This window comes from Microbacterium sp. NPDC056736 (assembly GCF_042790415.1).
GTDB lineage: Bacteria > Actinomycetota > Actinomycetes > Actinomycetales > Microbacteriaceae > Microbacterium.
Map to the genome: position 1 here is coordinate 1 of NZ_JBHTZE010000005.1, position 113,935 is coordinate 113,935.

At 71.6% G+C, this 113,935-nt stretch carries 94 protein-coding genes (1 of these 94 cut by a window edge); 43 read left to right on the forward strand and 51 right to left on the reverse strand.

The genetic code is table 11. The annotated features are described in order from the left end of the window. Positions 1-126 precede the first annotated feature (126 nt). The 6 genes from ACFRAL_RS11260 to ACFRAL_RS11285 all read left to right on the forward strand — a co-directional run bounded on the left by ACFRAL_RS11260 (position 127) and on the right by ACFRAL_RS11285 (position 9,033). Complete coding sequence (locus ACFRAL_RS11260) at positions 127-1,068, forward strand: ABC transporter permease (protein WP_336394517.1); 942 nt, start codon at positions 127-129, stop codon at positions 1,066-1,068. Continuing rightward, positions 1,065-2,927 (forward strand): dipeptide/oligopeptide/nickel ABC transporter permease/ATP-binding protein, encoded by a 1,863-nt coding sequence (locus ACFRAL_RS11265; RefSeq protein WP_336394516.1) that lies wholly within the window; start codon positions 1,065-1,067, stop codon positions 2,925-2,927. Before ACFRAL_RS11260 ends, ACFRAL_RS11265 begins: the two co-directional genes overlap by 4 nt. Continuing rightward, positions 2,924-3,799, forward strand: coding sequence for an ATP-binding cassette domain-containing protein (locus ACFRAL_RS11270; RefSeq protein WP_378882842.1), 876 nt, complete (start codon positions 2,924-2,926; stop codon positions 3,797-3,799). Before ACFRAL_RS11265 ends, ACFRAL_RS11270 begins: the two co-directional genes overlap by 4 nt. An 89-nt stretch (positions 3,800-3,888) precedes the next feature. Then, positions 3,889-6,324 (forward strand): beta-glucosidase, encoded by a 2,436-nt coding sequence (locus tag ACFRAL_RS11275; RefSeq protein WP_378882845.1) that lies wholly within the window; start codon positions 3,889-3,891, stop codon positions 6,322-6,324. Beyond that, the gene (locus ACFRAL_RS11280) at positions 6,321-7,457 is read left to right on the forward strand and encodes a serine hydrolase domain-containing protein (protein ID WP_336394513.1); all 1,137 of its coding nucleotides are present in this window, start codon (positions 6,321-6,323) and stop codon (positions 7,455-7,457) included. The genes ACFRAL_RS11275 and ACFRAL_RS11280 overlap by 4 nt, the downstream gene beginning before the upstream one ends. 22 nt (positions 7,458-7,479) lie before the next feature. Next, positions 7,480-9,033 (forward strand): family 43 glycosylhydrolase, encoded by a 1,554-nt coding sequence (locus tag ACFRAL_RS11285; RefSeq protein WP_378882847.1) that lies wholly within the window; start codon positions 7,480-7,482, stop codon positions 9,031-9,033. 23 nt (positions 9,034-9,056) lie between these two features. On the opposite strand, the gene ACFRAL_RS11290 is transcribed toward ACFRAL_RS11285, so the two are convergent. The 6 genes from ACFRAL_RS11290 to ACFRAL_RS11315 form a co-directional block, all read right to left on the reverse strand. Beyond that, positions 9,057-10,547: a nucleoside hydrolase-like domain-containing protein gene (locus tag ACFRAL_RS11290; protein ID WP_378882850.1), complete on the reverse strand. Its 1,491-nt coding sequence runs from the start codon at positions 10,545-10,547 to the stop codon at positions 9,057-9,059. Then, positions 10,544-11,608 carry a nucleoside hydrolase gene (locus tag ACFRAL_RS11295; protein WP_378882853.1) on the reverse strand — a complete coding sequence of 355 codons (1,065 nt, stop codon included), beginning with the start codon at positions 11,606-11,608 and terminating at the stop codon, positions 10,544-10,546. The genes ACFRAL_RS11290 and ACFRAL_RS11295 overlap by 4 nt, the downstream gene beginning before the upstream one ends. A 123-nt stretch (positions 11,609-11,731) precedes the next feature. Beyond that, the gene (locus ACFRAL_RS11300; protein WP_378882856.1) at positions 11,732-12,085 is read right to left on the reverse strand and encodes a DUF202 domain-containing protein; all 354 of its coding nucleotides are present in this window, start codon (positions 12,083-12,085) and stop codon (positions 11,732-11,734) included. Next, positions 12,082-12,447, reverse strand: a complete 366-nt coding sequence (locus tag ACFRAL_RS11305; RefSeq protein ID WP_336394508.1) for a DUF202 domain-containing protein — start codon at positions 12,445-12,447, stop codon at positions 12,082-12,084. The genes ACFRAL_RS11300 and ACFRAL_RS11305 overlap by 4 nt, the downstream gene beginning before the upstream one ends. After that, positions 12,444-13,415 carry a formylglycine-generating enzyme family protein gene (locus tag ACFRAL_RS11310; protein WP_378882860.1) on the reverse strand — a complete coding sequence of 324 codons (972 nt, stop codon included), beginning with the start codon at positions 13,413-13,415 and terminating at the stop codon, positions 12,444-12,446. The genes ACFRAL_RS11305 and ACFRAL_RS11310 overlap by 4 nt, the downstream gene beginning before the upstream one ends. Before the next feature lie 77 nt (positions 13,416-13,492). After that, positions 13,493-14,230: a FadR/GntR family transcriptional regulator gene (locus ACFRAL_RS11315; RefSeq protein ID WP_378882863.1), complete on the reverse strand. Its 738-nt coding sequence runs from the start codon at positions 14,228-14,230 to the stop codon at positions 13,493-13,495. Positions 14,231-14,376: 146 nt separating this feature from the next. Between ACFRAL_RS11315 and ACFRAL_RS11320 the strand changes: the two genes are divergently transcribed. From ACFRAL_RS11320 to ACFRAL_RS11365, 10 genes are all read left to right on the forward strand, one after another. Then, positions 14,377-15,693 (forward strand): ABC transporter substrate-binding protein, encoded by a 1,317-nt coding sequence (locus ACFRAL_RS11320; RefSeq protein WP_378882866.1) that lies wholly within the window; start codon positions 14,377-14,379, stop codon positions 15,691-15,693. 75 nt (positions 15,694-15,768) lie between these two features. After that, positions 15,769-17,451, forward strand: a complete 1,683-nt coding sequence (locus tag ACFRAL_RS11325; RefSeq protein WP_378882869.1) for a hypothetical protein — start codon at positions 15,769-15,771, stop codon at positions 17,449-17,451. A gap of 90 nt (positions 17,452-17,541) precedes the next feature. Continuing rightward, the gene (locus ACFRAL_RS11330) at positions 17,542-18,954 is read left to right on the forward strand and encodes an MFS transporter (protein ID WP_378882872.1); all 1,413 of its coding nucleotides are present in this window, start codon (positions 17,542-17,544) and stop codon (positions 18,952-18,954) included. Beyond that, complete coding sequence (locus tag ACFRAL_RS11335; RefSeq protein ID WP_378882875.1) at positions 18,951-20,696, forward strand: dihydroxyacetone kinase family protein; 1,746 nt, start codon at positions 18,951-18,953, stop codon at positions 20,694-20,696. Before ACFRAL_RS11330 ends, ACFRAL_RS11335 begins: the two co-directional genes overlap by 4 nt. Beyond that, positions 20,689-21,159, forward strand: coding sequence for a ribose-5-phosphate isomerase (locus tag ACFRAL_RS11340; protein ID WP_336394501.1), 471 nt, complete (start codon positions 20,689-20,691; stop codon positions 21,157-21,159). The genes ACFRAL_RS11335 and ACFRAL_RS11340 overlap by 8 nt, the downstream gene beginning before the upstream one ends. Further along, entirely contained in the window at positions 21,159-21,941 is a 783-nt protein-coding gene (locus ACFRAL_RS11345; RefSeq protein WP_336394500.1) for a triose-phosphate isomerase family protein, read from the forward strand. Before ACFRAL_RS11340 ends, ACFRAL_RS11345 begins: the two co-directional genes overlap by 1 nt. Then, positions 21,938-22,732, forward strand: coding sequence for a sugar phosphate isomerase/epimerase family protein (locus ACFRAL_RS11350; protein ID WP_378882880.1), 795 nt, complete (start codon positions 21,938-21,940; stop codon positions 22,730-22,732). Before ACFRAL_RS11345 ends, ACFRAL_RS11350 begins: the two co-directional genes overlap by 4 nt. Beyond that, entirely contained in the window at positions 22,729-23,607 is an 879-nt protein-coding gene (locus ACFRAL_RS11355; RefSeq protein ID WP_336394498.1) for a phosphogluconate dehydrogenase C-terminal domain-containing protein, read from the forward strand. Before ACFRAL_RS11350 ends, ACFRAL_RS11355 begins: the two co-directional genes overlap by 4 nt. Before the next feature lies 1 nt (position 23,608). Next, the gene (locus ACFRAL_RS11360) at positions 23,609-24,364 is read left to right on the forward strand and encodes an SDR family NAD(P)-dependent oxidoreductase (protein WP_336394497.1); all 756 of its coding nucleotides are present in this window, start codon (positions 23,609-23,611) and stop codon (positions 24,362-24,364) included. A 35-nt stretch (positions 24,365-24,399) separates the two neighbouring features. Further along, complete coding sequence (locus tag ACFRAL_RS11365) at positions 24,400-26,217, forward strand: hypothetical protein (protein ID WP_378882884.1); 1,818 nt, start codon at positions 24,400-24,402, stop codon at positions 26,215-26,217. A 57-nt stretch (positions 26,218-26,274) separates the two neighbouring features. Here the strand turns inward: ACFRAL_RS11365 and ACFRAL_RS11370 are convergent, their stop codons facing one another. From ACFRAL_RS11370 to ACFRAL_RS11380, 3 genes are read right to left on the reverse strand one after another with little or no spacing between them, the layout of a single operon-like run. Beyond that, complete coding sequence (locus tag ACFRAL_RS11370; RefSeq protein ID WP_378882887.1) at positions 26,275-27,459, reverse strand: cytochrome P450; 1,185 nt, start codon at positions 27,457-27,459, stop codon at positions 26,275-26,277. Beyond that, the gene (locus ACFRAL_RS11375) at positions 27,456-28,586 is read right to left on the reverse strand and encodes an NAD(P)/FAD-dependent oxidoreductase (RefSeq protein WP_378882890.1); all 1,131 of its coding nucleotides are present in this window, start codon (positions 28,584-28,586) and stop codon (positions 27,456-27,458) included. Before ACFRAL_RS11375 ends, ACFRAL_RS11370 begins: the two co-directional genes overlap by 4 nt. Continuing rightward, entirely contained in the window at positions 28,583-28,855 is a 273-nt protein-coding gene (locus tag ACFRAL_RS11380) for a ferredoxin (RefSeq protein WP_336394493.1), read from the reverse strand. The genes ACFRAL_RS11375 and ACFRAL_RS11380 overlap by 4 nt, the downstream gene beginning before the upstream one ends. On the opposite strand from ACFRAL_RS11380, the gene ACFRAL_RS11385 reads away from it, so the two are divergent. After that, positions 28,854-29,723, forward strand: coding sequence for a helix-turn-helix domain-containing protein (locus ACFRAL_RS11385; RefSeq protein WP_378882893.1), 870 nt, complete (start codon positions 28,854-28,856; stop codon positions 29,721-29,723). The two genes, ACFRAL_RS11380 and ACFRAL_RS11385, sit on opposite strands and share 2 nt — an antisense overlap. 25 nt (positions 29,724-29,748) lie before the next feature. Here ACFRAL_RS11385 and ACFRAL_RS11390 read toward each other — a convergent pair whose 3' ends face one another. Genes ACFRAL_RS11390 through ACFRAL_RS11405 form a run of 4 tightly spaced genes read right to left on the reverse strand, consistent with a single transcriptional unit; the run spans position 29,749 to position 35,365 of the window. Continuing rightward, complete coding sequence (locus ACFRAL_RS11390) at positions 29,749-31,944, reverse strand: beta-galactosidase (RefSeq protein WP_378882896.1); 2,196 nt, start codon at positions 31,942-31,944, stop codon at positions 29,749-29,751. Positions 31,945-31,947: 3 nt separating this feature from the next. Then, entirely contained in the window at positions 31,948-33,465 is a 1,518-nt protein-coding gene (locus ACFRAL_RS11395; protein WP_378882898.1) for a DUF4038 domain-containing protein, read from the reverse strand. A gap of 39 nt (positions 33,466-33,504) precedes the next feature. After that, entirely contained in the window at positions 33,505-34,533 is a 1,029-nt protein-coding gene (locus ACFRAL_RS11400; protein WP_378882901.1) for a LacI family DNA-binding transcriptional regulator, read from the reverse strand. Position 34,534: 1 nt separating this feature from the next. Further along, positions 34,535-35,365, reverse strand: coding sequence for an NAD(P)-dependent oxidoreductase (locus tag ACFRAL_RS11405; RefSeq protein ID WP_336394488.1), 831 nt, complete (start codon positions 35,363-35,365; stop codon positions 34,535-34,537). A 117-nt stretch (positions 35,366-35,482) separates the two neighbouring features. Between ACFRAL_RS11405 and ACFRAL_RS11410 the strand changes: the two genes are divergently transcribed. Continuing rightward, positions 35,483-38,077 carry a family 78 glycoside hydrolase catalytic domain gene (locus ACFRAL_RS11410; protein ID WP_336394487.1) on the forward strand — a complete coding sequence of 865 codons (2,595 nt, stop codon included), beginning with the start codon at positions 35,483-35,485 and terminating at the stop codon, positions 38,075-38,077. 120 nt (positions 38,078-38,197) lie between these two features. After that, complete coding sequence (locus tag ACFRAL_RS11415) at positions 38,198-39,178, forward strand: sugar-binding transcriptional regulator (protein WP_336394486.1); 981 nt, start codon at positions 38,198-38,200, stop codon at positions 39,176-39,178. A gap of 179 nt (positions 39,179-39,357) precedes the next feature. Here ACFRAL_RS11415 and ACFRAL_RS11420 read toward each other — a convergent pair whose 3' ends face one another. From ACFRAL_RS11420 to ACFRAL_RS11435, 4 genes are all read right to left on the reverse strand, one after another. Continuing rightward, complete coding sequence (locus ACFRAL_RS11420; protein WP_336394485.1) at positions 39,358-40,017, reverse strand: aspartate/glutamate racemase family protein; 660 nt, start codon at positions 40,015-40,017, stop codon at positions 39,358-39,360. A 20-nt stretch (positions 40,018-40,037) separates the two neighbouring features. Further along, a complete protein-coding gene (locus ACFRAL_RS11425; protein WP_336394484.1) occupies positions 40,038-40,952 on the reverse strand; it encodes a carbohydrate ABC transporter permease in 915 nt (304 codons plus the stop codon). Position 40,953: 1 nt separating this feature from the next. Beyond that, on the reverse strand, positions 40,954-41,835 hold the full coding sequence (locus tag ACFRAL_RS11430) for a sugar ABC transporter permease (protein WP_336394483.1): 882 nt from the start codon (positions 41,833-41,835) through the stop codon (positions 40,954-40,956). Positions 41,836-41,900: 65 nt separating this feature from the next. Beyond that, positions 41,901-43,244, reverse strand: coding sequence for an ABC transporter substrate-binding protein (locus ACFRAL_RS11435; RefSeq protein ID WP_378882907.1), 1,344 nt, complete (start codon positions 43,242-43,244; stop codon positions 41,901-41,903). Between the two features lie 244 nt (positions 43,245-43,488). Between ACFRAL_RS11435 and ACFRAL_RS11440 the strand changes: the two genes are divergently transcribed. The 4 genes from ACFRAL_RS11440 (at position 43,489) to ACFRAL_RS11455 (ending at position 50,474) form a co-directional block, all read left to right on the forward strand. Next, entirely contained in the window at positions 43,489-45,480 is a 1,992-nt protein-coding gene (locus ACFRAL_RS11440) for a glycoside hydrolase family 127 protein (RefSeq protein ID WP_378882910.1), read from the forward strand. Between the two features lie 5 nt (positions 45,481-45,485). Continuing rightward, positions 45,486-46,757 carry a RuBisCO large subunit C-terminal-like domain-containing protein gene (locus tag ACFRAL_RS11445; RefSeq protein WP_378882912.1) on the forward strand — a complete coding sequence of 424 codons (1,272 nt, stop codon included), beginning with the start codon at positions 45,486-45,488 and terminating at the stop codon, positions 46,755-46,757. After that, positions 46,750-48,012, forward strand: a complete 1,263-nt coding sequence (locus ACFRAL_RS11450) for a four-carbon acid sugar kinase family protein (protein WP_378882915.1) — start codon at positions 46,750-46,752, stop codon at positions 48,010-48,012. The genes ACFRAL_RS11445 and ACFRAL_RS11450 overlap by 8 nt, the downstream gene beginning before the upstream one ends. A gap of 161 nt (positions 48,013-48,173) precedes the next feature. Continuing rightward, the gene (locus ACFRAL_RS11455) at positions 48,174-50,474 is read left to right on the forward strand and encodes a transglycosylase domain-containing protein (RefSeq protein WP_378882918.1); all 2,301 of its coding nucleotides are present in this window, start codon (positions 48,174-48,176) and stop codon (positions 50,472-50,474) included. A gap of 60 nt (positions 50,475-50,534) precedes the next feature. Here the strand turns inward: ACFRAL_RS11455 and ACFRAL_RS11460 are convergent, their stop codons facing one another. Beyond that, entirely contained in the window at positions 50,535-53,690 is a 3,156-nt protein-coding gene (locus ACFRAL_RS11460; RefSeq protein ID WP_378882920.1) for a glycoside hydrolase family 2 TIM barrel-domain containing protein, read from the reverse strand. A gap of 62 nt (positions 53,691-53,752) precedes the next feature. On the opposite strand from ACFRAL_RS11460, the gene ACFRAL_RS11465 reads away from it, so the two are divergent. Next, positions 53,753-56,608, forward strand: coding sequence for an FAD-binding and (Fe-S)-binding domain-containing protein (locus ACFRAL_RS11465; protein ID WP_378882923.1), 2,856 nt, complete (start codon positions 53,753-53,755; stop codon positions 56,606-56,608). 10 nt (positions 56,609-56,618) lie between these two features. Here the strand turns inward: ACFRAL_RS11465 and ACFRAL_RS11470 are convergent, their stop codons facing one another. From ACFRAL_RS11470 to ACFRAL_RS11480, 3 genes are all read right to left on the reverse strand, one after another. After that, positions 56,619-57,626, reverse strand: a complete 1,008-nt coding sequence (locus tag ACFRAL_RS11470) for a LacI family DNA-binding transcriptional regulator (RefSeq protein ID WP_378882926.1) — start codon at positions 57,624-57,626, stop codon at positions 56,619-56,621. A 120-nt stretch (positions 57,627-57,746) separates the two neighbouring features. Next, entirely contained in the window at positions 57,747-60,572 is a 2,826-nt protein-coding gene (locus ACFRAL_RS11475) for a family 78 glycoside hydrolase catalytic domain (RefSeq protein ID WP_378882929.1), read from the reverse strand. A gap of 49 nt (positions 60,573-60,621) precedes the next feature. Beyond that, on the reverse strand, positions 60,622-63,309 hold the full coding sequence (locus tag ACFRAL_RS11480) for a family 78 glycoside hydrolase catalytic domain (RefSeq protein ID WP_378882931.1): 2,688 nt from the start codon (positions 63,307-63,309) through the stop codon (positions 60,622-60,624). 265 nt (positions 63,310-63,574) lie between these two features. Between ACFRAL_RS11480 and ACFRAL_RS11485 the strand changes: the two genes are divergently transcribed. The 3 genes from ACFRAL_RS11485 to ACFRAL_RS11495 all read left to right on the forward strand — a co-directional run bounded on the left by ACFRAL_RS11485 (position 63,575) and on the right by ACFRAL_RS11495 (position 66,797). Further along, positions 63,575-64,885 carry an ABC transporter substrate-binding protein gene (locus ACFRAL_RS11485; RefSeq protein WP_336394472.1) on the forward strand — a complete coding sequence of 437 codons (1,311 nt, stop codon included), beginning with the start codon at positions 63,575-63,577 and terminating at the stop codon, positions 64,883-64,885. An 83-nt stretch (positions 64,886-64,968) separates the two neighbouring features. Then, a complete protein-coding gene (locus ACFRAL_RS11490; RefSeq protein WP_336394471.1) occupies positions 64,969-65,886 on the forward strand; it encodes a sugar ABC transporter permease in 918 nt (305 codons plus the stop codon). Further along, positions 65,883-66,797: a carbohydrate ABC transporter permease gene (locus ACFRAL_RS11495; protein ID WP_336394470.1), complete on the forward strand. Its 915-nt coding sequence runs from the start codon at positions 65,883-65,885 to the stop codon at positions 66,795-66,797. The genes ACFRAL_RS11490 and ACFRAL_RS11495 overlap by 4 nt, the downstream gene beginning before the upstream one ends. Before the next feature lie 12 nt (positions 66,798-66,809). On the opposite strand, the gene ACFRAL_RS11500 is transcribed toward ACFRAL_RS11495, so the two are convergent. Continuing rightward, positions 66,810-67,592, reverse strand: coding sequence for a nucleotidyltransferase domain-containing protein (locus ACFRAL_RS11500; protein ID WP_378882936.1), 783 nt, complete (start codon positions 67,590-67,592; stop codon positions 66,810-66,812). A 182-nt stretch (positions 67,593-67,774) separates the two neighbouring features. On the opposite strand from ACFRAL_RS11500, the gene ACFRAL_RS11505 reads away from it, so the two are divergent. The 6 genes from ACFRAL_RS11505 to ACFRAL_RS11530 all read left to right on the forward strand — a co-directional run bounded on the left by ACFRAL_RS11505 (position 67,775) and on the right by ACFRAL_RS11530 (position 74,978). Then, complete coding sequence (locus ACFRAL_RS11505; RefSeq protein WP_336394468.1) at positions 67,775-68,188, forward strand: L-rhamnose mutarotase; 414 nt, start codon at positions 67,775-67,777, stop codon at positions 68,186-68,188. Beyond that, on the forward strand, positions 68,185-69,354 hold the full coding sequence (gene rhaI / locus ACFRAL_RS11510; protein WP_378882939.1) for an L-rhamnose isomerase: 1,170 nt from the start codon (positions 68,185-68,187) through the stop codon (positions 69,352-69,354). Before ACFRAL_RS11505 ends, rhaI begins: the two co-directional genes overlap by 4 nt. Positions 69,355-69,455: 101 nt before the next feature. Continuing rightward, positions 69,456-70,361, forward strand: coding sequence for an alpha/beta hydrolase fold domain-containing protein (locus ACFRAL_RS11515; protein ID WP_378882942.1), 906 nt, complete (start codon positions 69,456-69,458; stop codon positions 70,359-70,361). A gap of 45 nt (positions 70,362-70,406) precedes the next feature. After that, positions 70,407-72,443 (forward strand): bifunctional aldolase/short-chain dehydrogenase, encoded by a 2,037-nt coding sequence (locus tag ACFRAL_RS11520; RefSeq protein ID WP_336394465.1) that lies wholly within the window; start codon positions 70,407-70,409, stop codon positions 72,441-72,443. Between the two features lie 184 nt (positions 72,444-72,627). After that, a complete protein-coding gene (locus tag ACFRAL_RS11525) occupies positions 72,628-73,992 on the forward strand; it encodes a rhamnulokinase family protein (RefSeq protein ID WP_378883328.1) in 1,365 nt (454 codons plus the stop codon). Further along, complete coding sequence (locus ACFRAL_RS11530; protein ID WP_378882945.1) at positions 73,989-74,978, forward strand: serine hydrolase domain-containing protein; 990 nt, start codon at positions 73,989-73,991, stop codon at positions 74,976-74,978. The genes ACFRAL_RS11525 and ACFRAL_RS11530 overlap by 4 nt, the downstream gene beginning before the upstream one ends. Before the next feature lie 27 nt (positions 74,979-75,005). Here the strand turns inward: ACFRAL_RS11530 and ACFRAL_RS11535 are convergent, their stop codons facing one another. Together ACFRAL_RS11535 and ACFRAL_RS11540 are read right to left on the reverse strand one after the other, a co-directional pair. Then, positions 75,006-76,013, reverse strand: coding sequence for a LacI family DNA-binding transcriptional regulator (locus ACFRAL_RS11535; RefSeq protein WP_378882948.1), 1,008 nt, complete (start codon positions 76,011-76,013; stop codon positions 75,006-75,008). A 74-nt stretch (positions 76,014-76,087) separates the two neighbouring features. Beyond that, entirely contained in the window at positions 76,088-78,346 is a 2,259-nt protein-coding gene (locus ACFRAL_RS11540; RefSeq protein WP_378882952.1) for a beta-glucosidase, read from the reverse strand. A gap of 149 nt (positions 78,347-78,495) precedes the next feature. Between ACFRAL_RS11540 and ACFRAL_RS11545 the strand changes: the two genes are divergently transcribed. After that, positions 78,496-78,678 (forward strand): hypothetical protein, encoded by a 183-nt coding sequence (locus tag ACFRAL_RS11545; RefSeq protein ID WP_336394461.1) that lies wholly within the window; start codon positions 78,496-78,498, stop codon positions 78,676-78,678. Between the two features lie 33 nt (positions 78,679-78,711). On the opposite strand, the gene ACFRAL_RS11550 is transcribed toward ACFRAL_RS11545, so the two are convergent. From ACFRAL_RS11550 to ACFRAL_RS11560, 3 genes are read right to left on the reverse strand one after another with little or no spacing between them, the layout of a single operon-like run. Then, positions 78,712-79,557, reverse strand: coding sequence for a transglutaminase family protein (locus ACFRAL_RS11550; RefSeq protein WP_336394460.1), 846 nt, complete (start codon positions 79,555-79,557; stop codon positions 78,712-78,714). 55 nt (positions 79,558-79,612) lie between these two features. Then, complete coding sequence (locus ACFRAL_RS11555) at positions 79,613-80,545, reverse strand: alpha-E domain-containing protein (protein WP_336394459.1); 933 nt, start codon at positions 80,543-80,545, stop codon at positions 79,613-79,615. Continuing rightward, on the reverse strand, positions 80,539-82,209 hold the full coding sequence (locus ACFRAL_RS11560) for a circularly permuted type 2 ATP-grasp protein (protein ID WP_336394458.1): 1,671 nt from the start codon (positions 82,207-82,209) through the stop codon (positions 80,539-80,541). Before ACFRAL_RS11560 ends, ACFRAL_RS11555 begins: the two co-directional genes overlap by 7 nt. An 85-nt stretch (positions 82,210-82,294) precedes the next feature. Here ACFRAL_RS11560 and ACFRAL_RS11565 point away from each other — a divergent pair, with 85 nt between their 5' ends. Beyond that, positions 82,295-83,938 (forward strand): molybdopterin-dependent oxidoreductase, encoded by a 1,644-nt coding sequence (locus tag ACFRAL_RS11565; protein WP_378882958.1) that lies wholly within the window; start codon positions 82,295-82,297, stop codon positions 83,936-83,938. A 27-nt stretch (positions 83,939-83,965) separates the two neighbouring features. On the opposite strand, the gene rocD is transcribed toward ACFRAL_RS11565, so the two are convergent. The 5 genes from rocD to ACFRAL_RS11590 form a co-directional block, all read right to left on the reverse strand. Continuing rightward, on the reverse strand, positions 83,966-85,192 hold the full coding sequence (gene rocD, locus ACFRAL_RS11570; RefSeq protein WP_378882961.1) for an ornithine--oxo-acid transaminase: 1,227 nt from the start codon (positions 85,190-85,192) through the stop codon (positions 83,966-83,968). A 23-nt stretch (positions 85,193-85,215) separates the two neighbouring features. Beyond that, complete coding sequence (gene ddaH, locus ACFRAL_RS11575; protein WP_378882964.1) at positions 85,216-86,109, reverse strand: dimethylargininase; 894 nt, start codon at positions 86,107-86,109, stop codon at positions 85,216-85,218. Between the two features lie 180 nt (positions 86,110-86,289). After that, a complete protein-coding gene (locus ACFRAL_RS11580; RefSeq protein ID WP_378882967.1) occupies positions 86,290-87,318 on the reverse strand; it encodes an NAD(P)-dependent alcohol dehydrogenase in 1,029 nt (342 codons plus the stop codon). A gap of 1 nt (position 87,319) precedes the next feature. Continuing rightward, positions 87,320-87,535, reverse strand: a complete 216-nt coding sequence (locus ACFRAL_RS11585) for a helix-turn-helix transcriptional regulator (protein WP_109209029.1) — start codon at positions 87,533-87,535, stop codon at positions 87,320-87,322. Then, the gene (locus tag ACFRAL_RS11590; RefSeq protein ID WP_336394453.1) at positions 87,535-87,969 is read right to left on the reverse strand and encodes a hypothetical protein; all 435 of its coding nucleotides are present in this window, start codon (positions 87,967-87,969) and stop codon (positions 87,535-87,537) included. The genes ACFRAL_RS11585 and ACFRAL_RS11590 overlap by 1 nt, the downstream gene beginning before the upstream one ends. A gap of 260 nt (positions 87,970-88,229) precedes the next feature. On the opposite strand from ACFRAL_RS11590, the gene ACFRAL_RS11595 reads away from it, so the two are divergent. Further along, positions 88,230-89,801, forward strand: a complete 1,572-nt coding sequence (locus tag ACFRAL_RS11595; protein ID WP_378882971.1) for an alpha/beta hydrolase-fold protein — start codon at positions 88,230-88,232, stop codon at positions 89,799-89,801. Between the two features lie 116 nt (positions 89,802-89,917). Here the strand turns inward: ACFRAL_RS11595 and ACFRAL_RS11600 are convergent, their stop codons facing one another. The 4 genes from ACFRAL_RS11600 to ACFRAL_RS11615 are packed head-to-tail and all read right to left on the reverse strand — an operon-like array spanning position 89,918 to position 94,400. Further along, positions 89,918-90,934, reverse strand: coding sequence for a LacI family DNA-binding transcriptional regulator (locus ACFRAL_RS11600; RefSeq protein WP_378882974.1), 1,017 nt, complete (start codon positions 90,932-90,934; stop codon positions 89,918-89,920). Positions 90,935-90,968: 34 nt separating this feature from the next. Continuing rightward, entirely contained in the window at positions 90,969-92,480 is a 1,512-nt protein-coding gene (locus ACFRAL_RS11605; protein ID WP_336394450.1) for an alpha-N-arabinofuranosidase, read from the reverse strand. Positions 92,481-92,532: 52 nt separating this feature from the next. After that, positions 92,533-93,459, reverse strand: coding sequence for a carbohydrate ABC transporter permease (locus tag ACFRAL_RS11610; protein WP_336394449.1), 927 nt, complete (start codon positions 93,457-93,459; stop codon positions 92,533-92,535). Further along, entirely contained in the window at positions 93,456-94,400 is a 945-nt protein-coding gene (locus ACFRAL_RS11615) for a sugar ABC transporter permease (protein ID WP_336394448.1), read from the reverse strand. The genes ACFRAL_RS11610 and ACFRAL_RS11615 overlap by 4 nt, the downstream gene beginning before the upstream one ends. Positions 94,401-94,526: 126 nt before the next feature. On the opposite strand from ACFRAL_RS11615, the gene ACFRAL_RS11620 reads away from it, so the two are divergent. After that, complete coding sequence (locus ACFRAL_RS11620) at positions 94,527-95,609, forward strand: GNAT family N-acetyltransferase (RefSeq protein WP_336396920.1); 1,083 nt, start codon at positions 94,527-94,529, stop codon at positions 95,607-95,609. Continuing rightward, positions 95,602-96,702, forward strand: a complete 1,101-nt coding sequence (locus tag ACFRAL_RS11625; protein WP_378882979.1) for a GNAT family N-acetyltransferase — start codon at positions 95,602-95,604, stop codon at positions 96,700-96,702. Before ACFRAL_RS11620 ends, ACFRAL_RS11625 begins: the two co-directional genes overlap by 8 nt. On the opposite strand, the gene mutM is transcribed toward ACFRAL_RS11625, so the two are convergent. Genes mutM through ACFRAL_RS11655 form a run of 6 tightly spaced genes read right to left on the reverse strand, consistent with a single transcriptional unit; the run spans position 96,703 to position 101,875 of the window. Beyond that, positions 96,703-97,626 carry a bifunctional DNA-formamidopyrimidine glycosylase/DNA-(apurinic or apyrimidinic site) lyase gene (gene mutM, locus ACFRAL_RS11630; RefSeq protein ID WP_378882982.1) on the reverse strand — a complete coding sequence of 308 codons (924 nt, stop codon included), beginning with the start codon at positions 97,624-97,626 and terminating at the stop codon, positions 96,703-96,705. Beyond that, on the reverse strand, positions 97,619-98,320 hold the full coding sequence (gene rnc / locus ACFRAL_RS11635; protein ID WP_336396917.1) for a ribonuclease III: 702 nt from the start codon (positions 98,318-98,320) through the stop codon (positions 97,619-97,621). Before rnc ends, mutM begins: the two co-directional genes overlap by 8 nt. A 15-nt stretch (positions 98,321-98,335) precedes the next feature. Beyond that, on the reverse strand, positions 98,336-98,545 hold the full coding sequence (rpmF, locus tag ACFRAL_RS11640) for a 50S ribosomal protein L32 (protein WP_050721097.1): 210 nt from the start codon (positions 98,543-98,545) through the stop codon (positions 98,336-98,338). Between the two features lie 31 nt (positions 98,546-98,576). Then, positions 98,577-99,113, reverse strand: coding sequence for a DUF177 domain-containing protein (locus tag ACFRAL_RS11645; protein WP_336397129.1), 537 nt, complete (start codon positions 99,111-99,113; stop codon positions 98,577-98,579). A 60-nt stretch (positions 99,114-99,173) separates the two neighbouring features. Further along, a complete protein-coding gene (gene coaD / locus ACFRAL_RS11650; RefSeq protein WP_336396916.1) occupies positions 99,174-99,671 on the reverse strand; it encodes a pantetheine-phosphate adenylyltransferase in 498 nt (165 codons plus the stop codon). A 41-nt stretch (positions 99,672-99,712) separates the two neighbouring features. Beyond that, positions 99,713-101,875: an ATP-dependent DNA helicase RecG gene (locus ACFRAL_RS11655; protein WP_378882986.1), complete on the reverse strand. Its 2,163-nt coding sequence runs from the start codon at positions 101,873-101,875 to the stop codon at positions 99,713-99,715. 69 nt (positions 101,876-101,944) lie between these two features. On the opposite strand from ACFRAL_RS11655, the gene ACFRAL_RS11660 reads away from it, so the two are divergent. Then, the gene (locus ACFRAL_RS11660) at positions 101,945-102,535 is read left to right on the forward strand and encodes a 1-acyl-sn-glycerol-3-phosphate acyltransferase (RefSeq protein WP_378882989.1); all 591 of its coding nucleotides are present in this window, start codon (positions 101,945-101,947) and stop codon (positions 102,533-102,535) included. Beyond that, on the forward strand, positions 102,532-103,095 hold the full coding sequence (rsmD, locus tag ACFRAL_RS11665; protein WP_336396913.1) for a 16S rRNA (guanine(966)-N(2))-methyltransferase RsmD: 564 nt from the start codon (positions 102,532-102,534) through the stop codon (positions 103,093-103,095). The genes ACFRAL_RS11660 and rsmD overlap by 4 nt, the downstream gene beginning before the upstream one ends. 1 nt (position 103,096) lies before the next feature. On the opposite strand, the gene thiL is transcribed toward rsmD, so the two are convergent. Next, complete coding sequence (thiL, locus tag ACFRAL_RS11670) at positions 103,097-104,092, reverse strand: thiamine-phosphate kinase (RefSeq protein ID WP_378882993.1); 996 nt, start codon at positions 104,090-104,092, stop codon at positions 103,097-103,099. An 81-nt stretch (positions 104,093-104,173) separates the two neighbouring features. Between thiL and ACFRAL_RS11675 the strand changes: the two genes are divergently transcribed. Beyond that, positions 104,174-104,671, forward strand: a complete 498-nt coding sequence (locus ACFRAL_RS11675) for a DUF3515 family protein (RefSeq protein WP_336396911.1) — start codon at positions 104,174-104,176, stop codon at positions 104,669-104,671. Between the two features lie 12 nt (positions 104,672-104,683). Here the strand turns inward: ACFRAL_RS11675 and ACFRAL_RS11680 are convergent, their stop codons facing one another. The 8 genes from ACFRAL_RS11680 to ACFRAL_RS11715 form a co-directional block, all read right to left on the reverse strand. Continuing rightward, positions 104,684-105,778: a D-alanine--D-alanine ligase family protein gene (locus ACFRAL_RS11680; protein ID WP_378882996.1), complete on the reverse strand. Its 1,095-nt coding sequence runs from the start codon at positions 105,776-105,778 to the stop codon at positions 104,684-104,686. Then, positions 105,678-106,814, reverse strand: coding sequence for an NAD(P)H-dependent glycerol-3-phosphate dehydrogenase (locus ACFRAL_RS11685; protein WP_336396909.1), 1,137 nt, complete (start codon positions 106,812-106,814; stop codon positions 105,678-105,680). The genes ACFRAL_RS11680 and ACFRAL_RS11685 overlap by 101 nt, the downstream gene beginning before the upstream one ends. Next, on the reverse strand, positions 106,804-107,568 hold the full coding sequence (locus tag ACFRAL_RS11690; protein WP_336396908.1) for a lysophospholipid acyltransferase family protein: 765 nt from the start codon (positions 107,566-107,568) through the stop codon (positions 106,804-106,806). Before ACFRAL_RS11690 ends, ACFRAL_RS11685 begins: the two co-directional genes overlap by 11 nt. A gap of 3 nt (positions 107,569-107,571) precedes the next feature. Continuing rightward, positions 107,572-108,954 carry a UDP-N-acetylglucosamine 1-carboxyvinyltransferase gene (gene murA / locus ACFRAL_RS11695; protein ID WP_336396907.1) on the reverse strand — a complete coding sequence of 461 codons (1,383 nt, stop codon included), beginning with the start codon at positions 108,952-108,954 and terminating at the stop codon, positions 107,572-107,574. A 72-nt stretch (positions 108,955-109,026) separates the two neighbouring features. Continuing rightward, the gene (leuD, locus tag ACFRAL_RS11700; protein ID WP_336396906.1) at positions 109,027-109,623 is read right to left on the reverse strand and encodes a 3-isopropylmalate dehydratase small subunit; all 597 of its coding nucleotides are present in this window, start codon (positions 109,621-109,623) and stop codon (positions 109,027-109,029) included. A gap of 1 nt (position 109,624) precedes the next feature. Next, the gene (gene leuC, locus ACFRAL_RS11705; protein WP_378883002.1) at positions 109,625-111,106 is read right to left on the reverse strand and encodes a 3-isopropylmalate dehydratase large subunit; all 1,482 of its coding nucleotides are present in this window, start codon (positions 111,104-111,106) and stop codon (positions 109,625-109,627) included. A gap of 182 nt (positions 111,107-111,288) precedes the next feature. Continuing rightward, positions 111,289-112,020, reverse strand: coding sequence for a hypothetical protein (locus tag ACFRAL_RS11710; protein ID WP_378883005.1), 732 nt, complete (start codon positions 112,018-112,020; stop codon positions 111,289-111,291). Between the two features lie 51 nt (positions 112,021-112,071). Beyond that, positions 112,072-113,103, reverse strand: a complete 1,032-nt coding sequence (locus ACFRAL_RS11715) for a TerC family protein (RefSeq protein WP_378883008.1) — start codon at positions 113,101-113,103, stop codon at positions 112,072-112,074. Positions 113,104-113,358: 255 nt separating this feature from the next. Between ACFRAL_RS11715 and ACFRAL_RS11720 the strand changes: the two genes are divergently transcribed. After that, the gene (locus tag ACFRAL_RS11720) at positions 113,359-113,916 is read left to right on the forward strand and encodes an RNA polymerase sigma factor (RefSeq protein ID WP_378883011.1); all 558 of its coding nucleotides are present in this window, start codon (positions 113,359-113,361) and stop codon (positions 113,914-113,916) included. Next, positions 113,913-113,935, forward strand: the beginning of a protein-coding gene (locus tag ACFRAL_RS11725; protein WP_378883013.1) for a DUF4349 domain-containing protein. Its footprint extends 1,174 nt past the window's final position; only the first 23 of its 1,197 coding nucleotides appear in the window; its start codon is at positions 113,913-113,915; its stop codon lies off the right edge, out of view. The genes ACFRAL_RS11720 and ACFRAL_RS11725 overlap by 4 nt, the downstream gene beginning before the upstream one ends.

Below are 113,935 nucleotides of genomic sequence, written 5' to 3' on the forward strand. Positions count from 1 at the left end.
CTAACCTCTTTTTGTGGCCCCCCATCGCCAACCGGTGTTGCTGCGGGTACCGGCCTATGTCGTGATGCCCCGCCCCCCCCGGGGGTACCGGCCGGGGCGGGGCGACACCACCCACGGGAAGACCTCATGCTTGCATTCATCCTCCGGCGCCTGCTGTCGGGCGTCATCCTGATCGCGGTGATCTCGTTCCTCGCGTTCGTCCTCCTCTTCGCGGGAGGCGGCGACATCGCCCGCCGCATCCTCGGCGAGAACGCCACCGCCGAGACCGTCGCCAAGAAGACCGAGGAGCTGGGCCTGAACCAGCCGCTGCTCGCCCAGTACGGGGAGTGGGTCACGGGCGCCCTCACCGGCAGCCTCGGCCGCAGCTGGTTCACCGGCGAGCTGGTCTCGACCAGCGTCGGCAACCGCCTCGCCGTCACCCTGTCGATCGTGATCGGCGCGACGCTCCTCTCGGCCGTCGTCGCGGTGGTCCTCGGCGTCCTCGCCGCCCGTCGCGGCGGGTGGATCGACGGAAGCGTCCAGGTCGTCTCGCTCGTGGGCTTCGCGATCCCGGGCTTCCTCATCGCGCTCGGCCTGGTGCTCGTCTTCGCGATCAACCTCGGCTGGTTCAAGGCCACCGGCTACATCCCGGTGACCACCTCGTTCGTCGGATGGCTGTCGTCGGTGACGCTGCCGATCATCGCCCTGTCGATCGGCGCCATCGCCGTCGTCGCCCAGCAGGTGCGCGGGTCGGTCATCGACGCCATGTCGCGCGACTACGTCCGCACGCTGCGCGCCCGCGGCCTCGCCACCAATGCCGTCGTCTACCGTCACGTCCTCCGCAACGCCGGAGGCCCGGCGCTCGCCGTCCTCGCGGTGCAGTTCATCGGGCTCCTCGGCGGGGCCGTGATCGTGGAGCAGGTCTTCGCCATCCCCGGCATGGGCCAGCTCACCGTCCGCGCGACGACGCTCGGCGACATCCCCGTCGTCATGGGCGTGGTGATCGCATTCGCGGTCATCGTCGTCATCGTGAACCTCCTCATCGACCTCGCCCAGGCGGCGCTGAACCCGAAGGTGCGACTCTCATGACCGCCATCGACGTCCCCCTCGACGTACCGGTCGCGCCGGTACGCGTCTCGCTCCGGCGGCGCCTGCTGCGCCGTCCGCTCGGCCTCGCCTCGCTGATCTTCCTGGTGCTGCTGGGCGTCATCGCGATCATCGGCCCGGCCATCGCCCCGCAGGACCCCAACTACGCCGACATCCGCAACGTGCTCGCACCGCCCAGCGCCGAGCACATCCTGGGCACCGACGGCAGTGGACGCGACGTGCTGTCGCGCCTGCTCGCAGCCACCCAGACGACCGTCGCCGCCGCGCTCCTCGCCCTCGCCGTCGCGCTGATCCTCGGTGTCATCAGCGGCCTCATCGCCGGCTACTACCAGGGGTGGTTCAACAGCACGGCCACCTGGGTGACCGAGCTGAACATGGCCCTGCCCGGCATCGTCGTGCTGCTCGCGGCGCGGGCGGTGCTCGGACCCTCGGTGTGGATCTCGATGTTCATCTTCGGCATCCTGCTCGCACCGGCGTTCTACCGCCTCGTGTACGCGTCGGTCACCGCGGTGCGCTCGGAGCTGTACGTCGACGCGGCCCGCGTCTCGGGCCTCAGCGACTCGCGCATCATCGCGCGCCACGTGCTGTCGGTCGTGCGGGCGCCCATCATCATCCAGGCGGCGATCATCGCCGGCATCGCGATCGCGATCCAGTCGGGGCTGGAGTTCCTCGGACTCGGCGACGTGGCGGTCCCCACGTGGGGCCAGATGCTCAACGACGGCTTCAAGAACATCTACAAGGAGCCGCTGCTCATGCTGTGGCCGTCGCTTGCGATCGCGCTCACGTGCATCGCGCTGACGCTGCTGGCCAACGTCATGCGCGACGAGCTGGAGCGCACGGTCTCGGTGCGCCGCAAGCGCCGCCGCGCGGTGGCGACCGCGACCGGATCGGTGGCCGCGGTGACGACGTCCGTCGGGCTGAGCGGCGGCGACGTCGTCGACCTCGACGAGCCGCCGATCTTCGAGAGCGCGGGCGTCATCACGCACAAGGACGACGTGCGCAGCAAGGCCTCGGAGAAGGTGCTGGAGGTCCGCGACCTCCGCGTCGGGTACGACCAGCCCGACGGCTCGCACATCGAGGTCGTCCACGGCGTCTCGCTCGACATCCGCCGGGGCGAAGTCCACGGCCTCATCGGCGAATCCGGCTCGGGCAAGACGCAGACGGCATTCGCCGTGCTGGGGCTCCTCCCCCGCGGCGGGCACGTCACGGCCGGCTCGATCCTGTACGAGGGCACCGAGCTCGCGGGCGGCGACGACCGCTCCTACGCGGGGCTGCGGGGCAAGCGCATCGGCTACATCCCGCAGGAGCCGATGTCGAACCTCGACCCCTCGTTCACGATCGGCGGCCAGCTGGTCGAGCCGTTGCGCAAGAACCTCGGGCTGTCGAAGAAGGCGGCGACCGAGCGGTCGCTCGAGCTGCTCGCCCGGGTCGGCATCCCCAACCCGAAGCGCACGTTCGACGCGTATCCGTTCGAGGTGTCGGGCGGCATGGCGCAGCGCGTGCTCATCGCAGGGGCCGTCTCGACCGACCCCGACCTCATCATCGCCGACGAGCCGACGACGGCTCTCGACGTGACGGTGCAGGCCGAGGTGCTGGATCTGCTGCGGGACCTCCAGGCCGAGCGGAACATGGCCATGCTCCTCGTGACCCACAACTTCGGCGTCGTGGCCGACCTCTGCGACCGGGTCTCGGTGATGCAGAGCGGTCGCTTCGTCGAACAGGGCCCCGTGCGCGCGATCTTCAACGACGCGCAGCATCCGTACACGAAGGCGCTGCTGGACGCGATCCTCGACGAGGGTCCCGCCCGCCCGCCGCTCGTCCTGAAGGGAGCGCGAGCATGACCACTCCGCTGACCGCCCCGCCGCGGGAGACGCCGCTGCTGGATGTCAAGGACCTCGTCGTCGAGTACCCCGGCAAGGGGTTCCGTGCGCAGCCGTTCCGGGCCCTCAAGGGCGTGTCGCTCGACATCCTTCCCGGTGAGACGGTGGGCCTCGTCGGCGAGTCGGGGTCCGGGAAGACCACGCTCGGACGCGCCGCGCTGGGGCTCGCACCGGTGACCGAGGGGTCGATCACGTACGACGGCAAGGACATCTCGCATCTCGGGCGCCAGGCGCGCCGGGCGCTGAGCTCCGAGATCCAGGTCGTCTTCCAGGACCCCTACTCGTCGCTGAACCCGTCGATGACGATCGAGCAGATCCTGATCGAGCCGCTGACCGCGGCCGGGGTCGCGACGGCCGAGGCCAAGAGCCGCGTGCGGGATCTGCTCGACCAGGTGGGCCTCCCGTCCGACGCGCGAGGGCGCCTGCCCCGCGAGTTCTCGGGCGGTCAGCGGCAGCGCGTCGCGATCGCGCGGGCGCTCGCGCTGCAGCCCCGGCTCATCGTGTGCGACGAGCCGGTCTCGGCACTCGACCTGTCGACGCAGGCGCGCGTGCTCGACCTCTTCATCGAGATCCAGGACCGCACGGGCGTCGCCTACCTGTTCGTGACGCACGACCTGGCGGTGGTGCGGCACATCTCACACCGCGTCGCCGTGATGTATCGCGGCGAGATCGTCGAGACCGGCGACGGAGACCGCGTCACCTCGCACCCCGAGCACCCCTACACGCAGCGCCTGTTCATGGCCGCGCCGGTGCCCGATCCCGACAGGCAGCAGGAGCGCCGCATCGCGCGGCGCGCTCTCCTGGACGCGGAGGCGGCCGCCGGCGCCGCCTGATGACCCGGATGCCGCGGCCCGGCCCGTCCCGTGGGTGGCGGGCCGCGGCATCCGATCCCTGATCCTCCCTTCGAGAAAGCACCCTCCCCATGACTGACACCGCCCTCCGCCCTGCCTCCGTGGCGCACCTCCAGCCGCTTCTGGAGAGGCTCACGCTCGAGCAGAAGGCCGCGCTCGTGCAGGGCGCGGACTTCTGGACCACCGTCGCCGTCCCCGAGATCGGGTTGCGCGCGATGACCCTGTCGGACGGCCCGGCCGGCGTCCGCGGTCCCCGCTGGGACGAGCGCGAGCCGTCGCTCAATCTCCCGTCGGGGTCGGCACTGGCCGCCGCGTGGGACGTCGATCTGGCGTACCGGTACGGCGCGGCCGCGGCATCCGAAGCCCGCCGCAAGGGCGTCGACGTCGTGCTGGGCCCGACGATCAACCTGCACCGCTCGCCGCTGGGCGGCCGGCACTTCGAGTGCTTCAGCGAGGACCCGGAGCTGTCGGCCGAGCTCGCGGCCGCGTACGTGCGGGGCCTGCAGGACAACGGGGTGGCCGCCACCCCCAAGCACTACGTGGCGAACGACTCCGAGACCGACCGCTTCACGGTCGACGTCCGCGTCGGCGAGCGCGCACTGCGCGAGCTCTACCTCGCCCCGTTCGAGCGTGCCGTCGAAGCGGGCGCGTGGGCGATCATGAGCTCCTACAACGCCGTCGACGGCGTCACGATGACCGAGAACGACCTGCTCGAGACGCCGCTGAACTCGGAGTGGGGCTTCGACGGGGTCGTCATCAGCGACTGGACCGCGGTGCGATCGCTCGACGCGGTGCCGGCGGCGCAGGACCTGGCCATGCCCGGCCCGGCCCCCGCCTGGGCCGATCTCGTCGAGGCGGTCCGCGACGGGCGCGTGGCGGAGGCCGACCTCGACCGCAAGGTGCTGCGCCTGCTGCTGCTCGCCGAGCGGGTCGGGGCGCTGGGCGACGCGACGCCGGTCGAGCCCGCACCCGTGGACGGGCCGGCGTTCGCCCGGCAGGCCGCGATCTCCGGCACCGTGCTGCTGCGCAACGAGGGCGTGCTGCCGTGGGATGCCGCCACCCTCGGCCGCATCGCGGTCATCGGGCAGAACGCGCGGGACGCCCGCACGCAGGGCGGCGGCAGCGCGACCGTGATCCCGGAGCGGGTCGTGTCGCCGCTCGACGCCATCCGCGCCGCAGCGCCCGGGGCCGAGGTGCGGTACGAGATCGGCGCCGTCGTCCAGGAGGGCGTCGCCGAGATCCCGCTCGCGCAGCTGCGGAACCCCGCCACGAGCGAGCCCGGGCTGCGCGTCGCCTTCTTCGACGCCGACGGCACGGAGCTGTTCGCCGAGAACCGCCGCTCCACGTCGCTGGTGTGGTTCGGCGGCGATGCGCCGATCGCGGCGAGCGCCACCGTGGTGCTGGAGACGCTGTACACCCCCGAGCACAGCGGCGACATCGAGCTGGGCTTCGCCGGCGCGAATCCCGGCAGGCTCTTCGTGGACGGCCACCTGGTGCTCGACGACGCCCCCGTCATCGAAGGCACCGATCTCGGCGCCGCATTCCTCAACCCGCCCTCGCTCACGTCCACCGTCGCCGTGACGGCCGGGCGCGAGACGGCGATCCGCGTCGAGTTCAGCCGCGCGCCCGGGGGCCCGCTCTCAGGCGCCATGAGCGCGACGCTCGGCATCGCGCCGGAGCGGACCGACGCCGATGACCTCATCGCCCGCGCCGTCGCCGAGGCCGAGGCATCCGATGTCGCCGTCGTCGTCGTCGGCACCAACTCGAAGGTCGAGTCGGAGGGCTACGACCGCACCAGCCTCGAGCTGCCCGGCCGCCAGGACGACCTCGTCCGCGCGGTGGCGGCGACCGGCACGCCCACCGTCGTCGTCGTGAACGCCGGCTCCCCCGTCGTGATGCCGTGGGCAGGTGAGGTCGGGGCCATCGTGCAGGGGTACTTCGGCGGACAGGAGTTCGGCCACGCGGTCGCCGACGTGCTCACCGGCGCCGCCGAGCCCGGCGGTCGCCTCCCCACCACCTGGCCCGCGGCCCTCGCCGACGTGCCGGTGACCGAGGTCGTCCCGACGGACGGGCGACTCGAGTACCGCGAGGGCATCCACATCGGCTACCGCGCCTGGCTGCGGGCGGATGCCGCGCCGGCATTCCCGTTCGGGCACGGCCTGGGCTACACGACCTGGTCGTGGGGTGCCGCTCAGCGCGTCGGCGACGCCCTCGAGATCACGCTCGCCAACACGGGCGACCGCGCCGGGAAGCAGGTCGTGCAGGTCTACGCCGAGCGGGCGGACTCGTCGGTCGAGCGTCCCGAGCGCTGGCTCGTGGGCTTCGCGACGGTGCACGCCGCTCCCGGCGAGACCGTGACCGCGACGATCGCTGTGCCGCCGCGACGCCTCGCCCACTGGGCGGGCGAGTGGGTCGTCGAGCCCGGCGCGTTCACGTTGCGCGCAGGCGCATCCGTCGCCGACCTCCCGCTCGCGCTGGAGTGGCCGACCGAGGGAGGGCTGGCATGAGCCTGGCGCCGCTGACCGCGGACTCCCTCGAGGGTGCGGCGGACCCGCGGCTCGCCGAGATCGTCGAGCGCCTCGACGGCTTCCTGGCGGCCGATCCCGATCTGTCGTTCCAGGTCGCGGCGTTCCATGACGGCGCACCGGTGCTCGATGCGTGGGGCGGACCGCATCTCGCCGAGGACTCCGTCATCGTGCCGTACTCGGTGACGAAGAACACCATCGGGCTGGCGGTCGGCCTCCTGGTCGAGCGCGGCGAGCTCGACCTCGACGAGCGCGTCGCGCACTACTGGCCGGAGTTCGCCGCGAAGGGCAAGGCCGGTGTCACCGTACGCCAGCTGCTCTCGCACCAGGCCGGTCTTCCGCAGGCCACGCCGGCGCTCTCGTGGGACGAGCTGCTCGACCACCACGCGGCGGCCGAGCGCCTCGCCGCGAGCCGGCCCTTCTGGCATCCCGGCGGCGCCTTCGGCTATCACGCCGTCACGATCGGCAACCTCGGAGACGAGCTGGTGTTCCGGGTGACGGGGCTCACCCTCCACGACTTCTACGAGCGGGAGATCCGCCGCCCGCACGGCATCGACTTCTTCCTCGGGCTTCCGGCCGACCAGGAGCACCGCCGCGCACCCGTGCTGCCGATGATCCAGCCGGTCTCCGACAGGACCGCCCGCGAGTACTCGGCGCTCGGTCCGGTCGTGTTCGGCGCGATGGGGGGCGACGTCGACCTCGGCAACTCGCCGCGCAGCTGGCGCTACGGGCACCCGGCGGGCTCGGGCGCCGGCACCGCCCGGGGCCTCGCCCGACTCATGGCCGCCTCGGTCACGGGCGTCGACGGCCTGCCGCCGTTCCTCGGCGCCGACACCGTCGAGCAGATCGGGCAGCAGCAGATCCGCGGCTACGACGAGGTGCTGCATCAGCATGACCGCGCTCACGCGATCGTGTTCCAGAAGCCGTCGCAGCAGCTCGCCTTCGGCGGCCCGCGCTCGTTCGGCCACGACGGCGCCGCGGGCGCCCTGGCGTGCGTCGACCCCGACACCGGCCTCGCCTTCGCGTGGACGATCGCCCGCGGGCCGTGGCCCGGCGGCGCGGACCCTCGCGCCGTCGCGCTGGCCCGCGAGCTCGGCATCCTGCTCTCGTCCTGAACCCCGCACCCGAAAGACCTTCGTGACCACGCTGTACAACCCCCTGATCAACGGCTTCCACCCCGACCCGTCGGTCGTCGAGGTCGACGGCGTCTACTACCTGGCGACCTCGACGTTCGAGTATCTGCCGGGCATTCCCATCCACCGCTCCACCGACTTCGAGACGTGGGAGCTCATCGGTCATGTCGCCACTCGTCGCGGGCAGCTCGACGTCGAGGAGGTGCCGACCGCCGGCGGTGCGTGGGCACCCACGATCCGGCACCGCGACGGCGTGTTCCACCTCGTGATCACCGACGCGATGGGACGCGGGATGCTGCACTTCACCGCACCCGACGCCGCAGGTCCGTGGAGCGACGGGGACCTGCTGCGGAAGGCCGACGGCTCGGCGAGCCTCGACGGCATCGACCCCGACATCGCGTGGGATGCCGACGGCAGCGCGTACATCACGTACTCAGGGCTCCTCCTGAGCGGCGCGGAGATCGGGACGCACCTCGGCATCCAGCAGGTGAGAGTCGACCTCGGCACCCACCGTGCACTCGAGGAGCCGCGGTCGCTCTGGTCGGGTACCGGTGGCGGATTCCCCGAGGCACCCCATCTCTACGAGGTCGGCGGGCGCTGGTACCTCATGATCGCCGAGGGCGGCACCGAGCGCGGTCACGGCATCTCGATCGCGCGGGGCGACTCGCCGGAAGGCCCGTTCGAGGCGGCGCCGCAGAACCCGCTCGTGTCGGCGCGCTCCACCACTAGGCCGATCCAGAACACCGGCCACGGCGACCTGGTCGTGGGCCCCGGCGGGCAGTGGCTGTGCGTGCTGCTCGGCGTACGCCCCCGGAGCATGACGCGGGCGTTCTCGGCCCTGGGCCGCGAGACGTTCGTCACGCCGGTGCGGTGGGAGTCCGACGGCTGGCCGGCGATCGACCCGGTGCTGCTGAACCCCCGTCCCGGCACACGCACGGAGGTGACGTTCTCGCCGGGCGCCGAGCTCGACGGCGAGTGGATCGCGGTAAGGGCACTGCCCTCCGACCACGGCGATCTCCGGTCCCGCCCCGGCTGGCTCACTCTTCGCGGCGACGGCTCGACGCTCGACGACCCTCGCCCGGTGTTCATCGGACGCCGCCAGGAGCACCTCACCAGCACGATCACGGTCCGGATGGACGCCTCATCCGGCGTGGGCGGACTCGCGGTGCGCTACGACGAACGGTTCCATGTCGAGCTCGAGGCGGCATCCGACACCATCACGGCGCGCGCGGTCGTCGGCGGGCTGGTCCAGACGTGGGTGCACCCCTACTCCGGCGGTGTCGTCGAGCTGCATCTGGACTCGCTTCCGCCCACCCACGCACCCGGGCAGACGGAGCAGCTGCTCGGCGACGAGGCGGGCGGCGGCCTGCCCCGCACGAGCGATGTCATCCATCTCGGGGCGACCATCGACGGCGAGCGCGTGCAGCTGGCCGAGGTCGACGGGCGCTTCCTGTCGTCGGAGACGACGGAGTCGTTCACGGGCAGGGTCGTCGGCGTCTATGCCGTCGACGGCGTCGTGGCCGTGTCGAGCTGGACCGCCGAGGGACACGACGACTGATCGCACGCACCTGCGCGGAGTGATCAGCGGACGGTGAGGATCACCCGCTGGAAGGCCTTCAGCGGCGCCGGGGCGTCGTCGACCGCTTCGGCGATGACGTGGATGGTGTCGCCGGGTCGCGCGCCGGCCGGGATCGACACCTCTGCGGTCGCCCCCCGCGGGGCGACCGCCGCCTCGTGGTCGCAGGTCCCGACCTCGTCGTAGACCCACCACCGCACGGTCACGCCGTCCCCGTCGGGGTCCGCGACGGATGCCGTGAGCGTCAGCTGCTCCCCGGGCGCGACGTCACGGTCGATCCCGCCGTCGACCGACAGTCGAGGGTGATGGTTCGCCTCGTCGTAGGTCGAGACGGTCCACCGCAGCCGGGCGGCGAAGTCGGCCTGGGCGTCGGCGAACCAGCGCACCACCGACCCCTCGTCTCCCGAGGGGCCGCTCGACGCCCAGTCTCCGGATCCCGGCGTGAACGCGGCATCCACCAGGCCCCAGGTGTCGGTTCCCTCGCCGGTGCGGACATATCGACCGCCCCACCCGCCGTACGACGGATGCTCGTGCGCCCGCAGGCCCGGGACGAGGAGGTTCAGCATGTTCGTGGTGTCGCCCTCGGAGATCCACTCCCCGGCCGCCTGCGGCTCCATCCACACCTGGTATCCCTGAGCGCGCAGCTCGTCGGCCGACAGCCCCGAGAGGTGGAAATAGTCGGTCATGTCGCCGGGCACCATCTGCCGACCGTCGCCCCACACGCGGTAGAGCCCGCCGAGCGGGCCGACGCCGGCGACGTTCTCGCGCATCCACTCGGCGCTCAGCAGGCGCTGGTCGTCGGGGCGGATGGTCTTGCGGGCCATGTAGCCCCACGCCAGCGTCGCCACCTCGATCACCCGGATGCCTGGCCACACGGGCGCGATGTACTCGTCGTAGGTTCCGTCCTGCGACGCGAACTTCGTGATGACGGCCTTGGCCGAGACGGCCGCATGCACGGCCTCCCACTCATCGGTGCCGCGGAACCGCTCCTCGATCGACATGAGGGCCCGCGCGACGGTGCTCGGCCCCGCCCACAGCTGCAGATACACCGGGCCCGGCCGGTCGTCCAGCAGAACGTCGGCGATCAACTGCGACCCCGGCGTTTCGGCCGACGTGTCCCCCTCGAAGTCGATGTTCCCGTCGCGGATCACCGCGCGCAGCGCCTCGGGTGCGGGGTAGCGCGGATCGTGCTGTCGCAGGTTCTCGTACACCTCGGCGTAGGCGTCGACGGCATCGTCGATGAAGCGCTCGCCGGGCGCCCAGCGCCAGGAGGTCTGCTTCTGGTCGTACTCCCGATCGGGGAGGAAGAACTCGGTCCCCCGCCCGTCTCCTCGCCAGTGGAAGCGGCTGGAGGCGTAGACGAGTCCCTCGACCTCCACCTCGTTGCTGTACAGCAGGAAGCGGATCATCGAGTTGAGATCGTCGAGTTCGGGATCGGCCGTGACGATGGTGCGCGGGCGCGGGATGGTCGAGACGACCGGCTCGAGGGCGGTCATGCGGTCACCTCCGCGGCATCCGACCCCGCCTGCCACCGGCTGAACTCCGCGAGCTTGAGGAAGAAGTCCTCGAACATCAGTCGCGTGTCCACCCACGTGTACACGCGCATGGGACGCGCGCCGGGCACGTCGATATACGCGCCGTCGTCGCCGATCCGCGGCGTGGGCCGTGCGACGTACCGGCTCGACGCGGGGTCGGGTTCGAAGACGGACTGCAGCGCGCTCAGCAGCACGAGCGGCGAGTCGCCCAGGGCGTACGTCTCGGCGGCGCCGCCCGCGAACGAGCCCACCATGCGCATCACGTGGGCGACCTCGTCGTAGAGGTGGCGGCCGAGCGGCCCGGTCGCCGCGACGCGCAGCCGCAGCTCGGCGTCGGACACCAGGCACTGGCGGTACACGTCGCGCGGCACCTGCCAGACCGGGATCCCGGAGTCGCCGAACACGACCTGCGCCGCGGTCACGTCGATGAGCAGGTTGTACTCGATCGGCATCGCGCCCGGGGGCGGCACGGCGAGGCCGTCGTGCTCGGCGCCGCCGATCCACACGAGGGTCAGCCGATCGGCGATCCGCGGTTCGCGCAGCCACGCCGAGGCGAGGTCGGTGAGGCCGCCGCCGGCGAGATAGAACAGCGGCGAGTCGACGTCCTCGCGCAGCGCCTCGGCGATGATCGCATCGACCGCGGGAGCCGGCTGCGGCGTGCCGCCGTCGGTCAGCGGCACGTTCGAACCCTGGACGATGACGTCGACGGATTCCAGTCCCATGCGCGCGAAGACGTCGCGTGCCACGGCCACGGCGTTGCGGGCCTGCTCGGCGCTGGGGTCGAACGGATCGTCCGGCCGCAGGTGCGACGCCACGACGAGGCGGACCTCGGCGCTCGGCGACAGCAGGTGGTGCACGAGCTGGTAGAGGTCGTCGGGGTCCCCCGAGAAATCGTTGTCGAGGATCACCCTCGCGCGCGGCGCGCCGAGCGGAGGGATCGCCTGCCACGGCGTCTCGCCGAGTCGCCAGGAGAGGCCCGCACGGGCGGCCTCGGTGTCGGCCGGTGTCGGCACCTTCGTCATCGTCGACTCCTCATCGCGGGCGCGGGAACGGCGAAATCGTACCACCGGTTGACCAATTTCCTTGTTCCGCGGCCGTCATCATGGCTGCACGGGATATCGGCCCTGCGGCGTCGGCGAACGAGGTCAACCCAGCCCGCCGGTGGCGGCGGCGGTCACCACGACGGCGAGCGCGACGCACCCGCTGAGGCCGACGAAGACAGCCAGGAGCGCCAGCAGTCCGCCCCCCGGCAGCGGGGCGCGGTCGCCTCGGGCGAGGAGCAGCTGGACTGTTCGCCGGCCCCGCCGCCGCGACACGACCCAGAGGGCCCCCGCGAAGACGAGGCCGGCTGCGCCCACCAGGATCCACCACGGGTCGGAGAACGCCACGGGAAGCAGCCGCATCGCCACGAGCGACCCCACGCCGACCGCGAGGGCCGTCCGCCGCCAGGCGAGCTCGGTGCGCTCCGGCTGCAGACCGGGGTCGAAGAGTCCCGTCATCGCAGCAGGATGGCCAGCAGCACGAGGAGACCGGCGGCGGTCACCGCGATGGCCAGCACGACGCCCAACAGCGAGCTGGGAAGCGGACGACCCGTCCGCAGCGCCCGCTCGGCGCGAGACCATCCCACCCACGCCAGCGCGGGCGTGAGCACTCCCGCGACCACCAGCACGAGCGACGCCGCCAGGCGCAGCCCGGGGTGCAGCTCCAGCCCGAGCAGCTCGAGGGCGACGCCGCCCGCGATCAGCGCGAGAGCCGTGCGGATCCACGCCAAGAAGGTGCGCTCGTTGGCGAGGGTGAACCGGGCGTCCGGTTCGGATCCCTGCCCGAAGACGGATGCCGGGAACCGGCGCTCCCCGCTCATGCGGCGACCGTCCGGAAGCCGGCATTGCCCATCGAGGAGTCGGGGGTGTTCTGCGAGCGTGCCGAGTTGCGGTAGCGGTTGCAGTACGAGATGTGGCACAGGTAGCTGCCGCCGCGGAGCACCCGCGCGCCGCCGCGGTCGGGGCCGCGCGGATCGACTGCCGCGGCCTCGGTGTACGTGCGCGGCGAGAACCAGTCGGCGCACCACTCCCACACGTTGCCCACAGGCTGCCACAGCCCGTATCCGTTGCGATCGAAGGTCTTCGCGGGCGCCGTCGCGAGGTAGCCGTCGTCCAGGGTGTTGACCCCGGGGAACTCGCCCTGCCAGATGTTCGCGCGCCAGCCGCCCGCGTCGACCTCCTCGTCCCCCCACGGATACTTCGCGCCGTCGAGGCCGCCGCGGGCCGCGTACTCCCACTCCGCCTCGGTCGGCAGCCTGCGTCCCGCCCAGGCGCAGTACGCCTGCGCGTCGTTCCAGCTGACGTGCACGACGGGGTGATCGCCGAGGCCGTCGAGCGTCGAGCCGCTGCCGCCCGGATGCGCCCAGTCGGCCCCGCGCACGCCGAGCCACCACGGCGTGCCTGCCGCCGACCCCATCACGTCCGACGCCGGCGCCTGCACGGCGAGGTGGAACACCGCACTGAACCCGAACGTCTCCGCCTCGGTGCGGTACCCGGTGTCGTCGACGAACCGCGCGAAGTCGTCGTTGGTGACGGTCGTGGCGTCGATCGCGAACGCGCGCAGCGCGACGCGATGGAGCGGCACCTCGCCGTCACCGGGGTTGCGATCCCCCGACGAGTCGCCCATCGTGAACTCTCCCGCCGGGACGGCGACCTGTTCCACGGCGTGACGTGCCGGGTTCACGGCCGCCGCGGGCGCGGCATCCGTCCGCCCGATCCGCACGAACTGGGCGCGCGCCGGAGCCCCGCACGCGCACGACGGTCCGCAGTCGCCCTGATCGCCTTCCATGTCCCCATTCTTCCGTCAGCGGGCGAAGACACGCCTCACCCGCTCGCGTCGGGCCGGCTCATCGCCGAAGCGGACCGTCAGGGCGAGGCTTCGGCGGCGAGCCGCTGGGAGGCGGTCGCCATATGGGTCGCCATGGCCGAGGCCGCGGCATCCTCGTCGCCCGCTTCGATGGCGCGGAACACGGCGCCGTGCTCGTCGATGGCCGCGCGGGCCTCGGCCTCGTCGTGCACCGCCCGGTCGGCGTAGACCTGGAGCAGCGACCGCACGACGTGCAGCAGGTCCACGAGCGTGTCGTTGCCCGCCGCGGAGGCCAGCGCGTTGTGGAACTCCAGGTCGGCGCGGGCGAAGGCCTTGAGATCGCCGGTGCCGCGCTGCATGCGCTCCAGTGAGCCCGACAGCGCGCGCAGATCGGATGCCGCGGCTCTGCCGGCCGCGAGCCGGGCGACGTAGATCTCCAGCCCGGAGCGCAGCTCCAGCAGCTCGGCGGTGTTCTTGCGGCCGATGAGGAGCCCCCAGCGCAGCGTCTGCGGCAGGAGTTCGCTCGCGGTGCCGCGCAGGTAGGTCCCGGAGCCCGGGCGGACGTCGACGATGCCGAGGATCTCCAGAGCGGCCAGCGCCTCGCGCACCGCCGACCTCCCCACCCCCAGGGTCGCAGCGAGCTGGCGCTCCGGAGGAAGGCGGGTGCCGGCCTCGAGGTCGCCGGTGGTGAAGAGGTCCATCAGACGCCGCGCCACCTCCGACACCGGCGTGCCGCTCGGAAGCGCGCCGAGCGCGGCGGTGATCTCCGCGGAGCGGTCGTCGGGGTACGCGGGCATGCGAACAACTTACGGCAGTCCGCGCAGGTCCGACATTGCATTCGGTCAACCGGTTTGCCAGACTAGCCCCGGGCGACGCAGGTCGCCCTTCTCGCGACCACGTGAGAAAACGTTTCCTGAATGCTCGACGACGAGAGGCTATGACGATGGAGTTCCGGAACAGGAACCTGGCGGCGGCAACGGCGGGAGTGGGGCTGGCCGCCCTGATCGGACTGACGGGGTGTGCGTCCTCGACGGCGCCCTCCAGCGCCGACCCCACCCTCGACCCCGACGAGGAGGTGTCGATCTCGTTCACCTTCTGGGGCAACGACGTCCGCGCCGAGCTCTACAACGAGGCGATCGAGGTGTTCGAGGACCAGCACCCCAACATCGACGTCCAGATCCTTTTCCTCTCGCCGAACGACTACTGGGAGAAGCGCCAGATCGAAGCCAGCGGCAACGGGCTCCCCGACGTGGTGACGATGGATCTCGCTTACATCCGCCAGTACTCGCAGGGCGGCTCGCTGCTCGACCTCGAGCCGTACCTCGGCACCATCATCCAGACCGACCCGATCGAGCCGTCCGTGCTCGGCGCCGGGGTGGTCGACGGGGTCACCACCGCCGTGCCGATCTCGACGAACGCCTGGTCGATGTTCATGAACACGACGGTCCTCGACGAGATCGGCGTCGACCCGTTCGCCGGCGGCACGTGGGGCGAGTACTACGAATGGGTCGCCGAGGTGAGCGACGCAGCGAAGGCGGCCGGCGTGGAGGACGTGTGGGGCGGCGTGGACCCGAGCTCGCGCTTCGTGAACTTCGAGATGCAGCTGCGCGCCGAGGGCGAGGAGCTCTTCGACGACGAGGGCAACCCGGGCTTCGACGAGGAGCGGCTCACGGAGTACTGGGAAGAGGGGGCCGAGGTGCGCGACAACGGCCAGTTCGTCCCGCAGCAGCGGATCGCCGAGGTGCAGCCGATGACCGCGTTCGACAGCGGTCTGAGCGCGAGCGACACGCAGACCGACAACTTCCTCGCCGGCTACCTCGCGAACCTCGGCGAGGGCAACGAGGTGACCTTGCAGGCTCCGCCGCTGTCGGTCGAGGGCGCGAAGGACCTCTACCTCAAGGCATCGCAGATGTACTCGATCGCCGCGAACTCCGAGCACCCCGCCGCAGCCGCCACGCTCATCGACTTCCTCATCAACTCGCCGGAGTCGGGCGAGATCTTCGGCACCAACCGAGGACTGCCGGCCTCGGCGACGGCACGCGAAGCCGCCGAGCTCGACCCGGTCAGCCAGGACATCGTGGACTACGAGGCGTCGATCGCCGACCGCCTCGGCGACGCCCCGCCGGCGCCGATCGTCGGCTACGGCTCGCTGCACGAGAAGTTCCGCGAGCTGACCGAGGAGCTGAACTTCGGCACGCTGACGGTCGACCAGGCCGTCGACCAGTTCTTCGCCGAGATGGACGTCGTGCTGGGCCAGTAGCACGCGTGCGGGCCGGCGACCTCGGTCGCCGGCCCGCCGTCCTGTCCGCACCGTCCACCGGAGGAGCTCCCGCCCATGTCCTCAACCTCACCGCAGACTGGAACGGCCGATCCCGGCCGCTCCGACGCCCGCCCGAGCCTCGGCATCCAGGGTCCGGTCGTCGCCTTCCACGACCCGTGGGCGGGGCCGGCCTCCGACGAGATCATGCGCACCGGGACCGGCATCCCGATCCCGTCGCAGGATCCCCCTCCGACACCGCAGGAGTTCGTGTCGGCGCTCGAGGACCTCGGCGCGGAGTTCTACGTGCATCACGTCATCCCGACGAAGCACGACCACGACGCGCTGTTCCGCGATCTCGCGGCGGCCGGGATCGATATCGTGCTCGGCAACGAGTACGGCAACATCAACGGTCCGTACGCCGAGGGCACGAACCGCTACGACGTGCCGGCGGCGGTGATCCGCGCGGCGGCCGAGACCGGTCGGCTGGCCGGCGTGCTGTACGACGAGCCGGAGCACCTCCAGATCCACGCGGACCAGTACCGCCGGGACGACCACCTCCCCCACTTCGGCCGGACCGACGGGCTCACCGCGGAGGAGTCGGTCGCGGTGATCGACCGCACCGTGCGCGGGCTGGTGCGCGACGTCCGGGAGGCCTCGGAGTCCGGCGGCCGTGCGGCGCCGGTCCTCGCCGAGCAGGTCTTCCCGGTGATGTTCCACACGCTCGCCCGGGCCGGGATGACGCCGGCCCCGAAGGTGATGAAGGAATCGTTCCAGCCGCTCCAGCTCGGAACCGCCCTCGGAGCGGCCCTGCAGTACGGCCGCGACCTGTGGGTGTGCGCCGACCTGTGGGGGCCGGACGTCGGCCCCTGGCCCACGCGCGCCCCCGGCTTCCCCGGCCATTCACCCGCGGAGTTCGCGTCCGCACTGCGACTGGCCTACTTCTTCGCCCCGACGAGGCTGTTCGTGGAGAACATCGACGTGCTCGTGCGGCACCGGGGCGGCGGCCGCTTCGAGCGGACCGCGCACGGCGAGGTGTGGCGCGAGTTCGTGCGCGACTTCGTGCCGCGGCATCCGCTGCGCTGGAGCCACCGCGACGCCCGCGCCGACATCGCCCTCGTGCACGCCGACGACAGCGACTTCGGGCGCGGCGAGCGACCCTTCGGCAATCGCGCGGCCACCGCGCCGGCGACCTCGCGCAGCGTCTTCGCCGCATGGCATGCGCTCAGTCATGGGCAGATCCCCGACCACGGCAGCTGCCTCCACATCCCCGGCTACGACTTCCCCCGCCACCGGCTGAACGGCATCCCGCGATCGGAGTTCCCCCTCCCCAGCGGCGCGCCCGAGCAGACGCACATGCACGGCCTCTTCCAGGCGGCGCGCGGCGTCCTCGTGTTCGACGAGAACGTCCGCGCGGACCAGCTCGCCGACGCGCGGCTCGTGGTGGTCGCGGGGAGCCGCCTGCCCGGCGCCACGCTCGACGCGCTTTCGGTCCGGGCGCGGGCCGGCGCGACGGTGCTCATCGCCGCCTGGCTGTGCGATCCCGCGCGGTCCGGCTCGATGCGGATGGGCGACGGGCAGTGGCTCGTCTACGACGCCCTGGACGACCCCGCCGCCCAGGCGGCCATCGCGGCGCATGCCGGGCCGCCGGACCTGTGGACGCAGCGCTTCGCCGACATCGAGCTGCGGATCCGTCCCGGGAGCCCCGACGGCGAGACGCTCGAGTTCGAGATCGCGGACGCCGGCGCCGGCCGGTCCTGACGTCGTGGCATCCGCCGTTTGCAATTGGTCAACCGGTTTGCCACAATGGACGCCGAGTAACCTCGATCATCGTCGATAGCAGGAGTCACTGTGGACCAGACCCAGACCACCACCGACGCGCCACCGGTGGCGCGGTCAGCCATCCGCAAGGTGTCGATGCGCCTCGTGCCGTTCGTGGCGCTGATGTTCTTCATCAACTACCTCGACCGCACCGCCATCGGCTTCGCCGCCCCCAACGGCATGAACGAGGACCTCGCGCTCAGCGCCGCGCAGTTCGGCTTCGCGTCGGGCGTCTTCTTCATCGGCTACATCCTGCTCGAGGTGCCCTCGAACCTGGCGCTGCACAGGTTCGGCGCCCGCCGCTGGCTCTCGCGCATCATGGTGAGCTGGGGCATCGTCGCGCTGCTGTTCACGTGGGTGCAGAACTTCGAGCAGCTCGTGGTGCTGCGGTTCCTGCTGGGTGTCGCCGAGGCGGGATTCTTCCCGGGCGCGATCCTCTTCCTCAGCCTGTGGGTGCCCGCGCAGTACCGCGGCCGCGTCCTCATGCTCTTCTACCTGGCCCAGCCGCTGACCACGGTGATCGGCGCCCCGCTCGCCGGCTGGCTCATCCAGCAGCACGAGGTCTTCTTCGGGCTCGAGGGCTGGCGCTTCATGTTCTTCGGCGTGGCGATCCCGGCGATCGTGGTCGGTGTCATCGCGTGGTTCTACCTCAAGGACAAGCCGGCCGACGCGAAGTGGCTGACCCGCGAGGAGCAGGTCTGGCTCACCGACGCACTCGACCGCGAGAAGGCTGCGACCCAGAAGAAGGAGCACGGCCACGTGTCGGCGCGCTTCGCCTTCAAGAGCGGTCGCGTGTGGGTGCTGTCGTTCATCTACTTCGGGTTCATCTACGGCCTGTACGCGCTGGCCTTCTTCCTGCCCACGATCATCGAGGGCTTCCAGGCGCAGACCGGCCAGACCTTCGACACGCTCCAGAAGGGCCTCATCACCGCCATCCCGTACCTGCCGGCCGCGATCGTCATGTACTTCTGGTCGCGGGACGCCTCGCGGCGCGGCCTGAAGACCTGGCACATCGCCGGTCCCGCGATCGCCGGTGCGGTCAGCATCCCGCTCGCCCTGTTCGCCGGCTCGCCCGCTGCCACGATCGCGGTCATCACCGTCACCGCGTGCGCGATCTTCGCCGCCCTCCCTAACTTCTGGACCCTGCCGACGCGCTTCCTCACCGGCGCTGCGGCCGCTGCCGGCGTCGCCCTCATCAACACGATCGGCAACCTGGCCGGCTTCTCGGCGCCGTTCGTCACCGGTGCCGTGCGCGACTGGACCGGCGGCTACGAGGTCCCGATGTTCATCGTGGGCTTCGTCATGCTCGTGTCGGCCGTGCTCATGGTGCTGCTCTCCCGCAGCAACCGCATCACCCCGGTCACGGTGGACGACGAGGACGACACCGTCTCCGGCGCCGACACCGTCGGCGTCGCCGGGACCGCGAAGGGCGACGTGCGATGACGCGTCTGTGGAACGAGCCGGCGGACTTCGCCGACGAGATGATCGACGGCTTCGTCGCGGCCAACGGCCGCCACGTGCGCCGCGTGCCCGGCGGAGTCGTGCGCAGCACGACGTCGCCGGCCGGCCAGGTCGCGGTCGTCGTCGGCGGCGGCTCGGGCCACTACCCCGCGTTCGGGGGGCTCGTCGGTCCGGGGCTCGCGCATGGCGCGGCGATGGGCAACCTGTTCGCCTCGCCCTCGACGCAGCAGGTGTACGCGGTGGCCAAGGCCGCCGAGGCCGGCGGTGGCGTGCTCTTCAGCTACGGCAACTACGCCGGAGACGTGCTGAACTTCGACGCGGCTCAGGAGCGGCTGCGCTCGGAGGGCATCGCGTGCGAGACGGTCACCGTCACCGACGACATCTTCAGCGCGACCCCGGACGAGAAGCACAAGCGGCGCGGCATCGCGGGCGACCTGACCGTGTTCCGCATCGCGGCGGCGGCGGCCGAGGCGGGCGCGGACCTCGCCGAGGTGACGCGGCTGGCCCGGCTGGCCAATGAGCGCACGCGCTCGTTCGGCGTCGCGTTCACCGGCTGCACGCTGCCCGGCGCCGAGCAGCCGCTGTTCACCGTCCCGGAGGGGCGGATGGCGGTCGGCCTGGGCATCCACGGCGAGCCGGGCATCGACGAGACCGACATCCCCACCGCCGACGGCCTGGCAGAGCTCCTGGTCGAGAAGCTGCTGGCCGAGGTGCCCGACGGCGTCGAGGTCGACGGCGCCCGCGTGGTGCCGATCCTCAACGGCCTGGGGTCGCTGAAGTACGAGGAGATGTTCGTCGTCTACCGGCGCGTCGCCCAGCTGCTCGAGGGTGCCGGCCTGGAGCTGGTCGACCCGCACGTCGGCGAGTACTGCACGAGCTTCGACATGGCGGGCACGTCGCTGACCCTGTTCTGGCTGGACGACGAGCTGGCGCAGCTGTGGGAGACCGCGGTGGACACGCCCTCGTACCGTCGCGGCTCCGTCGCCCCGCAGGAGCGGGCAGCGGTGACGGATGCCGCGGCCGACGCCGCCGAGATCCCCGACGCCGACGAGCCGTCGCGCGCCGTCGCCCGGACGGTGCTGGCCGCGGTGCGCACCATCGCCCAGACCGTCGACGCGCACGTCGACGAGCTCGGCCGCCTCGACGCGATCGCCGGCGACGGCGACCACGGCATCGGCATGCAGCGCGGCTCGCACGCCGCGCTTGCTGCGGCGACCGCCGCGGTCGAGGCCGGCGCCGGCGCGCAGACGACCCTCGCCCACGCCGCCGACGCATGGTCCGATCGGGCCGGAGGCACCTCCGGCGCGCTGTGGGGCCTCATCCTCGACGCGGTCGCCCGGGCGCTCGGCGACCAGGGCCGGCCTGACCCCGCCGCGATCGCCGCTGGTGTGGCCGCCGGCTCGCGCGGGGTCACCGACTACGGCAAGGCCGAGGTCGGCGACAAGACGCTCGTCGACGCGCTCGTGCCCTTCAGCTCGACGCTGAGCCAGGCCGTCGACGCCGGCGCCTCCCTGACCGACGCGTGGCGGACGGCAGCGGATGCCGCGACCCGCGCCGCGCAGGCGACGGCGGACCTCCTCCCCCGCATGGGCCGCGCTCGCACGCACGGCCAGAACAGCGTGGGAACCCCCGACCCGGGCGCGATCTCGCTCGCGCTCATCGTGACCGCCGTGGGCGAAATGCTCGCGGACCAGAACTCAGTGAAGGAGAACGCCAATGGCTGAGCCCCTGCGCATCGTGATCGGCTGCGACGACGCCGGTTACGACTACAAGGAGATCCTCAAGAAGGACCTCGAGGACAACCCCGGCGTCGCCCTGGTGACCGATGTGGGCGTGGACGCCGACGGGCACACGCCCTACCCGACGGTCGCCATCGAGGCCGCCCAGCAGGTCGCGAACGGCGACGCCGACCGCGCGCTGCTGATCTGCGGCACGGGCCTGGGCGTCGCGATCGCCGCGAACAAGGTGCCGGGCATCCGGGCCGTCACCGCCCACGACTCGTACTCGGTCGAGCGGGGCGTGCTGTCCAACAACGCGCAGGTGCTCACCATGGGCCAGCGGGTCGTCGGCATCGAGCTCGCCCGCCGCCTGGTGCGCGAATGGCTGACCTACCGCTTCGACACCACGTCGGCCTCGGCCGACAAGGTGGCCGTCATCGACCGGTTCGAGACCACGGGCTCCTGCTGATGCCGCAGGTCACGGTCGGGGTGAGCCTGAAGACGTACTTCGGGCACGAGCGGGCGCGCGCGTGGTTCGCCGACGTGGCGCAGCGCGCGGCCGCCCACCCCGCCGTGGCCGCGGGCGACGTGCGGTTCTTCGTCATCCCGACCTACGTGCAGATCCCCGCCGCCCTCGCCGCGTTCTCCGACACCCCGGTGCTGGTGGGCGCACAGGACGTCTCGGAGTTCCCGTCCGGCCCCTACACCGGCGAGGTGACCGCCGCCGAGCTCGCCGAGGTCGGCGTGGCCGTCGCCGAGATCGGTCACGCCGAACGGCGCCGGCTGTTCGACGAGACCGACACCGTCACGGCCGCCAAGGCCGCCGCCGCGCTCAGCCACGGCATCACCCCGGTGCTGTGCATCGGAGAGGCCGAGCGCCTGGGCAGCCCCGCCGCCGCGCTCGCGAACGTCGAACAGCTCGCCGCGAACCTCGAGGACGTGCCCGCCGGACCCGTCATCGTGGCCTACGAGCCGGTGTGGGCGATCGGGGCTGCGGAGCCAGCGCCCGACGAGCACATCGCCACCGTCACCCGCGCCCTCCGCGGCGCGCTCGACGCCGATCCCGCCCGGGCGGGCAGCGTCGTCATCTACGGCGGCTCCGCCGGTCCCGGCCTGCTCACCCGCCTCGCGGGCAGTGTCGACGGCCTGTTCCTCGGCCGCTTCGCGCATGACCCCGACGCGCTCGTCGCGGTGCTCGACGAGGCATCCGCCCTCGCCGCCTCGCGGTCGCGGTCGGAGGGCGACGCATGATCGGGCTGGGCACGTACGCGTTCTTCTGGCAGCACTCCGACCGGGTGCCCCGCCCGCTGTCGCTCGTCGGTGCGTTCGAGGCGACCAGACAGCTCGGCGTCGGCCTGTTCCAGATCTGCGACTACGCGCCGCTGGAGCAGATGGACGACGCGGAGCTGACGGATGCCGCAGCCGCCGCCCGCGACCTCGGCATCGCGATCGAGCTCGGCACGAAGGGCATCGAGCCCGACCGGCTCGCCCGCTTCCTCGACCTCGCCGGCGTCTTCGACGCCCGCCTCGTACGCAGCATGCTCTACTCGCCCGACACCCGCCCGACCCTGCCCCAGGCCGAGGAGTGGCTGCGTGCGGCACTGCCGGCGTACGAGGCATCCGCCGTCGATCTCGCCCTCGAGACGTACGAGCAGGTCTCGACCGCCGACCTGGTGGATCTCGTCGCCGGCATCGGCAGCGAACGGCTCGGGATCTGCCTCGACCCGGCCAACGTCGTCGCGCGCCTCGAGCTGCCGCGCGACTGCGTCGAGCGGACGGCGGCGCACGTCAAGAACGTGCACGTGAAGGACTTCGCGTTCGCCCGCCAGCCCGGCTGGGTCGGCTTCACCTACGGCGGCGCGCCCATGGGCGAGGGGCTGCACGACTACCTCCACCTGCTCGAGACCGTCCGCCCGCGAGAGCGCGGCGTCAACGAGATCGTCGAGCACTGGCTGTCCTGGCAGACGGACGCCGAGACCACCATCCGGATCGAGCGGGAATGGACCCGCCGAACCATCGAACACCTGAGGAGCACGTCATGAGCACGACCGCTGCGAACACCAGCACCGCCACCTACAAGATCGCCGTCGTCGGAGCCGGCGGGAAGATGGGCATGCGCGTGTCAAACAACCTCGTCAAGACCGACCACACCGTCTGGTACGTCGAGAACTCGCCCGCCGGTCGCCAGCGCACGCTGGACGCCGGACGGGAGTTGACGGATGCCGCCACCGCCGTCGCCGACGCCGACATCGTCGTGCTGGCCGTGCCGGACCTCGCCCTGGGCCCGGTCACCGCCGACCTCGTGCCGCAGCTGAAGTCCGGCGCGATCGTGCTGACGCTCGACCCCGCCGCCGCGTACGCGGGCCTGCTCACCACCCGCGACGACGTCGTCCAGGCCGTCGCGCACCCCTGCCACCCCTCGGTGTTCCTCGAGCGCACCACCAAGGAGGAGTGGGCCGACACGTTCGGCGGCATCGCCGCCCCGCAGGATGCGATCGCCGCCGTCGAGAGCGACGACCCCGCGCACAAGGAGATCGTCGAGGCCACCGTGCGCGCGATCTACGCCCCCGTCATCGACGTCCACTTCGTCACCGTCAAGCAGCTCGCGCAGCTCGAGCCCACCCTCGTCGAGACCGTCGCCTGCATGATCGGCTCGCTCCTCAACGAGGCCCTCGACGAGGCGATCAACACCATGGGGGTTCCCGAGGCCGCCGCCCGCAGCATCCTGTACGGCCACACCCAGGTGGCCCTCGCCAACGGCCTGCGCGGCGACAACCCGTTCTCGGACGCCTGCCTCATCGCCATGGACTACGGCCGCGAGTCGATCATCAAGGAGGACTGGAAGAAGATCTTCCGCGACGACGAGCTCGACAAGAACCTCGCGCGCATGCTCCACCTCGACCACATCGAGCGCTGACGTGGGGCAGCTCGAAGGCAAGACCGCACTGATCACCGGCGCGGCGCTCGGCATCGGCCTCGCCGTCGCGACCCGGTTCGCCCGTGAGGGCGCGCGGGTCGTCCTCGCCGATCGCAACGGCGACGGGGCCGCGGCCGCGGCCGCCGAGATCGGCGAGCACGCCCGAGCGGTCACGATGGACATCTCGGACGAGGATGCCGTCGCCGCGGCGTTCGCCGAGGTCGAGGCGGCCGGCTGGGCGCCCGACGTCGTCGTGGCCAACGCCGGCGTGCAGCTGTTCGGGCAGGACGCGCAGGCGGCCGAGCTCGACCTGGACGTGTGGCGCCGCACGATCGACATCAACCTGACCGGGACGTTCCTGACGGTCAAGCACGCGGTGCGCTCGATGCTGCCGCGCGGCGGCGGGTCGATCATCCTGACCGGGAGCCCCACCGGCGTGAACGGCGAGGGCAAGGACTTCACCGCCTACAGCGCGTCGAAGGCGGGCATCCACGGCCTGGGCCGCACGGTCGCCGCCGCGTACGCCGACCGCGGCATCCGCGTGAACACGGTGCAGCCGGCGTACACCGAGACGCCGCTGGTCGCCGCCATCAGCGAGGACCCCGCGTCGCGGGCGGCGATCATCGGCCGCATCCCGCTCGGCCGGGCCGGCACGCCCGACGACGTCGCGGGCATCATGGTGTACCTCGCGAGCGACGACGGCGCGTTCGCCACGGGTGCGCTCTTCTCCGTCGACGGCGGGATGACCACGATCTGACCCGCGGAAGCGGGATCGCGACGAAGATGGGGCGCATGGCAGACGTGTGGAAGGGTGAGCCGGCACGGTCATGGCGGAGCGGCCGGTGGTCGCTGGAGCTGCGCGACGACGAGTTCGCCGACATCGCCTGCGACGGCGTCGTGGTGCTGCGGTCGGTGCGCGCGGTCGTCCGGGACCGCAACTGGGACACCGCGGGGCTCGTCGTCGACCGCGTCGACGAGTCCGGCATCGCCCTCACGCTGCACGTGCACTCGGAGGGGCTCGGGTCCGACCTGCGCGGCATCGTGCGGGCCGAGATCCGCGGACCGGGCAGGCTGCGGCTGCTGACGGACCTGGAGTCGGCTACCGCCTTCGCCACGAACCGCACCGGACTGGTGGTGCTGCACCCACCGGGGCTGGCCGGCGCCGCGCTCGAGGTGCGCCACTCCGGGGGGACGGTGGAGCACTCCCGCTACCCCGTCGCCATCAGCCCGCACCAGCCGGCGTTCGACATCGCGGGGCTGGCGTGGTCGCACGAGGGCCTCGACGTCGACCTGCGATTCGCCGGCGACGTGTTCGAGATGGAGGATCAGCGCAACTGGACGGATGCCTCGTACAAGACGTACAGCCGTCCGCTCGCGCTCCCCTTCCCCTACGAACTGGCCGCCGGCGAGCGGATCGTCCAGACCGTCGACGTCTCGGTGTCGGGGACGCCCACCGCCGGGGCCGGTGACGAGGTCGCCCGCATCCGCCTGGAGGACGGCCCGGCGATGCCCGCCATCGCGGTGTCCGCCGCCACGGCGCCCGACCCGGCGCCGTCCGGGCTTGCGGTGTCGCCCGACGCCGCGCCGTCCGGGCCGGACGGCTCGCCGGGGGCCGGCGCGTGGCCCGCCGCGGTGCTGGTGGAGCTCGACCTCGCCACCCGAACCTGGCAGGCCGCGCTCGGCCGGGCCGCGGCATCCGCTCTCCCCCTCGATGTGCGGTTCGTGCTCGCCGAGGACGACCCGACCAGCATCGACGAGGCCGTCTTCGCGCTGCACGACCTGCCGGTGGCACGTGTCACCGCGTTCTGGCCCACCGGGCCCGCCCGGCACGTCTCGGACCTCGAGGCGATCGGGCTGCTGCGCCACGCCCTCACCGAGGCCGGCGTGGATGCGCCGATCGTCGGCGGGGTCCGCTCGCACTTCACCGAGCTCAATCGCGAGCACCACCGCCTGCCGAGGCGGCTGGACGGCGTCGTGTTCAGCAGCACCCCGCTCTTCCACAGCCTGAGCACGGCCCAGCTGGTGGAGTCCGTGCCGATGCAGCGGCTCGTGGCGACCCAGGCCGTCGAGCTGGCGGGCGGACCGCCGGTGCACATCGGGCCGATCTCGCTGCGCCCGCACTTCAACGACGTCGCCACGACGCCCCCGCCGACACCCGAGCACGACGACCTGCGCGACGGCTACGGCTCGGCGCTGATCGACGCGGCGGACCCGCGGCAGTCCGCCCCGGAGCTCGCCGCGTGGACGGTGGCCAGCGCCGCCGCCCTCGCCGTCCCTGGCGTGGCGACGCTCGCGTACTTCGAGGAGTGGGGGCCGCGCGGCGTCCGCACGGCCGACGGCACCGCGCTCCCCGCGTTCGCCGCGGTCTCGGCGCTCGCCGCACTGGCGGGGACGCCCGGGCTGCGCGGCGACTCCCCCGACGGCCTCGTCTGGGCCCTCGGCGCCCGCACCGGCGCCGGCGGCGCGGAGGCGGGCGGCGCGGCGGGCCGCGACGGCGTCACCGTCCTCGTCGCCAACCTCGACGATCGTCCGCGACGGGTCGAGGTGACTCTCCCCGACGGCGCGACCCGCACCGCCGACGTCCCTCCCACGTCCTTCCTCACGCTCTGACTCCGCCGGCCCCACCGCCCGCCCCCGGCCCCCGATCCCTGCTGTTCACGACGAGGGTCAACGCCAGTCCACCTCGACGGCGCCGGCCTCGTACGTCGCGACGGGGTGCGCGAACGGCAGCGGTGAGAGCTGCTCGGCGTGCACCAGACGGATGCCGGGGGCCGCGGCGAGCAGCTGTCCGACGGCCTCGCGGATCTCGAGGCGCGCGAGCTGCTGGCCGACGCAGCCATGCGGTCCGTGACCGAAGCCGAGATGGCCGAAGGCGTCGCGGGTGACGTCGAACCTGTCGGGATCGTCGTACTGCCGCTCGTCGTGGTTCGCGGCCACGGGCGAGACGGCCACGGTGGTGCCGGCGGGGATGACGACGCCGTGCAGCTCGACGTCCTCCCGCGCGGTGCGAGGGAACAGCGTGACGAACATCGCCCCGACCCGCATGAACTCCTCGATCGCGCCCGGCAGCGTCGAAGGATCGTCCCGCAGGACGGCGAGCTGGTCGGGGTGCGTGAGCAGCGCCACCATCGCCGTGGAGATGAGGTACGCCACCGAATCACGGCCGGAGGTCATCAGCACGAGCAGGATGCCCTCGACCTCGGCGCGCGTCCACTCACCCTGCAGCAGGTGGGTGATGACGTCATCGCCCGGCGCGCCCTCCCTCGCGGCGAGGACGTCGCGGATGTAGTCGAACTTCTCCTGCGTCGTCGATGTGCCGGTCACGAACAGCTCGCCGAACCGCGGCGTCAACGCGTCGGGCACGCCCAGCACCAGGCAGTGCGTGCGCATCGAGATCGGCGTCGCGTAGTCGGCGAAGAGGTCGGCGGGCTGCTCCCGGGCGAGGAAGTCGGCGAGCTGCGAGGCCACGATCCCGGCCACCGCCTCCTCGCGGGCCCGGACGGCGCGCATCGAGAACTGCGACAGGATCGCCCTCCGCATGCGGAGGTGCTGCTCGCCGTCGAGCGCGAGCAGGTTCGAGGCGGCGAGCGCGGCGCGCCCGGCCTCGTCCAGATCGTCGAGCTCCGTCCCCTCCTGGGGCCCAGGAAAGCGGTGGACCGCGACGGTGAACCGCGGATCCGCCAGCACGTCGCGCGCGAGCGCATGCCGGGTGACGATGAGCCCGTCGGGCCCGTCGGGGTAGCGCAGCGGCGTCGCCGGCGCTTCGTCGCGCCACAGCGCCAGCGCCGGCGACGGCGCGAGAGGCGTGCCGTCGGTCGGCAGGACACGCTCCGGGTAGGGGCATCCGGTCATACGAGACTCCCTTCGGCGCGGAGGAGGTCGGCCCGGGCGACCCGGAACTCGCGCGCCATGTTCCATCCGACGAGCGCCTCCACGCGTTCCTCGCGCCGCGCGGCGAGGACGAAGCGGTCGCCGTCGGCGGCGCCCGCGATCACGCGCAGCTCGGCGTCGGGCCGCACCCGGCCGTGGACGAGGATCCGCGTGCCGAACAGCGTCGTCCAGAAGAACGGCTCGATGGGCGGGGATGCCTCACCCGTCGCGATACGACGGGCCACCGCCTGCGCCTGCAGGATCGCCGTCTGCTGGTGCTCCGTGCGCCGGGGACGCCCGTCCGCCGGATCGGTCCAGGCCGCGACGTCCCCGACCGCGTGGATGCCGTCGGCCGCGCGGCCGTTCGCATCGCAGACCACCCCGTCGGCGACCTCGAGTCCGGAGCCGCGCAGCCACTCGACCGATGGCGCGCAGCCGACGGAGCTCACGACCGTCGACGCGCCGGCGATCGTGCCGTCGGCGAGGTGCACTCCGGCACCATCCACGGCGACGACGTGCGCACGCGTGCGCAGCTCGACCCCGTTCTCGCACAGCAGACCGGCGATGCGCGCCGACAGGCGCGGGCCGAGGGCGCCCAGCGAGACCCCCTCGCCGCGGGCGAGGAGGGTCACCGCACACCCCGCGGTGCGCGCCGCGGCGGCCAGCTCGCAGCCGAGCACGCCCGCCCCGACGATGGCGATCCGGTCGCCGCGCACGAGCCGCTCGCGCAGATGGTGCGCGTCCTCGATCGTCCGCAGCGTCTGCGACCCGGGAAACGGATGCCGCGCCGCCGCGCCGGTGGCGATCACCAGCTCGTCGTACCCGACCCGTTCGCGACCGACCGCGACCTCGCGTCGCCGCGGGTCCAGCCCCGTGGCGGCGCGGCCGAGGCGCAAGGTCGCGTCGAGCCCCGCCAGCTCGGCGCGGCCGCGAAGGGGTGAGGCATCCCACTCTCCGGAGAGGACCTGCTTCGACAGCGCCGGCCGGCTGTACGGCGCGTGGCGTTCGGCGCCGAGGAGCGTGATGCGCCCGTCGAACCCCTCGGCACGCAGGCTCTCGGCGGTCGTCAACCCCGCGAGTGAGGCGCCGACGATCAGCACATGCGTCATCGGTCCGTCACGCGGATCGCTCGCGCGGGGCAGAGCGACGCCGCGCGCAGCGCCGCGGCGACGTCGTCGTCCGCGGTCGGGTCGGGGTCGAGCACGACGACGATCCCGTCATCGTCCTGATCGAAGAGCGTGCCCGCCACGAGCGCGCACTGGCCTGCACCCACACAGGCGGTGGTGTCGGCGAAGATCGTCATGAGAGCAATATCCGCCGATTCTGCGTCGTATTCCACGTGTATGTTGACGACATGTCGGAGGATGTTGACGGTCATGCCTGACGCCCGCGTCCGCGGACGCCACGCGACGCTCGAACAGCACGGCGTCGCGGCCGAGAGGTTCACGGACTTCATCAGCCCCACGCTCGACCTGCACGGGGTGGACGTGGTCCTGCTCACCTTCGTGCTGCGCGGCACCGGTCGGCACGTCCTGGACGAGACCGAGTACGCCATCACGGGCCCGTCGTTCGCGGTCACGCGTACCGGCGAGCGTCACGGTCTCATCACCGACGGCGATGCACTCGAGGTCGTGAACGTCTACCTCGACGTCGACGCGCATCCGGTCAAGCCGCTCGCGCCGCCGCTGGACCGCGCGCTGGCCGCCCTCCTGCCGCTCGGCGACGCGCCCCCGGTGCGGCTCCCCCAGGTCGCGATCGACGACGTCGCCCCGACGCGCGCACTGCTCGAGCTGCTGGAACGCGAGACCCTCCATCCGGGCCCGGGGACGGGCGACACCGTCGCCGCCCTGCGGCGGGCGCTGCTGGTCGAGTGCGCGCGGGCGATCACGGACCACGGCTTCCTCCCCGCCCGCAGCCCCCGCCGCCGCACGGACGTCGCCGTCGAGGAGGTGCGTGCGCACCTCGATCGCTCGTTCACCGAGAGCCACAGCCTCGCCGACCTGGCGGCACGGGTCCACCTGGAGCGGACCTATCTCTCGCGCGCCTTCGCGGAGTCGACCGGGGAGACCATCTCCGAGTACATCGCACGCCTGCGGATCGGCTACGCGGCCACCCTGCTGCGCACGACCGACCGCAGCATCGCCGACATCGGCACCACCGCGGGCTTCCGCGACCTCTCCCACTTCGGCCGCACGTTCAAGCGCCTGCGCGGCGTCTCCCCACGCGACTACCGGCGCACCCCCTGACCCCACGTCCCTGCGTTCAACCGATTCACGAGGCGGACGGGGAAGGCGGGCTCGCCGCGACGGAGGGCGCCTCGCGCCAGACCCGCACGTCCCACGGCGCGAGGTCGACCTCGGTGCCTGCCGGGTGAAGAACGTCGTCGAGGACGGATGCCGCGTCCGCCGCGACCCGCACCGTGCGGGCGTGAGGCGACCAGTTGTGCACCACCCACACGCGACCCTGCGCACCCGTGAGCGAGTGCGCGGTGACCGACGCCGGCCGCGCGGTGAGGATCGCGGAGCCCGCGCGCTCCGGCCGACCGGGCGCCGCATCGCCCGGGAGCTCCGGCCGACCGGGCGCCGCGTCGCCCGCGGAGCCGCGGGCGGCGGCATCCGTCATCACGTCCGCCAGCGTCGCCCGGTCGAGCAGCGTGCCGACGACCGTGATCGCGCCCGCACCGACCTCGTGGCGCGTGACGGCGGCCCATCGGCCGAACAGCGGATGCCGGTACGCGAGGACGACATCGGCGCCGTCGGGCTCGAGCCCGTCGACCCACCCGTGCGCGGTGCCGACCACCACGCCGTCGCGCTGCACCTCGATCGGCTCGGCGAGCGCCGCGAACTCCCGGTAGCCGACCCCGGCCGCCGGCCCGACGATCGCGGGGGCCCGCACGGGTCGCATGCGGCCTTCGTCGTCGCCGTACCCGGTGCGGGGGCCGATCACCAGCCGGCCGCCGAGGCGGGCGTACTCGACGAGCGTCTCGAGCGTCGGATCGGATGCCGCGACCAGGCCCGCGACGACGAGCACCGGGTACCGCCGCACGAGCTCCGCCGGGTCGGGCAGCTGCCGGTCGTTGACGAACCCCACCTGCAGCCCGGCATCGACCGCCGCGCGTCCGAACGCGCCCACGATGCGCGCGTACGATCCCCGGTCTGCATCGGCGCCGTGCGCGAGCGGCGGCTCGAACGTCATCATCCACTCGCTGTCGTGCGCGTACACCAGGCCGACGTCGGCGTCGGGTTCGGCATCCGCCAGCCAGGGCGCCGCCGCCCCGAACTGCCGGCCGATCGCGGCGATCTCGGCGTGGATCCGCCCTGGTTCGAGGTCGTGGCCGAGGATGCCGCCCCAGTGCACCTCGGCGCCGGAGTGCAGCGTGTGCCAGTGCCAGTACGACACGAGCCGCGCGCCGCGGGCGACGAGCAGCCACGCCGCCTGGGCGAGCTGCCCGTCGTACGGCGGGCGGGTGAGCCACGCGGGGCCGATCGAGGCAGCGCCCGTCTCGGTGACGAGGAACGGACCCTGGCGGGACGCCCGCATGCGGTCGGCCATGAGCACGAGCTGCGGCACGTCGTCGGCGTACCACTGACCGCCCGCGCCGTCACGCTCCAGGTCCATCGCGTCCTGCGCGAGGTAGTACGCGTTGCCGCTGGCGATGTCCAGCCGCGCGCCGACGGCGACGTCGTCCATCGCCGGACGCTGGTAGGCGATGCAGGTGGTGAGGAACGTGTCGTCGCCTACGAGCGGGCGGACGAGGTCGGCCTGCCAGCCGATGAAGTCGGCGGTGAGCTCGGCCTGGAAGCGCCGCCAGGCGAGGTCGTAGGCGGGGGTGGTGTTGCCCGACGGCGCCCACAGCTCGTCCCACTCCGCGATGCGGTGCGACCAGTACGTCAGCCCCCACGCGTGGTTGAGCGTCCCGACATCGCCGTAGCGCTCGGCGACCCAGTCGCGGAAGCGCCCGACGACCTGGTCGTTGTGGATCAGATGGAGGCCCGCCTCGTTGTCGAGCTGCACACCGATGACCGCCGGGTGCCGGCCGTGCCTGCCGATCACGGCGCGGATGACGCGCTCCGCGTAGCCGCGGAAAAGCTGGGACGTGTAATCCACCTCCTGCCGGCCGCCCCACGGCACGGAGCCGCCGTCCTTGCGCACCACCGCGAGCTCGGGGTGTGCGCGCGCGAGCCACGGCGGCACGGCGTAGGTGGGGGTGCCGAGGATGACGTCGATCCCGTGCGCGTGCGCCGCGTCGAGCACGGGCGTCAGCCACTCGAGGTCGAACTCCCCGTCGCGCGGCTCCCACGTCGACCACACCGACTCTCCGACGCGGATGCAGGTGATCCCGGCATCCGTCATCAGCCGAAGGTCGGTCTCGAGCCGCGACGGGTCGGGCAGGTACTCGTTGTAGTACGCCGTCCCCAGGCGCGGGCCGCCGCGCCAGGCTTTCAGGCGATCGGATGCCGCGACCACGCGTCAGTCCGTCACGCGCGTGATGCGCAGGGCCAGCGCCTCGCCCTCGGGCAGCTCGACCGGTGCGGACGCCCGGGCGTAGGCGTCGTTGCGCTGCACGTCGTCGAGCGTGAACCGGCGGCCGACGGGGGTGATCGTCATGTTCCAGGTGTCGATCACGTCGACCTCGAACACGTCGCCCTCCTCCGGTCGCTCGCCCGGCACGCCGATGGGCAGCCGGAAGTCCCACGTCGCCGGCGCCGACGGGCCGAGGTACTGGACGTAGAGACGGCGCGGGATGCCGGCCACGTACGCAGGGTCGTCCCACTTGTCGATCGGGTCCAGGCCGGGGCCGTCGACCTCTTCGAGGATGCCGCGGAGGAAGGCCAGCCGCGGCGGCGAGTCGCCCTTGAGCGGGCCGCCCTCGACCATATGGAGGCTGCCGGACTCGGTGACGAAGCTCTCGCCGTGGGAGGCGTACGTTCCCGCGACGGTGGCGATCCAGAACTGGTGCACGAGCTGCTCGGCGTCGAGGTGACCCCAGCGGTCGGGGATGTCGCCCTCGTACTTGATCTCGTCGAGCACGACGGGCTTGCCGTAGACGTCGCGGTAGAGGTTGGCGCGGCCGAAGTCGGTGGTGACCGACCCGTTCTGTATCGACGCGTGGGTGACCCAGGGCTGGTTGTTGTCGTACAGCTCGATCCAGTTGTGGATCGAGCGGAGGTGGTCGTAGGGGTCGATCTCGGCCAGCAGCGCGCCGGTGCGGTCCCAGCGGTCGGCGGGTCGCTCGAGCTGGTCGAACTCGTTGCACAGCGACCACCAGACGTGCGGGTGGGCGGCCAGTCGCGCGACGAGGTAGCGGAGGTAGACGGCATCCTCCTCCTCCGTCAGCTCGTTCAGCCCGAACTGGCCGCGGTCGTACGCGTTGTAGACGAGGACGTCGGCCTGGATGCCGCGCTCCCCCAGCACCTCGACGGCCCGGTCGAGTCGCTGGAAGAACTCGGGCACCGGGCGGGTGACGTCCCAGCGTCCGTCCGTCTTCTCGAACGGCATGAGGGCCGGGATGTGCTCGATGTAGCCGCCGCCCTGCGGGAAGACCATGAACCGGAACTTGTTGAACCCCGCCTCGGCGATCGCGTCGACGGTCGAGGAGAACAGCGGCTCGTCCTGGTGCAGCCAGTTGTACGCGGTCGCGCCGACCGGGCGGAACGGCGTGCCGTCGGCGTGCGCGAAGTGGAACCGGTGGGAGACGCGGACGGGCCCGTGATCACCGCCGGCGACGATGTCGAAGGCCCCCGAGCGCCCGGCCAATGCCGCATCGTCGGAATCGGTCGACCACGTCCACTCGCCGACGAGGTCGGGGGCGAACCGGGCGCGGTAGGTCGTGCCGCCGTCCCAGAACCCGGCAACGACGCGCTCCTGCCCGGTCGGCCCGTGCTGGGCGCGCAGCGTCAGCGGCGTGCGGTCGGCGGGGATGACGCCGGCGCCCTCGAACGTCAGCTCGATCGGTCGGTACAGCTCACTCGGCTGCGGGTGGGACACGGGGTTCTCCTTCGATGTCGTATCCGTGGGCGGTTCGGTTCAGGCCGGGACCCGGCGCGAGCTCTCGCGCACGATGAGCTCCGGCTCGTAGATGCGCTGGACGACCGTGCCGTGCTCGATCGCCTCGAAGAGCAGATCGACGGCGGTCGCGCCGAAGTCGGCGTGCTGGGCGCGGACGCTCGTGAGGGGGATGAGGGATGCCTCGGCGAACTCGTTGTCGTCGTACCCGACGACCGCGATGTCGCGGGGCACCGAGACGCCGCCGGCGATGAGCGCCTGCAGCACGCCGAGGGCGAGCAGGTCGTTGGCGGCGAACACGCCGTCGGGCCGGTCGGCCGCGGGGCGTGCCGCCAGCTCTGCGCCGACCGCGCGGCCAGCGGCGATCGATCGCTCCGCCACCTCTTCGACGTCGATGACGCCGGAGGTCCCCGCCACCGCCTGGCGCGCGCCGTCGAGCCGATCCGCGACCTGCTGGACCGGCAGCGGGCCGCCGACGAACGCGATGCGGCGGCATCCGCCGGCCAGCAGATGCGCGGCGGCCTGCCGGCCCCCGGAGACGTCGTCGATCGAGATCGAGGGCTGCCGCTCGTCGCGCGCGCGACGGCCGACGAGCACCGACGGGGTGCCGCGCTCGCGCATGGCGGCGAGCCGGTTCTCGATCGGCTCGAACGACGACACCAGCAGCCCCCGCACCTGCCGCTGCTCGAACGCCTCGAGGTACGCGTCCTCCCGCTCGCGGTCGCCGTGGGAGTGCGCGAAGAAGACGGTGTGGCCGAGCCGCTCGGCGCGGTACTCCACCTCCTGCGCGATCTCGCTGAAGCGGGGGTTGCTGACGTCGGGCGAGAGGTAGCCGATGAGGGTGCTGACGCCGAGCCGCAGCTGCCGTCCCGCGCTGGACGGGACGAAGCCGAGCTCGTCGATCGCCTCGGCGATGCGCCGCGCCCGTTCCGCCGACACGCGGTCGGGGTGGTTGAGGTACGCCGAGACCGTGCCGACCGCGACGGCGGCGCGGGCGGCCACCTGGCGGATGCCGGGCCGATGCCCGGGCCGGTCCTCCGTCGCCGACATGTCAGCGCCAGTCGTGCTCGGCGGCGAATCCGAGGCGCTCGCGGATCTTGCGCGTCGACATGAGCGACTCGAACTCGCCGAGGTCGTCGGCCACCGGCGTGCCGGGAAACCAGCGCGCGGCGACCTCGCGCGACGGCGCCGCGTTGCCTGATTCCGGGGCGGCCACGTTGTACACCTCGAAGCCCGGCTGCGCCGCGGCCAGGGCGAGCGAGACGGCCAGCGCGCCGTCGCGCGCGTCCACCCACGACCCGACGAGGTCGCGGCGGTAGTGCGGCTCCGCGGCGCGCTGGAAGGTGGCGTACTCGTCCGGGGCGACGACATTGGTGAAGCGCAGCGCGGTGACCGACGACCCGGGTGCCCAGCGCACCAGCTGCGCGGCGATCGCCTCCTCGGCCACCTTGCCGAGTCCGTACGTGTTGTTCGCGCTGGTGTACGTCTCGTCGACCGGGAGCGACGGCGGGGCCTCGTCGAACGGGAAGCCCATCGCCGTGATGCTCGAGGCCAGCACGATCGTGCGGATCCCCGCGCGGTGCGCGGCGAACAGCGCGTTGAACGACACCGTGACGTTGTTGTGGAAGGTCGCGGCATCCGGAACCAGGCCGTTCACCGGGATCGCCGCGAGATGCACGAGGGCGTCCAGTCCGTCGTGGCGCGCGGTCACCGAGAGGAACGCGTCGAGCGTCTGCCCGAAGTCGGTGAGGTCGACCCGCGTGAAGCCCGGCCCGGGCGTTCCGGCGAGGTCGAATCCCATGACGTCATGGCCGTCGGCACGCAGTCGCTCGACCGTGGCGCGCCCGAGCTTGCCGCCGCTGCCGGTCACACCGATGCGCATGCCGTACCTCCTCGTCCGGGCACCGGGAACGCAGCTTGAAACGTTTCGAGATCGGTGCGACACTCACTGTACACGTTTGGAATGAAACGTTTCGAACATTCCCCAGAGAGGACACCGATGTCCGTCACCGTCGACGCCCCCCGCATCGAACACCACCGCGAGCCGCTCGGCATCGGAGAGCGGATGCCGCGCCTGTCGTGGCGCATCGCCGGCGCGCCGTCGGGCTGGCGGCAGACCGCCTACCGCGTGGAGCTCGAACAGCACGGCGCGACCACCTCGCACGATGTCGAGAGCCCCGACCAGGTGCTGGTCGCCTGGCCGGGCGAGCCGCTGCGCTCGCGCGAGCGCGTCACGGTGCGCATCGCGGTGCGCGGAACGGACGACGCGTGGTCGGAGGCATCCGCGCCCACCGTGCTGGAGGCGGGGCTCCTCGAGCCGTCCGACTGGGTCGCCCGGCCGGTCGGCGCGACCCGCAACGAGAACCCGAACAGCGACGACCGGCGACCCTCGCTCGTCCGCCGCGGCTTCGAGGCGCGCGAGGGGCTGGTGCGGGCGCGGCTGTACGCGACGGCGCACGGCCTCTACGAAGCGGAGCTCAACGGCGAGCGCGTCGGCGACGACGCCCTCTCGCCCGGCTGGACCGTGTACGGCCGGCGCCTGCGGTACTACACCTACGACGTGACCGCGCTGGTGCGCCCCGGCGAGAACGCGATCGGTGCGTGGCTCGGCGACGGCTGGTACCGCGGGCGGCTCGGCTGGCGCGGGGGCTTCCGCAACGTCTACGGATACGACCAGTCCTTCCTGGGCCAGCTCGAGCTCACGTACGGCGACGGCACCCGTGAGGTGATCGCCACCGACGTGTCGTGGCGGTCGGCGCCCAGCCCGATCCTGCAGAGCGGCATCTACGACGGCGAGGACTACGACGCCCGCCAGGAGCTGCCCGGGTGGTCCGCGCCGGGATTCGACGACTCGGAGTGGGAGGGCGTGCAGGAGCGGCACCGCGACCCCGCGACGCTCGTCGCGCCCACCGCTCCCCCGGTGCGCGCGACCCAGGAGCTCCGCCCCGTCGAGGTGCTGACCGGGCCGAGCGGCTCGCGCATCCTCGACTTCGGGCAGAACCTCGTCGGGCGGGTGCGCATCCGGGTGTCAGGGCCGGCGGGTACCGCCGTGACGCTGCGCACCGCCGAGGTCATGCAGGACGGCGAGATCTACACCCGGCCGCTGCGCGCCGCGCGCTCGGCCGACAGCTACACCCTCGCCGGGCACGAGGTCGAGGAGTGGGAGCCCCGGTTCACCTTCCACGGCTTCCGCTACGTCGAGGTCACGGGATGGCCGGGCGACCTCGACGCGGATGCGGCGGCCGGCGCCCTCGTCGCCCGCGTGTACCACACCGACCTCGAGCGCACCGGCTGGTTCGAGTCCTCGGATGCGGCGCTCAACCGCCTGCACGAGAACGTCGTGTGGGGTATGCGGGGCAACTTCGTCGACATCCCGACGGACTGCCCGCAGCGCGACGAGCGCATCGGCTGGACGGGCGACATCCAGGTGTTCGGCCCGACCGCGTCGACGCTCTTCGACGTCTCGGGCATGCTGTCGGGCTGGCTCCGCGACGTCGCGATCGAGCAGCTCCCCGACGGCACGGTGCCCTGGTACGTGCCGGTGATCCCCGCCGTCGACAAGTGGACCCCGATGCGACCGGGCGCCGCCTGGGGCGATGTGGCGACGCTGCTGCCGTGGACCCTCTACGAGCGCTTCGGCGACGTCGGCGTGCTCGAGGCGCAGTTCGACAGCGCGCGCCGCTGGGTGGACCTGCTCGAGCGGCTCGCCGGCCCCTCCCGACTGTGGGACACGGGCTTCCAGCTGGGCGACTGGCTCGACCCGGCCGCGCCGCCGAACGACCCCGCCGACGCCCGCACCGACCGATACCTCGTCGCGACCGCGTACTTCGCCAAGTCCGCCCGCACCGTCGCCCGCATGGCCGAGGTGCTGGGGCGCGCGGACGAGCGGGGGCACTACGACGCGCTCGCCGACGAGGTGGTCGCCGCCTTCGGCGGGGCGTACGTCCACGACGACGGCACGATGACCAGCGACGCGCAGACGGCCTACGCGCTCGGGCTGCGGTTCGACCTCATCACCGATCCGCAGCGGAGGGATGCCGCGGCCGCACGGCTCGCACAGCTCGTGCACGACGCGGGGAACCGCATCGCCACCGGGTTCGTCGGCACCCCGCTGGTGTCGGACGCCCTCAGCTCGGGCGGCCAGGTCGCCACCGCGTACGACCTGATCCTCGAGCGCCGATGCCCCTCGTGGCTGTACCAGGTGGAGCAGGGTGCAACCACGGTCTGGGAGCGGTGGGACTCGCTGCTGCCGGACGGCACGGTCAACCCGGGCCAGATGACGTCGTTCAACCACTACGCGCTGGGCGCAGTCGCCGACTGGATGCACCGCGTCATCGCCGGCCTCGCACCGGAGGCCCCGGGCTACCGGCGCATCCGCTTCGCGCCTCGCCCCGGCGGCGGACTCACTTCGGCCTCGGCGCGCCAGCTCACCGCGTACGGCGAGGTGGCGATCTCGTGGCGCATCGCGGACGGGCAGCTGCACGTCGAGGTCACGGTGCCGGTGGGTGCCGAGGCGGTGCTCGACCTGGACGGCGTCGCGGAGGAGACCCTCCGCGCCGGCATCCACTCGCGCGCGGTGCCCGTGGTCGCCTGACGAGAGGGCCTGACGGGAGGGGCGCCGCCGTAGGTCTCCCGTGGTACTGGCGCGGACGGCGGAGAGTGAATATCCTTTCGTTAGCGAATCCTCAGTCGGTTCGCCACGATCGGAGTCACTGTGCCCGTCACGCCGTACACCCGCCAGCCGGACGGGCAGGTGCGCCTGCTCACCAAGGTGGCCCGCATGTACCACGAGCGCGGCGTGCGTCAGGCCGACATCGCGACCGCGCTCAATATCTCACAGGCGAAGGTGTCGCGTCTGCTCAAGCGTGCGGAGTCCGTCGGGATCGTGCGCACCATCGTGACGGTGGCGCCGGGCGTGCACGCCGAGCTCGAAGAGCAGCTCGAGGAGAAGTACGGCCTCGCCGAGGCCGTCGTGGTCGACGTCGACCCCGATGCCGACGAGAAGGAGCTGCTGGCCTCGCTCGGGGCGGGGGCGGCCGGCTATCTCGAGGCGACCCTCTCGGGCGCCGACCGGATCGGCGTCTCGTCGTGGAGCCAGACGATCCTGGCGATGGTCGACCGCATGCGCCCGTTCACCGTGCGCGGCGCGACGGAGGTCGTGCAGCTGCTCGGCGGGGTCGGCGCGCCCGAGGCCCAGAGCCACTCCAACCGCATCCTCGGCGAGCTCGCCCGCACGCTGGGCGCGGAGCCCGTCTACGTGCAGGCCCCCGGCGTGGTGGGGGATCCGGCGATCCGCGACAGCCTGCTGCAGGACCCGTCGATGCAGGAGGTCGCGCGCCACTGGAACGACCTGACGATGGCCATCATGGGCATCGGCAGCATCGAGCCGTCCGACGTGCTCGCCACCAGCGGCAACGCGTTCCCGCCCGAGGAGCGACAGGGGCTGCTCGACGAGGGCGCGGTCGGTGACATCTGCCACCGCATCTTCCGCGCGGACGGCTCGCTCGTGCGCGGCGCGATCGACGACCGCATCATCGCCATCACCGTCGAGAACCTCATGCGCATCCCCCGCCGCGTCGGCATCGCCGGCGGCGAGCGCAAGCTGGAGGCGATCCACGGCGCCCTCGCCGGCAGCTGGGTCACGACGCTCGTCACCGACCTCCGCTCGGCCGAGGCCCTCGCCGACCGCTCCTGACCCCCGGCGCTCCGCGGGCGCGCCGGCTGCGGCATCCGCGATCCTCCGCGCCTCGCCACGGCATCCGCGGATCCGAATACCGGACTTTCGGCCGCTTTCCGGATCAGCAGCGCACCGCCGCTCCGGAAAACGTCACGAACTCCGAATTCCGGATCGACGGGACCTCCTGCGGCCCGGATTCAGCGGGCGGCGAGGGAGGCCGCGAGGCGCTCGACGCCGAGGCGCGGGCTCGTGAGCACCGGCACGTCGACCGACACCGCCTCGGCCGCGGAGGCCATGGATGCCTGCGCCAGCACGATCACGTCGGCCTCGGCCGCGCCGCGCTCGATCGCCGCGGCGACCAGACGGTCGTGGGTCGCGCGGTCGCCGCCGGCGACGGCGGCGAAGGCGCCCTCGATCACCTCCGAGGTGAACTCCGGCTCCATCCCGGCGAGCCGGGCGCGCTCCTGGAGGAGTCCCAGGGTGGGACGGCACGTCGTGGGCAGGGTGGCGAGGACCCGGATGCGGCGACCGGCGCGCACCGCGGCATCCGCCATCGCCTCGTCGACGCGCAGCACCGGCACACCGGCCGCTGCCGCTGCGGGTGAGGCGAGCTCGGAGATCGAGGAGCAGGTGAACATGACGGCATCCGCTCCCCCGGCCGCCGCCGCACGCACGAGGTCGTCGATCCGTTCGGGGACGGATGCCGCGCGCTCCTCGTCGCCGAGATCGGCGACGATGCGGTCGTCGAGGTAGTTCACGACCGTCGCGCCCGGCAGGAACTCGGCCGCCAGCGCCCCGAACGGAGCGATGTTGACGGCGCCGGTGTGCAGGAACGCGATGCGCGGTGCGGAGGTCATGCAGTCAGCCTTCCAGGATCTCAGCCCTTGAGGGCGCCGCCGGACATGCCGGCCATGATCTTCTTGTTGAGCGTGAGGAACAGGATGAGCAGCACGAGGATGTTGATGCTCACCGCCGCGAACAGCGGTCCGTACTGCGTCGATCCGTACTCGTCGCTGAGGCTCAGCAGTCCGACCTGGATCGTCGCGAGGTCCGGCCGCGTCGTGAACGTCAGCGCGATGAGCAGGTCGTTCCACACGCTGAAGAACTGGACCAGGCCGATCGTGAGGATCGCGTTCTTCATCATCGGGATGCCGATCACGAAGAACGACCGGAGCGGGCCCGAGCCGTCCACCGTCGCCGCCTCGAAGATCTCGCGGGGCACCGATCGGAAGTACGTCGCCATGAGGAACGTCGTCAGCGGCAGCCCCATGACGGTGTAGGTGATGATGAGCGGCCACAGCGTGTCGGTGATCCCGATGCGGAAGTACGTGATGAACAGCGGGACGAGGATCATCTGCCCCGGCACCATGATGCCGGCGAGGATGTAGAGCAGGACGCCGTTGCGGCCCTTCCAGATCATCACCTCGAGGGCGTACCCCGCCGCGACGCCGATGAAGACGATCAGCAGCACCGAAGGGATCGTGACCAGCACGCTGTTGAGCCAGTTGCGGGCGACGTTCCCATTGGTGAGAGCGGTGATGTAGTTGTCGAACTGCCACGTCTCGGGGAGCGAGAGGGCGGGGTTGGAGAGGAACTCGGACTGGGTCTTGAACGAGCCCAGCACCATCCAGACCTGCGGGTACAGCACCACGATCATCAGCACCGCCACGACGATCCACACCGGCAGGCGGCGCAGCGCGCGCAGCACGCCTCGGCGGGCGCGGTTCGGCGTCGGCCGTCGGACGGTGGGGGTGGCGACCGTGTATGCGGTCTCGGGCTGCGTCAGGGTCATGTCAGGCCTCCGCCTTGCGACGCGACGATCGGAAGATCGCGAGGGTGAACACCAGGCAGAGTGCGGTGAGGATGACGGCGATGGTGGAGCCGTAGCCGTACTCGGCGTACTCGAACGCGGTGCGGTACATGTACAGCGTCATCGGCGCGGTCGACGTGCCCGGGCCGCCGCCGTTGAGGGCGAGGAGGCTGTCGAACACCTTCAGCGTGGCGTTGAGGCTGAAGATGATCGAGGAGAGCAGGATGGGCAGCGACAGCGGCACCACGATGTGGCGGACCAGCTTGAGGCCGTTCGCGCCGTCGAGCCGTGCCGACTCGATGACCTCCTCGGGGATGTCGAGGAGCCCTGCGTACAGGAGCACGGCGTAGAAGCCCATCGAGCTCCACAGCGTCATCACGATGGCGGTGGTCATGGTGCCGACCGTCGAGGCCAGCACCTCGACGCTCTCACCGCCGAAGAAGTTGATGATGTCGTTGACCGGGCCCTGGTTCTCACCCACGGCCACGAAGCTGCGGAACAGCAGCGCCACGGCCACCGTGGGCAGGACGGTCGGGAAGAAGACCAGCGTGCGCACGAGGGTGGAGCCCTTGCGCAGGACGAAGACGTAGAGGAGGGCCAGCGCGTAGCCGAGCGCCACCTGCAGGGCGGTGGCGACCACCGCGAAGAAGATGCTGACCCACATCGACTGCAGCGCCGCCGGGTCGGTGAAGAACGTGGTGAAGTTCTGCAGTCCGACCCAGTCGAAGCCGCGCAGCGAGTTGCCCTCGAAGAACGACAGGCCGAGGGACCAGCCGACCGGCACCACCTTCAGCAGGGTGTACAGCACCAGGGCCGGTGCCAGCAGGATGAAGATCGTCTTCCGATCTCCGAAGATCGAGTTCATCTGCGAACTGCTTTCTATGTGGAACCGGCTCCCCGAGCGACCGCCCGGGGAGCCGGTGCGGGAGGTCAGCCGTTGGCGTCGATGCTCGCCTGGAGCTCGGCCATGTAGTCCTCGGCGCTCATCTGCCCGGTCGTGAGCAGCGTCACGTTCGTCGATGCGAGCGAGTTGCTCTTCGAGTCCATGAGAGCCTCGAACCACAGTACGGTCTCGTCGATGCCCGCGATGCGCTCCTGCATCTCGGCGGTGTTGGCCGACAGGTCGGTGACCTCGCCGTTGACCTTGAAGCCCGAGATGACGCCCGCGTCCTGCAGCGCCTGCTGGCCGTAGTTCTCGGCGATGCAGCTCACCCAGTCGACCACCTTGGGGCCGAACTGCTCGGCGTTGATGATCATCGGGGCGCCGGCGTTCGCGGCGTACTGGTCGATCGAGCCGTTGCCGCCGTCGACCTCGGGGAACGGCATGAAGCCGACGTTCTCGCCGCCGATCTGGTTGCGCTCCGGGTCGTTGATGGCGCTCAGCAGCCACGATCCGTCGTACGTCATCGCGGCCTGGCCGGTGAGGAACATGTTCGACGAGGTGTCGCCGTCGCGGGTCGAGAAGCCCTCGCCGAAGTAGCCGGCCGCGGCGAAGTCCGCGAGTGCCTGCGCACCCTCGACGTACTCGGGCTCGGTGAGCTTCGCCTCGCCGTCGCGCACGGCGGCCATCGCCTCGGGGCCGACGTTGCGGAAGATGTACATGCCCATGATGCGCGTGAGCGGCCAGCCGTTCGCACCCGCCTCGGTCATCGGCACGACGCCGGCGTCGGCCAGGACGTCGGCCGCGTCGACCAGCTCGTCCCACGTCTGCGGCTCTTCGATGCCGTTGTCGGCGAGGATCTCCTTGTTGTAGAAGATCCCCTCGATGTTGTACTGGTACGGCATCGAGAACATGCCGCCGTACACCTGCTCGACGGTCGAGGCGGCGGCGGGGAGGACGTTGTCCCACGCGTCGGCGCCCTCGAGCGCGGCCTTCAGGTCGCCCACGAGGCCGGCGGCGTTGAGGTCGCCGTCAGGACGGATGAGCGCGGTGCCCGCGATCGTGTGAGCCGGAAGCGCGCCCTGGCTGGCCAGGAGGGTGACCTTCTGCACGGTGTCGGCCTGCGCGACCTTCTGGTGCTCGAGCGGGAGCGCCTCGTTCTCGGCCTCGCACGCGCCCTCCGAGAGGGCGGTCAGCTGCTCCTCGAGGACCGGGTTCTCATTGGCGGTCATGACGGTGAAGGTGTCGGGGTCGGTCCCCCCGGCGCCGCTGCCGCCCTCCGACGATCCGGAGTCGGCGTCGCCGCTGCCTCCGGCGCAGGCGGCCAGCGGCAGCACCGCTGCCAGTGCGATGCCGAGCACCGCGGTGCGGCGACGGTTGCTGCGTGTGTTCATAGCGTCCTCCTTGACGACGGCCATGCGGGTGAAAGGTACGACACGACAGTAGGGACGATTTCGATGTGTGTCAACAGTCAGTACTGAAATTCTATTCACTTTGAGACGATTCACCCGCTAGACTGCATTTCCATGCAGCGTTGCGAGAACTTTCAGCGCCGCCTAGTCTGACCCGCATCGGCCCGTGCTTGCCGCGATGCGGCGACGAGCACGAGACTGAGACGCCATTTCGGAAGGAACCGCCATGACCGCCACGACCGCGACCAGGGCCCACGCCCGGCTGCGACCCCTCGGCGCCGGGAGCGCACGGTGGGCGAGCGGCTTCTGGGGCGACGTCCACGATCGCACGCGCGACGTGACCATCCCGCAGATCTGGTCCTCCCTGAGCGATCCGGCCGTCAGCCCCGGCCTCGCGAACTTCCGCATCGCGGCCGGCCTCGAGTCCGGGGAGCACTCCGGCCCGCCGTTCATGGACGGCGACTTCTACAAGTGGCTCGAGGCCGCCGTCTCGCGCCTTGAGACGGACCCCGATCCCGAGCTCGCCGCCCGCATCGAGGAGATCGCCGCGCTCATCGCGTCGGTGCAGCGCGAGGACGGCTACCTCCACACCCCCACGGTCATCTCGTCCCGCAACCACGAGGACGTCATCGCCCTCGCCGACCGCTTCAACTTCGAGACGTACAACCTCGGCCACCTCATCACGGCCGGGGTGCGCCACTACGAGGTGACCGGGTCGACCACGCTGCTGGACGCCGCCCGCAAGGCGGCCTCGTTCCTCGAGGACCTCGCGACGAACAAGCCGCTCGAGCTCGCCCGCAGTGCGATCTGCCCGTCCCACTACATGGCGGTCGTCGACCTCTACCGGGCCACGGGCGACGAGCAGTACCTGCGGCTCTCCGAGGCGTTCATCCGCGTGCGCGACGACTTCGAGGGCGGCGACGACAACCAGGACCGCCTCCCGGTGCGCGAGCAGACCGTGGTCGCCGGGCATGCCGTTCGGGCGAACTACCTGTACGCGGGCCTGGCGGATCTGGTCGCCGAGACGGGCGACGACGAGCTCGAGGCCGTGCTCGAGCGACTGTGGCGCGACGTCGTCGACACGAAGCTCTACATCACGGGCGGTGCGGGCGCGCTCTACGACGGCGCCTCCCCCGACGGCTCGCCGTGGCAGAACCAGATCAGTCGCGTGCACCAGGCCTACGGCCGCGCCTACCAGCTTCCGCACACGACGGCGCACAACGAGTCGTGCGCGAACATCGGGCTGATCCTCTGGGGCGAGCGGATGCTGTCGCTCACGGCCGACGCGCAGTACGCCGACGTGATCGAGCAGGTGGCCTTCAACAGCCTGCTCTCCAGCATCAGCCTCGCCGGCTCGGAGTACTTCTACACGAACCCGCTGCGCCAGGTGCGGGACCTCCCCTACCCGCTGCGCCGGCCCGGCGACACCGCCATCCACCCCACGCCGCCCCCGCCGCCGTCGGACGAGCGCCTGCGCGAGCCCTACCTGTCGTGCTTCTGCTGCCCTCCGAACATCGCGCGCACCCTCGCCCGCTTCCACGAGCGCGCCGCGTCGCTCGGTGACGACGGTCTGTACGTCCACCTCTACGGCGGCGGTGTCGTCGATGTCACGACCGGCGACGGGCGCCGCCTGGCGCTGCGGGAGGACAGCGACTACCCCTGGTCGGAGCGGCTGACGTTCACGGTGACGGATGCCGCGGCCGGCGGCATCCCGCTCCACCTGCGCATCCCCGGCTGGTCATCGGGCGCGACCCTCAGCGTGAACGGCGAACAGGTCACCGTGTCGGACCCCGGCACCTACACGCCCGTCGAGCGCGTCTGGCAGAAGGGCGACGTCGTCGAGCTGACCCTGCCGATGCCGGTGCGGGTGCTGCGCGCCCACCGGCTGGCGGAGGAGGCCACGAACCAGGTGGCGGTGCGGCGCGGACCCGTCGTGTACTGCGTCGAGTCCGCCGACCTCCCCGAGGGCGTCGTCCTCGAGCAGGTGGCCCTGCGCCGCGGGGCGACGTTCGAGCCGGTCGAGACCGAGATCACGGGTCGGCGCGTCGTCGCGCTCGAGACCGAGGCCGTCATCCTTCCGGGCTCCGACGACGACGCCCTGTACGACGACCTCGCCGACACCGCCCTGCAGCAGGCGACGGTGCGACTCATCCCGTACTACGCGTGGGGCAACCGCGGCGCCGGCGAGATGTCGGTCTGGCTCCCGCTGGTCTGGTGACGCGCATGAACTTCCAGCACCCCGTCGGGGCGTCCGTCGTCGCGACGTACGTCATCGAGACCTCCCTCCCGCTCCAGCACGCGGCCGAAGTGCTCGCGGGCGAGCAGTCCACGGGCACCTTCGTGCGCGTGGAGCGCGAGTCCGACGACCTGCGCGCCCGGTTCGCCGCCCAGGTCGTCGGCATCGAGGAGCTGCCGCTCACCGGCGCCTCCCCCCTTCCCGGCGCGGTCGGCGATCCGGCGCTGCGCCGGCGGGCGCGGCTGCGGCTGCGGTTCCCGCTCGACAACTTCGGGCCGTCGCTGCCGAACCTCCTCGCGGCCGTCGCGGGCAACCTGTTCGAGATCAAGGAGCTGGCGGCGATCCGCCTGGTCGACCTCGAGCTGCCGCAGGCCTTCGCGGAGCGCTACCCCGGCCCGGCATTCGGCGTCGAGGGCACCCGGCGGCTCGTCGGCCGCCCCGAGGGCGCGATGATCGGCACGATCGTGAAGCCCAGCATCGGTCTGGCCCCGGCGGAGCTCGCCGAGGTCGTGGCGGAGCTCGCCGAGTCGGGCATCGACTTCATCAAGGACGACGAGCTGCAGGGCAACGGCCCGAGCGCTCCGCTGGCCGACCGCGTCGCCGCGGTCATGCCCGTGCTGGAGCGCTACGCCGACCGCCACGGCCGCAAGCCCATGTACGCGTTCAACATCACCGATGACATCGGCCGCCTCGAGGCGAATCACGACCTCGTCGTTGCCGCCGGGGGCACGTGCGTGATGGCGTGCATCAACCTCATCGGCCTTCCGGGACTGGAGTTCCTGCGCCGCCACAGCGGCGTGCCGATCCACGGGCACCGGGCCATGTTCGGCGCCTTCGGACGCTCGGAGCAGGTCGGGATAGGGTTCCGTGCATGGCAGAAGCTCGCGCGCCTGGCCGGCGCCGACCACCTGCACACCAACGGCATCAGCAACAAGTTCTACGAGACGGACGACCAGGTGCTCGACTCGATCGCCGCCGTGCGTGAGCCTCTCCTGGGGCTCACCCCGACGGTGCCCGTGCTGTCGTCGGGGCAATGGGGCGGACTCGCGCACGCGACGTACGCCGCGGTGGGCACCACCGACCTCCTCGTGCTCGCCGGCGGCGGCATCCACGGTCATCCCGACGGCGCGGCCGCCGGCGTCGCGAGCATGCGCGATGCCTGGGCGTCGGCCGCACGCGGCGAGAGCGCCGACGACGCGTACGAGAGCTCCCCCGCGCTGCGCCGCGCCGCGGAGCTCTTCGGGCCCGTCCGTGCCTAGAGCCCGCGTCGCCTTCTACGGCGACGACTTCACCGGCAGCGTCGACGCGCTGCTGCAGTTCGCGCGGCGCGGCTGGACCGGTCGCCTGTTCACGCGGCTGCCGGATGCCGCGACCCTGCGCGCGGCGGCCGGCGAGGTCGACGTGATCGGCGTGGCCGGCATCTCGCGCTCCCTTGCGCCGGCGGAGATGGACGACGAGCTCCGGCCCGTGTTCGCGGCGTTCGCCGAGCTCGAGCCGGACGTCGTGCAGTACAAGGCGTGCTCGACCGCGGACTCGGCGCCGCACATCGGCAGCCTCGGCCGGGTGATCGAGCTCGCCCGAGAGGCATTCGGCGAGCGCCCGGTGCCGATGCTGTTCGCCCAGCCCGACTTCGGGCGCTACACCCTGTTCGGCCAGCACTTCGCGGCGGAGCGCGGCGTCGTCTATCGGCTCGACCGGCAGCCCACGATGTCGCAGCACCCCTCGACGCCGATGACGGAGGCCGACCTCGCCGCGCACATCGGGCGGCAGACGGACCTTCCGGTCGGCTCGATCCCGCTGGTCGCGTACGGCGATCTGGATGCGCTCCTGCGGGGGACGCCCGCCGCGGCCGTCGTCCTCGACGCCCTCACCGACGAGCACCTCGTCACGATCGGCGAGGCGCTCGGCACGCTGCCCGCGCCGGTGTTCGCGATCGGCTCGGGCGGGCTCTCGCACGGCGTCGCGGCGGCCGCCCCCGGCGATGCGCCGGAGCTTGAAGCGTCGTCGACGGCCTCGGGGCCGGTCCTCGTCGTGTCGGGCAGCCGCTCGGCCCAGACGCGCCGGCAGGCGGATGCCGCAGCCGCCGCGGGGTGGCTCGTGCGGCCTCTCCCCCTCGACGCTGCGGGCGTCGCCGCAGCGCTGCCCGAGATCCTCCGGGCACTCGGCTCGGGCCGTGGCGTCGTGCTGACCTCCGACGACGCCGACACGGACGCCGCGGGGGGAGCGCCGCTGCTGCCGGCGATCGCGGAGGCCGCGGCATCCGTCATCTCGGCCGTCGCGCACGACGGCGCGTCCCGTCGCGTGATCGTGTGCGGCGGCGACACGTCGAGCCGCGTGACACGCCTGCTCGGCGTCGAGTCCCTGTCGATCGCCGCGAACCCCTGGGGGAACGTCGTGCTGCTGCGCGCCCACGCCGGGGAGCCCGCGATCGACGGGCTCGAGCTGCTGCTCAAGGGCGGCCAGGTCGGGTCGGACTCGCTCTTCATCGACGTGGCGGCGCTCGGCCGCCGCTAGCACGCCGGACCCGAGCCGGAGGGGTCGCGCACGGTAGCCGTATCGGAATGCCGGACGGTCTGTCATGCTTTCTCCCACCGCGATTGGAAGCTGTCGTGAAGCCGTCACAAGAGGTTTCTCCGCTAGCGCCCCTAGGGCCCTACCGACGCACGGTCGCGGGGGTGCTCGGCGGTCTGGTCGGGCTCGTCGCCCTCAGCGTGATCGCGGGCCTGCTGGCGGTCGCTCCGATCACGCCGGTGCTCGCGCTCTCGGGGCACGCGGCCAGCCGGGCGGTGTCGCTCTTCGACGGCATGCCGAGCTACCTCGCCATCGACCGGCTCATGCTGCCGACCACGATCTACGCCCGCGATCCACAGAGCGGGAAGGACGTGGAGCTGACCTCGTTCTACGACCAGAACCGCGTTCCGGTCCGCTTCGACGAGGTCGCACCCGTCATGTACGACGCGATCCTGGCGTCGGAGGATCCCAGGTTCTACGAGCACGGCGGCATCGATCTGATCGGCACCACCCGCGCGCTGATCAGGAACGCCCAGGGCGGCAGCATCCAGGGCGGATCATCGATCAGCCAGCAGTACGTCAAGAACGTCCTCGTGCAGCGGTGCGAGCGCGACGCGGTCGCCACCGACCGGCAGACCCGCGACGAGGTGCTGCGGACGTGCTGGCTCGACGCCACGCGGGCCAGCGGAGTCGAGGGCTACGAGCGCAAGCTCCAGGAGATCCGCTACGCCGTCCAGCTCGAGCAGGAGTACTCCAAGAACGACATCCTGCTCGGCTACCTCAACATCGCGAACTTCGGCGGCACGACGTACGGCATCGAGGCCGCGGCCCGCTACTACTTCAGCACCACGGCGGCGCGGCTCCCGCTCGGTCAGGCGGCGACCCTCGCCGGCATCGTGCAGAACCCGAACACGTTCCGCATCGACCGGCCGGGGGGCTCGATCATCGGGTCCGACGGCACCACCTACAACAAGGCCGCCGACGGCGCGATCGCCGACGTCACCCCCGGCACGCTCGCGGGCTTGGACTCGCTGCTGGCGGCGGGGACGATCACGCCGGAGCAGCACCTCGCGGCCGGTGACGCCTACAGCGCGACCAAGGGGCGGCAGCTCTACGTGCTCGACCGGATGCGCGAGGACGGCCGCATCACCGACGAGCAGTACGTCGCCGCCGCGATCGAGCCGATCGCGCCCGCGGTCCAGCCCGCACTCACCGGGTGCGCGGCGACGTCGGCGCCCTTCTTCTGCCAGTACGTCGTCAACACGCTGCGCTTCGACCCCGACTATGCGGAGGCGTTCGGCGAGACGGCGCTGCAGCGCCAGCAGTCGCTCACCCGCGAAGGGCTCCACATCTACACGACGCTGGACTGGCAGCTGCAGAACGCGTCTCAGGACGCGATGCGCCGGTACGCGCCGGAGGCGGTGCCGGGCATGGCGTTCGGCGCCGCGTCGGTCAGCATCGACGCGCCCTCCGGCCGGATCCTCGCTATCAGCCAGAACAACCGGTTCACCGAGGACGCGGACCTGGCCGCGACCGATCCGGTCTACACATCCCTCGTGTACGCCGGTGACGCGGTGCACGGCGTCTCGGACGGCTTCCCGACCGGGTCGACGTTCAAGCTCTTCACCCTCGTCGACTGGCTCGAGCAGGGCCACTCGCTGTTCGAGCCCGTCAACGGCACGCTGCGCGCGATCCCGCGCCTCCGGGACCGCTGCGAAGGCACCTGGATCAACCGCGAGAACCACGTCGTGCGCAACTTCGGCGGCGTGCGCGGCTACACCGGGACCCCGATGCAGTTCACGGCGCAGTCGCTGAACAGCGGCTTCCTCGGCATGGCCGAGAAGCTCGACCTCTGCGACATCGAGCAGGTCGCCGCACGGATGGGCGTCACCCGCGGCACCGGCGACCCGGTGGATCTCGACGGCGCCGCGTCGATCATCGGGACCAACAACATCGCGCCGGTCGCACTGGCGGGCGCCTTCGCCACGGTGGCCAACAACGGCGTCTACTGCGTCCCGCGGGTCATCGAACGGGTGGTCAACGCCGAGGGCACCGAGCTGCCCGTGCCCGGCGACCGCTGCTCGCAGGCCATCAGCCCGGAGGTGGCGGCGGCGACGGCGTTCGCGCTGCAGGGCGTGATGGTGCCCGGCGGGACCGGTTCGGGCGGAAACCCCAACGACGGCACGCCACTGCTGGGCAAGACGGGCACGCACGAGCAGATCCAGACGTGGCTCGTCGAGTCCAGCACCCGCGTCACGACCGCGGTATGGGTCGGCAACGCGATCGGGGAGGGCGACGTGTTCCGGGTGTGGCACGACGGACGCCCGCTGTCGCAGGCCCGCCTGCCCCTCGCGCGCGACATCCAGGCCACCGCGAATCAGCTGTATCCGGGTGCCGGCTTCGCCCCGCCGCCCGGGCACCTGATCGGACGGCCGCCGGCGCGGGGCGGGGGCGGGGACGACTGACCGCGGACGGTCACGCGCCGATCCGGCCGAGGACGCCGGCGGCGCCTGGGAGCCGGCGGCTCACCGCGCGTGGAGCCGCACGCTCCAGGACGTGCGCTCGCGCGGGACGCGATACCGCGCCGGCAGCGCGGGACCCACGGATGCCGAGCCGAGGCCCTGCTGCGCGTGATCGATGTTGAGCCACACCCGTCCCGAGTCCACGAGCTGGTGCGGCTTGTCCGCGCGCTGCAGTGCGTGCGAGTCCCAGCGGCGGGCGGTGAAGTCGAACTGCGGCCGTCCGGTCACCACGAGCGACGGCATCCCGTCCCCGCCGATCTCGAGCCAGCGGGTCTGCACGTGGTTGCCGTTCTCCTGCGGCACGGGGTACGGCACCTGCAGGTCGTCGATGCTGCGGGAGTGACGGCCGACGCGCGAGCCCTCGAACGAATCCGCGTAGGTCTCACCCGGCCCCCTCCCGAACCACGTCGCGCGCTGCGCCTCGGGGGGCAGAGCGAACAGGAGCCCCAGCCGCGGCACCGGGATGTCGCGGTGCATGTAGGGGGTGTCCGCCCACGGACCGACGAAGTCGACGTCGGCCGTGAGCACCAGGGCGTCGCCCTCCGCTGCCCACGTCATCGTCCATTCGACGCCGTGCGGGTGCGTGCGCGGCGCCGTGCGCCCCCGCACCTGCAGTCGGCCGTCGGCGGCGACGACCTCGTCCACGCGGTGCAGCAGCCGGTGCAGCTGCGTCTTGCGCCACACCGCGGCCAGGTTGTTGAGCTCGCCCTGGCCATGGTCGTTCTCGGTCGGCGCGCGATGCAGGTCGAGGACCGGGCCGTCGATGTCGAGGTCGCCGAGCCGCGTCAGCCGCCCCGTCGTCGCGTCGAAGACGCCGGCCCCGACCTCGACCAGCCCCGCGGTCGCGCGGGAGGGACCACGCCGGGGACGGTCGGCGGCGGCAGCGGTCGACGCCGAATCGGCGTGATCGGTCGACGCCGGGCCGGCGTGGGGCTCCTCCGCGTCGAGCACCCGCTGACCCCACGCGACGACGTGGCCCGCCGGCGCCCACAGCTCGTCTGCGGCGAGCGCGGCCTCGACCGTCAGGACGACGTCGGCGACGGATGCCCCGCCCGCCGCCGCGCTCCGCTCCGGCGGTCGGAGCGCGCGGTCTGAGGCATCCGGAATCGCGATCTCGACGGCCTCGCCGGCCGCCACGAACGGGACGGGCAGCTCCCCCGTCGCGGCGACGACGCCGTCGTTCTCGACGCTCCAGCGGAAGACGAGGTCCGAGGTGTCGACCGCGTGACGCCGGTTGAGGAGGCTCACCGAGCGCTCCCCCACCCGGATCTCGACGGGTTCGTGGGCCTTGGCCAGCTCGACGAGGCCCGGCGTGGGCGTGCGGTCGCTGAACACCAGCCCGTGCAGGCTGAAGCGGCCGCCTCGCGGCTCGTAGTCCACGTCGTCCCCGTGCATCACGAACGGGATGCCGTCACCGGTCGTCGCGTGGAACCCGTGGTCGATCCACTCCCACACGAACGCGCCGCACAGGCGGTCGTGCGCACGGATGATCCGCCAGTAGTCCTGCAGCGAGCCGGGTCCGTTCCCCATCGCGTGCGCGTACTCGACGAGGAGGAACGGCAGCCTCCGGCGCCGCGCCTCGTCCGCCTCCGTGACGCCGTCGGGGAGCGGGGACGCCGCACCTTGCTCCCCCAGCACCATCCCGTGCATGCTGAGCCGTCCGCCTCGCGGCTCCTCGCGCCGCCCGATCTGCTCGAGAAGCTCCAGCGACGGGTACATCAGCGAGTAGAAGTCCGAGTCGCGGTAGCTCGGGTCCCGCTCGTACAGCACCGGACGCGACGGATCCCGCTCGTCGAGCCAGCGCCGCATGTCGGCGAAGGCGGCGCCGGTCATGCTCTCGTTCGCCAGCGACCACACCACCACGCTGGGACGGTTCTTGTCGCGCTCGACGGTCCGCCGGAGGCGGTCCATGAGCGCCTCACGCCACTCGGGGAGCGCGGGCGGGTTGCGGGCCCACCCCTCGTAGATGAAGCCGTGCGTCTCGAGGTCGACCTCGACGACGACCCACAGCCCGTATTCGTCGCACAGCCGGAGGAACTCCGGGTGCGGCGGGTAGTGGCTGGTGCGGACCGCGTCGATGTTCGCCCGCTTCATCATGACGATGTCCTGGACCATCGCATCGCGGTCCAGCGCCCGGCCGGTGACGGGGTGATGCTCGTGCCGGTTCACGCCGCGGAAGGTCACCGGACGCCCGTTGGCGGTGAGGACGCCGTCGACGATCTCGACGCGCCGGAAACCGATGGCGAGCCCGACCGTCTCGCCGGCCGAGCGAAGCGTGCCGCGATACAGCCGGGGGCGGTCCGCGCTCCACGGCTCGACGGCGACGGTCGCGGTCTCACCGGCCGGCATGCGGATGCCGAGCTCGGGGATCTCGACCACCGCCGCGGTCGTGGCATCCACCCGCAGCGTGCCGAGGCCTGTCGACGCGTCGTAGTCGGCGTGCACGAAGTGGTCGTCGATCGCGTCATCGGGACGAGAGAGGAGCTCGACGTCGCGGAAGATGCCGGGCAGCCACCACATGTCCTGGTCTTCCAGGTACGTGCCCGCCGACCACCGATGGACCCGCACGCACAGCACGTTGCGTCCCGCGCGCACCGGCGCCTCGAACTCGAACGGCAGACGGCTGCCGGTCGACCACCCCAGCTCCCGGCCGTTGAGCCACACCTTCGCGCACGAATCCACGCCCTGGAACCGCAGCACCGCGCGGCCGAAGTCCTCGGGCACGTCGAACGTCACGCGGTAGTCGCCCGTCGGGTTCTCGGCCGGCATGAGCGGCGGATCGAGCGGGATGGGATAGGCCGTGTTCGTGTAGAGCGGTCCCTCCTCGGTGCCGAGCATGCGACGGGCGGGTCCGCCCGCGAGCGGCGTGAACTCCTCGAGCACCCAGTGGGCGGGAACCCGCATGCCGTCCCAGGCCGAGTCGTCGAAGTCCGTGTCGAGGAAGGCGTCGCCGGTGCCCTCGGCCGTGGGCGAGAGCCGGAAGCGCCACGTCCCGTTCAGGCGGAGCACGCGCGCGTCGGTCAGGGCATCGGCGCGGGGCCGGCGCCTGCCCGACCCGGGTGCCGTACTCTCCCAGTACCGCTCCCCGACGTCGGCACCCGTCGCCGCGTCGTGACCGCCGGAGACGGCCGTCGAAGATCCGCTATTCTGCATGTGCATCGGAGCTTGCATATCCATTCTTTCATGAATGTGATTGCAGTCTAGTCCAGCAAGGAGTTCCCATGGCAAGGACGGCGGCCCCGTCGACGCTTCCGCGCGCCCATGTGCCCGACGCCGTCATACGCGCCGTGACGGATGCCTCACGCATCCGCCGGCGCGCCATCGACCGCGTCGCGTACGCGAGCGACGCCTCGCACTTCCTCCTCACACCGCAGGCCGTCCTCATCGCCGCCGACGCCGCCGAGGTGGGCGCCGTCATGCGCGCGGCGAGCGCGAGCGGCTCGCGGCTGACCTTCCGTTCCGGCGGCACCAGCCTCTCGGGGCAGGCCTCGACGGACGGGCTCCTCGTCGACGTGCGGCAGCGCTTCCGGCGGATCGACGTGCTCGACGACGGCCGGCGCGTGCGGGTGCAGCCGGGCGCCACGGTGCGCCAGGTCAACGCGCGCCTCGCGCGCCACGGCCACCGGCTCGGGCCCGACCCGGCCAGCGAGCTGGCGTGCACGATCGGCGGGGTGGTCAACAACAACTCCAGCGGCATGGCGTGCGGCATCACCGAGAACACCTACCGCACGCTCGACTCCCTCGTCTTCGTCCTGCCTTCGGGAACGGTGGTCGACTCCGCCGCCCCCGACGCCGACACCGCGCTGCGCGCGGCGGAGCCCGCGCTCGTCGACGGGCTGCTCCGGCTGCGGGAGCGCGTGGTGTCGAACCCGCGCTCGGTCGAGATCATCCGCAGGCAGTTCGCGATGAAGAACACGATGGGATACGGCGTCAACGCCTTCCTCGACTTCGAGACCCCCGCGCAGCTGCTCGCCCACCTCGTCGTGGGCAGCGAGGGGACGCTCGCGTTCGTCGCCGAGGCGACGTACCGCACGGTGCCGCTGCGCCCGCAGATCGCGACGGCCCTGACCGTGTTCCCCGATCTCGACGCGGCCACGCGCGCCCTCCCCGACCTCGTCGCCACCGGGGCCGTGACCCTCGAGCTGATGGATGCCACCTCCCTGCGCGTCGGCCAGTCGCTCGCGGGTGCCCCCCGGCAGATCCAGGGACTCTCCGTCCGCGACCAGGCCGCACTGCTGATCGAGTATCAGGCGGATGACGGCGAGGAGCTCGCCGACCTCGTCGCCCGCGGCGGGCGGGCGCTCGCGGCGCAGCCGCTCGAGGCCGCGGCCGCCTTCTCGTCCGACGCCGCGGAGCGCGCGGCCGCGTGGAAGCTCCGGAAGGGGCTGTACGCGTCGGTGGCGGGCGCCCGCCCGAGCGGGACCACGGCACTCCTGGAGGACGTGGTGGTGCCCGTCGAGCGCCTCGCCGCCGCATGCGAGAGCCTGCAGACGCTCTTCGACCGCTACGACTACCGCGACAGCGTCATCTTCGGGCACGCGAAGGACGGCAACATCCACTTCCTCCTCACCGACCGCTTCGAGTCGTCCGAGCAGCTGTCGCGTTACACCGCCTTCACCGAGGACATGGTCGACCTCGTGCTCGAGGCGGGCGGCAACCTCAAGGCAGAGCACGGCACCGGGCGCGTGATGGCGCCGTACGTGCGGCGTCAGTACGGCGACGAGCTGTACGAGGTCATGCGCGAGCTGAAGCGGCTGTGCGACCCGGCCGGCATCCTCAACCCGGGTGTCATCATCGACGACGACCCCGACGCGCACCTGCGGAACATCAAGCTGGCCGATCCGATCGAGCCCGAGGCCGATCGCTGCGTCGAGTGCGGCTACTGCGAGCCGGTGTGTCCGAGCAAGGACCTGACGCTCACCCCGCGCCAGCGGATCGTCACGCGGCGAGCGATCGCCCGAGCCGAGGCATCCGGCGACGACGCCCTCGTGCGGGAGCTGGAACGCGACTACGACTACGCGGGGGTCGACACCTGCGCGGTGGACGGCATGTGCCAGACTGCGTGCCCCGTGCTCATCAACACGGGATCGCTCGTCAAGCGGCTGCGGCGGGAGAACGCCGGGCGCGTCGCGAGCACGGCATGGTCGGGCGCCGCCCGCTCATGGGGCGCAGCCACGCGGGCCGCGAGCGCGGGCCTGACCCTCGCGGACAGGCTCCCCGGCGGACTGGTCACCGCGGCCACCGACGTCGCGCGCGCTGTGCTCGGCGCCGACGCCGTTCCGCGGTACACCGACGACCTGCCGCCGGGCGGCTCGCCCCGCTCCCGGCTCGGGTCCTCGATCGGCGCGCCGGACGCGGCCCCGGTCGCGGTCTTCCTCCCGGCCTGCGTCAACACCATGTTCGGGCCGGCCGGGGACGGCATCGGCGTGACCGAGGCCTTCCGTCGCCTCGCGGAACGCGCCGGCGTGCGGCTGGTGGTGCCCGACCGCGTCGACGCGCTGTGCTGCAGCACCCCGTGGACCTCGAAGGGCTACGCCGGCGGTCGCGCGATGATCGCCGAGCGCGTGGTGACGGAGCTCGCTGCGACCTCCCGGGACGGCGAGCTGACGATCGTGACGGATGCCTCCAGCTGCACCGAGGGCTTCGTGCACCTGCTCGCCGACGCGGGCGTCGCGGGCGTCGTGGAGGACGCCGTGTCGTTCACCGAGCGGGTGCTGCTCCCGCGCCTGGGCCCGGTGACGCCGCGGGTCGGGACGCTGGCGCTTCATCCGACCTGCTCCTCGGCGCAGCTCGGCCTCGACCCGGCGCTGCTCCGGGTGGCGGAGGCCGTGGCCGCCGAGGTCGTCGTCCCCGACGCATGGGGTTGCTGCGGCTTCGCCGGCGACCGCGGGATGCTGCATCCCGAGCTCACCGCGTCGGCCACCGCCGCCGAGGCCGCCGAGGTGCGCGCGCTGGACGCGGACGCGCACGCGTCGTGCAACCGCACGTGCGAGCTGGGCCTCACGCGCGCGACCGGAGCGGACTACCGGCACGTGCTCGAGCTGCTCGAGGAGGTCACCCGCCCGACGGCGGGATGACGAGGCGAACCTAGCCCGCCGTCGACTCCCGGACCACGAGCTCGGGCTGGAAGCGCACTGTGCGCTCGTGCGCACCGCCGGCATCCTCCTGCTCCTTCAGGAGCAGGTCCACCGCGGTGTAGCCGATCAGGTGGGCGGGCTGGCGCACCGAGCTCAACGGCACGACCGTGGCCGAGGCGAAGTCGATGTCGTCGTAGCCGATGAGGGCGATGTCGCGCGGCACCTGGAGGTCGGACATCAGCGAGAAGGCCTGCAGCGCGCCCACGGCGAGCAGATCGTTGGCGGCGAAGACCGCGTCGGGGCGCTCCCCGGCCGGCCGCGCGCGGAGAAGCTCGCCCGCCTCGCGCCCCTGCAGCACCGTCAGCGCCGACATCTCGACCACTTCCAGCGTCGCGCCCTCGACCTCGGCGATGGCACGGCGGGCGCCCTCGAGGCGGTCGGCGACCTGACGGATGGTGAGGGGACCGGCGATGTACGCGACGCGTCGCCGTCCGGTCGACAGCAGGTGCGAGACGGCGAGGTAGCCCCCCTCGACGTCGTCCACCGACACCGAGGCGAACCCGCGCTCGGCATCCTCGTGGTCGACGAGCACGACGGGGACGCCGCCGCTGCGGAGCCGGTCGAGGCGGTCGAGGTCACCGTGCACCGGCGTCAGGAGCACGCCGTTGACCCGCTGCTCGCGGAACAGCTCGAGATAGGCGTCCTCGCGGTCGGGGCGCTCGTCGCTGTTGCCCAGCAGCACGCTCATGCCGGACTCCGCCGCGCGGTCCTCGGCGCCGCGGGCCACCTCGGCGAAGAACGGGTTGCCCGCATCGAGCACGATGAGCGCGATGCTGCGGCTGCGTCCCGCCCGCAGCTGGCGTGCGGCGTCGTTGCGCACGAAGCCCAGTTCCTCGATCGCCTGCGTCACCCGCTCGACGGTCGACGGCGAGACCTTCTCGGGACGGTTGAGCACATTCGAGACCGTTCCGACGGAGACGGATGCCGCAGCCGCGACATCGCGCACGCTCACCACCATGGATCCCCCAGTGCTTCCTCTTGCTGTCCGCGAGTGTAGGGCACCGACGCGCAGCGGCGCCCGAGGGGCCGCCGCGACGCCGTGCGCGGCGCCGGACGGCTCCCCCGGGCAGACGCCGGGTCAGGCATCCGCGTGCGCCTTCTCGCGCTGAGCCGACAGCGCGGCGAGGCGCTCGGCGATCTCCTGCTGCGTCTCGGGACCGGCGTGCATGAACAGCGCCTCTCCGAGCTCCCGCCGCGAGGACCACCGCGTGTGGGTCCGGAACGCGTGCGCCTTCTCGGGGTCCACCGCCTCCAGCACGCCGCCGACCGCCTCGTACGCCTCGAGGTCGTCGATGACGGCGGCGAGCGTCGAGTCCAGACCGATGCGGGATGCCGGCGCGGCGGGCGCGGCATCCGTCATCTCCCACTCGTGGGTGCCCGCACCCACCTCCAGTCGCCGGCCGTCGGGCAGGACGACAGCGGCCGTCGTGTTCGGCGGCACGACAGCCTCGACGCGCAGGACGCCGTCGCCACGCGTCCACCCGGCCCGCGCGGTCCCGTACGGCGTGAGGTGCTCGGCCCAGGCGTGGTCGAACTCCGCGAGCGGCTGCGGCTCGATGCGGATCCGCGCATAGCCGGGCGCGTCCGGCGCGAGCCCTGCGACCACCCGGTGCAGCCAGTCGCCGATCGCGCCGAGCGCGTAGTGGTTGAACGACGTCATCTCGCCCGGGTTGATGGAGCCGTCCGGCAGCATCGAGTCCCAGCGCTCCCAGATCGTCGTGGCGCCCATCGTCACCGGGTACAGCCACGAGGGGTTCTCGGTCTGCACCAGCAGGCGTCGCGCCGTCTCGAGGTGGCCGGTGCGGGTGAGCGCGTCCTGGATGATGGGCGTGCCGACGAACCCGGTGCCGATGCGGTAGCCCGAGAGCCGCGTGAGCTCGGCGAGCCGCTCGCCCAGCTGCGCGTGCTGCTCGGGCGGGGCGATCTCGAAGACGATCGCCATCGCGTACGCGGTCTGGGCGTCCGACATCATGCGTCCGGCCGGCGTCACGTACTCGGCGAGGAACGCCGCGCGCACCTCCTCGGCGACCCGGGCGTAGTCACGCGCCTCCTCATCCCTCCCGAGCAGTGCCGCCGCGCGGGCGACGGCGTCCGCGGACCGGAAGAGGTAGGCCGAGGCGACGATGTCGGCGTCGGTCTTCGCGTTGGCGGGCAGGTGCGGCGGAGCATCGGGGTCGAGCCAGTCGCCGAACTGGAACATCCCCTCCCACAGGCGCCGGGGCCCGGCGAGATCGATGAGCACGTCCGCCCAGCCCTTCATGCTGGAGTACTGGCGCTCGACGGTCGCGACATCGGCGTAGCGCTCGTGGAGCACCCACGGCACGATGGTGGCGGCATCCCCCCACGCGGCGGCGGGACGCGCGGCGCCGAGCGCGTTGGGCACGACGAACGGCACGACGCCGTCGACCTGCTCCAGCGCGAGGTCGCGCAGCCACGAGTCGAGGAAGCCGCGCACGTCGTAGAGGAACGACGCGGTCGGGGCGAACACCTGGATGTCGCCCGTCCAGCCCAGGCGCTCGTCGCGCTGCGGGCAGTCGGTCGGCAGGTACAGGAAGTTGCCGCGCAGGCCCCAGACGATGTTCTCGTGGAGCTGGTTGACGAGGGGGTGGGATGCCTCGAACCAGCCGGTGCGCTCCATGTCGCTGTGGATCACCACGGCCGTCACCGCGGACGGGTCGAAGTCGCCCGGCCAGCCGTCGACCTCGGCGTAGCGGAACCCGTGGAAGGTGAACTCGGGCTCCCACTCCTCCACGCCGGAGCCTGCCAGCGTGTAGTGGTCGGTGGCCGCCGCCGCGCGCAGCGGGCGCGTGCCCAGCTCGCCGTGCTCGAGCACTTCGGCGTGGCGCAGCGTGATCTCGGTGCCCGCCGGTCCCTCGACCCGGATGCGGAGGCGTCCGACGAGGTTCTGCCCGAAGTCCAGCACCGTCCTGCCGCTGGGCGTCGTGATCACCTCCTGCACCGTCAGCTCGTCGAGCCGGCGCACGAACGGCGACACCCGCGCCTCCGGCGTGCGGATCGCCTCGAGCTCTGCGGCCGGACTCCACGCGGACGCGTCGTAGCCGGGCTGCGCGAAGCCGCGGCCGTCGGCGTCGACGAGCGCGCGGCGTGCGTCGTGGTCCTCCCCGGCATACAGGCCGCTCGCCGTGATGGGCCCTGTCGACGCCTGCCACGAGGCATCCGTCGTCACCCACTCGGACGACCCGTCCGCGTACTCGATGAGCAGCTGACCGGCGAAGCGGGGCTGCTCGGCGTAGAGCGGCCGGGCGTTCTCGCGGAAGCCGTAGCGCTCGGTCGCCCACGCGCCCGCGAGCCGCACGCCGATCGCGTTGCGCCCCTCGGCGAGGAGCGCCGTGACGTCGGTCGTCTCGTGGATGGTGCGGTGCTGGTACGGCGTCCAGCCGGGCTTCATCACCTGGTCGTCGACGTCGGTCCCGTCGATCGCCACCTGGTACACCCCGACGGCCGTCGCGTACAGGGTCGCGCGGGCGACGGGTCCGGTGACGTCGAACTCGGCGCGCAGGCAGACCGGCTGCGCCGTCTGCGACGGGGAGGCCAGCCCGATCGCCGTCGCCTGCCACTCGCCCTCGCCGAGGAAGCCGGCGAACACGCGCCGCGGCGCGCTCCACGGGCCCGTCACGCCGTCCTCGCCGGTGACCCGCACGCGGAGCGTCGCCTCCTCGCGCGGCGCGAGCGGGGCGAACGGCCACGCCACGCGCGTGGACATACGTCCCTCGATGCGGTGCTGCGACGCCTCGGCACCGCGGGTGATCTCGACGTCGGCCGACGCCTGGAGCCAGCCTGGGGCGTCGGTGTCGGTGCGCCAGCCGATCTCGGGCGCGGGCGACGCGACGACGTCGCTGCGGTACGGCGCGTCGATGACGATGTGGGGAACGGGGCTGCTCATGGCACTCCTCGGGGTTGTCGGCAGTGGGGCGGGGTCGGTGTGGGAGGTGTCAGGCGGGCACGACGGCGACCGGATGCGCGATCGCCGGGGCCGTGACGCGGATGCGGTGGATGCCGTGGCCGAGCTCGGCCGGCGCCGGGGCGTCGTCCACCGTCGCGGTCGACGCGGCCGTGACCGGAAGGTCCAGCAGGGCGCGGGAGCCGAACGGCACCTCGAGGGTCGCCTCGAAGACGTCGCCCTCGACGCGCCATCGGATGGCGAGGCGCCCCTGCGGCGTCTCGATCGACGCCGCAGCCCGGTCGAGACCGTCGGCCGGCCGCGGCGCGACGTGCACCGTGCGGTAGCCCGGGTCGTCGGCGTCGGGCGCGAGGCCGGCGACCGTGCGGTACACCCAGTCGATCATCGCGCCGTACGCGTAGTGGTTGAACGAGAGCATGCCGGTGTCCGCCTCCGACGCGTCCTCGGTGGGCAGGGCGTCCATCGCGCCGGAGTGGATGCTGCCGTCGGGCAGGATCGCATCCCACCGCTCCCACACCGTCGTCGCGCCGCGATCGACCTGGTAGAGCCACGACGGCGCCTCGCGGCGGAGGACCATGGTGTACGCCTCGTCGAGGTGCCCGCTGTGCGAGAGCGCGAACAGCACCAGCGGCGTCCCGAGGAAGCCGGTCGCGATGCGGCCGTGCTCGCGGCGGACGTTCTCGGCGAGCCCCGCGGCGATCTCGGGGCGACGCGCGGCCGGCGCGAGGCGGAACTCGAGGGCGATCGCGGCCCCGCTCTGGGTGAGGACGGCGTCCTCGCCCCAGCGCTCGAACGTCGCCGCGGCGACGCGGTCGGCCAGCTCGTCGTACCGGGCGGCACCGTCCTCGTCGCCGAGGATCCGCTCGGCGCGCGCGAGCAGGCGGGCGGAGCGGGCGTAGAACGCGTTCGAGACGAAGTCGCTCGACACCTTCGCCTCCCACGGCCGGTCCCCGGGCGCGTCCGGATCGAGCCAGTCGCCGAACTGGAAGTCGCCGGGCGCCAGCACGACGTCGTCGCCGGCCCGCCGGCGCAGGTGCTCGACCCATCGGCGCATGCTGTCGCGCTGGCGCTCGAGCACCTCGGTCGAGCCGTACGACTCGTACACCGCGAACGGCACGATGGTGGCGGCATCCGCCCATCCGGCCCGTCCCATGTTGGGCGTCTGCACGCCGCCCATCAGCATGTCCTGCGGGCGGATGATGTCGGGGACGACGGCGGGCACGCCACCGTCGTCGGTCTGATCGATCTCGAGGTCGCGCAGCCACGAGAGCCAGAACGCCTGGGTGTCCAGCAGCGTGCTCGCCGTCGCCGCGAACGCCTGGGCGTCCCCGGTCCAGCCGAGCCGTTCGTCGCGCTGCGGGCAGTCGGTGGGCACCGAGACGAAGTTGTCCCGCTGCGACCAGTACACGTTCGAGTGGAACCGGTCGAGGGCCTCGTGCGAGCACTGGAACGAGCTGCGCACGGCGAGGTCGCTCGAGATCGCGACGGCGGTCGCCGAGACGACCTCCGCGCCCTCGACGTCGGCGTAGCGGAACCCGTGGAACGTGAACGCCGGCTCGAGCACCTGCTCGCCGTCGCGGTCGAGCGTGTAGACGTCGGCGGCCTTGGCCGACCGCAGCGCCTTCAGGTGCAGGTCCCCCGAAGGCTCGAGCACCTCGGCGTGACGCACGGTCACGACGTCGCCGGCGCGGCCGCGCACCACCAGCCGGACCCAGCCGGAGATGTTCTGCCCGCCGTCCAGCCGCGCGCGGCCGTCGTGCCCGGCGACCGACATCGGCAGCTCGGCGACGGTGCGCACGGGCGGCGCCGAGCGAGGCTCGAACCGGCCGGGGTCGATCTCGACGACGGATGCCGCCACCCAGCCGTCGCCCCGGTAGCCCGGCTCGTGCATGCGGGGGTCGTGGCGGCGCAGGTCGGTCACGGTGCCGTCGTAGATGCTCGCGCTGCGCAGCGCGCCGAAACCGGCCCGCCACGAGGCATCCGTCTTCGCGACGATCGCACCGTCGGCCTCGAGCTGGGCGAGCGCGCCGGTGCGGTCGCCGTAGATCGCCTGCCGCCGCGCGAAGCCGAAGCTGCCGCGGTACCAGCCGTCGGCGACGGCGAGGACGATCACGTTGACGCCCTCGTGCAGCAGCCCGGTGACATCCAACGTGTCGACGAGGATGCGCTCCTGGTAGGACGTCCACCCCGGCGTGAGGTGGGCGTCGGTCGCGCGCACGCCGTTGATCCAGGCGTCGACGAGGCCGAGGGCGCTCAGGCGCAGCCGCGCCGCCGACGGGACGCGCTCGAGCGCGAACTCCGTGCGCAGCAGCGGGACGGGGCCGTCCGCCGGGCCGTCGGCGCCGATGACGGATGCCTCCAGATCGGGGCCGTCCACGCCCGCCTCGACGACGAGCGGCTCGCTCCAGTCTGACCAGCCGTTGGTCGTCGCCAGGCGCACCGCGAAGGCCGCGCGCTCCCCGGGCGCGAGTTCGCCGGCCACGTGCACGCCCACGGTCCGCGCATCGGCCACCGGCTCCGCGGCGGCGAGCCCGGCACCCTCCCGGCCCTGCGAGAGCTGATATCCGAGGATGCGGGCGCGGGGGTCGTCGGTCTCGGCGCGCCAGCTGAGGCGCAGGCCGCGGCGGGGAACCCCGTGCAGGGCGTCACCGTGCTGGGTGCGGAGGCCGACCACGCGGGTCGCAGCGTCGAGCGCGTCGGCGGGGGGAAGAGCCGTCATGGCCGGATCCTTTCGGCGGGCGGCAGCGTCGCGGCCCGCGGGACCATCGTGAAACGATTCAGGGTTGGATGTCAACCAAAGTGTAGACCGTTACACGATCGTGACTGAACGTTTCAAACCCGCTGTTGACCCCGGCGCGGATGGGCCGTAGCTTACGAGAGTTGAATGGTTTCAATGTCGGATGGCATGGGACTCCATCCGACGAAGCACCAGGGAATCCGGCAGCGTGGGCGGATCATCCGCTCGGCTTTACAAGGAGGTAAAGATGAAGAGCTCCCCGACCAGGAGAGTGCTCGTCGCAGGCGCGGGCATCGTGGCACTGGCCGTTCCGTTGGCGGCGTGCAGCGCCGGTGGCGGCGGATCCGAGGACGGCACGGTCGAGATCACGTACCTGACGCAGAACGCCGAGGCGAACGTCGCCGCGGCCGAGGCGCTCATCGAGGCGTTCGAGGAGGAGAACCCCGACATCTCGGTGCGCCTCGAGACGCAGCCGGCGGGCACCGAGGGCGACAACCTGATGAAGACGAAGCTCGCCACCGGCGAGATGGAGGACGTCTTCCACTACAACTCGGGCTCGCTGTTCCAGGCGCTCAACCCCGACCAGAACCTCGTGCCGCTCGACGACCAGGACTGGACCGGCGACCTCATCGACACGATGACCGCCGTGGTCTCCACCGACAACGGCGTCTACGGCGCGCCGTGGGGCGCCACCCAGGCCGGCGCCGTGGTCTACAACAAGGCGATCTACGCCGACCTCGGCCTCGAGGTGCCCACGACGTGGGACGAGTTCGCCGCGAACAACGAGGCGATCAAGGCGGCCGGCATCGCCCCCGTCATCCAGACCTACGGCGACACCTGGACGAGCCAGCTCTTCGTGCTCGGCGACTTCGGCAACGTCCTCGCACAGGACCCCGACTGGGCCGAGGAGTACACCGCGGGCAACCGCAAGTACGTCGACGAGCCGGGCATCCAGGGCTTCGCGAACCAGCAGGCCGGCTTCGACGCCGGATGGTGGAACGAGGACTTCGGGTCGGCATTGTTCGACGACGGCGCCCGCATGGTCGCCACCGGCGAGGGCGCGCACTACCCGATCCTCACCGGCATCGTCTCGACGATCTCGCAGAACAACCCCGACGAGCTCGAGGACGTCGGCGTCTTCCCGCTGCCCGCCCAGGACGCGGCCGACACCAAGCTCACGGTGTGGCTGCCGAACGCGATCTACATCCCGAAGACGACCGAGGGCGACAAGCTCGAGGCGGCGAAGAAGTTCGTCGCGTTCACCCAGACCGAGGCCGGCTGCGAGGTGCAGAACACCGCGATGGTGCCCAGCGGACCCTACGCGAACGCCTGCGAGCTTCCCGGCGACGTGCCCGGGCTGCTGAAGGACATGCAGGTCTACTTCGACGAGGGCAACACCAACCCGGCGCTGGAGTTCCTGTCGCCCATCAAGGGACCGAACCTCGAGAACATCACGGTCCAGGTGGGCTCGGGCATCAGCACGGCCGAGGACGGCGCCGCCCTGTACGACGAGGATGTCGTCAAGCAGGCGCAGCAGCTCGGCCTCGAAGGCTGGTGAGCCGGCAGCGGATCTGAACAGCATCCGATTCGGGGGTCGCGTCGTCCGCGGCGCGGCCCCCTCCCCACATCAATGGAGATGACATGACGACGCTCGCACCCGCCCCACCGCAGACCGCCGCTCCCCCGCCACGCAGACGGCGGACGATCGGGAGCATGTACCCGCTCTGGTTCTACGTGCCGGCCGGGATCCTCTTCATCGTCCTGTTCGCCGTCCCGACGTTCGCGTCCTTCTACTTCAGCCTCACCCGCTGGTCGCTGTTCGACGTCGAGTTCATCGGGTTCGACAACTTCGTGACGTTCTTCACGGAGCCGATGCTCTACCAGAGCCTCATCAACACGTTCATCTACGGCTTCATCACGTCCGGGCTCAAGGTGGTCCTCGGGCTCGCACTGGCCCTGCTGCTGACCGGCTCGATCCTCGGGCGCGGCTACCTCCGGGCGACGATCTTCTTCCCCGTGCTGGTCTCGACGATCGGCGTCGGCATCACGTTCAAGGTGCTCATGGACCCGTTCGACGGGCTCATCAACGAGACCCTCGCGATCTTCGGCATCCAGGGTCCCGCCTGGCTCACCGACCCGTCCCTCGCGCTCTACTCCGTCGCGCTGGTGGATGTCTGGCAGGGCGTCGGCATCGCCACCCTCATCTACATCGCGGGCATCGTCGCGATCCCGCAGGAGTACTTCGAGGCCGCCCGCGTGGACGGCGCCGGCGCCTGGAAGGTGTTCCGCAACATCACACTCCCCCTCGTCACCCCGGCGACCGGCACCGTCGTGCTGCTGTCCCTCATCGGCGGGCTCCGCTCGTTCGAGCTCATCTGGGCGATGACCAGGGGCGGTCCCGGGTTCTCGAGCGACGTCATCGCGTCGGTCATCTACAAGCAGTACCAGGCGGGCTTCTACGGCCTGTCGACGGCGGGCAACGTGGTGCTCTTCGTCATCGTCACGGCCATCGTCGTGCCGATCTTCTGGGCCATCAACCGTCGGCAGGTGGAATCATGACCGTCACGCGCACCATCACGACCGCGGACTCGCGCTCTGCGCGCCGACTGCCCCGCGAGGACCGCCGCCCGCTGACGCTGCGCAAGTTCCTCCGCAAGTACGTCGTCGGCGTCATCGCGATCATCCTGTCGATCATCGTCTTCATCGTGCCGTTCGCGTTCATCTTCCTGACCGCGGCGAAGAACCCCCAGGAGGCGTCGCTCTTCGAGTTCACGCTGCCGCAGGAGGGCTGGTACCTGTGGGAGAACTTCCTCACGGTGCTGCAGACGCGGGACTACATCATCCTGCGCGCGTTCTGGAACAGCACGGTGCTGACCGTCGTGAGCGTGGCGATCATGGTGATCTTCTCGGCCGCCGTCGGGTACGTGCTGCAGCGCCGCAAGTCGCGGTGGAACGGCATCGTCTACTTCTTCGTGTTCGCGGGCCTCATCGTCCCGCCCGCCGTGGTGCCCACCATCTGGGTGCTGCAGGGGATCGGCCTGTTCAAGACCATGCCCGGAATGATCCTCATCGAGGCGGCCTTCGGCCTGTCGTTCTGCATCCTGCTGTTCCGCGCCTTCGTCGCGACGATCCCGCGCGAGCTGGACGAGGCGGCGATCATCGACGGCGCAGGACCCATGCGGCTGTTCTTCTCGGTCGTGATGCCGCTGCTGAAGCCGGTCATGGTGACGATCATCGTGGTGCAGGCGGTGCGCGTGTTCAACGACTTCACCGGACCGCTGTACTTCCTGCCCGGCGACGCGAACGCGACGGTCCAGCTGACGCTCTACAACTTCCAGAGCCAGAACCTCAGCCAGTGGAACCTGCTGTTCATGGACATCCTGCTCATCACCATCCCGCCGCTGATCATGTACATCTTCTTCAACCGGCAGATCGTCGCAGGCTTGACCAGCGGAGCGGTCAAGGGGTGATGCGGCGTGGTGTCACCAGAACTCCGCGGGCACGGTCCCGCGGAGCCAGGCGAGTTCGTTGTCGCGGATGAAGGTCGACAGCGTCTCGTCGGGGGTGAGGTCGCCCGCCAGCCACTCATCGAGGATGCGGAGCAGCTCGCGGCCGGAGTCCGTGTCGGGATCGTCCACGACACGGCTCCACGCCTCGACGAAGCCGTCGGGCGTGTCGACGGTCAGCATCAGCTTCGAGACGTACTTCGGTCCGGGCAGCATCACGTGGTTCGCCGCGAGCGCCGCCCGCGCCGCAGCCAGGGCGAGATGCAGTCCGGCGTGGCGGCGGAGGAATCCGTCGTCACGCTCGACCGCCTGGCGCAGGAAGTAGCCGCCGTAGAGGCGCGCCTGCGCCACGTGGGAGCGGATGCGCTCCTCCCAGACGTCGTCGGGGAGCACCGGGATGCGGGCGACCGTGTCGGCCAGCCCGTCCAGCTCGCTCCACGCCACGCGCGCGCCGACGAAGGACGCGCGCGTGGGGTCGTCGGCCCGCTCGATCGCCGTCTGGAGGTACGTCGGGCTGACGAGCTTGATGTCGATGTACGAGCCGGGATAGTCCAGATCCCGTCGCTCGACCCAGGCGTACCGGCCGCGCGCGGTCTCGGCGGCGAAGCGCTCGTCGTCCACCACCAGGTACACGTCGACGTCGGAGTCCTCGCGCTCCCGGCCCCGGGCCACCGAGCCGACGAGCACCACGCCGAGCACGCCCGGCTCGTCGCGTACCGAATCCACGTAGGCGGCGAGCGCCCGCTCCTGCTGCTCCACTCGTGCTCCTTCGCATCGAATCCCTCCCCACGCTATCGACACATCCGGCGTCCTCGCGTAGCATGCGACGGGAAGCGCTTTCCCAGTTGCGGAAAACGTTTCGGACGTTTATCGTTGAAACGATTCATACCGCGGGCGATCCCATCGAGGGGATCGGCCGACCGCAGAGGAGCCCCACACTCATGACGAGCCCGACCGCGACGAAGCGCGTCTGCTTCCAGCTGCAGGTGCGACCGGAGCTGCTGGACGAGTACATCGCCCGGCACACGCCGGTGTGGCCCGAGATGCTCGAGGAGATCGCGGCGGCCGGCCGGCGCAACTACTCACTGTTCCTCGGCGAGGGCGGCCGGCTCATCGGCTACTACGAGACCGATGACGACGAGGCCGCCCAGGCCTACCTGGCGCAGTCCGAGGTGGCCGCGCGGTGGGAGGCCGAGATGGGCCGCTTCTTCACGGGCCTCGACGGACGCCCCGACCAGTCGGCGACGCCCCTCACCGAGGTCTTCAACCTGCACGACCAGCTCACCGCCGCCCGGGGTGCGGCGAGCGAGAGGCTCCAGACGGACCCCGCCCACGAAGAAGGCACCGCATCATGACGACGACGCTGTCACCTGACATCCTGTCCGCGCTCGAAGGCCAGGCCATCGAGCTGCCCAGCTGGGCGTTCGGCAACTCCGGCACGCGGTTCCGCGTGTTCACGACGCCCGGGACGCCCCGCGACCCGTACGAGAAGATCGCCGACGCCGCCCAGGTCAACGCCTACACCAAGCTCGCGCCGAGCGTCGCCCTGCACATCCCGTGGGACAAGGTCGACGACTACGCCGACCTGCGCCGCCACGCCGAGGACCTCGGCGTGAGCCTCGGCACGATCAACTCGAACACCTTCCAGGACGAGGACTACAAGTTCGGGGCGCTCACGCACCACGACGACCGCATCCGCCGGAAGGCGATCGACCACCACCTCGAGTGCATCGACATCATGAACGAGACGGGGTCGCGGGACCTCAAGATCTGGCTCGCCGAAGGCTCGAACTACCCGGGCCAGGGTGACATGCGCGCCCGCCAGGACCGCCTGCAGGACTCGCTGCAGCAGATCTACGACCGCCTGTCGGACGAGCAGCGCCTGGTGCTCGAGTACAAGTTCTTCGAGCCGGCGTTCTATCACACCGACGTTCCGGACTGGGGCACCTCCTACGCACAGGTCGCAAGCCTCGGCGACAAGGCGATGGTCTGCCTCGACACCGGCCACCACGCGCCCGGGACGAACATCGAGTTCATCGTGATGCAGCTGCTGCGCCTCGGCAAGCTCGGCTCGTTCGACTTCAACTCGCGCTTCTACGCCGACGACGACCTCATCGTGGGCGCCGCCGACCCGTTCCAGCTGTTCCGCATCATCTTCGAGGTGGTGCGCGGCGGCGGCCTGAACAACCCCGACGTGGCCTTCATGCTCGACCAGTGCCACAACGTCGAGGACAAGATCCCCGGCCAGATCCGCTCGGTGCTCAACGTCCAGGAGATGACGGCGCGCGCCCTCCTCGTCGACCGCGACGCCCTCGCCGCGGCGCAGCAGGCGAACGACGTCCTCGCGGCCAACGCCGTGTTCATGGACGCGTTCTACACCGACGTGCGGCCGGCGCTCGCCCAGTGGCGCGAGTCGCGCGGGCTCGCCGCCGACCCGATGGCCGCGTACGCGACATCCGGCTACCAGCAGCAGATCGCCGCGGACCGCGTCGGCGGCACGCAGGCGGGCTGGGGAGCCTGACCGCGCCAGACCCACCGGGGGCGTGGGATGCCGATCCCCGCGCCCCCGGTGCACCACCCGATCCCGGCGCCGACGCCGGGAGCAGATCCCGAAGGATGCAGATGAGCGAGCCCTACTCCGCCGCCGATGGACTCGTGCGCGTATACCCGGCGCGCGAGCCGAACGGCTCCGGCCTGGTGTGGGCGCACGGCGGCGGATTCGCCTTCGGCGACCTCGACATGCCCGAGTCCGACTGGGTCGCGCGCAGTCTCGCCGCGCGCGGCACCACCGTGGTGTCGGTGGACTACCGACTGGCTCCGGTGCCCGAGGGGTGGCGGCCCACTGAGCCCGCGCGCCCGGGGCACCACTACCCCGCGGGCTCCGACGACATGCTCGCGGCCTGGTCGTGGGTCGTCCAGACCGCCGACCGGCTGCGCATCGCACGCGACCGCATCGCGATCGGCGGCACGAGCGCCGGCGGCAACCTCGCGGCGGGGGCGACGCTGCGCCTCATCGAGCGGCGGGCGCAGGCGATGCCCGCCCTGGTGCTGCTGGCGTACCCGACCCTGCTGGCCGTGCAGCCCGCGCCGGATGCGGCTCTGCGCGCGGCGCTCGATGCCCGTCCGGACGCCGACCGGTTCGGCCCCGACGCCGTCGTCGGCATGTACGAGAACTACCTCGGCGGCCCGGTCGACCGCGCGCCGCTGGGCGCGATCCCCGGCCTCGCCCGACCCGTCGACCTGGCGCAGTTCCCGCCGACGCTGATGGTCAACGGCGACGTCGACGAGCTCCGCGTGTCGGGTGAGGCGTTCGCCGCGTCACTGCGCGCCGCCGGACGCCCCGTCGACGTCGTCACCGAGCTCGGCACCGAGCACGGCCACCTCAACCGGCCGCATGAGCCGGCGGCTTCCGTCACGATCGACCGCTTCGCCGCCCGCCTCGCCGCCCTCCCGGCAGGCGCCCCCGCCTCCACCCCCTCCGTTCAGCCGTCGCAGGCGCACGCCGAATCAGCCCCGAGCCGGGCATAGCCGACGAACGAACCCCCGAACCGCACGCGCAGAAGGAACCGCATCATGACCAACCAGGCCGTCACCGACCTCATCACCCGGTCCAATCGCCTCGGCGCCGACCCGAAGAACACCAACTACGCCGGCGGCAACACGTCGGCCAAGGGCACCGAGACCGATCCGGTCACCGGCGAGCCCGTCGAGCTGCTGTGGGTCAAGGGCTCCGGCGGCGACCTCGGCACGCTGAAGGAGTCGGGCCTGGCGGTGCTGCGTCTGGACCGCATGCGCGCACTGGTCGACGTCTATCCCGGTGTCGACCGCGAGGACGAGATGGTCGCCGCGTTCGACTACTGCCTGCACGGCAAGGGCGGCGCCGCGCCCTCGATCGACACCGCCATGCACGGCCTCGTCGACGCCGCGCACGTGGACCACCTGCACCCCGACTCCGGCATCGCGATCGCGACCGCGGCCGACGGCGAGCAGCTCACCGCCGAGATCTTCGGCGACAAGGTCGTGTGGGTGCCGTGGCGTCGCCCGGGCTTCCAGCTGGGCCTGGACATCGCCGACATCAAGGCGAAGAACCCGCAGGCGATCGGCACGATCCTCGGCGGCCACGGCATCACCGCGTGGGGCGACACGTCCGACGAGGCCGAGCAGAACTCGCTGTGGATCATCGAGACCGCCGCGGCCTACATCGCGAGCAACGGCAAGGCCGACCCCTTCGGCGGCGTTCGCGCGGGCTTCGAGGCACTCCCCGAGACCGAGCGCCGCGCCAAGGCCGCCGCGCTGGCGCCGACCATCCGCGGCCTGGCGTCGACCGACAAGCCGATGGTGGGCCACTTCACCGACTCCGACGTCGTGCTGGACTTCCTCGCCTCCGAGCGCGCGCCCGAGCTGGCGGCGCTCGGCACCAGCTGCCCCGACCACTTCCTGCGCACCAAGGTCAAGCCGCTCATCCTCGACCTGCCGGCCGACGCGAGCGTGGAGGACTCCATCGCGCGCCTGCAGGAGCTGCACGAGGCCTACCGCGCCGACTACCAGGCGTACTACGACGCACACGCCACCGCCGAGTCCCCCGCGATCCGCGGCGCCGACCCGCTCATCGTGCTGGTGCCCGGCGTCGGCATGTTCTCGTACGGCGCCAACAAGCAGACCGCCCGCGTCGCCGGCGAGTTCTACGTCAACGCGATCAACGTCATGCGCGGCGCCGAGGCGCTGTCGACGTACTCCCCGATCTCGGACGCCGAGAAGTTCCGCATCGAGTACTGGGCGCTCGAAGAGGCGAAGCTGCAGCGGATGCCCAAGCCCAAGACGCACCAGGGCCGCATCGCGCTCGTCACGGGCGCGGCATCCGGCATCGGCAAGGCCATCGCGACCCGCCTCGCCGCCGAGGGCGCGTGCGTCGTGATCGCCGACCTCGACCTCGGGAAGGCGCAGGCCGCCGCGGCCGAGCTCGGCAACGCGGATGTCGCCATCGGCGTGGCCGCGAACGTCGCCGACGCCGATGCGATCCAGGCCGCCTTCGATGCCGCCGTGCTCGCGTTCGGCGGCGTCGACCTCGTCGTCAACAACGCCGGGCTGTCGCTGTCGAAGCCGCTGCTGGAGACCACCGAGAAGGACTGGGACCTGCAGCACGACGTGATGGCCAAGGGCTCGTTCCTGGTGTCGAAGGCTGCGGCGAAGATCCTCATCGAGCAGAAGCTCGGCGGCGACGTGATCTACATCTCGTCGAAGAACTCCGTCTTCGCGGGCCCCAACAACATCGCGTACTCCGCGACCAAGGCCGACCAGGCCCACCAGGTGCGCCTGCTCGCGGTCGAGCTCGGCGAGCACGGCGTGCGCGTGAACGGCATCAACCCCGACGGCGTCGTGCGCGGCTCGGGCATCTTCGCCTCCGGCTGGGGCGCCAACCGCGCCGCGACCTACGGCGTGAAGGAAGAGGACCTCGGCCAGTTCTACGCCAACCGCACGATCCTCAAGCGCGAGGTCGTGCCCGAGAACGTCGCCGACGCCGTCTACGTGCTGACCGGTCCCGAGCTCTCGCGCACCACAGGTCTGCACATCCCGGTCGACTCCGGCGTGGCCGCCGCGTTCCTCCGATGACCGCCGCGAGGGCGCGCCGAGATGCCGCGATCTCGTCGACCGACCACGCTGTCGGCGCCGAGGACGTGGTCGCTCGCCGAGGACGGGCGATCTCGACGGCCGACGGCGTTCCTGCGAGCCGGAGCCCGCGGTGACCGGCGGGGTGGTCGCGGCCGTCGACCTCGGCGCGACGAGCGGTCGCGTCATGCTCGGGCACGTGGAGGACGGGATGCTGCGCCTCGAGCAGGTCGCCCGCTTCCCGAACGGTCCCGTGCCCGGCCCCGACGGCGGGCTGCACTGGGACTTCACGGCGCTGTACCGCCACATCCTCGACGGGCTCGCCGAGGCGTTCCGGCGCGAGCCGGGCATCGCCAGCATCGGCATCGACTCGTGGGCGGTCGACTACGGGCTCGTGCACGGCGGGGAGCTGCTCGGCGAGCCGTTCCACTACCGCGACGAGCGCACCGCCCGCGGGGTCGAGCTCGTCCACCGCGAGGCGCCGTTCGACGAGCTCTACCGCCGCAACGGCCTGCAGTTCCTCCCCTTCAACACGCTGTACCAGTACGCCGTCGAGCCCGCGCTGGCCGACGCCGAGGCCTCGCTGCTCATCCCGGACCTCGTCGCGTTCCTCCTCACCGGGACCCGCGTGGCCGAGCGCACGAACGCCTCGACCACCGGGCTGGTCGACGTCCGCACCGGCGGGTGGGACGTCGAGCTGGCTGGACGCCTGGGGATCCCGGCATCCGTCCTGCCCCCTCTCGTCGACCCCGGCGCGGTGCTGGGCACCCTCCACGGTGAGGCGCGCCAGCGCGTCGGCGCACCCCTCGAGGTCATCGCGGTGGGCTCGCACGACACCGCCTCTGCGGTGGTCGCCGTGCCGCTCAGCACGCCCGATGCGGCCTACATCTCGTGCGGCACGTGGGGCCTGGTCGGCGTGGAGCTCGACGAGCCGGTGGTGAGCGACGCCGCACGCGAGGCGAACTTCACCAACGAGGGCGGCGTGGACGGGCGCGTGCGCTTCCTCCACAACGTCACCGGGCTGTGGCTGCTCAGCGAGGCCGTGCGCACGTGGGAGGCCGAGGACGGCGCCGCGATCGACCTTCCTGCTCTCCTGGCTGACGCGGCGGACGTGACGGGCGGCATCCCGCTGTTCGACGCGAACGACCCCCGCCTGTCGGCTCCGGGCGACATGCCGGCCCGGATCGCCGCGGTCATCGCCGAGACGGGCGCTGCGGTGCCCGAGACGCGCGAGGCGTTCGCCCGATCGATCGTCGAGAGCATCGCCCAGGCGTTCGCCGACGCGGTCGCCACCGCGGCGCGGCTCACCGGGCGCGACATCGACGTGATCCACATCGTCGGCGGCGGTGCGCTCAACCGGCTGCTCTGCCAGGCGACCGCGGATCGGTCCGGACTGCCGGTGCTCGCCGGTCCCGTCGAGGCCACGGCGCTCGGCAATGTGCTGGTGCAGGCCCGCGCCCACGGGTGGTTCGGTCCCGGCGCGACACTGGAGGACCTGCGGCAGGTGGTCGCGGCATCCGTCTCGCCCGAACGCTACGAGCCGCGCCGATGACCGGCTACGGCGCCGCGTTCGACTGGGCGCGACGGCATGTCGAGGCAGGCCGCCTGCCGTCCGCCGTGCTGGGTGTCGCCACCGCCGACGGGGTCGTCGCGCTCGATGCGTTCGGGGCGACGAACGGCCGCACGGCGCGCACCGGCGACCCGTACTGGCTCTTCTCGATCACCAAGGTGCTCACCGGGCTCACGGCAGCCCGCGCCGTCGAGCGCGGCTTCCTCACCACCGAGACGCCGCTGGCCGCCGCCCTTCCCGGGTTCGGCGCGGGGCGGGACGACGTCGTGCGCCTGCGTCACCTCGTGAGCCACACCTCGGGGATCCGCGAGCCCAGCCTCGACCCCGCCGAGGGCCTGCGTGCCGCCCTCCTCGCCCCGGGCCGCGACTTCGCCGCGGGCACCGCCTCGCGCTACTCCACCGTCGCGTTCGACGGCATCGCCGAGCTCGTCCGCCACACCGCGGAATGGGAGTGGGATGCCGACGTCACGGCGTGGGCCGCGACCATCGGCGCCCACGGACTCACCCTCGACCCGGCCGCCGACCCGCACACCGTGGTCGACGCGTCGCGGCTGGGGCTCGACATGCGCGGGTTCGCACGTCACCGCAACCCCGGCGCCGGCTTCATCGGGACGGCCGAGGACCTGCTGGCGCTCGGCTCGGCCCTCCTGCGCATCCGCCGGGGCGAGACGGGCGGCATCGTGCAGCCGGCGACGCTCGACATGATGCTGCGTCCGCTCACCGGCGGCATCCCCCGGCTGGAGCCGTATCCCGCCGAGCGCGGCCAGGACTGGGGCTTCACCTGGAACCTGCGCACCCGCGCCCCCGGCCTCATCGACCGCGACGTCTTCGGCCACGGCGGCTGGGCGGGCACCGAGTTCTGGGTGCATCCGTCGGCGGGCGTCGCGTTCGTGCTGCTGACGAACCAGGCCGAGCGCCCGGGCGTCGACCTCGACGAGCTCGACAACGCGGTGATCGCCGGGGTCTGAGCCGCGGCCTGCCCGGACCACCCCCGCTCAGGGCGCCGATGTGGAGGTGCGCACGCGCAGCTCGACCTCGAACCCCTCGTGCACCGGCTCGGTGCGGCCGGCGAAGCGCTCGAGGAGCATCTGCACCGCCCGCGCCCCCATGGCCTCGCCCGGCTGGTGCACGGTGGTGAGCCCGAGGGCGGGGTGCGAGGCCATCGGCACGTCGTCGTAGCCGACGACGGAGAGCGGCCGGCCGACCTCGGCGGCCGCGCGCATCGCCCCGAACGCGAGTTCGTCGTGCGCGGCGAACACCGCCGTCACCGGGGTGCCGTCGGCGAGGATCCGCCGCACCACGTCGTAGGCCGGGCCCTCCCCCTCGTCAGTCCGCCAGACGACCGCGCGCTCGCGGTGACCGGCGTCCGCCATGGCCGTCAGGTACTCGCGCAGGCGCACACCGTGCGGGAACGGCTCGGCGTGGTCGGACTCCGGCAGCGTGAGGTGCGCGATGTGCGTGTGCCCGAGGCCGAGGAGGTGCTGCATCGCGGCACGGGTTCCCGCCGCGTCGTCGCCGGCGACCACGTCGTAGCGGTCGGACGTGTCGTGCCGCCCGAACATCACGATCGGCACCGACGCCGAGATGCGTTCCAGCCCCGCCTCGTCGACGCGGGGCGAGACGGCGATGAGGCCGTCCACCTGGCGGTCGACGAGCGCCTCGAGCGCGCGCAGCCCTTCACGGGATCCGGCTTCGGCGGGGGCGATGATGAGCTGATACGGGGTGCCCTCGAGCGCGCGCGTGGCACCGCGGACGATGCGCGAGAAGAAGTGGTTCGCCAGGTCCGGCAGCTCGATGCCGAGAGTGTAGGTCCGGCCCCGCATCGCGCGCGCCGCGATCCGCGGACGGTAGTTGAGCTCGGTCATCGCGACCGTCACCCGCTCGCGCATCGCGTCGCTGACGCCGTAGGCGTTGCGCAGCACCTTCGACACGGCGGCGCGTGACACGCCCGCTGCGGCGGCGACGTCCTCGATGGTCGCCGCACGGGGCCGATCGACTGTCATGACTTGAGGCTAGTGGTGGCGCACACGCCGGATGGGACGGTGGCCGGTGCCACCGCCCCACCCGGTGCCGTCAGCTACCGGATCGAGAACGAGGCCGCCGCCTCGGCGTCGATCGAGCCGCCGACCGTCACGGTGTGCGTGCCGGGCGTGGTGACCCACGCCGACGCGTCCGAATCCCAGTACTCGAGCAGGTGCATGTCCGCGAGGTCCTCGGCCGAGAGCGTCACCTGCACGTTGCGGTGCTCACCGGGCTCGAGCGTCACGCGCTCCCACCCGATCAGTCGCTTGGACGGCTCGCCCGCGGCATCCGGAAGCTCCAGGTACACCTGGGCGACCTCGGTGCCGGCGACGTCGCCGGTGTTGGTGAGCCGGAACCGCACGCGGATCTCCTTGTCGCCGGTGGTCGACTTCGGCGTCACCGTGACGTGGTCGTACGAGAACTCGGTGTAGCTCAGGCCGTGGCCGAAGGCGAACAGCGGCTCGATGCCCTCCGCCTCGTACCAGCGGTAGCCCACCTTCAGGCCCTCGCTGTAGTCGACCTGCAGGATGCCCTCGGCGTCCGGCACGCCCGGATACTGGGCGACCGAGCCGGCCGTCGGCGTGTCGGCGAGCGAGGCCGGGAACGTCATCGGGAGCTTCCCGGACGGATTGACGTCGCCGTACACGAGCGCCGCCAGCGCCGGGCCGAACTGCTCGCCCGAGTGCCACGCGTGGAACACGGCGTCGACGTCGTCGATCCACGGCATCTCGACCGCGGACCCCGCGTTGAGCACCGCGACGGTGCGAGGAGCGGATGCCGCGACCGCCGCGATCAGCTCGTCGCCGTTGCCGTCCAGCCGCAGGTCGGGCAGGTCCTGGCTCTCGCCCATCGTGTAGTGCCCGAAGACGATCGCGACGTCGGCGGCGGATGCCACGGCCGCCGCCGTGGCCGCGTCCGCACCGTCGTCGTATACGACCTGTCCGCCCGCCTGCCCGACCCGATCGGTGAGCGCGGTGAGCGGGTCGACGAGGGCGTTGCAGTTGAGCACCGGCCCGCCGGGACCGAACGGGAAGTCCCACGCACAGCCGGTCTTGGCGCTGACGCCGTCGGTCGGGATGCTGGAGGCGGTCTGTCCGATCACCGCGACGGTGAGGTCCCCCTCAGCGAGCGGCAGCGCGCCGTCGTTCTTGAGGAGCACGGTGCTCTGCTCCGCGATCTCGCGCGCGAGCGCCTTGTGCGCGGGCGTCGAGACGTCAGCCACGGGGGCGGCGGGCACCGGGTGGTCGAAGAGGCCTCCGGCGATGTACGACCGCACCACGCGGAAGGCCGCCTCGTCGATCCGCTCCTGCGTGATCTCGCCCGCCGCCAGCGCGGCGTCCAGGCGCGCGGGCGTGAACCAGCGCGGCCGGTTGAGCTCCTGGTCGAGCCCGGCGTTCAGCGACGGAGCCGTCGAGTGCACCGAGCCGAAGTCGCTCATCACGTAGCCCTCGAACGGGTAGTCCTGCCGCAGGCTCGTGGTGAGGATCTCGTTCTCGCACGCGTACACGCCGTTGACCTGGTTGTACGAGCACATGAGGCTGCCGGGGTCGCTCTTGCGGACGGCGATCTCGTACGGCAGATCGTAGATCTGCTTGAACGTGCGCTCGTCCATGTTCGACGAGCTCGACTGCCGCGCCTCCTCCTGCTCGTTGGCGACGTAGTGCTTGAGGTTGGCGATCACCGGCTTGTCGGGGTTGCCGTCCTCGAGTCCGCGCACGTTCGCCGCCGCCATGAGACCTGACAGCACCGGGTCCTCGCCGAAGTACTCGGAGCCGCGGCCCGACAGGGGCGTGCGTCCTGACGCGATGCCCGGTCCGAGGATCACCGCGCTGCGCTTGTCGAACGACTCGCTGCCGTGCGCGACGGCCTTCTGCTCGCCGAGCTCGAGGTTCCACGTGGCGGCCACCGCGATCGGACCAGGCCACGCGGTCGTCCCCGCCGAGAGGTAGACGCCGTCCGGGCCGTTCGCGTAGATCACGACGGGCGTGCAGGGCACCTGTGCCGGATAGACGACCGGAGCCTCGCCCGAGAAGCCGGGGTTCCAGGTGGTGCGCGCCGGGTCGTTCGCGGGCTGCTCGACGAGCCAGCGGTACTTCTGGTGCTGAGAGCTGGCATCCAGCAGCGCCTGCGCGCGCTCATCCGCAGAGCGCGAGGCATCCATCCACGGCACCGTGCTGCAGTCCACGGCGGCAGCGGGCGCAGCGGCCGCGACCACGGCGCCGGTCGCCACGAGGCTCGCGCTCACGAGCAGCGCTGCGGTCCGTCGGCGGACGCGTCGGGCGCGCCCCCATCGGTGGTTCTCGAACAACGTCATCGTCGATCCCTCTCCATCGAAGGAGCGATCCGTAGACCGCTCTACATACTGTAGACCGCTCTACGGTGGCACGTCGCGGAAAGGACGTCAAGGATCGCCGTCCGGTCGTGGCACGCCGAACCTCACTGCTGCGGGTTAGCGTGGGAGGCATGGACGAACGGCGAAGCGACGAAGATCAGCCCGGCCAGGCGGCGAACCCGGACGCCGGCGGAACAGTCGGGGGCGGCAACCCGACCGGTGGAGACACGACGACCGAGGAGCAGCTCGAGGCCGACAACGCGGTCGAAGAGGACATGCTCGAGACCCTCGACCCCGACAACCGGCCCGTCTGACCCGCGTCGGACTCACGTCCGGCGGGCGCGGCGTCACACCTCGCGGGTGATCGTCACCTTCACGTGCAGGCTCGACTTGAACGGGCCGGCGTACACCCCGCGCAGCGGCGGCACGTCGCCGTAGTCCCGGCCGCGCCCGACGAGCACGTGGCGGTCGCCGATCTCGATGTTGTTCGTGGGATCGAAGCCCTGCCACTCGCCGGCGAACCACTCGACCCAGGCGTGCGACTCGCCGGTCACGGCGACGCCGACCTCGGCCGACGGACGCGGGTGCAGGTAGCCCGACACGTAGCGGGCGGGGATGCCGACCTCGCGCAGCGCGCCGAGCGTGACGTGCGCGATGTCCTGGCAGACGCCCTTGCGCGCCTCCCACGCCTCGCTCGCCGTGGAGTGCACCCCGGTGATCCCGTGCATGTACTCCACGGCGTCGCCGATGGCGACCGCGATCGCGTGCGCAGCCCGCCCCGGGTGGTCGTGCTGGGCGGCGATCGACCGCGCGAGATCGGCGACCTCTGCGTGCGGACGCGTGCGCCCCGTCTGCGACAGCTGCTCGACCGTCCCGATGGAACGGCCCGACTCGCGGGCGAGGCCGTCCCACGTCACGTCGATGTGCTCGAGCGGTCGCGGACGCACCTCGACCAGCGAGCGCGCCGTGATGGTGAGCGACGCGTGGGGCGACAGCACGTCGAACGCTGCCACCCGCGTGCCGAAGTAGTCGACGTACTGGTTGACGGAGGTCGACGGCTCGATGTCGAGCGACGAGTTCAGCACGAACTGGCTGTCGGTGGAGCCGGGCAGCATGCGCGCCTCGTTGTAGGACGCGCTCACGTCTCCGTGGTAGCTGAAGCCCGTCTGGTGCTCGATGCGCAGTCGCTTCATGACTGACACCCCCGCGTGCGGGCGCGTACCCCCGGTTGGTGAGCCTGTCGAACCATCATGAGATCTCTCCGATCCAGCTGGGCTCGGCCTGCGTCGGGAAGAACCGGCCGCGGATGGCCTCGGATGCCTCGCGCGTGACCTTCTGCACGCGGTCCATGTGGGCGGGCAGCTCGCCGAGGATCTCGGAGATCGGGCGGTACTCGAGGTCGTTGCGGATCTGACCGAGCGCCCGCAGGACGGTGTTGGAATGCCCGACGCGGTCCGCGCGCGGATCGATGGCGCTCATGCACTCCTCCGCCCGCTGGATCGAGTAGATGATCGAGCGCGGGAAGAGGCGGTCCAGCAGCAGGAACTCGGCAGCGTTGCGCGCGCTCGGCATGCCGCGATACGTGCGCAGGTACGCCTCGTACGCGCCGCACGAGCGCAGGATCGTGGTCCACGACGGGCCGGATGCCTCGGTCAGCGACCGCGTCGCCAGCAGCCGCGCCGTCATGTCGGTGCGCTCGATGCTGCGGCCGAGGGTGAAGAACTGCCAGGCCTCGTCGCGGCTGGTGGACGAGTCCACGATGCCGATAGCGAGTGCCGCGCGCTCCCGGACCCACTGGAAGAACTCGTGCACGCGGTCGTTCTGCAGGCGCCGCGGCATCCGTGCGTTCGTGGTGTTCAGCGTCTCCCACAGCTCCGTCGAGACGATCTCACGCGCCCGTCGGGCGTTCTCGCGGGAGGCGGTGAGCGCGTAGGCGATGCTCGACGGGTTCATGCGGTCGACGGCGAGACGCGCCAGCACGTCCTCGCGGCGCACCAGGTCGACGCCCTCGGGCGGGAGCGAGCCCATGACGCTCAGCAGCGACCGGCACGCGATGTCCTCGTCGATCCACGGGTCCTCGAGGAGGAGCTGCAGGTGCACGTCGAGGATGCGCGCGGTGCCGTCGGACCTCTCGATGTACCGCCCGATCCAGAACAGCGACTCTGCGATGCGGCTCAGCATCCGCCATCACCCCCTGTCTGCTGCTGCTGCTCCTGCTGCTCGCGGTTGCCGCGCACGGGATCGCGCGGCGAGTGCGCGGGCTCGGTCTGCGGGTCGTAGATGATCGGGATGGCCGCGGTCACGGTGGCCTGGTCGGCGACCAGCTCAGGCACCTTGCCCGGGCCGTACTCGCCGCCCGTGGGCGCGGAGCCTCCGACGATCCAGGTGTCCTTCGAGCCGCCGCCCTGGCTGGAGTTCACCACGAGCTGCCCTTCCGGGAGCGCCACGCGGGTGAGCCCGCCCGGCAGCACCCACACGTCCTCGCCGTCGTTGACCGCGAACGGCCGGAGGTCCGCATGGCGCGGGCGCATGCCGTCCTCGACGAGCGTCGGGATGGTGGAGAGCATGACGACGGGCTGCGCGATCCAGCCCCGGGGGTCGGCGAGCAGGCGCTGCCGGAGCCGCTCGAGCTCTGCCGGCGAGGCATCCGGCCCCACCACCAGGCCCTTGCCGCCCGAGCCGTCCACGGGCTTCACCACGAGCTCGTCGAGCCGGTCGAGCACCTCCTCGAGCGCGTTCGGGTCTTCCAGGCGCCACGTGTCGACGTTCTTGAGGATGGGCTCCTCGGCGAGGTAGTAGCGGATGAGGTCGGGCACGTACGTGTACAGCAGCTTGTCGTCGGCGACGCCGTTGCCGACGGCGTTGGCGATGGTGACGTTCCCCAGGCGCGCGGCGAGCATGAGGCCCGGCGCGCCCAGCATCGAGTCGGCGCGGAACTGCAGCGGATCGAGGAAGTCGTCGTCGACGCGGCGGTAGATGACGTCCACGCGCTTGGGTCCGCGCGTGGTGCGCATGAACACCTTGCCGCCGATGCACAGCAGGTCGCGCCCCTCGACGAGCTCGACGCCCATCAGACGCGCGAGCAGCGTGTGCTCGAAGTACGCGGAGTTGTAGACCCCGGGGGTCAGCACCACGACGTTCGGGTCCTCGATGCCTGCCGGCGCCGAGGCGCGCAGTGCGGCGAGCAGCTTGTTGGGGTAGTCGCCGACCGGACGCACCCGCATCGAGACGAAGAGCTCCGGCAGCGTCTGGGCCATGACGCGGCGGTTGGAGATGACGTAGCTCACGCCCGACGGCACGCGCACGTTGTCTTCGAGCACGCGCATCTCGCCGTGCTCGTCGCGGATGAGGTCGATGCCCGACACCTGGATGCGCACGCCGTTGGCGGAGTGGATGCCGGCCGCCTGGCGGTAGAAGTACTGCGACGACGCGATGAGACCGGCCGGCAGCACCTCGTCGCGCACGCAGTGCTGGTGCCCGTAGGCGTCGTCGAGGAACGCCTCCAGGGCGCGCACGCGCTGTTTGACGCCAGCCTCGATGCGCGACCACTCGTCGTACGTGATGACCCGCGGGACGGCGTCCAGCGGGAACGGCCGCTCCTCCCCCGCGAAGTCGAACGTCACACCCTGCGCGAGATACGAGCTCGCCAGCGAATCGGTGCGGCCGCGCAGCTCCTCCTGCGTCATCTGCGCGAGCGCCTGGTACAGCTCCCGGTAGGCCTCGCGCGACTCGGCCGGCGCGCCGGGGTGGGCCGGGCTCCCGAACATCTCGTCGAACGCGGGGACCCCCGAGGGCGTCTTGCGCGGCGCCAGCGTGGAGCCGTAGCCGTCGAACAGATCACCCATGCTGACGAGCCTAATGCGGCGTTCGTTGCGCTCGTGTTTCCGCCCCGTCCGCCCGGCGTCCCCCGCGCGGACGTACCCTTGCTGCATGGCGGGACGCGCCCGGGACGGCGGCATCCCCGCCCCCCTCGCATGGGTGGCGGGCGTGGCCGCCGTCGTGCTCGGCGCGGGCCTCGGCGAACTGGCCGCCGGCGTGGTGGCTCCGGCCTCCAGCCCGGTCGCCGGCGTCGGCTCGGCCCTCATCGACGTCGCGCCGCCGTGGGCCAAGGACACCGCGATCGCCTGGTTCGGCACCGCCGACAAGATCGCGCTCGTGGGCGGCATCGCCCTGGTCATGCTCGTCGTGGCCGCCCTCGCCGGATGGCTGCAGGCCAGGCGCCCGCCGTGGGGCGTCGTGCTGATCACCGTGTTCGGCGTCGCCGGCGCCGTCGTCGCGGCCACGCGTCCGGGTGCCGTGCCACTGGCCTGGCTCCCCTCGGTCGTCGCGGGCGCCTCGGGCGCGGTCGCGCTGTGGCTCCTGCTCCGGCTGCTCCGACCCGCCGCCGCGGCATCCGCCGATCCATCTGCTGCCCGTTCGCCGCAGGTGGGCGCCGATCCACCCGATCCGCGTGCATTCGACGCAGGTGAGCCGGGCGCGGGTGCCACCGCCGAGGGCACCCAGCCACCCAGCCGCCGCGCCTTCTTCGCGTGGGCGGGCGCGGCGGCGGGAGCGGGCGTTCTCGCGGTGGTCGTCGGCAGCCTGCGGACCACAGCGGCGGCCGGCGTGGCCGCGGCGCGGATGGCGCTGCGGCTTCCTACGCCGGCGGTGGCGGCATCCGCCGTCCCGCAGGGCGCCGAGCTCGACCTCCCCGGGCTCGCGAGCGTCGTCACCCCGAACGACCGGTTCTACCGCATCGACACCGCGCTCGTCGTGCCCGAGGTGAACCCGGCCGACTGGCGGCTGCGCGTGCACGGCATGGTCGCCGAGGAGCTGGAGCTCACGTGGGACGAGCTTCTCGCCCTGCCGCTCGAGGAGTCGTGGACGACCCTCACGTGCGTGTCGAACGAGGTGGGAGGGACGCTCATCGGCAACGCCCGCTGGCTCGGCCATCCGATCCGGGAGCTGCTGGCGCGGGCGCGCCCCGCCGCGGACGCCGACATGGTGCTGTCACGGTCGATCGACGGCTTCACGGCGTCCACGCCGCTGGAGGCGCTCACCGACGACCGCAACGCGATCCTCGCCGTCGGCATGAACGGCGAGCCGCTCCCCCTCGAGCACGGCTTCCCGGTGCGCATGGTCGTGCCGGGCCTGTACGGCTACGTGTCGGCGACGAAGTGGGTGACCGACCTCGAGGTGACGCGGTTCGACCGCGCCCGCGCGTACTGGACGGACCGAGGCTGGTCCGAGCGCGGGCCGATCAAGCTGCAGTCGCGCATCGACGTGCCGCGCAAGGCGCAGGGGCTGAAGGCCGGCGACGTCGTCATCGCCGGCGTGGCGTGGCACCAGGGCGTGGGCGTCGCGGGAGTCGAGGTGCAGATCGACGACGGCCCGTGGCAGGAGGCGACCCTCGCGACAGCGATCTCGGACGACACCTGGGTGCAATGGAGCCTGCCCTGGACCGCGACCGCCGGCGACCACCTGCTGCGGTGCCGTGCCACCGGCAGGGACGGGCAGCAGCAGACGCCCGCCCGCGCACCGCCCGCGCCGGACGGCGCGACGGGGTGGCACGAGCGGTTCGTCGAAGTGTTCTGAGCGCTGCCCGCGCGACGGGGTCGCGGGTCAGCCGGCGAGGACCACGCGCAGCTGCTCGATCGCCCAGTCGAGCTCGGTCGCGCGCACGACCAGCGGCGGCGCGACGCGGATGGTCTGCCCGTGGGTGTCCTTGACCAGCACGCCGCGCGCGATCAGCTTCTCGGCGATCCCGCGTCCGGTGCCGACCTCGGGGTCGATGTCGACCCCCGCCCAGAGGCCCACCACCCGCACACCCGTGACGCCGTGGCCGATGAGCTCGCGGAGCTTCACGTCGAGGTGCTCGCCGAGGAGCTTTGCCCGCCGCTGGAACTCGCCGGTCTGGAGCATCTCGACCACGCGCAGGCCGACGGCGGCGGCGAGCGGATTGCCGCCGAACGTCGAGCCGTGCTCGCCCGGACGGATGACCCCGAGCACGTCACGGTCCGCCACGACCGCCGACAGCGGAAGGATGCCGCCGCCCAGCGCCTTGCCGAGCAGGTAGACGTCGGGCACCACACCCTCGCGGTCGCACGCGAACGTCTCGCCCACACGCGCGAGGCCGGACTGGATCTCGTCGGCGATGAAGAGCACGCCGTGCTCCGTGCACAGCTCGCGGACCGCCCGCAGATAGCCCTCGGGCGGAAGCACCACACCCGCCTCGCCCTGGATCGGCTCGATGAGCACGGCGGCGGTCTCGGGGGTGATGGCGGCCTCGATCGCCGCGGCATCGCCGTAGGGCACCGGCACGAATCCCGGCGCGAACGGCCCGAAGTCGCCGCGTGCGCCGGGGTCGTCGCTGAAGCCGACGATCGTGGTGGTGCGGCCGTGGAAGTTGCCGTGCGCGACGACGATCTGCGCCCTGTCGGCCGTGATGCCCTTGACCCGGTATCCCCACGCGCGTGCGACTTTGATGCCGGTCTCGACGGCCTCCGCGCCGGTGTTCATGGGGAGCACGAGGTCCTTGCCGCACAGCTCGGCCAGCGCGGTCGCGAACGGTCCGAGCCGGTCGTTGTGGTAGGCGCGGCTGGTCAGCGTCAGCCGGTTCAGCTGCTCCTGCGCGGCGGCGACGATCGCGGGATGCCCGTGACCGAAGTTCAGGGCGGAGTAGGCCGAGAGCAGGTCGAGGTAGCGCTTGCCCTCGACGTCGGTGACCCAAGCGCCCTCGCCGCGCGCGATGACGACGGGGAGCGGGTTGTAGTTGTGGGCGAGGTGGTCCTGTTCACCGGCGATGATCTTGATCGTGGCGGTGTCGACCGAGGGCGAGGTGGCGGTCATGGGTGTGTCCTCTTCTCGGACCGTCAGCGCCGCAGCTCGAGCGTGCAGCACTTGATGCCGCCACCGCCGAGCAGGAGCTCCGACAGGTCGACGAGCACCGGGTTGTAGCCGCGCTCGCGCAACTGGGCCTCGAAGCCCTTCGCACGCGGCGAGATGATGACGTTGCGGCCGTCACTGGCCGAGTTGAGTCCGAAGACCGCGCCGTCGGCGTCGGCCACGCGGATGGCGTCGGGGTAGCGCTCGGCGAGGATCGCCTGACTGCGCTCGTCGAAGGCGCCCGGCAGGTAGGCGATGTTGGCGCGGTCGACGCCGCCCGGCCCCTCGACGGGGTCGAGCACCGAGATGGCGGTGTCGAGGTGGTAGAACCGCGGGTCGACGAGGTTGAGGCTCACGACCTCCTTGCCGAACACGTCTTCGAGCTCGCGGTGGCTGTCGCCGGTGGAGCGGAAGCCGGTGCCGGCGAGGATGGTCTGGCCGACGAGCAGGAAGTCGCCTTCGCCCTCGTTGACCTGCACCGGCTCGACGACCTCGAACCCGTTCACGCGGAACCAGTCCATGAAGGCCGGGCCCTCGGGCACGCGCTCCTGGAAACGGAACTTCGCGCCGTACGCGACGCCGCCGATGACGAAGCCGCCGTTGGCCGTGTAGACCATGTCGGGCAGGCCGTCGATCGGGTCGATGAGGTGCACCTCGTGGCCGAGCTCGAGATACGTGTCGTAGAGCGCCTGCCACTGGCGCACCGCCAGGGCGGTGTCGGTGGGGTTGGCCGGCTCCATCCAGGGGTTGATCCGGTAGCTCACCGTGAAGTGCTCGGGGCGGCACATCAGGTAGCGGCGGTGCTGCTGGACGCGGCCTCCGGTGGCGGAGGACCCGGTCGTCGGGGCGGTGGCTGCGGGCGCGGTGTTCTGCGTGGACATCATGCTCCTGTACGAGGGGCGGCGGACGCTGTCCAGAGGCCCGGCGGCCCTTCGACCGGCTGCGCTCGCTCAGGAACCGCAGCCGTGAAGGGGAAAGCAACCGGGCACGCCGCGTCCATTGTCTCACGGACGCCGGGTGCCGCCTGGGAATGCGCACGCGCAGCGTCGCCCTGCACCCCGTCACTCCGCGAGCACGACGACCTTGCCCACCGCGTGGCCGGCGGCCACGTGCGCGAGCGCCTCGCGCGCCTGGGCGAAGGCGAACCTCCGCTCGATGCGCGGACGCAGCCGGCCGGCGGTCGTGAGCGCGACGAGCTCCGCGAGGACGTCGGGCTTGGCGACGGCGGCGAGCGGACGCAGCGGACGCTTCGAACCGATCGAGAGGACGGATGCTGCGGCGATACGCCCGATCGGACCCATCACCCGCCCGCCCTCGCCCGAGACCAGGACGACCGCGCCGCCGTCGCCCACGAGCCCCCGCAGCGACCGCAGCGGCGCGGTGCCGGCGATGTCGATCACGACGTCGAACGGCTCCGCGGCGAGCTCGAGGGCACCGGGCTGCACGGCGCGGTAGTCGAACGTGCGTGCCGCACCCAGCTCCTCGACCAGCGCCCGGCTCCGCTCGCCGCACAGCGCCCACACCTGCGCGCCGCGCGCGACGGCGAGCTGTACCGCGAACGTGCCGACGCCGCCGGAGGCGCCGATCACGAGCACGCGGTGGCCGGATGCCACGCCCCCGCGTTCCAGCGCCTGCCAGGCGGTGCCGCCCGCGACCGGGAGGGCTGCGGCGTCGACCGCGTCCAGAGCGGCGGGCCGCGGGACGAGGCGGGACGCCGGGCACACCGCGTACCGCGCGAGGCCTCCCCCGGCCGGAAGCTCCCCGATCACCTCGTCGCCGACGGCGAGACCGGAGACACCCTCGCCCAGCGCGACGACGGTGGCGGCGGCATCCATCCCGCGAACCGCCTGCCGCGGCCGCCGCATCCCGAACGCGAGGCGCAGGAGTCGGGGCTCGCCGCGCATGACGCGGATGTCGCCGTTGTTGAGGCCGGTCGCGCGCAGGCGCAGCAGCACCTCGCCGCGACCGGGCGCGGGGACATCCGTCGTTTCGAGCACGACGTCGTCGGGCTCGCCGTAGCGGTGCTGCCGCCACGCGGGCATCGAATCGGTGCGCAGCGCCTGCGGCGAGGGGAGCGTCTGGTCGGACATGTCATGCCTCCGGATAGTCGAAGAGGTCGTCCAGCCCGACGCCGAATGCGCGGGCCAGCTGGAAGGCGAGTTCGAGCGTCGGCGAGTACCGCCCCTGCTCGATCGCGATGAGGGTCTGCCGCGTCACGCCCACTCGGCGGGCGAGGTCGGCCTGCGTCATGCCGGCCGCCTCGCGCACCGCGCGGATCGAGTTGGTGACCTTGGTGGGCTTGACCATCAGACGAGCCCCCGCCGGTACGCGATCACGCTCGCGATGCCGCCGACGATCGACGACAGCGCGAAGCCGAAGAACATCGCATTGGCGATCCAGAACCAGTCGGCCTCGAACGCGCACAGCACGATGACGCCCAGCCCGGCGATGACGAGGAATGCCTGGCCGACCCGCGTCGACATGTGCGCGATGTCGCGGTCGCGCTGGTCGCTCTTGCCGACGCCGTCGGGATCGCGCATGCCGGCGAGGATGCCCCACACGATGCTCACCAGGATCGCGACGGCGATGCTGCCGCCGATCGTCCACAGCATGAGCGGCACCCAGTCCACCTCGGCGACGGACCCGCCTGCCGCCTGCTGCAGCACCAGCACGACGTAGACGCCCACTCCGACGATGCTGACGATCAGGCTCACCCAGATGTTGCGCTCTTCGTACACCATGACGGCGCTCCCTGCATGTAAAGATTTCTTGACACTGCGAAGCTACGCCCGCGATGCCGGCGTGTCAAGAATTTTTTACATGCATCGAGGCCCCGCCGACGGCGGCAGACCCTGCGGGCGAGGTCGACCGCGGGCCCCCTCCTGACGCACAGCGATTTACAACGTCGTAAAAACTTCTTTACAACGTAGTAAACCGTCGCTAGCCTGACCGTGTCGGAGCCGCCTCCGGTCGCTCGGCAGCTATTCAAGGAGGAACAGTGATGAGCGTTTTCACCCGGCGCGACCGCGCCGTCGAAGGTTCGCAGGGCGGTGGGGATCGCGGCCGGAATGCCCGGCTCGTCCGTCCGTTCGCGGCCCTGGGCCTTACTGCAGCCCTGGTCCTGAGCACCGTGCCGATGGCAGCGCAGGCCGCGGACGGGGAGCTGACGCCCGGGCCCACCGTGTACGCGGATCCGGAGTCGCCGACCGGGTACACCGGGCGCTTCGTGTACTACGACCCCGATGCCACCAGCGTGCGCTTCGTCGCCGACATCCTGCTGCGCAACTGGGCCGACCGGACCGACATCACGGTCTACCAGCCGCACCAGTACGAGCCCGGTCTCATGCGGGGCGGCGGTGGCTACGACGTCGAGATGACCGATGCGGGCGACGGCTACTGGGTCACCGAGGTGCCGCTCGCGGCCGGCGCGAACCAGTACTGGTTCTACGTGGACGGCAACACCAGCGCCTGGCTCGCCGACCCGGCGAACTCGCCGATCTTCGCGCCGGATGGGATCTCGTTCCCGCAGCGGCGCGCCTTCAACAAGGTCTTCGTGCCCTACGACGAAGCGAAGCAGGACTTCGCTCCGCTCGCAGCCCGGCAGATCGAACTCCCGCGCGAGGACTCGGCCAAGGGCACGTGGAGCTACGTCCCGATCGACATCCCCAACCAGACCGGCCGCACGCTGGGCGTGTACCTCCCGCCGGACTACGACCCGAACCGTGCGGAGCCGTACAAGACGATCTACATGCAGCACGGCGGCGGTCAGGACCAGTCGGACTGGATGAACATGGGCGACGTCCCGGTGATCATGGACAACCTGATCCAGGACGGCACCACCGAGCCGGCCGTCGTCATCACGACGAACACGAACTATCTCGGACCCGTCGGAAACCAGGCCGTTCCGGGCGACGCGTATCCCAACCTGCGCAATGTCGTGATCCCCTTCGTCGAGGCGAACTACAACGTCTCGACCGAGCCGATCGACCGGGCGTTCGCGGGTCTGTCCGCCGGCAGCTTCGTCACGCAGAACCTGATCAGAGACGACGCGGACCAGTTCGGGTACTACGGCCCGTGGAGCGGCGGCGTGAGCGTCCCCGCGTCGACGCCGAACCTCGCAGCTCCGTACATCCACTATGGCGGTGGCGCGTGGGACTTCGGTCTTCCCAACGCGAACACGGTCGCGGCCCTCGACGACGTCGGGTTCATCGAGAACACGGTGGTCGCCGGGGCGCACGACTTCAACGCGTGGAACCAGCTGTTCACGATCTTCGCGCGGGACTACGTGTGGCACCCGGAGGCGTTCCTCCAGGACGAGGTCGACACCCTGAAGGCGGACGTGGCGGATGCGGGCCTGAACAAGGGCAACACGAACGCCCTCACGGTGAAGCTCGACCAGGCGCTGAAGCTCGTCACCGCGGGCGACTCGGTCGGGGCCCTCGAGGTCCTGAACGGTTTCCTCGCCCAGGTCGCCGAGTTCCAGACCGCGGGCAAGCTGACCGCCGAGCAGGCCAGTGCCCTGACGACCCTCGCCGAGAAGGTCACGTTCAACCTGGGGTACTGGGTGCAGTGAGCCACTGCTGACAAGACCAGGGCTGCCGGCGGACTCGCGCTTCCCGCCGGCAGCCCTCTCACGTGCACGGCGCGCCTGGCGGGCACGGCATCGGGCGAGGACGGGCGTGCCCCGCTTCAGGCTGAGGCCGCCGCCGGGGCCGCCGTCGAGTCCCGCACGACCAGTGAGGTCGCCAGCTCGATCCGCGTGACCTCCGGACGGGGGCCGTCCAGCAGCTGCAGCAGGAGCCGGGTGGCCTGCTCCGCCATCTCGCGAAGGGGCTGATGGACGGTGGTGAGCCGCGGGTGGGCGAGCTCCGCGATCGCGAGGTCGTCGTAGCCCACGACGGACAGGTCGCGCGGCACCGAGAGTCCGAGAGCCGAGGCGGCGTGCAGCACTCCCAGCGCCTGCGCGTCGTTGCCGGCGAAGATCGCCGTCGGCCGATCCGGCAGCCGCAGCAGCTCGGCCGCGTGATGCTCGCCCCCCTGACGCCGGAAGTCGCCGAAGCGGATCCATTCCGGCGGGATCGTCACCCCCGCGGACGCCATCGCGGCGCGGTAGCCGTCCAGCCTTGCCAGCGCGCACATCACCGACTCCGGCCCGGTGATCGCCGCGATCCGCCGGTGCCCGAGCTCCAGCAGGTGCCGTGTGGCCGCCAGCCCGCCCGACCAGTTCGCCGACCCGACCGACGGGAGGTCCGCATCGGGATCGCCGGCCGGATCGATGACGACGAACGGGATGCCGCGCGCGGAGAGCCGCTCCCGCCCGTCGGCCGGTATGCCGGCGAAGAGGAGGATGATGCCGCTCGGCGCGCGGCGCACGACCGAGTCCAGCCACTCCGGTCCCGGGGCACGACGATCCCCGCTCACGGAGAGCGAGACCGCCATGCCGGCGGCCGCGGCGCTCTCGCGCACCCCCTCGAGGATGCCGAGCGCCCACTCGCCCTCGAGCTCGTGGAGCACGACCTCGATGTAGTCCCGTCGCTGCCTGCTCTTGCGGCGCCGGTAGCCGCTCGCGTGCAGCTGCTCCTCGACGAGCGCCCGTGTCGTCGACGAGACGTCCGAGCCGCCGTTGAGCACCTTGGAGATGGTCGTCAGCGACACCCCTGTCTGAGCGGCGATCTCCTTCAGCGTCACTCTCTGGGGTCGTGCCATCTCGCCACCCGGCCGGCTCGTCGCGGCGCTCGCGTCAGTCCAGCGTGAGCGCCGTCCACGACACGGGCGGCAGCGTGACGGTCACCCTGCCCTCCCCGACGTCGACGGACGAGTTGGTCCTGGGCGTGACGCGCTCCGGATCCTCGAGGGTGTTGGCCGCGTGGATGTCGTCATCGAACAGTGAGATCGCGGAGGCGTCGGCGACCTCGCCGAGAGCGCGCACATCGATCTCTACGGAGACCTCCTCGTCGAGGCTGCGGTTCACGAGGAACACCGTCGTGCCGCCCCCGCTCGCATCGCGTGTGGCCACCGCGTCCACGACCGACACGTCGCCGTACTCCGCCGTGGCGTAGGTGGGGCTGTCGAGCTTCAGCTCGAGCGCGACACCGCGGGCGAGGCGCGAGGTGAGCGAGAACGGATAGAAGGTGGTCTGCCGCCACGCCGGCCCGCCGGGCTCGGTCATGATCGGCGCGATGACGTTGACCAGCTGCGCGAGGCTCGCGGCCGTCACCCGGTCGGCGTGGCGAAGCAGCGAGATGAGGAGGCTGCCGAAGACCACGGCATCCAGGACGGAGTACGAGTCCTCGAGCAGGCGGGGTGCCACCGGCCAGTCCTCCGCATCGGTGATCTTGTCGACCTCGTTGAAGCGCGACTGGTACCAGACGTTCCATTCGTCGAAGGAGATGTCGATCGTCTTGTCGCTGTGCCTGATCGCCTTCACGTGGTCGGCGGTGGCCACGACGGCCTCGATGAAGCGGTCCATGTTCACGCCGGAGGCGAGGAAGCTGCCGTAGTCGTCGCCCTTCGGCTCGTAGTACGCGTGGCACGAGATGTAGTCCACGTCGTCGTACGTCTTGCTGAGCACGACGCGCTCCCAGTCGCCGAAGGTGGGCATCTGGGCGCTCGAACTGCCGCAGACGACCAGCTCGAGATCCGGATCGATCTGTCTCATCGCGCTCGCGGTCTTCGACGCGATCTGCGCGTACTCCTCGGCCGTCGAGTGCCCGAGCTGCCATGGCCCGTCCATCTCGTTGCCCAGGCACCACATGCGGATGCCGTGGGGTTCGGGATGGCCGTTGGCGACGCGCCTGTCCGACCAATGGGTGCCCGATCGCAGATTGGCGTATTCGAGCACATCCAGCGCCTCCAGGACTCCGCGCGTGCCGAGGTTGACGGCGTACATCAGCTCGCTGTCGACCTTCTTGAGCCACCCCGCGAACTCGTCGAGGCCGATCTCGTTGGTCTCGGTCGAGTGCCACGCCAGGTCGAGCCGGCGGGGCCGGGCGTCGCGGGGCCCGACGCCGTCCTCCCAGCGATACCCCGAGACGAAGTTTCCGCCCGGGTAGCGGATCGTGGAGACGCCGAGCTCCCGGACCAGTTCGACGACGTCGCGGCGGAAACCGTCCTCGTCGGCGGTGTCGTGTCCCGGCTCGTAGATGCCGTCGTAGACGCATCGCCCCAGGTGCTCGACGAACGAGCCGAAGAGCCGGCGGTTGACGGGTCCGACGGTGAAGTGCGGGTCGACGGTGAGATGTGCGCGGATCATTCTTCTCTTTCAGGGACAGGGGGAACCGAGGCGAGGCGGCGTGATCGTCGGATCACTTGAGGCTTCCGATGGCCAATCCGCCGCGCCAGTACTTCTGCAATCCGAGGAAGGCGATGATCAGGGGGATCACCGAGACGAGCGAGCCGAGGATGATGATGCTCCAGAGGGTCTGCCCGCCCGCCGCGCCGTACGTCGACGCAGTGGACTGCCACAGTCCGATTCCGACGGTCACCGGGAAGAGGCGGTTGTCGGAGAGCATGACGAGGGGCAGGAAGTAGTTGTTCCACGACGCCACGACCGACAGCAGCAGGACGGTGACGATGGCGGGACGCAGCAGCGGCAGCGCCACGGTGAGGAACGACCGGAACTCGCCCGCGCCGTCGACGCGCGCCGCGTCGAGCAGCTCGTCGGGCACGGCATCCCGCGCATACACGTTCATGAGATAGACGCCGAACGGGTTCAGCAGCGTCGGGAAGATGACCGCCCAGATGGTGTTCGTCCAGCCGACCTGCGCGAACAGCACGAAGGTCGGGATGACGAGCGCCGTCGTGGGAACCATGACCGCGCCGAGGAGGATCGCGAACGAGAGCCGGCGACCGGCGAACTGGTACTTCGCGAAGCCGTAGCCGGCGAGCACGGCGAGCACCGTCGCGCCGATGCCCCCCGCGATCGCGTAGAGCGCGGAGTTGGCCAGCCAGCGCGCGTAGATGCCGCCGCTGTACGTGAACAGGTCGACCAGGTTGCCCAGATAGTTGATGTCGTCGGCGAACCAGAGCGAGCTGTCGCCGCCGAAGAGCCCGGCCGCGGTCTTGGAGCTGTTGACGATCAGCCACCAGAACGGGACCAGGAAGTAGACCATCAGCGCACCGAGGACGATGTTGAGTGGGATGCGGCCCCGCTCGCGCGGACCGCGACGGCGCTCGATGGTGTTCCGGCGGGGCGTGCGGGTGCCGGTGACCTCGACAGGCGTGACGCTCATGAGAAGAAGCTCCCTCGCTTGCGGGTGGCGAACAGGAAGATGTAGACGCAGAGGAACACGACCGCTCCGAGCGCGAACGAGATGGCCGCTCCGTAGTTGTAGTTCGCGAGCGAGAACGCCTGCTGGTAGGCGTACATGTTCGGTGTGAAGTCATTCGGGATCGCACCCGCCGCGAGATCCTGGAGGATCTTCGGCTCGTTGAAGAACTGCAGCGTTCCGATCAGTGCGAACACCAGGATCAGCAGCAGAGCCGGCGCGACGAGGGGGACCTTGATCCGCCAGACGATCTGCCACTGCGACGCCCCGTCGATGCGGGCCGCTTCGTACAGGGTCGGGTCGATGCCCTGAAGCGCCGCGTACAGGATGATCATGTAGTAGCCCGCCCATTGCCACGTCACGATGTTGAGCAACCCGTAGAAGATCAGGCTCCGGCTCAGGAAGTCCGGGGCCTCAGCGCCGAAAATTCCGAAAAGCTCCGCGAGAGGGCCGAAGTTGTCGCTGTAGAGGAAGCCCCACATCAGCGCGCCGATCACGGTCGGAATCGCGTACGGCATGAAGATCATGAGCCGGGAGAACCGGGCGAATCGGGTGACGATGATGTCGAGGATCAGGGCGATGGCGAGGGAGACCGCCATCTGCAGCGGGATGAGCACGATCGAGAAGCGGATCACGAACCACACGCCGTCGAGGAACGACGGGTCGCTGAACGCCTTGGCGTAGTTCCCGAAGAGGACGAAGCGCGTCCCTCCGATGAGCGACTTCTGGAAAAGGCTGAGGTAGAGGGCGTACCCGATCGGGAGCACGAGCAGCGCGAGGAAGATGATCGCGAACGGGCTGACGAACAGCCAGCCGACCAGGTTCTGCCTCGCGGCGGTCGACTTGCGGCGCTTCGATGAGAGGGGCGCTCGGGTCGAGACAGGAGCTTCGGTTGAGGCGGTCATGATGTCTCCGGGTCTGTGAGGGATGCCCGAGGGTCGGGGGGGGCGGGCCCCGGCCCCCCCCCCCCCCCCGGGGCGCCCCACCCCACTCCACAGACGACCGCACCCACCACGCAAGGACGCAACGAAATGGCCACCATCACCGGGCTGGAGCTCCGGCCGCTGCTCGTACCCGAGTCCGTCGACTCCCCCGACGCCGCCGACTTCGTCGAGATGGTCCGGGTCCGCAACGAGATCTACCGCGAGATCTCGGGCCACGACGACCACCGCATCTCCGCGGAGGAGCTCCTCCCCCACTACCGGCCCACGCCGTACGAGACCCGCCTGGCATGGATCGTCGTCGATGACGGCGCCGTGATCGGCCGCATCGGCATCGACCTTCCCCACGAGGACGGCTCGCATTCGGCGTTCTGGCTCATCGAGCTGCTCCGCGCGACGTGGGGCCGCGGGATCGGCTCCGCCGCCTACGCGCTCGTCGAGCGCACGGCGCGGGAGCACGGACGCACCGTGCTGCAGTCGTGGGCCGAGCACCCTGCCGCACCGGGGCCGCAGCTCGCGCCGCCCACCGGGTTCGGCGCGATCCCCGAGGATCACATCGCGCGATTCTTCGTCCGCCACGGCTACGCGCTGGAGCAGGTGGAGCGCAACAGCGCGTTCGATCTCACCGGCTCGTTCGACGAGGTCGAGCGGCTGCTCGGCGAAGCGCAGGCCGCGTCACAGGACTATCGGGTGGTGCAGTGGTTCGCCCCGACGCCGCCGGAGTTCGCCGACGGCTACGCGTGGATGAAGTCGCGGATGTCCACCGACGCGCCCGCCGCGGCGCTCGAGTTCGACGAGGAGAAGTGGGATGCCGCCCGCATCGCCGAGCACGACGCCAAGTACACCGGGTCGGGGCGCACCATCCAGGTCACGGCAGCGCAGCACATCGCCACCGGCGAGCTGTGCGCCTTCAACGAGCTCGTCATCGGAAAGGACCGCACCGAGGCGTCTCACCAGGAGGACACCCTCGTCCTCAAGGAGCACCGCGGTCACCGGCTCGGCACGCTCGTCAAGTGCGCGGGGCTCCTGTCGTGGCGCGACGTCGCCCCGGAGTCCCGTCGCGTGATCACCTACAACGCAGAGGAGAACAGGCCCATGCTGGACATCAACGAGGCGATCGGCTTCGCGCCGATCGCGTACGTCGGAGCGTGGAAGAAGGTGCTCGATGACTGACCTGGCCGATACCGCCGTGCTGACCGTGCAGCCGATCCCCGTGCCGGAGTCGACGGAGTCCGCAGACGCACGGGTGTTCCTGGAGATGGTGCGCATCGCCAACGCGGTGTGCCTGAACGACGCCGGTCACGACTACCTGCGCGAGGAGCCCGGGGAGATGCTCGGGTTCTGGCAGGACCAGTCGGACTGGACGCAGCTGGGCTACGCCGCGCTGCGCGATGGCGACGTCATCGGCGCCGTGAAGCTGATGATCTCGAACGAGCCCGACGTGAGTGCGCTCGAGTTCGATCTCATGGTGGCCCCGCCGCACCGCGGAGCCGGTGCCGAGGAGCTGCTGCTGGCCGAGGTCGAGCGCGAGGCGCGCGAGCGCGGTCTGGCGACGATCCAGACGTGGACCCTCCACCGCCCCGGCGCAGCCGGGCCGCGGCTCGAGCCGTCGACCGGCTGGGGGTCGATCCCCGCCGACGACCCGCAGACCCGGTTCGCCGTCGACAGCGGCTTCACGCTGGAGCAGGTGGAGCGCAACAGCGTGTTCGACCTGACCGGCGACTTCACGCTCGTCGAGCGGATGCTCCGCGACGCGCTGGCCGCCGCCGGTGACGACTACCGCTCGATCCAGTGGACGTCGCCGACGCCCGCCGAGTACGTCGACGGCTTCGCCTACGCCCTCTCGCGCATGTCGACCGACGTGCCCGCGGGCGGTCTGGTGATGGACGAGCAGCACTGGGACGCCGCCCGTGTCGAGCGTCGCGACGCCCGGCTGAAGGCGCAGGGACTCACCGTCTCGGTCGCCGCCGTGCTGCATGTGCCGAGCGGGCGGATCGCCGCGTACAACGAGCTCGCCATCGGCGACGACCGCAGCGGTGCCACCCAGCAGTACGGCACGCTCGTCGTCAAAGAGCATCGCGGACACCGCCTCGGCACGATCGTGAAGTGCGCGAACCTGCTGCGCTGGCGCGAGCTCGTGCCGGAGTCACCGCGGGTCTCGACGTTCAACGCCGAGGAGAACCGCCACATGCTCGACATCAACGAGACCATCGGCTTCGTGCCGGCCTCGTATGCCGGCGCGTGGAAGAAGGTGCTCCCGCTGTGATCAGCCGGCCGCGCGACGAGGCGCCTTCTGGCAGTGCGCGCAGAAGTGGCTCGACCGGTTGGTGAACGAGACCCGGACGACCGGACGGCCGCATCGGGGGCACGGCTCCCCGGTGCGGCCGTACGCGTTGAGCGAGTGGGCGAAGTATCCGGCTTGACCGTTCACGTTGACGTACTGCGCATCGAAGCTGGTGCCGCCCTCGGCCAGCGCCTTGTCCAGCACGTGCCGCACCTCGCCGAGCAGGCGGTTCACCGCCCGCGTCGACAGGTCCCGAGCAGGGGTCTCGGGGTGGATGCGGGCCGCCCACAGGGACTCGTCCGCGTAGATGTTGCCCACGCCGCTCACGACCGTCTGATCGAGCAGCACGCGCTTGATGGCGGAGTCCTTGCGCGCGAGGACGCGGCGGAACCCGGCGTCCGAGAATGCGGGATCCAGCGGGTCGCGCGCGATGTGGGCGACCTGCGAAGGGACGGATGCCTCGGACCAGCCGTCTCCGCCCGGCGCACCGTCCGGCGTGGCGACGAGCTCGTCGATCGCCAGCGAACCGAAGGTCCGCTGGTCGGCGAACACCACCGCGAGCTCTCCGTGCGCCGGGTGCACGAGATCGAGGCGGACGCGCTCGTGACGCTCGATCGCACTGCCCGGCGGACGGAGCAGCATCTGCCCGCTCATGCCCAGATGCCCCACGACCGCCTCCGTCGCCGCGCGGCCGTCGGCCGTCGTGAGGGGCAGCCACAGGAACTTGCCGCGTCGGGCGGCGGCGGCCAGGACCCGTCCGGTCAGGCGCGCCTCGAAGTCGGCGCCGTCGCCCGGATGCCGGGTCAGGGCGCGCTCGTCTAGCACGGTGACCCCGAGAACCAGGGCGCCCGTGACGGCGGGTGCGAGGCCGGCGCGGACGACCTCGACCTCGGGCAGCTCAGGCACGGCCGCTGAGATCGCGCCACGCGCTGAGGGCCGCGGCCATCTCAGCGTGTTTCTTGCTGGTGCCGAGGCCCTCCGCCGTCAGGTCGCCGATGACGACGGTGGCGGTGAACCGGCGGTCGTGGTCGGGGCCGGTGGAGGTGACCGCATACGCGGGGGGCTGCATCCCGCCGCGGGCGGCGAGCTCTTGGAGCGCCGTCTTCGGGTCCATGGCGGCGCCGTACCGCTCCGGATCGGCGAGCAACGGCTCGACCAGTCGCAGCACGAGGCCGGTGGCGGCATCCGAGCCGGCGGACAGGTAGGCGGCGCCGAAGATCGCCTCCATCGTGTCGGCGAGGATCGAGTCCTTGTCGCGGCCGCCGGTGAGCACCTCGCCGCGTCCGAGGAGCAGATGCTCCCCCAAGCCGATCCCGCGCGCGATCTCGGCCAGCGCCACCGTCGACACGACGCTCGCGCGACGCTTGGCCAGCGCGCCTTCTTCGAGCTCGGGATGCCCCGTGAACAGTCGCACGGTCACGGCGAGCCCGAGCACGGAGTCGCCGAGGAACTCCAGCCGCTCGTTGTGCGGCACCTGTCCGTTCTCGTAGGCCCACGAGCGGTGCGTCAGCGCCAGCGACAGAAGCTCGGGGTCGATGTCGACTCCGAGCTTCTGCGTGAGATCTGCGAGCGCGAGGCGCTCGGCAGTGACGTCGGTCACGTCAGTGCGCGACGATCAGACGTCGGCGACCTTGCGGCCCTTGTACTCGAGGAACAGCTCCGTGCCCTGCGAGTCGGTGACGACCTTCGCCTGGTGGGGACGGCTGTAGACGACCTTGCCGTTCTCGACCGTCTTGACGAGGGCGGGCGCCTCGGCCTTCCACTGCGCGCGACGCGAGCGCGTGTTCGATCGGGAGACCTTCCGCTTCGGGGGGTTGCCTGCCATGGCTTGCTCTCTTCTGTGTTCTCGATGTCGATCAGCCGCGGGCGCGCGGTGATTCGTCGTCGTTGGTCATGGTGAAGTCCTGGAGCGCGGCCCATCGTGGATCGACAGGCTCGCTCTGCTGCGATCCGGCGCTATCGGCCAGCCGCTCGCCCGTGACCGGATCGAGGCCGGGGCAATCCGGCTGACACACCGGCTGAAACGGAAGCGACAGGACGACCGCTTCCCTGACCAGAGTTTCAAGATCCACGTGGTCGTCTTGAACCTCGAAGTCAGCTTCTTCCTCCCCAGGATACGCGAAAAGCTCCTGAAACTCGACTTCGAGGGCCTCGGCGATGTCGGTGAGGCACCGGCTGCACACTCCCGTGTACTCGGTGTCGATGTCTCCGGAGGCGAGGATGCCCTCGTGGACGGACTCGAGCCGCACATCGATGGCGACCTGCTCGCCCTGGGCGACGGACACCAGCCCCTCGCCCCATCTGTCGGGCGCGGGCACCTCGAAGGAGTGCTCGCGCATCTCGCCGGGGCGGTGGGTGATGTCGCGGACAGGGAGGACGAAGGGACCCGTCACATGCTTCTTGGCCACGTCTCCAGCCTAGCCGCGGTGCGCGCGCGTGGCCGCGTGGCCGTGTCAGATGTCGCGCGCGCCGGTGTCGAGGAACCTGGCGACAGCGCCGGGCACGAAGGGCGAGACGTCGCCGCCGAGCGAGGCGACCTGGCGCACCAGTGAGCTGGACACGAGCGCGTGTGCGGGGTCGGGGAGCAGGAACACCGTCTCGATCTGCGCGAGGTGCCTGTTCACGATCGCCATCGGGGTCTCGTACGCCACGTCGACCTGCGATCGGATGCCTTTGACCAGGACGCCGGCACCGACATCCGTCGCATAGTCGACCAGAAGCCCCATGCTCCAGGAGGCCACCACGACGTCGCCGTCGATGTCGCTCTCGGCGATGGACTGCTCCAGGAGCGCCTGGCGCTGCGCGATGGGGAGCATCGCCTCCTTGCCCGGGTTGTGCACCACGAGCACGTGCAGCTGGTCGTACAGCATGGCCGCGCGCCGGATGACGTCGAGATGACCGAGGGTCGGCGGATCGAACGATCCCGGGACGACGGCGATCCGGCTGCTCATGCCGACCAGCCTACTGGGAGGCCGAGCAGCCCCCGGACGCGCTAGTTCTTCGCCAGAGCCGCGCGCTCGGCCATGCCGACGTTGCGCTCGAGAGCGGCCGCGAGTCCCGCGTGTTCGAGCAGCGCGGGGTCTTCGGCGATCACGTGCTCGGCCGCGACGCGCGCCTCGGCGATGATGTCGGCGTCCTTGACCACGCGCAGCAGGCGCAGCGACGACCGCGCGCCGGACTGCGCATCGCCGAGGACGTCCCCCTCTCCGCGCAGCTCCAGGTCGACCTCCGCCAGGGCGAAGCCGTCCAGCGTCGACGCGACCGCATCGACGCGCTCCCGCGCCGGCGTGCCGAGCGGCGCCTCGGTCACCAGCAGGCACAGACCAGGAACTCCCCCACGGCCGACACGTCCGCGCAGCTGGTGGAGCTGCGAGACGCCGAACCTGTCGGCCTCGAGGATCGCCATCGTCGAGGCGTTCGGCACGTCGACGCCGACCTCGACCACGGTGGTCGCCACGAGCACGTCGACGTCGCCGCGTGCGAACGCCTGCATGACGGCGTCCTTCTCGTCGGAGGGCATCCGGCCGTGGAGGATCTCGACCCGGATGCTCTCGAACGACGGATGCCGCGACAGCAGGTCGCCCACCTGGACGACGCCCCATCGCGTGCGGCTCGCCTCGCCGGCGGTGTCGCCGGGGGGCTCGTCCGCGGTGTCGTCCTTGGTCAGGGCCTCCGCGTCGATCGCCGCGCAGACGACGAAGGCCTGGTGGCCCTTCCGCACCTCTTCGGCGATGCGCTCGAAGACGCGGGCGAACCAGCCGGGATGCTCGGCGAGCGGGGCCGTGAAGGTCTCGATGCCCGCTCGGCCCGCGGGCATGGTGCGGATCGTGGAGACGTCCAGGTCGCCGAAGACCGTCATGGCGACGGTGCGGGGAATCGGCGTGGCGGTCAGGACCAGCGCGTGCGGGGACGAGCCCTTGGCGCGGAGCGACTCGCGCTGCTCGACGCCGAAGCGGTGCTGCTCGTCGACCACGACCAGGCCGAGGTCGGCGAACGTCGTGCTCTCGCTGAGCAGGGCATGCGTGCCGACGACGATGCGGGCCTGCCCGGACGCCGCGCGCAGCGCCGCCTTGCGGCGCTCCGCCGCGGCAAGCTGGCCGGTCAGCAGCGTGGGCATGAGCTCGGGGGCCAGCTGCGGGCCGAGCATGCGCGCGATCGACCGCACGTGCTGCGCCGCCAGCACCTCGGTCGGGGCGATCAGCGCGGACTGGCCGCCGCTCTGCGCGACCTGCAGCATCGCGCGCAGCGCGACGAGCGTCTTGCCCGAGCCGACCTCGCCCTGCACCAGGCGATTCATCGGCCAGTCGCCCTGGAGGTCGCGCGCGATGTCGTCGCCGACGCTCACCTGATCGGGGGTGCGCGGGAACGGCAGCGCGGCGTCGAAGCGCTCGAGCAGCTCGCCGGGCGGGCGCGTGGTCGCCGACAGCGCCCGCACGAACTGCCGCTGCTGCAGCAGGGCGACCTGCAGCACGAACGCCTCCTGCATGCGAAGCGTCGCGCGCGCGGGTTCGATCTCGCCGAACGACGTCGGGCGGTGGATGCGCTCGATGGCGGTGCGCGCGTCGAGCAGGCCGTGGCGGGCCCGCAGGGCGTCGGGCAGGGGCTCGGGCACATCGCCGAGGCCGTCCAGCACGAGGTCGACGATCTTCTGCAGCTGCCAGCTGGCCACCGTGCTCGTGGCCGGATAGATCGGGATCGGGAGATTCGCGTTCGCCTCGGCGGTGAGGCGGGCCTGCGCCTCGTCTTCGAACAGCTCGTAGTCGGGATGCGCGAGCTGCTTGGCACCCCGGTACTCGCCGACCTTGCCGGCGAAGATGCCGCGGCGCCCCGGCCGCAGGTCCTTCACCCGCCAGGCCTGGTTGAAGAACGTCAGGGACAGGTCGCCGTTGCCGTCGCTGATGAGCACCTCGAGCAGGGTGCCGTTGCGGTTCTTCATGCGACGCTCGTTGACCCGCTTGACCTCGGCGACGATGGTCACGGGCTCGCCGACGGGCAGCGACGAGATCTGCGTCAGCTCGCCGCGGCGTGCGTAGCGGCGCGGATAGTGAACGAGCAGGTCGCCGACGGTCGACATGCCGAACGCGCGCTCGAGCGCCGCCGCGGTCTTGCCGCCGATGGCCCCGCCCAGGCGCGAGTCGAGCGCGAAGGAGGTCACCTCACGAGTCTAGATTCGGCGGCGGCCCGGTGTCGGCTCGGCCACAGCCGGAAAACGTAAGGTTGCGGGATGCTCCGACGACTCCTCTCCCGCGTCTACTGGGCCTGCAGTCGGTGGACGCTCTCGACCGAGCCGGCACCGGGCCGCCCCACCGTCCTGCTGGGTGTTCCGCACACGTCCAACTGGGACTTCGTCCTCATGCTCGGCATCGCCTGGCGGCTGGGGATGCCGGTCCGCTGGCTCGGCAAGGCGAGCCTCTTCCGCGGGTGGAGGGGACCGCTGATGCGCCGCCTCGGCGGCATCCCCGTCGACCGATCGGACCCGTCGCGGGTCGTCGCCGATGTCGTGGCGCAGATGCAGGCGGGCGAGCCCTTCGGCCTCGTCGTCACCCCCGAGGGCACCCGTGGCCCGGGCTCCTACTGGAAGTCCGGCTTCTACCGGATCGCCCGGGAGGCCCGGCTCCCGGTCACCCTCGGATACGTCGACCGCACCACGATGACGACGGGTCTCGGCCCGACCATCGCGCTCACCGGCGACGTGCGGGCCGACATGGACGTCATCCGCGCGTTCTACGCCGACAAGGCCGGGCTGCGCCCCGAGCTGCGCACCGAGCCGCGCCTCCGGGAGGAGGATTCCACCGGAGATATCGTGAGGGGATGACGCGCATCATCGCCGGCCGTGCAGGCTCGCTCGTGATCGATGTACCCGACGCGGGCACCCGGCCGACGAGCGATCGCGTGCGCGAATCCCTCTTCGGCGCCCTGGAATCGGCCGACGCGCTCCGGGGTGCCGCCGTGCTCGACCTCTACGCCGGCTCCGGCGCGCTGGGACTCGAGGCGGTGAGCCGGGGCGCGGCATCCGCCGACCTGGTCGAGAAGTCCGCGCGCGCGGCGTCGGTCGCGCAGCGCAACGCCGGTCGCGTCGCGAAGGCGGTGGGGACCGATGCCGCGATCCGCGTGCACCGCAGCTCCGCCGACGCGTTCCTGAGATCCTCCCCGCGGGCGTTCGACCTGGTGTTCCTGGACCCGCCGTACGACGTCGGAGAGACAGAGCTGGCGTCGACGCTCTCGCTGCTGCTGCCCCGCGTGTCGCCGGGCGCGGAGATCGTCATCGAGCGCGCCGCGCGCTCACCCGAGCCGACGTTGCCCCCAGGGCTCATCGCGACCCGCTCGAAGCGGTACGGCGACACCGCCCTGTGGTGGGCGACCACGCCCGGCTGAGTCAGCCGGTGCGCTCGTCCCAGTCGCGGTAGGGATCCCAGCCCGATCGTCCCTCGTACGCGAGACCGTCCACGAGAACCCCCGCCTCACCCCTCGGCTGCACCGTGCCGACGCGCCGGAACCCATGCGGCAGGTGCCGTTCGCCGGGGAACGTCGCCAGCAGCGCGTGGTCCTCGCCGCCCGAGAGCGCGTCGGCGGCGTCGGGCCCGAGCAGCGTCGACTCGAGCGCGATCGTGACACCGGATGCCGTGGCCATGCGCGAGGCGTCGAGGACGAGTCCGTCCGACACGTCCATCATCGCCGTCGCGCCCGCATCGGCGGCTTCGGGGCCGAACGGGATCGGCGGCGACGGGCGCAGCTGCGCGGCGAGGTCGGCGCGCTCGGCGGGGCTGAGCACGCTCTCGTCGACCGGGACCGGCGCCCCCGCCGCATCCGTGAACCGCTGGAACAGGACGCGGAGGCCGCGTGCTGCGCGGCCGGGATCACCGGCCACCGCCACCACGTCGCCCGGACGGGCGCCCGAGCGGCGCACCGGCTCACGTCCGGCCAGGGCGCCGAGCGCAGTGACGGCGATGGTGAGCGTGTCCGAGACGGTCAGATCGCCGCCTTCGACGCGACACCCGGGGGCCAGCTCCCGGCACGCCGCGCGCAGGCCATCGGCCAGATCGGTCACGAACGACAGACGCGTGCCCTCCGGCATCGCGAGCGCCACGAGGAGAGCCGTGGGCGTGGCGCCCATGGCCGCGATGTCGGCGAGGTTGACGGCGGCGGCCTTGAAGCCGAGGTCGTATCCGCTCGACCACGCCAGCCGGAAGTCCGGACCGTGCACCAGCGTGTCGACCGATGCGACGACGCGGCCGTCGGCGGCGGCGAGCACCGCGGCGTCGTCGCCCGGACCGACGATCGCGTCGGACGCCCCGAGGCGCTCGAGGATCCGGGCGAGGATCTGCCCCTCGCTCAGCTCGCCCACCGTCGGATCACTGCGCTCGTCGCCCACACGACCACGCTACCGTCGCGACCGCCGATCGCCGGGTACCCGCCGGCGGGGCAGAGTCGTCCCGCCGGTTAGCCTGGAGGGGTGCGTCTGCTCTCCCCCGTCCTCGCCGCTGGATTCGCCGCGGCGGCCGTGATCGGCCTGACCGGCTGCTCGACGACGGTCGATCTGCAGCCCGCGGAGCAGGCGAACGATGCCGCATGCGCCGAGGTGAGCGTGCGCCTGCCCGGCACGGTCGACGGCCAGCCCCGGCGGTGGACCGACGCCCAGGCGACCGGCGCGTGGGGTGAGCCGTCGGCGGTGCTGCTGCGGTGCGGCGTCGAGGAGCCCGGGCCGACGGAGGCGCGGTGCATCACGCTCGGCGGCGTCGACTGGATCGTCGACGAGTCGCAGGCGCCTCGCTACCTGGTCACCACCTACGGCCGGACCCCGGCGGTCGAGGTGTTCATCGACAACGAGTCGGTGTCCCCGAACGAGGCGCTGACACAGCTCGCCGAGACGGCGGTGCTGGGCGGCACGACCGTTCAGCGCGAGTGCACCCTCACCGAGGAGCTGATTCCGGACGCCACGTCCGGCGGGTGAGCCGGCCGCCGGCTACGCCCCGGCGCGCTCGAGCGCGGTGTCGATGAGTTCGGCGATGAGCTCCGGATACGACATGCCCGATGCGATCCAGCACTTCGGGAACATCGAGATCGGTGTGAAGCCCGGCATCGTGTTGAGCTCGTTGACGTACAGGCCGTCCTCCGCCAGGAAGAAGTCGACGCGCGCGAGGCCCTTGCCGTCGACCGCTTCGAAGGCACGGATGCCGAGCTCCTGGATCCGCGCGATCTCATCGGCGGAGAGGTCCGCGGGACACACCACGTCTGCGCCGTCTCCGCCGAGGTACTTGCCCTCGAAGTCGTAGAACTCGCGGGTGGTGAGCACGATCTCTCCGGGAAGCGAGGCGCGCGCAGCCGCGCCGTCACGGCCCTCCAGGATCGCGACCTCGACCTCGCGACCGACGATGGCGGCCTCGATGAGCACCTTGTCGTCCTCGGCGAACGCCAGGGCCAGCGCCGCGTCCAGCTCGGACGCGTCATGCACCTTCGAGACGCCGACGCTCGACCCCGCGCGCGCGGGCTTGACGAACGTGGGCTCGCCCAGAGCCGCGGCATCCGACCGCACTCCCTCCGGGTCGTGTTCCCACCGCGCGCGGCTGATCGTCACCGACGGCGAGACCGGCACCCCCGCCGCCGCGAGCACGATCTTCATGAAGTGCTTGTCCATGCACAGCGCGGAGTCCAGGACGCCGCCGCCGGCGTACGGGATGCCGAGGGTGTCGAAGAAGCCCTGCACCGTGCCGTCCTCGCCATGGAGGCCGTGGAGGATCGGGAGGACCACGTCGACGTCGCCGAGCTCGTCCACCGCTCCGTCCGCGCGGCGCACGCGCAGCACGCGGTCGCCGCCGCCTTCCGGCCACACCACGCGGGTGCCGTTGTCGGCGACCTCGGGAAGACGGTCGGCGTCCAGGGCGAACTTGTCGGGGTCGTCGTCCTCGAGGACGAACACCCCGTCACGGGTGATCCCGATCGGGATCACCCGGTAGCGGTCACGATCGATCGCCCGCAGCACCCCGCCCGCCGTTGCGGAACTGATCGAGTGCTCGCTGGATCGACCGCCAAAGAGCACCGCCACCGCCGGCTTGTCCATTCGTCGTCCTCTCGCCCTGGGGGGTGTCGTCGTCGGTCGTCAGGTGCGGCGCGATGTCGCGGGGGTTCATGGTGCCGTCCAGCACCATCTTGACCTGCTCGACGATGGGCATCTGCACACCCACCTCGCGCGCCAGCTGAAGGATGGGGGCGACGGATGCCAGCCCCTCCGCGGTCTGATTCATCTGCTTGACGACGTCGTCGAAGCGGTAGCCCTGTCCGAGCAGGCGCCCGGCGGTGTTGTTGCGGCTGAGCGGAGACTGGCACGTCGCGATGAGGTCGCCGAGGCCCGCGAGGCCCTGCAGCGTCTCCGCCTGGGCGCCGAAGGCGACCGCGAAGTCGGTCATCTCGACCAGCCCGCGCGTGATGATGGACGCCTTGGTGTTCTCGCCGTACCCCACGCCGTCGACGATGCCGATCGCCACGGCGATGAGGTTCTTCAGCACGCCGCCGAACTCGGTCCCGATGACGTCGGTGTTCACGAACGTCCGGAAGTACCGGTTGCGCGCGAGACGCGCCACCGCCTCGGCCGTCTCCTGGCTCGTCGACGAGATGACGGCCGCAGTGGGCTGCTCGCGGGCGATCTCGAGCGCGAGGTTGGGCCCTGAGGCCACCGCGATGCGCGCGGGGTCGCAGTGCAGCTCCTGCTCGATCACCTGGCTCATCCGCAGGCCCGTGCGACGCTCGACGCCCTTCATGAGCGACACGATGGGCGCGTCGGACTGCGTGATCAGCGGTCGCACGGCCTTGAGGTTCTGGCGCACCGCCTGGCTGGGGATCGAGAGGTAGACCTGGTCGGCGCCCTCGAGCGCCTCCGACAGGTGGTGCGTGGCCTGCATCGACCGGGGCAGGTTGATCCCCGGGAGGTACTCGCTGTTGCGCTTGGCCTCCTGGATCTCGCTCGCCAGCTCCGGACGGCGGGCCCACATGGTGACGTGCGCGCCGCCGTCGGCCAGGATCTTGCCGAACGTCGTGCCCCAGCTTCCCGCGCCCACCACGGCGACGCGCGGGCGGGCGGCGTCGTGCCTACGACTCAAGGCGACCGGTCTCCTTCTGCCCGTGATCGGCCGGATTCCATCGCTCGGCCGGTGCGGGCTCGCCGCGCAGCTGCGAGAGCAGCCCCGCGATGTCGGCCATGACGACGTCGGTCGCCTCGACGAGCGCGCTCTGCGACGACGCTCGCCCGGCGTACGCCGACAGGTCGACGGGATCGCCCACGATCACGCGCACGCGCCGGCGGAGCGGCCAGAGCTTCAGCTTGCCGTACCGGGGCATCACCTGCTGGGCTCCCCATTGCGCCATCGGGATGACGGGGATGCCCCCGCCCAGTGCCAGGCGCACCGCACCCGTCTTCCCCCGCATGGGCCACAGATCCGGGTCGCGGGTGAGCGAGCCCTCGGGGTAGACGATGACGCCCCGCCCGTTGCGGGCCAGCGTCTCGGAGGCTGCGAGCGTCGCCCGTGCGGCGGTGGCGGACGTGGTGCGGGCGACGGGGATCATCCCGGTCGCACGCAGGATCCACCCCAGCACCGGCACGCGGAAGAGGCTCTCCTTCGCCATGAACCGCGGCGCGCGTCCCATCCGCCATACCGCGAGGGCGACGACGAGCGGGTCGATCTCACTCACGTGGTTCGGCGCGACCACGTACGCGCCGTCTCGCGGCAGCTTCTCGGAGCCCTCGACCTCGACCTTGAACACCAGGCTCACGAGCGGCACGACGATGGCGGCCAGGGGCCAGAAGATGCTGGGTCGCGTCTTCTCCGCGGACGCGCGCGGACGATGGGTCGCCACGGACTATCCGATGACGTCGAAGTCGGCGCCCAGCATGTCGAGCTTGGCAAAGAACTTCTCGTAGCCGCGGCGGATGATGCCGACGTTGCGGACGATCGACTCGCCCTCGGCCGCGAGGGCGGCGATGACGTAGCTGTAGCCGCCCCGCAGGTCGGGAACGACGACGTCGGCGCCGTGCAGCGGAGTCGGACCGTTGATGACGGCCGCCTGCTCGAGGGCGCGACGCGGGACGCGTCGGCCTTGCGAGTCCAGACCGCTCGCGTGCACGACGATGTCGGCGCCCATCTGGTTCAGCGCGTCGGTGAAGCCGAGCCGGTTCTCGTAGACGGTCTCGTGCACGATCGAGGTGCCCTCGGCCTGCGTCAGAGCCACGATGAGCGGCTGCTGCCAGTCGGTCATGAAGCCCGGGTGGACGTCCGTCTCGACCATGACGGCCTTGAGCGCACCGCCGCGGCGGAACTGGATGCCGTCCTCGCGCACGTCGAACCAGCCGCCGGCCTTGCGGAAGACGTTGAGGAACGTCAGCATCTCCTGCTGCCGCGCACCGCCGACGAAGATGTCGCCGTCCGTCGCCAGCGCCGCGCAGGCCCACGAGGCTGCCTCGTTGCGGTCGAAGATCGCGCGGTGGTCGTAGCCGCGCAGCGAGTCGACGCCCTCGATGAAGATGACGCGGTTCGGCTCGTACGAGATGATGGCGCCCATCTTCTGCAGCACGGCGATGAGATCCATGATCTCGGGCTCGATGGCGGCGTTCCGCAGCTCGGTGACGCCCTTCGCGCGGACGGCCGTGAGCAGCACCTGCTCGGTCGCCCCGACGCTGGGATACGGCAGCTCGATGTTCGCGCCGTGGAGCCCGTCGGGTGCCGTGATCCGGATGCCCTCGTAGCTCTTGTCGACGACGGCGCCGAACGCGCGCAGCGCGTCCATGTGGAAGTTGATCGGCCGGTCGCCGATGCGGCACCCGCCGAGGTCGGGGATGAGGGCCTCGCCGAGCAGGTGCAGCAGCGGGCCGCAGAACAGGATCGGGATGCGGGATGCCCCGGCGTGCGCGTCGATCTCCTCGAAGTGGGCAGCGACCGCACCGCTGGGGTCGAGGTGGATCGTCCCCTCCTCCTCGCCGTCCCACACGCGGACGCCGTGGACCTCCAGGAGCGATCGGACCACCTGGACGTCGCTGATGTCGGGCACGTCGCGCAGGATGCTCGTGGTGTCGCCCAGGAGGGCGGCGACCATCGCCTTGGTGACGAGGTTCTTGGCGCCCTTGACCTCGACGCGGCCCGTGAGCGGGCGTCCGCCCCGGATCGCGAGGACCTCACCCGTCACTTCCTGCTCCCCCGTCTTCGCGGCTGCGCTCTCGCCTGCGGCGACATTCAGAAGCGGCTTCATCCGATGATCCTCACTTGGTTGCTCGAGGGTGTCTGCGGCGGTCGGGCGCCCTGGTGGGGCATCCGACCCGGCTTACGGAACGGGAAGCGTCCGCGGCCGCCACGCCTCTCGGCGAGCCTCGAACTGCGAGATCGCGTCTTCGTTGCGCAGTGTGAGCCCGATGTCGTCGAGCCCTTCGAGAAGCCGCCACCTAGTGTAATCATCGATCTCGAAAGGGACCTCCAGCGTGCCGATCGACGCGGTGCGCGCTTCGAGGTCGACCGTCATGCTGACGCCCGGGTCCGCCTCGATGGCAGCCCACGCGGCCTCGAGGTCCGCCTCGGAGATCACGCCCGCGACCAGGCCCTGCTTGCCGGCGTTGCCGCGGAAGATGTCGGCGAACCGAGGGCTCAGCACGACCTTGAAGCCGAAGTCCCGCAGCGCCCACACCGCGTGCTCACGGCTGGAGCCGGTGCCGAAGTCGGGGCCGGCCACGAGGATGCTGGCGCCGGCGTACGCCGGCCGGTTGAGCACGAACTCGGGGTCCTGGCGCCAGCTGGCGAACAGGGCGTCCTCGAAGCCGGTCTTGGTGACCCGCTTGAGGTAGACGGCGGGGATGATCTGGTCCGTGTCGACCGCGGAGCGGCGCAGCGGCGCCGCGATCCCGGTGTGCGTCGTGAACTTCTCCATGTCAGGCCTCCGTGCTCTCGGCGCCGGCCGCGACGGGCGCGGGAAGATCGCTCGGGCTCGCGAGGCGCCCCAGGACCGCGGTCGCCGCGGCCACCAGCGGCGAGACGAGGTGCGTCCGCCCGCCCTTGCCCTGGCGGCCCTCGAAGTTGCGGTTGCTCGTGGACGCGCAGCGCTCCCCCGGCGCGAGCTGATCGGGATTCATGCCCAGGCACATCGAGCACCCGGCGAAGCGCCATTCCGCCCCGAAGTCCTCGAAGACCTTGTCGAGTCCTTCGGCCTCCGCCTCCAGGCGGACGCGCGCGGACCCCGGCACCACCATGACGCGGACCCCGTCGGCCTTCTTGCGGCCCTCGATGATCGACGCGAACGCGCGGAGGTCCTCGATGCGGCTGTTCGTGCAGGAGCCCATGAAGACGGCGTCGACCGGCACCTGCTTCAGCGGCGTGCCCGGCGTCAGATCCATGTACTCGAGCGCGCGCTCCGCGGCGGCGCGCTCGTTCGGGTCGGCGAAGTCGTCGGGCGAGGGCACCGCGTCGCTCAGCGACACGCCCTGCCCGGGGTTCGTGCCCCATGTGACGAACGGCTCGAGCTCGTTCGCGTCGAGGAAGACCTCGGCGTCGTAGACGGCGCCCTCATCGCTGGGGAGCGTGCGCCAGTAGGCGACGGCGTCGTCCCAGTCCTCGCCCTTCGGGGCGTGTGCACGGCCCTCCAGGTAGGCGAACGTCGTCTCGTCGGGGGCGACCATGCCGGCCCGCGCACCCGCCTCGATCGACATGTTGCAGATCGTCATGCGGCCTTCCATCGACAGCGACCGGATGGCGCTGCCGCGGAACTCCAGCACGTAGCCCTGCCCGCCGTTGGTGCCGATCTTGGCGATGACGGCGAGGATGATGTCCTTCGCCGTGACGCCGGGCTTCAGCTCGCCCTCGACCGTGATCGCCATCGTCTTGAACGGCTTCAGGGGCAGCGTCTGCGTTGCCAGCACGTGCTCGACCTCGCTCGTGCCGATGCCGAAGGCCATCGCACCGAAGGCGCCGTGCGTGGAGGTGTGCGAGTCGCCGCAGACCACGGTGATGCCCGGCATGGTGAGGCCGAGCTGGGGACCGACGACGTGGACGATGCCCTGCTCCTTGTCGCCCAGCGAGTGCAGGCGCACCCCGAACTCGGCGGCGTTGCGGCGGAGCGTCTCGATCTGGGTGCGGCTGGTCAGGTCGGCGATCGGCTTGTCGATGTCGAGCGTCGGGGTGTTGTGGTCCTCGGTCGCGATCGTGAGGTCGAGCCGGCGCACGGGCCGGCCCTCGGCCCGCAGTCCGTCGAAGGCCTGCGGGCTGGTCACCTCGTGGACGAGGTGCAGGTCGATGTAGATCAGATCCGGTTGACCGTCATCGCCTCGGACGACGACGTGGTCGTCCCAGACCTTCTCGGCCAGCGTGCGAGGACGCTCGGGGATGTCGGCGATACGGGACGCATCGGTCATGCTCATTGCTCTGTCGTTCTCCTCTGGGGACTGTGCCCGCATGGGGTGGGGCCCGCGACGAACTCCGCGACGAGGGAGGCCTGGGAACTAGGACTCGTCGCGGCCGCTAAGGAGAAGGCGAGCGATCCGCACGTGCCCAGGGTACCACCGCCGCGCCGCCGACCCGCCCGGCGGCGTCACGGGAGTCGTCATGGGGCGGGCGGCACGGCGGGGACCGCACCCTCGTGGATCCAGACGTCGACGGCGTCGCCGTGCTTCATGAAGCGCACCACCGTGCCGGTGGGGAAGCGGTCCACCCACTCCTCATTCCACTCCACGGGGACGTCGTAGATCTCGGCGATCGGCTCGGCGGGCGCGGGGGCGCACCCGATCGCGAGCAGCTCGTCGCTGGCGGGCTCGAAGATCAGCAGACAGGTGCTGCCGAACGTGCTCTGCGCCGACCAGACCTCCAGCCCCAGGACCGGCTCGAACGCGCGCAGCGTCGACTTCATGACCAGCTGGCGGCGCGCATAGTCCGCCAGGCGCAGCACCTGTTCGCTCGGTGCGGCATCCGTCCGCTGCAGCGTCGCGTCCGGACGCGGCGCCGTCCACCACATCCAGCCCAGGACTGCGAGGACGGCCGCGAGGGTCATCGCCGCGCCCGCCGCGAGGGCACCGCCGCGGGTCCGGCGCCACCAGGCGCGCGCACCGGGGCCGCGCAGGTCGCCGGATGACGGGGACGGGGGCTCGGCGCCGCGGGTGAGCGGCTCCGGCTCGTGTCCGGCCGAGGTCGCCGCCGCGTGCAGCTGCTCGAGCTCGGCCAGACGCGCCAGAGCCGCGGGGTCGGAGTCGATGTCGGCGTCGACGCCGTAGGCGCGCGTCCTCAGGGCGGACAGCTCCGCCTCGAGTGCCCCCTCACGGGGGATCCCCCCGCTGCCCATGGACGCAGTATCGCACCGCGTCCAGGGGCGGGCAACGGGGTCGGCGGGAGGTCAGGCGTGGTTGTCGCTCGCGCGGGGAGCCGGGGCATCTTCGACCGCACGCCGCCGCTCGCGCGCCGAGGCCACCAGGCTCGCCACGGTCGCGACGGCCATCGACAGCACGATCACGGCCAGCGACATCCAGGTCGAGATCTCGGGAGCCCACTCGATGTGCTCGCCGTTGTTGATGAACGGCAGCTCGTTGACGTGCATGGCGTGGAAGACGAGCTTGAGGCCGATGAAGGCGAGGATGAAGGCGATGCCGTAGTGGAGGTAGCGCAGCCGGTCCAGGAGGTCCCCGAGGAGGAAGTACAGCTGCCGCAGGCCCATGAGGGCGAAGATGTTCGCGGTGAAGACGATGAACGCGCTCTGCGTGATGCCGAAGATCGCCGGGATCGAGTCGATCGCGAACAGCAGGTCGGTCACGCCGATCGCCGCGAAGACGATGATCATCGGCGTCCACATCTTCTTGCCGTCGACGACGGTGCGGATCTTCGCCCCGTCGTAGTGGTCGCTGATGTCGATGGTGCGACGCAGCATGCGGACGACGAACGCCTCCTGCTTGACCTCGTCGTCGTGGGCGCCGCCGGGGAACGCCTGACGCCAGGCGGTCCAGACGAGGAACGCGCCGAAGATGTAGAACACCCAGCTGAACTGCTCGATGACGGCGGCCCCCACGAGGATGAAGATCCCGCGGAGGACGAGGGCGATGATGATGCCGACCATCAGGACTTCCTGCTGGTAGCGGCGCGGCACCGCGAACTGGCTCATGATGAGCACGAAGACGAAGAGGTTGTCGATCGAGAGGCTGTACTCGGTCAGCCATCCGGCGACGAACTGCCCGGCGTACTCGGGCCCGGCGATGACCCACATGACGCCCGCGAAGAGGAGGGCGAGGGTCACGTAGAAGATCACCCACAGCGTCGACTCCCGGGTCGACGGGATGTGCGGCCGCTTCAGGATGAGCAGGAGGTCCGCCAGGAGGATGAGCGAGAGGATCACGAGGGATCCGATCTCGAACCACAGGGGGAGAACGAGGTCCATTCAGGGCCTTTCCGAACGGGAGGGGAAGAAGACGAGGGGTCGGTCGACGCCGAAAGTCTCTCCCCCGCCGGCCGCCTGGCCCGCGGTGCGCACCCGGGGTCGCACTGTCGGGACCCGTGATGACGGATGCGCGATGACGGGATACTCCCTCTCGCTCGCCCAAGGATACAGCCTGACGAGGGGCTCTCCCCCGCGGGCGAGACGATCCGACCGGTGCGGACACTGACACGGTGAGAGACAATGCGGAGGATGGGGATGGAAGGCGAGATTCCGGCCGGCGACGCCGAGCGCGTGGCGCTGGCCGCGGGTGGGAGCGAGCGCGCATTCCGCGCGCTGTACCGCGCCTATGTGCGTCCGGTGTACTGGCTCGCACACGGTCTGGTCGGCAACCCCGCCGATGCCGAGGAGGTCACGCAGGAGACGTTCCTCGTCGCCTGGCGGAAACTGCCGGGCTTCGACCTCGCGGGCGAGTCGCTGCTGCCGTGGCTCGCGACCATCTGCCGATTCCAATCCGCCAACCGCGTCCGACGGCAGCGGCGCGACCGCGAGCACACCGCGGCGCCCGCTGACGAGAGCCTGCCGGCGACGGTGGACGTCGAGCAGCAGGTGATCGACGAGCGGCTCGCCGAGGCGATCCTGAAGGAGGTCGCCGGCCTCGGCGAGCTCGACCGCGCGATCTTCCGGCTCTGCGCCACGGAGGGTTACGCGTATCAGGCTGCCGCCGACGAGCTCGGGGTCGCGCACGGTGTGGTCCGCAATCGTCTCTCCCGCATCCGCACCCGACTGCGGACTGTCGTGAAGGAGAGCACATGAGCACCCAGCACCCGGCCGC

What these genes read in the sequence shown, in the direction of transcription:
- ACFRAL_RS11525 (WP_378883328.1), top strand. Translation starts at nt 72,628, where the DNA reads ATGCTCGGGCACGTGGAGGACGGGATGCTGCGCCTCGAGCAGGTCGCC.
- ACFRAL_RS11280 (WP_336394513.1), top strand. Translation starts at nt 6,321, where the DNA reads ATGAGCCTGGCGCCGCTGACCGCGGACTCCCTCGAGGGTGCGGCGGAC.
- ACFRAL_RS11425 (WP_336394484.1), bottom strand. Translation starts at nt 40,952, where the DNA reads ATGACCCTGACGCAGCCCGAGACCGCATACACGGTCGCCACCCCCACC.
- ACFRAL_RS11270 (WP_378882842.1), top strand. Translation starts at nt 2,924, where the DNA reads ATGACCACTCCGCTGACCGCCCCGCCGCGGGAGACGCCGCTGCTGGAT.
- ACFRAL_RS11555 (WP_336394459.1), bottom strand. Translation starts at nt 80,545, where the DNA reads ATGCTGAGCCGCATCGCAGAGTCGCTGTTCTGGATCGGGCGGTACATC.
- ACFRAL_RS11580 (WP_378882967.1), bottom strand. Translation starts at nt 87,318, where the DNA reads ATGTCCGACCAGACGCTCCCCTCGCCGCAGGCGCTGCGCACCGATTCG.
- ACFRAL_RS11620 (WP_336396920.1), top strand. Translation starts at nt 94,527, where the DNA reads ATGGCCACCATCACCGGGCTGGAGCTCCGGCCGCTGCTCGTACCCGAG.
- ACFRAL_RS11565 (WP_378882958.1), top strand. Translation starts at nt 82,295, where the DNA reads ATGGCGGGACGCGCCCGGGACGGCGGCATCCCCGCCCCCCTCGCATGG.
- ACFRAL_RS11355 (WP_336394498.1), top strand. Translation starts at nt 22,729, where the DNA reads ATGAGCACGACCGCTGCGAACACCAGCACCGCCACCTACAAGATCGCC.
- coaD (WP_336396916.1), bottom strand. Translation starts at nt 99,671, where the DNA reads ATGAGCAGCCGGATCGCCGTCGTCCCGGGATCGTTCGATCCGCCGACC.
- ACFRAL_RS11595 (WP_378882971.1), top strand. Translation starts at nt 88,230, where the DNA reads ATGAGCGTTTTCACCCGGCGCGACCGCGCCGTCGAAGGTTCGCAGGGC.
- ACFRAL_RS11545 (WP_336394461.1), top strand. Translation starts at nt 78,496, where the DNA reads ATGGACGAACGGCGAAGCGACGAAGATCAGCCCGGCCAGGCGGCGAAC.
- ACFRAL_RS11520 (WP_336394465.1), top strand. Translation starts at nt 70,407, where the DNA reads ATGACCAACCAGGCCGTCACCGACCTCATCACCCGGTCCAATCGCCTC.
- ACFRAL_RS11260 (WP_336394517.1), top strand. Translation starts at nt 127, where the DNA reads ATGCTTGCATTCATCCTCCGGCGCCTGCTGTCGGGCGTCATCCTGATC.
- ACFRAL_RS11275 (WP_378882845.1), top strand. Translation starts at nt 3,889, where the DNA reads ATGACTGACACCGCCCTCCGCCCTGCCTCCGTGGCGCACCTCCAGCCG.
- leuD (WP_336396906.1), bottom strand. Translation starts at nt 109,623, where the DNA reads ATGGAGAAGTTCACGACGCACACCGGGATCGCGGCGCCGCTGCGCCGC.
- ACFRAL_RS11305 (WP_336394508.1), bottom strand. Translation starts at nt 12,447, where the DNA reads ATGAGCGGGGAGCGCCGGTTCCCGGCATCCGTCTTCGGGCAGGGATCC.
- rsmD (WP_336396913.1), top strand. Translation starts at nt 102,532, where the DNA reads ATGACGCGCATCATCGCCGGCCGTGCAGGCTCGCTCGTGATCGATGTA.
- leuC (WP_378883002.1), bottom strand. Translation starts at nt 111,106, where the DNA reads ATGAGCATGACCGATGCGTCCCGTATCGCCGACATCCCCGAGCGTCCT.
- ACFRAL_RS11435 (WP_378882907.1), bottom strand. Translation starts at nt 43,244, where the DNA reads ATGAACACACGCAGCAACCGTCGCCGCACCGCGGTGCTCGGCATCGCA.
- ACFRAL_RS11410 (WP_336394487.1), top strand. Translation starts at nt 35,483, where the DNA reads ATGTCCGTCACCGTCGACGCCCCCCGCATCGAACACCACCGCGAGCCG.
- ddaH (WP_378882964.1), bottom strand. Translation starts at nt 86,109, where the DNA reads ATGTCCACGCAGAACACCGCGCCCGCAGCCACCGCCCCGACGACCGGG.
- ACFRAL_RS11505 (WP_336394468.1), top strand. Translation starts at nt 67,775, where the DNA reads ATGACGAGCCCGACCGCGACGAAGCGCGTCTGCTTCCAGCTGCAGGTG.
- murA (WP_336396907.1), bottom strand. Translation starts at nt 108,954, where the DNA reads ATGAAGCCGCTTCTGAATGTCGCCGCAGGCGAGAGCGCAGCCGCGAAG.
- ACFRAL_RS11340 (WP_336394501.1), top strand. Translation starts at nt 20,689, where the DNA reads ATGGCTGAGCCCCTGCGCATCGTGATCGGCTGCGACGACGCCGGTTAC.
- ACFRAL_RS11475 (WP_378882929.1), bottom strand. Translation starts at nt 60,572, where the DNA reads ATGAGCAGCCCCGTTCCCCACATCGTCATCGACGCGCCGTACCGCAGC.
- ACFRAL_RS11480 (WP_378882931.1), bottom strand. Translation starts at nt 63,309, where the DNA reads ATGACGGCTCTTCCCCCCGCCGACGCGCTCGACGCTGCGACCCGCGTG.
- ACFRAL_RS11550 (WP_336394460.1), bottom strand. Translation starts at nt 79,557, where the DNA reads ATGAAGCGACTGCGCATCGAGCACCAGACGGGCTTCAGCTACCACGGA.
- ACFRAL_RS11720 (WP_378883011.1), top strand. Translation starts at nt 113,359, where the DNA reads ATGGAAGGCGAGATTCCGGCCGGCGACGCCGAGCGCGTGGCGCTGGCC.
- ACFRAL_RS11535 (WP_378882948.1), bottom strand. Translation starts at nt 76,013, where the DNA reads ATGACAGTCGATCGGCCCCGTGCGGCGACCATCGAGGACGTCGCCGCC.
- ACFRAL_RS11315 (WP_378882863.1), bottom strand. Translation starts at nt 14,230, where the DNA reads ATGCCCGCGTACCCCGACGACCGCTCCGCGGAGATCACCGCCGCGCTC.
- ACFRAL_RS11380 (WP_336394493.1), bottom strand. Translation starts at nt 28,855, where the DNA reads ATGACCGTCAACATCCTCCGACATGTCGTCAACATACACGTGGAATAC.
- ACFRAL_RS11440 (WP_378882910.1), top strand. Translation starts at nt 43,489, where the DNA reads ATGACCGCCACGACCGCGACCAGGGCCCACGCCCGGCTGCGACCCCTC.
- ACFRAL_RS11540 (WP_378882952.1), bottom strand. Translation starts at nt 78,346, where the DNA reads ATGACGTTGTTCGAGAACCACCGATGGGGGCGCGCCCGACGCGTCCGC.
- ACFRAL_RS11290 (WP_378882850.1), bottom strand. Translation starts at nt 10,547, where the DNA reads ATGACCGCCCTCGAGCCGGTCGTCTCGACCATCCCGCGCCCGCGCACC.
- ACFRAL_RS11625 (WP_378882979.1), top strand. Translation starts at nt 95,602, where the DNA reads ATGACTGACCTGGCCGATACCGCCGTGCTGACCGTGCAGCCGATCCCC.
- rocD (WP_378882961.1), bottom strand. Translation starts at nt 85,192, where the DNA reads ATGACCGCCACCTCGCCCTCGGTCGACACCGCCACGATCAAGATCATC.
- ACFRAL_RS11485 (WP_336394472.1), top strand. Translation starts at nt 63,575, where the DNA reads ATGAAGAGCTCCCCGACCAGGAGAGTGCTCGTCGCAGGCGCGGGCATC.
- ACFRAL_RS11320 (WP_378882866.1), top strand. Translation starts at nt 14,377, where the DNA reads ATGGAGTTCCGGAACAGGAACCTGGCGGCGGCAACGGCGGGAGTGGGG.
- ACFRAL_RS11365 (WP_378882884.1), top strand. Translation starts at nt 24,400, where the DNA reads ATGGCAGACGTGTGGAAGGGTGAGCCGGCACGGTCATGGCGGAGCGGC.
- ACFRAL_RS11530 (WP_378882945.1), top strand. Translation starts at nt 73,989, where the DNA reads ATGACCGGCTACGGCGCCGCGTTCGACTGGGCGCGACGGCATGTCGAG.
- ACFRAL_RS11430 (WP_336394483.1), bottom strand. Translation starts at nt 41,835, where the DNA reads ATGAACTCGATCTTCGGAGATCGGAAGACGATCTTCATCCTGCTGGCA.
- ACFRAL_RS11715 (WP_378883008.1), bottom strand. Translation starts at nt 113,103, where the DNA reads ATGGACCTCGTTCTCCCCCTGTGGTTCGAGATCGGATCCCTCGTGATC.
- ACFRAL_RS11460 (WP_378882920.1), bottom strand. Translation starts at nt 53,690, where the DNA reads ATGCACATGCAGAATAGCGGATCTTCGACGGCCGTCTCCGGCGGTCAC.
- ACFRAL_RS11350 (WP_378882880.1), top strand. Translation starts at nt 21,938, where the DNA reads ATGATCGGGCTGGGCACGTACGCGTTCTTCTGGCAGCACTCCGACCGG.
- ACFRAL_RS11590 (WP_336394453.1), bottom strand. Translation starts at nt 87,969, where the DNA reads ATGGTGTACGAAGAGCGCAACATCTGGGTGAGCCTGATCGTCAGCATC.
- ACFRAL_RS11310 (WP_378882860.1), bottom strand. Translation starts at nt 13,415, where the DNA reads ATGGAAGGCGATCAGGGCGACTGCGGACCGTCGTGCGCGTGCGGGGCT.
- ACFRAL_RS11385 (WP_378882893.1), top strand. Translation starts at nt 28,854, where the DNA reads ATGCCTGACGCCCGCGTCCGCGGACGCCACGCGACGCTCGAACAGCAC.
- ACFRAL_RS11660 (WP_378882989.1), top strand. Translation starts at nt 101,945, where the DNA reads ATGCTCCGACGACTCCTCTCCCGCGTCTACTGGGCCTGCAGTCGGTGG.
- ACFRAL_RS11495 (WP_336394470.1), top strand. Translation starts at nt 65,883, where the DNA reads ATGACCGTCACGCGCACCATCACGACCGCGGACTCGCGCTCTGCGCGC.
- rhaI (WP_378882939.1), top strand. Translation starts at nt 68,185, where the DNA reads ATGACGACGACGCTGTCACCTGACATCCTGTCCGCGCTCGAAGGCCAG.
- ACFRAL_RS11470 (WP_378882926.1), bottom strand. Translation starts at nt 57,626, where the DNA reads ATGGTGGTGAGCGTGCGCGATGTCGCGGCTGCGGCATCCGTCTCCGTC.
- ACFRAL_RS11515 (WP_378882942.1), top strand. Translation starts at nt 69,456, where the DNA reads ATGAGCGAGCCCTACTCCGCCGCCGATGGACTCGTGCGCGTATACCCG.
- ACFRAL_RS11585 (WP_109209029.1), bottom strand. Translation starts at nt 87,535, where the DNA reads ATGGTCAAGCCCACCAAGGTCACCAACTCGATCCGCGCGGTGCGCGAG.
- ACFRAL_RS11405 (WP_336394488.1), bottom strand. Translation starts at nt 35,365, where the DNA reads ATGCGCATCGGTGTGACCGGCAGCGGCGGCAAGCTCGGGCGCGCCACG.
- ACFRAL_RS11265 (WP_336394516.1), top strand. Translation starts at nt 1,065, where the DNA reads ATGACCGCCATCGACGTCCCCCTCGACGTACCGGTCGCGCCGGTACGC.
- ACFRAL_RS11300 (WP_378882856.1), bottom strand. Translation starts at nt 12,085, where the DNA reads ATGACGGGACTCTTCGACCCCGGTCTGCAGCCGGAGCGCACCGAGCTC.
- rpmF (WP_050721097.1), bottom strand. Translation starts at nt 98,545, where the DNA reads ATGGCAGGCAACCCCCCGAAGCGGAAGGTCTCCCGATCGAACACGCGC.
- ACFRAL_RS11600 (WP_378882974.1), bottom strand. Translation starts at nt 90,934, where the DNA reads ATGGCACGACCCCAGAGAGTGACGCTGAAGGAGATCGCCGCTCAGACA.
- ACFRAL_RS11465 (WP_378882923.1), top strand. Translation starts at nt 53,753, where the DNA reads ATGGCAAGGACGGCGGCCCCGTCGACGCTTCCGCGCGCCCATGTGCCC.
- ACFRAL_RS11375 (WP_378882890.1), bottom strand. Translation starts at nt 28,586, where the DNA reads ATGACGCATGTGCTGATCGTCGGCGCCTCACTCGCGGGGTTGACGACC.
- ACFRAL_RS11325 (WP_378882869.1), top strand. Translation starts at nt 15,769, where the DNA reads ATGTCCTCAACCTCACCGCAGACTGGAACGGCCGATCCCGGCCGCTCC.
- ACFRAL_RS11615 (WP_336394448.1), bottom strand. Translation starts at nt 94,400, where the DNA reads ATGACCGCCTCAACCGAAGCTCCTGTCTCGACCCGAGCGCCCCTCTCA.
- ACFRAL_RS11680 (WP_378882996.1), bottom strand. Translation starts at nt 105,778, where the DNA reads ATGGACAAGCCGGCGGTGGCGGTGCTCTTTGGCGGTCGATCCAGCGAG.
- ACFRAL_RS11445 (WP_378882912.1), top strand. Translation starts at nt 45,486, where the DNA reads ATGAACTTCCAGCACCCCGTCGGGGCGTCCGTCGTCGCGACGTACGTC.
- ACFRAL_RS11345 (WP_336394500.1), top strand. Translation starts at nt 21,159, where the DNA reads ATGCCGCAGGTCACGGTCGGGGTGAGCCTGAAGACGTACTTCGGGCAC.
- ACFRAL_RS11400 (WP_378882901.1), bottom strand. Translation starts at nt 34,533, where the DNA reads ATGTCGGCGACGGAGGACCGGCCCGGGCATCGGCCCGGCATCCGCCAG.
- ACFRAL_RS11605 (WP_336394450.1), bottom strand. Translation starts at nt 92,480, where the DNA reads ATGATCCGCGCACATCTCACCGTCGACCCGCACTTCACCGTCGGACCC.
- ACFRAL_RS11295 (WP_378882853.1), bottom strand. Translation starts at nt 11,608, where the DNA reads ATGACGAAGGTGCCGACACCGGCCGACACCGAGGCCGCCCGTGCGGGC.
- ACFRAL_RS11490 (WP_336394471.1), top strand. Translation starts at nt 64,969, where the DNA reads ATGACGACGCTCGCACCCGCCCCACCGCAGACCGCCGCTCCCCCGCCA.
- ACFRAL_RS11370 (WP_378882887.1), bottom strand. Translation starts at nt 27,459, where the DNA reads ATGACCGGATGCCCCTACCCGGAGCGTGTCCTGCCGACCGACGGCACG.
- ACFRAL_RS11335 (WP_378882875.1), top strand. Translation starts at nt 18,951, where the DNA reads ATGACGCGTCTGTGGAACGAGCCGGCGGACTTCGCCGACGAGATGATC.
- ACFRAL_RS11610 (WP_336394449.1), bottom strand. Translation starts at nt 93,459, where the DNA reads ATGAGCGTCACGCCTGTCGAGGTCACCGGCACCCGCACGCCCCGCCGG.
- ACFRAL_RS11560 (WP_336394458.1), bottom strand. Translation starts at nt 82,209, where the DNA reads ATGGGTGATCTGTTCGACGGCTACGGCTCCACGCTGGCGCCGCGCAAG.
- ACFRAL_RS11420 (WP_336394485.1), bottom strand. Translation starts at nt 40,017, where the DNA reads ATGACCTCCGCACCGCGCATCGCGTTCCTGCACACCGGCGCCGTCAAC.
- ACFRAL_RS11710 (WP_378883005.1), bottom strand. Translation starts at nt 112,020, where the DNA reads ATGGGCAGCGGGGGGATCCCCCGTGAGGGGGCACTCGAGGCGGAGCTG.